Origin of the sequence: Anabaena lutea FACHB-196, assembly GCF_014698305.1 — a bacterium.
Lineage (GTDB): Bacteria > Cyanobacteriota > Cyanobacteriia > Cyanobacteriales > Nostocaceae > Anabaena > Anabaena lutea.
On sequence record NZ_JACJST010000013.1, the window covers coordinates 1 to 115,343 of the forward strand.

113 protein-coding genes, 1 tRNA gene and 2 pseudogenes (1 of these 116 running past the window's edge) are annotated in these 115,343 nt (G+C 40.6%); 47 read left to right on the forward strand and 69 right to left on the reverse strand.

The annotated features are described in order from the left end of the window. Positions 1–500 precede the first annotated feature (500 nt). On the forward strand, positions 501–1,400 hold the full coding sequence (locus tag H6G59_RS14710; RefSeq protein ID WP_190715898.1) for a hypothetical protein: 900 nt from the start codon (positions 501–503) through the stop codon (positions 1,398–1,400). A gap of 131 nt (positions 1,401–1,531) precedes the next feature. Here H6G59_RS14710 and H6G59_RS14715 read toward each other — a convergent pair whose 3' ends face one another. The 4 genes from H6G59_RS14715 to pds form a co-directional block, all read right to left on the reverse strand. Then, complete coding sequence (locus H6G59_RS14715) at positions 1,532–2,854, reverse strand: ABC transporter substrate-binding protein (RefSeq protein ID WP_190715635.1); 1,323 nt, start codon at positions 2,852–2,854, stop codon at positions 1,532–1,534. A 161-nt stretch (positions 2,855–3,015) separates the two neighbouring features. Continuing rightward, positions 3,016–3,107: transfer RNA gene (locus tag H6G59_RS14720), tRNA-Ser, on the reverse strand. Between the two features lie 107 nt (positions 3,108–3,214). Further along, entirely contained in the window at positions 3,215–4,147 is a 933-nt protein-coding gene (gene crtB, locus H6G59_RS14725) for a 15-cis-phytoene synthase CrtB (RefSeq protein ID WP_190715637.1), read from the reverse strand. Next, on the reverse strand, positions 4,131–5,597 hold the full coding sequence (gene pds / locus H6G59_RS14730; RefSeq protein WP_190715640.1) for a 15-cis-phytoene desaturase: 1,467 nt from the start codon (positions 5,595–5,597) through the stop codon (positions 4,131–4,133). The genes crtB and pds overlap by 17 nt, the downstream gene beginning before the upstream one ends. Before the next feature lie 157 nt (positions 5,598–5,754). Between pds and nagZ the strand changes: the two genes are divergently transcribed. After that, positions 5,755–6,852 (forward strand): beta-N-acetylhexosaminidase, encoded by a 1,098-nt coding sequence (gene nagZ, locus H6G59_RS14735; RefSeq protein ID WP_190715900.1) that lies wholly within the window; start codon positions 5,755–5,757, stop codon positions 6,850–6,852. Positions 6,853–7,027: 175 nt separating this feature from the next. Here the strand turns inward: nagZ and H6G59_RS14740 are convergent, their stop codons facing one another. Together H6G59_RS14740 and mutL are read right to left on the reverse strand one after the other, a co-directional pair. Then, positions 7,028–7,279, reverse strand: a complete 252-nt coding sequence (locus H6G59_RS14740) for a hypothetical protein (RefSeq protein ID WP_190715642.1) — start codon at positions 7,277–7,279, stop codon at positions 7,028–7,030. A 656-nt stretch (positions 7,280–7,935) separates the two neighbouring features. Continuing rightward, positions 7,936–9,594 (reverse strand): DNA mismatch repair endonuclease MutL, encoded by a 1,659-nt coding sequence (gene mutL, locus H6G59_RS14745; protein ID WP_190715644.1) that lies wholly within the window; start codon positions 9,592–9,594, stop codon positions 7,936–7,938. A 208-nt stretch (positions 9,595–9,802) separates the two neighbouring features. On the opposite strand from mutL, the gene H6G59_RS14750 reads away from it, so the two are divergent. Next, a complete protein-coding gene (locus H6G59_RS14750) occupies positions 9,803–10,132 on the forward strand; it encodes a rhodanese-like domain-containing protein (protein WP_190715646.1) in 330 nt (109 codons plus the stop codon). A 268-nt stretch (positions 10,133–10,400) separates the two neighbouring features. On the opposite strand, the gene H6G59_RS14755 is transcribed toward H6G59_RS14750, so the two are convergent. The 6 genes from H6G59_RS14755 to H6G59_RS14780 all read right to left on the reverse strand — a co-directional run bounded on the left by H6G59_RS14755 (position 10,401) and on the right by H6G59_RS14780 (position 18,274). Next, positions 10,401–10,823 (reverse strand): response regulator, encoded by a 423-nt coding sequence (locus H6G59_RS14755; RefSeq protein WP_190715647.1) that lies wholly within the window; start codon positions 10,821–10,823, stop codon positions 10,401–10,403. A 132-nt stretch (positions 10,824–10,955) separates the two neighbouring features. After that, the gene (locus H6G59_RS14760) at positions 10,956–11,690 is read right to left on the reverse strand and encodes a Crp/Fnr family transcriptional regulator (RefSeq protein ID WP_190715649.1); all 735 of its coding nucleotides are present in this window, start codon (positions 11,688–11,690) and stop codon (positions 10,956–10,958) included. A 493-nt stretch (positions 11,691–12,183) separates the two neighbouring features. Beyond that, positions 12,184–13,227, reverse strand: coding sequence for an adenosine deaminase (locus H6G59_RS14765; RefSeq protein ID WP_190715652.1), 1,044 nt, complete (start codon positions 13,225–13,227; stop codon positions 12,184–12,186). Between the two features lie 167 nt (positions 13,228–13,394). Further along, positions 13,395–14,798, reverse strand: coding sequence for a diguanylate cyclase domain-containing protein (locus H6G59_RS14770; protein ID WP_190715658.1), 1,404 nt, complete (start codon positions 14,796–14,798; stop codon positions 13,395–13,397). Between the two features lie 329 nt (positions 14,799–15,127). After that, positions 15,128–15,277, reverse strand: a complete 150-nt coding sequence (locus tag H6G59_RS27085; RefSeq protein WP_199332044.1) for a response regulator — start codon at positions 15,275–15,277, stop codon at positions 15,128–15,130. Between the two features lie 582 nt (positions 15,278–15,859). Further along, positions 15,860–18,274: an MASE1 domain-containing protein gene (locus tag H6G59_RS14780; protein WP_190715661.1), complete on the reverse strand. Its 2,415-nt coding sequence runs from the start codon at positions 18,272–18,274 to the stop codon at positions 15,860–15,862. A 108-nt stretch (positions 18,275–18,382) separates the two neighbouring features. Here H6G59_RS14780 and H6G59_RS14785 point away from each other — a divergent pair, with 108 nt between their 5' ends. From H6G59_RS14785 to H6G59_RS14810, 6 genes are all read left to right on the forward strand, one after another. Further along, positions 18,383–19,726 (forward strand): adenylosuccinate synthase, encoded by a 1,344-nt coding sequence (locus tag H6G59_RS14785; protein WP_190715663.1) that lies wholly within the window; start codon positions 18,383–18,385, stop codon positions 19,724–19,726. A gap of 43 nt (positions 19,727–19,769) precedes the next feature. After that, complete coding sequence (rplY, locus tag H6G59_RS14790; RefSeq protein WP_071191432.1) at positions 19,770–20,066, forward strand: 50S ribosomal protein L25; 297 nt, start codon at positions 19,770–19,772, stop codon at positions 20,064–20,066. A gap of 391 nt (positions 20,067–20,457) precedes the next feature. Beyond that, the gene (locus H6G59_RS14795; RefSeq protein ID WP_190715665.1) at positions 20,458–22,002 is read left to right on the forward strand and encodes a bifunctional aminoglycoside phosphotransferase/ATP-binding protein; all 1,545 of its coding nucleotides are present in this window, start codon (positions 20,458–20,460) and stop codon (positions 22,000–22,002) included. A gap of 254 nt (positions 22,003–22,256) precedes the next feature. Beyond that, positions 22,257–22,766, forward strand: a complete 510-nt coding sequence (locus tag H6G59_RS14800) for a hypothetical protein (RefSeq protein WP_190715667.1) — start codon at positions 22,257–22,259, stop codon at positions 22,764–22,766. Positions 22,767–22,815: 49 nt separating this feature from the next. Beyond that, complete coding sequence (locus H6G59_RS14805; protein ID WP_190715669.1) at positions 22,816–23,607, forward strand: YdcF family protein; 792 nt, start codon at positions 22,816–22,818, stop codon at positions 23,605–23,607. Between the two features lie 205 nt (positions 23,608–23,812). After that, positions 23,813–24,034, forward strand: a complete 222-nt coding sequence (locus H6G59_RS14810; protein WP_190715671.1) for a hypothetical protein — start codon at positions 23,813–23,815, stop codon at positions 24,032–24,034. Positions 24,035–24,042: 8 nt separating this feature from the next. On the opposite strand, the gene H6G59_RS14815 is transcribed toward H6G59_RS14810, so the two are convergent. Then, complete coding sequence (locus tag H6G59_RS14815; protein ID WP_127056429.1) at positions 24,043–24,315, reverse strand: ferredoxin-thioredoxin reductase variable chain; 273 nt, start codon at positions 24,313–24,315, stop codon at positions 24,043–24,045. Between the two features lie 154 nt (positions 24,316–24,469). Beyond that, a complete protein-coding gene (locus H6G59_RS14820) occupies positions 24,470–26,419 on the reverse strand; it encodes a PP2C family protein-serine/threonine phosphatase (protein ID WP_190715674.1) in 1,950 nt (649 codons plus the stop codon). A 240-nt stretch (positions 26,420–26,659) separates the two neighbouring features. On the opposite strand from H6G59_RS14820, the gene H6G59_RS14825 reads away from it, so the two are divergent. Together H6G59_RS14825 and H6G59_RS14830 are read left to right on the forward strand one after the other, a co-directional pair. Beyond that, a complete protein-coding gene (locus H6G59_RS14825; protein ID WP_190715676.1) occupies positions 26,660–27,094 on the forward strand; it encodes an NfeD family protein in 435 nt (144 codons plus the stop codon). Positions 27,095–27,156: 62 nt separating this feature from the next. Beyond that, on the forward strand, positions 27,157–28,122 hold the full coding sequence (locus tag H6G59_RS14830) for an SPFH domain-containing protein (RefSeq protein ID WP_190715678.1): 966 nt from the start codon (positions 27,157–27,159) through the stop codon (positions 28,120–28,122). A gap of 207 nt (positions 28,123–28,329) precedes the next feature. Here H6G59_RS14830 and H6G59_RS14835 read toward each other — a convergent pair whose 3' ends face one another. Further along, positions 28,330–28,719 (reverse strand): Fur family transcriptional regulator, encoded by a 390-nt coding sequence (locus tag H6G59_RS14835; RefSeq protein ID WP_190715680.1) that lies wholly within the window; start codon positions 28,717–28,719, stop codon positions 28,330–28,332. Positions 28,720–29,034: 315 nt separating this feature from the next. Here H6G59_RS14835 and purS point away from each other — a divergent pair, with 315 nt between their 5' ends. Together purS and purQ are read left to right on the forward strand one after the other, a co-directional pair. Continuing rightward, a complete protein-coding gene (gene purS, locus H6G59_RS14840) occupies positions 29,035–29,313 on the forward strand; it encodes a phosphoribosylformylglycinamidine synthase subunit PurS (RefSeq protein ID WP_071191442.1) in 279 nt (92 codons plus the stop codon). A 95-nt stretch (positions 29,314–29,408) separates the two neighbouring features. Continuing rightward, entirely contained in the window at positions 29,409–30,083 is a 675-nt protein-coding gene (gene purQ, locus H6G59_RS14845) for a phosphoribosylformylglycinamidine synthase subunit PurQ (RefSeq protein ID WP_190715682.1), read from the forward strand. 93 nt (positions 30,084–30,176) lie between these two features. Here the strand turns inward: purQ and H6G59_RS14850 are convergent, their stop codons facing one another. The 3 genes from H6G59_RS14850 to H6G59_RS14860 are packed head-to-tail and all read right to left on the reverse strand — an operon-like array spanning position 30,177 to position 32,646. Then, positions 30,177–30,764, reverse strand: a complete 588-nt coding sequence (locus H6G59_RS14850) for a Uma2 family endonuclease (protein WP_190715683.1) — start codon at positions 30,762–30,764, stop codon at positions 30,177–30,179. Between the two features lie 25 nt (positions 30,765–30,789). Next, positions 30,790–31,512, reverse strand: a complete 723-nt coding sequence (locus H6G59_RS14855; RefSeq protein ID WP_190715685.1) for an ImmA/IrrE family metallo-endopeptidase — start codon at positions 31,510–31,512, stop codon at positions 30,790–30,792. Positions 31,513–31,557: 45 nt separating this feature from the next. Beyond that, entirely contained in the window at positions 31,558–32,646 is a 1,089-nt protein-coding gene (locus H6G59_RS14860) for an XRE family transcriptional regulator (RefSeq protein WP_242038877.1), read from the reverse strand. Positions 32,647–32,998: 352 nt separating this feature from the next. Here H6G59_RS14860 and H6G59_RS14870 point away from each other — a divergent pair, with 352 nt between their 5' ends. The 4 genes from H6G59_RS14870 to H6G59_RS14885 all read left to right on the forward strand — a co-directional run bounded on the left by H6G59_RS14870 (position 32,999) and on the right by H6G59_RS14885 (position 37,304). After that, complete coding sequence (locus H6G59_RS14870; RefSeq protein WP_190715688.1) at positions 32,999–33,220, forward strand: hypothetical protein; 222 nt, start codon at positions 32,999–33,001, stop codon at positions 33,218–33,220. Between the two features lie 37 nt (positions 33,221–33,257). After that, on the forward strand, positions 33,258–34,079 hold the full coding sequence (locus tag H6G59_RS14875) for a PD-(D/E)XK nuclease family protein (protein WP_190715690.1): 822 nt from the start codon (positions 33,258–33,260) through the stop codon (positions 34,077–34,079). Next, complete coding sequence (locus H6G59_RS14880; protein ID WP_190715692.1) at positions 34,076–36,361, forward strand: Piwi domain-containing protein; 2,286 nt, start codon at positions 34,076–34,078, stop codon at positions 36,359–36,361. The genes H6G59_RS14875 and H6G59_RS14880 overlap by 4 nt, the downstream gene beginning before the upstream one ends. A 574-nt stretch (positions 36,362–36,935) precedes the next feature. Next, positions 36,936–37,304, forward strand: coding sequence for a 2TM domain-containing protein (locus tag H6G59_RS14885; RefSeq protein WP_190715694.1), 369 nt, complete (start codon positions 36,936–36,938; stop codon positions 37,302–37,304). A 134-nt stretch (positions 37,305–37,438) separates the two neighbouring features. On the opposite strand, the gene H6G59_RS14890 is transcribed toward H6G59_RS14885, so the two are convergent. The 5 genes from H6G59_RS14890 to H6G59_RS14910 all read right to left on the reverse strand — a co-directional run bounded on the left by H6G59_RS14890 (position 37,439) and on the right by H6G59_RS14910 (position 41,948). Next, positions 37,439–39,043, reverse strand: a complete 1,605-nt coding sequence (locus H6G59_RS14890) for an NAD(P)H-quinone oxidoreductase subunit 4 (RefSeq protein ID WP_190715696.1) — start codon at positions 39,041–39,043, stop codon at positions 37,439–37,441. Between the two features lie 260 nt (positions 39,044–39,303). Beyond that, entirely contained in the window at positions 39,304–39,837 is a 534-nt protein-coding gene (locus H6G59_RS14895; RefSeq protein ID WP_190715904.1) for a hypothetical protein, read from the reverse strand. Positions 39,838–39,952: 115 nt separating this feature from the next. Continuing rightward, positions 39,953–40,867 carry a homoserine kinase gene (gene thrB / locus H6G59_RS14900; RefSeq protein WP_190715698.1) on the reverse strand — a complete coding sequence of 305 codons (915 nt, stop codon included), beginning with the start codon at positions 40,865–40,867 and terminating at the stop codon, positions 39,953–39,955. 190 nt (positions 40,868–41,057) lie between these two features. Next, the gene (locus H6G59_RS14905; RefSeq protein WP_190715700.1) at positions 41,058–41,276 is read right to left on the reverse strand and encodes a hypothetical protein; all 219 of its coding nucleotides are present in this window, start codon (positions 41,274–41,276) and stop codon (positions 41,058–41,060) included. A gap of 204 nt (positions 41,277–41,480) precedes the next feature. Next, positions 41,481–41,948 carry a DUF29 domain-containing protein gene (locus H6G59_RS14910; protein ID WP_190715701.1) on the reverse strand — a complete coding sequence of 156 codons (468 nt, stop codon included), beginning with the start codon at positions 41,946–41,948 and terminating at the stop codon, positions 41,481–41,483. A gap of 114 nt (positions 41,949–42,062) precedes the next feature. Between H6G59_RS14910 and H6G59_RS14915 the strand changes: the two genes are divergently transcribed. Beyond that, the gene (locus tag H6G59_RS14915; RefSeq protein ID WP_190715703.1) at positions 42,063–42,233 is read left to right on the forward strand and encodes a hypothetical protein; all 171 of its coding nucleotides are present in this window, start codon (positions 42,063–42,065) and stop codon (positions 42,231–42,233) included. A gap of 20 nt (positions 42,234–42,253) precedes the next feature. Here H6G59_RS14915 and H6G59_RS14920 read toward each other — a convergent pair whose 3' ends face one another. From H6G59_RS14920 to thrS, 3 genes are all read right to left on the reverse strand, one after another. Continuing rightward, positions 42,254–43,921 (reverse strand): NAD(P)H-quinone oxidoreductase subunit 4, encoded by a 1,668-nt coding sequence (locus tag H6G59_RS14920; protein WP_190715705.1) that lies wholly within the window; start codon positions 43,919–43,921, stop codon positions 42,254–42,256. A gap of 608 nt (positions 43,922–44,529) precedes the next feature. Continuing rightward, positions 44,530–44,745: a hypothetical protein gene (locus tag H6G59_RS14925; RefSeq protein ID WP_190715707.1), complete on the reverse strand. Its 216-nt coding sequence runs from the start codon at positions 44,743–44,745 to the stop codon at positions 44,530–44,532. Positions 44,746–45,139: 394 nt separating this feature from the next. After that, positions 45,140–47,023 (reverse strand): threonine--tRNA ligase, encoded by a 1,884-nt coding sequence (gene thrS, locus H6G59_RS14930; RefSeq protein WP_242038878.1) that lies wholly within the window; start codon positions 47,021–47,023, stop codon positions 45,140–45,142. A gap of 384 nt (positions 47,024–47,407) precedes the next feature. Between thrS and H6G59_RS14935 the strand changes: the two genes are divergently transcribed. Together H6G59_RS14935 and H6G59_RS14940 are read left to right on the forward strand one after the other, a co-directional pair. Further along, positions 47,408–47,719, forward strand: a complete 312-nt coding sequence (locus H6G59_RS14935) for a DUF2605 domain-containing protein (protein WP_190715709.1) — start codon at positions 47,408–47,410, stop codon at positions 47,717–47,719. A gap of 232 nt (positions 47,720–47,951) precedes the next feature. Beyond that, positions 47,952–48,281 carry a DUF2973 domain-containing protein gene (locus H6G59_RS14940; protein ID WP_190715711.1) on the forward strand — a complete coding sequence of 110 codons (330 nt, stop codon included), beginning with the start codon at positions 47,952–47,954 and terminating at the stop codon, positions 48,279–48,281. Between the two features lie 205 nt (positions 48,282–48,486). On the opposite strand, the gene H6G59_RS14945 is transcribed toward H6G59_RS14940, so the two are convergent. The 8 genes and pseudogenes from H6G59_RS14945 to H6G59_RS27615 all read right to left on the reverse strand — a co-directional run bounded on the left by H6G59_RS14945 (position 48,487) and on the right by H6G59_RS27615 (position 56,123). Then, positions 48,487–48,999 (reverse strand): hypothetical protein, encoded by a 513-nt coding sequence (locus H6G59_RS14945; RefSeq protein WP_190715713.1) that lies wholly within the window; start codon positions 48,997–48,999, stop codon positions 48,487–48,489. A 10-nt stretch (positions 49,000–49,009) separates the two neighbouring features. Then, positions 49,010–49,228, reverse strand: coding sequence for a hypothetical protein (locus H6G59_RS14950; protein WP_190715715.1), 219 nt, complete (start codon positions 49,226–49,228; stop codon positions 49,010–49,012). Between the two features lie 172 nt (positions 49,229–49,400). After that, positions 49,401–49,667 (reverse strand): BrnA antitoxin family protein, encoded by a 267-nt coding sequence (locus tag H6G59_RS14955; protein WP_190715717.1) that lies wholly within the window; start codon positions 49,665–49,667, stop codon positions 49,401–49,403. After that, positions 49,651–49,869 (reverse strand): annotated as a pseudogene (locus H6G59_RS14960) (BrnT family toxin); the annotation flags it as partial. The pseudogene H6G59_RS14960 and the gene H6G59_RS14955, both read right to left, overlap by 17 nt. A gap of 293 nt (positions 49,870–50,162) precedes the next feature. After that, complete coding sequence (locus tag H6G59_RS14965; RefSeq protein ID WP_190715720.1) at positions 50,163–52,457, reverse strand: FG-GAP-like repeat-containing protein; 2,295 nt, start codon at positions 52,455–52,457, stop codon at positions 50,163–50,165. A 653-nt stretch (positions 52,458–53,110) separates the two neighbouring features. Beyond that, the gene (locus tag H6G59_RS14970) at positions 53,111–55,387 is read right to left on the reverse strand and encodes an amylo-alpha-1,6-glucosidase (RefSeq protein ID WP_190715722.1); all 2,277 of its coding nucleotides are present in this window, start codon (positions 55,385–55,387) and stop codon (positions 53,111–53,113) included. A 102-nt stretch (positions 55,388–55,489) separates the two neighbouring features. Beyond that, the gene (locus H6G59_RS14975) at positions 55,490–55,645 is read right to left on the reverse strand and encodes a hypothetical protein (protein WP_190715723.1); all 156 of its coding nucleotides are present in this window, start codon (positions 55,643–55,645) and stop codon (positions 55,490–55,492) included. A 346-nt stretch (positions 55,646–55,991) separates the two neighbouring features. Continuing rightward, positions 55,992–56,123 (reverse strand): hypothetical protein, encoded by a 132-nt coding sequence (locus tag H6G59_RS27615; protein WP_277924637.1) that lies wholly within the window; start codon positions 56,121–56,123, stop codon positions 55,992–55,994. A gap of 70 nt (positions 56,124–56,193) precedes the next feature. On the opposite strand from H6G59_RS27615, the gene H6G59_RS14980 reads away from it, so the two are divergent. The 7 genes from H6G59_RS14980 to H6G59_RS15010 all read left to right on the forward strand — a co-directional run bounded on the left by H6G59_RS14980 (position 56,194) and on the right by H6G59_RS15010 (position 67,607). After that, positions 56,194–58,206, forward strand: coding sequence for a DICT sensory domain-containing protein (locus H6G59_RS14980; protein ID WP_190715725.1), 2,013 nt, complete (start codon positions 56,194–56,196; stop codon positions 58,204–58,206). Positions 58,207–58,566: 360 nt separating this feature from the next. Next, positions 58,567–63,183: a WD40 domain-containing protein gene (locus tag H6G59_RS14985; RefSeq protein ID WP_190715727.1), complete on the forward strand. Its 4,617-nt coding sequence runs from the start codon at positions 58,567–58,569 to the stop codon at positions 63,181–63,183. Positions 63,184–63,526: 343 nt separating this feature from the next. After that, positions 63,527–63,946, forward strand: a complete 420-nt coding sequence (locus H6G59_RS14990) for a photosystem I reaction center subunit II PsaD (protein WP_190715729.1) — start codon at positions 63,527–63,529, stop codon at positions 63,944–63,946. Between the two features lie 303 nt (positions 63,947–64,249). After that, positions 64,250–65,764: an anthranilate synthase component I gene (trpE, locus tag H6G59_RS14995; RefSeq protein WP_190715731.1), complete on the forward strand. Its 1,515-nt coding sequence runs from the start codon at positions 64,250–64,252 to the stop codon at positions 65,762–65,764. Positions 65,765–65,801: 37 nt separating this feature from the next. Then, the gene (locus tag H6G59_RS15000; protein WP_190715733.1) at positions 65,802–66,047 is read left to right on the forward strand and encodes a UPF0175 family protein; all 246 of its coding nucleotides are present in this window, start codon (positions 65,802–65,804) and stop codon (positions 66,045–66,047) included. Continuing rightward, entirely contained in the window at positions 66,044–66,520 is a 477-nt protein-coding gene (locus tag H6G59_RS15005) for a PIN domain-containing protein (RefSeq protein WP_190715734.1), read from the forward strand. The genes H6G59_RS15000 and H6G59_RS15005 overlap by 4 nt, the downstream gene beginning before the upstream one ends. Before the next feature lie 148 nt (positions 66,521–66,668). After that, positions 66,669–67,607: a pentapeptide repeat-containing protein gene (locus tag H6G59_RS15010; protein WP_190715736.1), complete on the forward strand. Its 939-nt coding sequence runs from the start codon at positions 66,669–66,671 to the stop codon at positions 67,605–67,607. A 139-nt stretch (positions 67,608–67,746) separates the two neighbouring features. Here the strand turns inward: H6G59_RS15010 and H6G59_RS15015 are convergent, their stop codons facing one another. The 3 genes from H6G59_RS15015 to H6G59_RS15025 all read right to left on the reverse strand — a co-directional run bounded on the left by H6G59_RS15015 (position 67,747) and on the right by H6G59_RS15025 (position 70,192). Beyond that, positions 67,747–68,097 carry a DUF1257 domain-containing protein gene (locus tag H6G59_RS15015; RefSeq protein ID WP_015215967.1) on the reverse strand — a complete coding sequence of 117 codons (351 nt, stop codon included), beginning with the start codon at positions 68,095–68,097 and terminating at the stop codon, positions 67,747–67,749. A gap of 146 nt (positions 68,098–68,243) precedes the next feature. Next, positions 68,244–69,755: a stress-responsive protein Ycf46 gene (ycf46, locus tag H6G59_RS15020; protein WP_127056414.1), complete on the reverse strand. Its 1,512-nt coding sequence runs from the start codon at positions 69,753–69,755 to the stop codon at positions 68,244–68,246. A gap of 89 nt (positions 69,756–69,844) precedes the next feature. Then, the gene (locus H6G59_RS15025; RefSeq protein ID WP_190715740.1) at positions 69,845–70,192 is read right to left on the reverse strand and encodes a slr0373 family blue light stress response protein; all 348 of its coding nucleotides are present in this window, start codon (positions 70,190–70,192) and stop codon (positions 69,845–69,847) included. A 310-nt stretch (positions 70,193–70,502) separates the two neighbouring features. On the opposite strand from H6G59_RS15025, the gene H6G59_RS15030 reads away from it, so the two are divergent. The 5 genes from H6G59_RS15030 (at position 70,503) to H6G59_RS15050 (ending at position 76,420) form a co-directional block, all read left to right on the forward strand. Beyond that, complete coding sequence (locus tag H6G59_RS15030) at positions 70,503–71,024, forward strand: hypothetical protein (protein WP_190715742.1); 522 nt, start codon at positions 70,503–70,505, stop codon at positions 71,022–71,024. A gap of 141 nt (positions 71,025–71,165) precedes the next feature. After that, complete coding sequence (locus H6G59_RS15035) at positions 71,166–72,320, forward strand: NAD-dependent epimerase/dehydratase family protein (RefSeq protein WP_190715744.1); 1,155 nt, start codon at positions 71,166–71,168, stop codon at positions 72,318–72,320. Positions 72,321–72,461: 141 nt separating this feature from the next. Next, the gene (locus tag H6G59_RS15040) at positions 72,462–73,583 is read left to right on the forward strand and encodes a glycosyltransferase family 4 protein (RefSeq protein WP_190715746.1); all 1,122 of its coding nucleotides are present in this window, start codon (positions 72,462–72,464) and stop codon (positions 73,581–73,583) included. Positions 73,584–73,658: 75 nt separating this feature from the next. Next, a complete protein-coding gene (locus tag H6G59_RS15045; protein ID WP_190715748.1) occupies positions 73,659–76,235 on the forward strand; it encodes a GAF domain-containing protein in 2,577 nt (858 codons plus the stop codon). A gap of 17 nt (positions 76,236–76,252) precedes the next feature. Continuing rightward, the gene (locus H6G59_RS15050) at positions 76,253–76,420 is read left to right on the forward strand and encodes a hypothetical protein (RefSeq protein ID WP_190715750.1); all 168 of its coding nucleotides are present in this window, start codon (positions 76,253–76,255) and stop codon (positions 76,418–76,420) included. A gap of 23 nt (positions 76,421–76,443) precedes the next feature. Here the strand turns inward: H6G59_RS15050 and H6G59_RS15055 are convergent, their stop codons facing one another. Further along, positions 76,444–76,719 carry a DUF7219 family protein gene (locus H6G59_RS15055; RefSeq protein WP_190715752.1) on the reverse strand — a complete coding sequence of 92 codons (276 nt, stop codon included), beginning with the start codon at positions 76,717–76,719 and terminating at the stop codon, positions 76,444–76,446. Between the two features lie 594 nt (positions 76,720–77,313). Here H6G59_RS15055 and purC point away from each other — a divergent pair. The 8 genes from purC (at position 77,314) to H6G59_RS15095 (ending at position 86,570) form a co-directional block, all read left to right on the forward strand. After that, entirely contained in the window at positions 77,314–78,054 is a 741-nt protein-coding gene (purC, locus tag H6G59_RS15060) for a phosphoribosylaminoimidazolesuccinocarboxamide synthase (RefSeq protein ID WP_190715906.1), read from the forward strand. Between the two features lie 77 nt (positions 78,055–78,131). After that, entirely contained in the window at positions 78,132–80,708 is a 2,577-nt protein-coding gene (locus tag H6G59_RS15065) for a BamA/TamA family outer membrane protein (RefSeq protein ID WP_422602496.1), read from the forward strand. 169 nt (positions 80,709–80,877) lie between these two features. After that, positions 80,878–81,726, forward strand: a complete 849-nt coding sequence (lpxC, locus tag H6G59_RS15070; protein ID WP_190715754.1) for a UDP-3-O-acyl-N-acetylglucosamine deacetylase — start codon at positions 80,878–80,880, stop codon at positions 81,724–81,726. Between the two features lie 82 nt (positions 81,727–81,808). Further along, positions 81,809–82,324 carry a 3-hydroxyacyl-ACP dehydratase FabZ gene (gene fabZ, locus H6G59_RS15075; protein WP_190715756.1) on the forward strand — a complete coding sequence of 172 codons (516 nt, stop codon included), beginning with the start codon at positions 81,809–81,811 and terminating at the stop codon, positions 82,322–82,324. Between the two features lie 201 nt (positions 82,325–82,525). Beyond that, a complete protein-coding gene (gene lpxA, locus H6G59_RS15080) occupies positions 82,526–83,344 on the forward strand; it encodes an acyl-ACP--UDP-N-acetylglucosamine O-acyltransferase (protein ID WP_190715758.1) in 819 nt (272 codons plus the stop codon). Between the two features lie 149 nt (positions 83,345–83,493). Then, positions 83,494–84,654 carry a lipid-A-disaccharide synthase gene (gene lpxB, locus H6G59_RS15085; protein WP_190715760.1) on the forward strand — a complete coding sequence of 387 codons (1,161 nt, stop codon included), beginning with the start codon at positions 83,494–83,496 and terminating at the stop codon, positions 84,652–84,654. Continuing rightward, a complete protein-coding gene (locus H6G59_RS15090) occupies positions 84,588–85,979 on the forward strand; it encodes a DNA cytosine methyltransferase (RefSeq protein WP_242038879.1) in 1,392 nt (463 codons plus the stop codon). Before lpxB ends, H6G59_RS15090 begins: the two co-directional genes overlap by 67 nt. Positions 85,980–86,009: 30 nt before the next feature. After that, positions 86,010–86,570 (forward strand): Uma2 family endonuclease, encoded by a 561-nt coding sequence (locus H6G59_RS15095; protein WP_190715762.1) that lies wholly within the window; start codon positions 86,010–86,012, stop codon positions 86,568–86,570. An 18-nt stretch (positions 86,571–86,588) separates the two neighbouring features. Here the strand turns inward: H6G59_RS15095 and H6G59_RS15100 are convergent, their stop codons facing one another. Next, the gene (locus H6G59_RS15100) at positions 86,589–87,731 is read right to left on the reverse strand and encodes a hypothetical protein (RefSeq protein WP_190715764.1); all 1,143 of its coding nucleotides are present in this window, start codon (positions 87,729–87,731) and stop codon (positions 86,589–86,591) included. Positions 87,732–87,926: 195 nt separating this feature from the next. Next, a complete protein-coding gene (locus H6G59_RS15105) occupies positions 87,927–88,769 on the reverse strand; it encodes a prohibitin family protein (RefSeq protein ID WP_190715775.1) in 843 nt (280 codons plus the stop codon). A 245-nt stretch (positions 88,770–89,014) separates the two neighbouring features. Here H6G59_RS15105 and nfi point away from each other — a divergent pair, with 245 nt between their 5' ends. From nfi to H6G59_RS15120, 3 genes are all read left to right on the forward strand, one after another. Next, complete coding sequence (gene nfi / locus H6G59_RS15110) at positions 89,015–89,680, forward strand: deoxyribonuclease V (RefSeq protein ID WP_190715777.1); 666 nt, start codon at positions 89,015–89,017, stop codon at positions 89,678–89,680. 125 nt (positions 89,681–89,805) lie between these two features. Beyond that, positions 89,806–90,360: an FHA domain-containing protein gene (locus H6G59_RS15115; RefSeq protein WP_190715779.1), complete on the forward strand. Its 555-nt coding sequence runs from the start codon at positions 89,806–89,808 to the stop codon at positions 90,358–90,360. 39 nt (positions 90,361–90,399) lie between these two features. Further along, positions 90,400–92,367 (forward strand): FHA domain-containing protein, encoded by a 1,968-nt coding sequence (locus tag H6G59_RS15120; RefSeq protein ID WP_190715781.1) that lies wholly within the window; start codon positions 90,400–90,402, stop codon positions 92,365–92,367. Positions 92,368–92,460: 93 nt separating this feature from the next. On the opposite strand, the gene H6G59_RS15125 is transcribed toward H6G59_RS15120, so the two are convergent. Then, positions 92,461–93,639: a glycoside hydrolase family 10-like protein gene (locus H6G59_RS15125; protein ID WP_190715783.1), complete on the reverse strand. Its 1,179-nt coding sequence runs from the start codon at positions 93,637–93,639 to the stop codon at positions 92,461–92,463. A gap of 645 nt (positions 93,640–94,284) precedes the next feature. On the opposite strand from H6G59_RS15125, the gene H6G59_RS15130 reads away from it, so the two are divergent. Next, positions 94,285–95,013 carry a GDSL-type esterase/lipase family protein gene (locus H6G59_RS15130; protein ID WP_190715912.1) on the forward strand — a complete coding sequence of 243 codons (729 nt, stop codon included), beginning with the start codon at positions 94,285–94,287 and terminating at the stop codon, positions 95,011–95,013. 555 nt (positions 95,014–95,568) lie between these two features. Continuing rightward, positions 95,569–96,003, forward strand: a complete 435-nt coding sequence (locus H6G59_RS15135) for a hypothetical protein (RefSeq protein ID WP_190715784.1) — start codon at positions 95,569–95,571, stop codon at positions 96,001–96,003. A gap of 31 nt (positions 96,004–96,034) precedes the next feature. Here the strand turns inward: H6G59_RS15135 and H6G59_RS27840 are convergent. After that, positions 96,035–96,250 (reverse strand): annotated as a pseudogene (locus H6G59_RS27840) (hypothetical protein); the annotation flags it as partial. 94 nt (positions 96,251–96,344) lie between these two features. On the opposite strand from H6G59_RS27840, the gene H6G59_RS15140 reads away from it, so the two are divergent. Next, on the forward strand, positions 96,345–99,392 hold the full coding sequence (locus tag H6G59_RS15140; protein ID WP_190715786.1) for a CHAT domain-containing tetratricopeptide repeat protein: 3,048 nt from the start codon (positions 96,345–96,347) through the stop codon (positions 99,390–99,392). A 91-nt stretch (positions 99,393–99,483) separates the two neighbouring features. Here H6G59_RS15140 and H6G59_RS15145 read toward each other — a convergent pair whose 3' ends face one another. Then, complete coding sequence (locus H6G59_RS15145) at positions 99,484–99,861, reverse strand: helix-turn-helix domain-containing protein (protein ID WP_127052482.1); 378 nt, start codon at positions 99,859–99,861, stop codon at positions 99,484–99,486. Between the two features lie 214 nt (positions 99,862–100,075). Between H6G59_RS15145 and H6G59_RS15150 the strand changes: the two genes are divergently transcribed. Beyond that, the gene (locus H6G59_RS15150; RefSeq protein WP_190715788.1) at positions 100,076–100,522 is read left to right on the forward strand and encodes a hypothetical protein; all 447 of its coding nucleotides are present in this window, start codon (positions 100,076–100,078) and stop codon (positions 100,520–100,522) included. 9 nt (positions 100,523–100,531) lie between these two features. Here H6G59_RS15150 and prfA read toward each other — a convergent pair whose 3' ends face one another. The 26 genes from prfA to rplV form a co-directional block, all read right to left on the reverse strand. After that, positions 100,532–101,626 (reverse strand): peptide chain release factor 1, encoded by a 1,095-nt coding sequence (gene prfA, locus H6G59_RS15155; protein WP_190715790.1) that lies wholly within the window; start codon positions 101,624–101,626, stop codon positions 100,532–100,534. Between the two features lie 106 nt (positions 101,627–101,732). After that, positions 101,733–101,975, reverse strand: a complete 243-nt coding sequence (rpmE, locus tag H6G59_RS15160) for a 50S ribosomal protein L31 (protein ID WP_190715792.1) — start codon at positions 101,973–101,975, stop codon at positions 101,733–101,735. Positions 101,976–102,146: 171 nt separating this feature from the next. Continuing rightward, positions 102,147–102,563: a 30S ribosomal protein S9 gene (gene rpsI / locus H6G59_RS15165; RefSeq protein WP_071191607.1), complete on the reverse strand. Its 417-nt coding sequence runs from the start codon at positions 102,561–102,563 to the stop codon at positions 102,147–102,149. Further along, complete coding sequence (gene rplM, locus H6G59_RS15170; protein WP_016953015.1) at positions 102,563–103,018, reverse strand: 50S ribosomal protein L13; 456 nt, start codon at positions 103,016–103,018, stop codon at positions 102,563–102,565. Before rplM ends, rpsI begins: the two co-directional genes overlap by 1 nt. 52 nt (positions 103,019–103,070) lie before the next feature. Beyond that, positions 103,071–103,898: a tRNA pseudouridine(38-40) synthase TruA gene (gene truA / locus H6G59_RS15175; protein ID WP_190715794.1), complete on the reverse strand. Its 828-nt coding sequence runs from the start codon at positions 103,896–103,898 to the stop codon at positions 103,071–103,073. 61 nt (positions 103,899–103,959) lie between these two features. Then, positions 103,960–104,310: a 50S ribosomal protein L17 gene (gene rplQ / locus H6G59_RS15180; RefSeq protein WP_071191605.1), complete on the reverse strand. Its 351-nt coding sequence runs from the start codon at positions 104,308–104,310 to the stop codon at positions 103,960–103,962. A 33-nt stretch (positions 104,311–104,343) separates the two neighbouring features. Then, positions 104,344–105,288, reverse strand: coding sequence for a DNA-directed RNA polymerase subunit alpha (locus tag H6G59_RS15185; RefSeq protein WP_127052487.1), 945 nt, complete (start codon positions 105,286–105,288; stop codon positions 104,344–104,346). Between the two features lie 353 nt (positions 105,289–105,641). Next, complete coding sequence (gene rpsK / locus H6G59_RS15190) at positions 105,642–106,037, reverse strand: 30S ribosomal protein S11 (protein WP_016953011.1); 396 nt, start codon at positions 106,035–106,037, stop codon at positions 105,642–105,644. 54 nt (positions 106,038–106,091) lie between these two features. Continuing rightward, positions 106,092–106,472 carry a 30S ribosomal protein S13 gene (gene rpsM, locus H6G59_RS15195; protein WP_071191603.1) on the reverse strand — a complete coding sequence of 127 codons (381 nt, stop codon included), beginning with the start codon at positions 106,470–106,472 and terminating at the stop codon, positions 106,092–106,094. 110 nt (positions 106,473–106,582) lie between these two features. Then, on the reverse strand, positions 106,583–106,696 hold the full coding sequence (gene rpmJ / locus H6G59_RS15200) for a 50S ribosomal protein L36 (protein WP_015129703.1): 114 nt from the start codon (positions 106,694–106,696) through the stop codon (positions 106,583–106,585). Between the two features lie 117 nt (positions 106,697–106,813). Continuing rightward, positions 106,814–107,038, reverse strand: coding sequence for a translation initiation factor IF-1 (gene infA, locus H6G59_RS15205; protein WP_006276978.1), 225 nt, complete (start codon positions 107,036–107,038; stop codon positions 106,814–106,816). A 188-nt stretch (positions 107,039–107,226) separates the two neighbouring features. Further along, positions 107,227–107,781, reverse strand: coding sequence for an adenylate kinase (locus tag H6G59_RS15210; protein WP_190715796.1), 555 nt, complete (start codon positions 107,779–107,781; stop codon positions 107,227–107,229). Between the two features lie 2 nt (positions 107,782–107,783). Beyond that, positions 107,784–109,094, reverse strand: coding sequence for a preprotein translocase subunit SecY (secY, locus tag H6G59_RS15215; protein ID WP_190715797.1), 1,311 nt, complete (start codon positions 109,092–109,094; stop codon positions 107,784–107,786). A 70-nt stretch (positions 109,095–109,164) separates the two neighbouring features. Beyond that, positions 109,165–109,611, reverse strand: coding sequence for a 50S ribosomal protein L15 (gene rplO / locus H6G59_RS15220; protein ID WP_190715798.1), 447 nt, complete (start codon positions 109,609–109,611; stop codon positions 109,165–109,167). A 49-nt stretch (positions 109,612–109,660) separates the two neighbouring features. Beyond that, positions 109,661–110,188, reverse strand: a complete 528-nt coding sequence (gene rpsE / locus H6G59_RS15225; RefSeq protein ID WP_016953007.1) for a 30S ribosomal protein S5 — start codon at positions 110,186–110,188, stop codon at positions 109,661–109,663. A 100-nt stretch (positions 110,189–110,288) separates the two neighbouring features. Continuing rightward, positions 110,289–110,651, reverse strand: a complete 363-nt coding sequence (gene rplR / locus H6G59_RS15230; protein ID WP_127052491.1) for a 50S ribosomal protein L18 — start codon at positions 110,649–110,651, stop codon at positions 110,289–110,291. A 2-nt stretch (positions 110,652–110,653) separates the two neighbouring features. Beyond that, positions 110,654–111,202, reverse strand: coding sequence for a 50S ribosomal protein L6 (rplF, locus tag H6G59_RS15235; RefSeq protein ID WP_190715799.1), 549 nt, complete (start codon positions 111,200–111,202; stop codon positions 110,654–110,656). A 210-nt stretch (positions 111,203–111,412) separates the two neighbouring features. Next, the gene (gene rpsH, locus H6G59_RS15240; protein ID WP_127052492.1) at positions 111,413–111,814 is read right to left on the reverse strand and encodes a 30S ribosomal protein S8; all 402 of its coding nucleotides are present in this window, start codon (positions 111,812–111,814) and stop codon (positions 111,413–111,415) included. Positions 111,815–111,834: 20 nt separating this feature from the next. After that, positions 111,835–112,383, reverse strand: coding sequence for a 50S ribosomal protein L5 (gene rplE, locus H6G59_RS15245; protein ID WP_016953003.1), 549 nt, complete (start codon positions 112,381–112,383; stop codon positions 111,835–111,837). A 110-nt stretch (positions 112,384–112,493) separates the two neighbouring features. Continuing rightward, complete coding sequence (gene rplX, locus H6G59_RS15250) at positions 112,494–112,841, reverse strand: 50S ribosomal protein L24 (RefSeq protein ID WP_071191595.1); 348 nt, start codon at positions 112,839–112,841, stop codon at positions 112,494–112,496. Continuing rightward, entirely contained in the window at positions 112,841–113,209 is a 369-nt protein-coding gene (rplN, locus tag H6G59_RS15255; RefSeq protein WP_016953001.1) for a 50S ribosomal protein L14, read from the reverse strand. The genes rplX and rplN overlap by 1 nt, the downstream gene beginning before the upstream one ends. 41 nt (positions 113,210–113,250) lie before the next feature. Beyond that, positions 113,251–113,502 carry a 30S ribosomal protein S17 gene (rpsQ, locus tag H6G59_RS15260; RefSeq protein ID WP_071191593.1) on the reverse strand — a complete coding sequence of 84 codons (252 nt, stop codon included), beginning with the start codon at positions 113,500–113,502 and terminating at the stop codon, positions 113,251–113,253. A gap of 6 nt (positions 113,503–113,508) precedes the next feature. Beyond that, positions 113,509–113,736 (reverse strand): 50S ribosomal protein L29, encoded by a 228-nt coding sequence (rpmC, locus tag H6G59_RS15265; RefSeq protein WP_016952999.1) that lies wholly within the window; start codon positions 113,734–113,736, stop codon positions 113,509–113,511. A 3-nt stretch (positions 113,737–113,739) separates the two neighbouring features. Then, positions 113,740–114,165 carry a 50S ribosomal protein L16 gene (rplP, locus tag H6G59_RS15270; RefSeq protein WP_127052493.1) on the reverse strand — a complete coding sequence of 142 codons (426 nt, stop codon included), beginning with the start codon at positions 114,163–114,165 and terminating at the stop codon, positions 113,740–113,742. A 97-nt stretch (positions 114,166–114,262) separates the two neighbouring features. Further along, on the reverse strand, positions 114,263–115,030 hold the full coding sequence (rpsC, locus tag H6G59_RS15275) for a 30S ribosomal protein S3 (RefSeq protein WP_190715800.1): 768 nt from the start codon (positions 115,028–115,030) through the stop codon (positions 114,263–114,265). A gap of 51 nt (positions 115,031–115,081) precedes the next feature. Further along, positions 115,082–115,343, reverse strand: partial view of a 50S ribosomal protein L22 gene (gene rplV / locus H6G59_RS15280; protein WP_190715804.1) — the 3' portion only. The gene runs 98 nt beyond the window's last position; 262 of the gene's 360 nt are visible here — the last part of the coding sequence; its start codon lies off the right edge, out of view; its stop codon occupies positions 115,082–115,084.

Below are 115,343 nucleotides of genomic sequence, written 5' to 3' on the forward strand. Positions count from 1 at the left end.
TAATTAAATTACTAAACGAAGGAGGTCTTATTATTAAATGGGAACGCAAAGTCAAAAATAAAGGTAATGCTGTTTATTCGATTTAGCTGCACAACAGCTTACCAGTGTCAAGAAACTAAGTAGTCCGGTGTAAATATTTGTCGTTGGGATCAGGCAGAGGGAAAGAGGGTTTTAGCCTAGTTCCTATTTCTTTACATAGTTTGGTTTTATTGTACTGACCTACTGACTGGATTTATGTTGCGTGCCTTAGCAGGAGGTGTGGCCACAGGTATTAACTCTTAATTATTAACAAGAAAACCATGTGTGTAATTAATTCTATCGGAGTACTTACCATTCAATAGGTAGCTGTAAAATCCCAAGTGCATATGTCAAATTAAAGATGTAAAAATCGATTTTTTGATGTTAAATGTTGAGTATTGCTCAAATTTGTTGAATTAAACCAACAGAATCCCTTTTTGCCATAATTATTGTAGGTTCTTGTAGGAGTGAATGTGAATATGATGTTTTTGCGTAAAAATCTTTTGTGTTTACCAAGTCTAGCCGCCCTTGCAGTTTTAGGTAGCAGCCTATCCGCAAATGCTCAGACACCACAGCCTATTGATCCGGTTATGCCTGACAACCAAGTGAATGCAGAACCCACAGCAGCCACTTTGGCCAAAGTACCAGCGCTCACCAACACCTCTACAGACATAATACCTGTTTTTGAAACAGGAGCAACTGAGCTTGCTGCCAATATCATGCCAGACAGGGAAGTGGAAGCTGAATCCACAGCCACCAACTTTGCCGAAGTACCCCAGTTTCCCAACGCTGCTACAGAAAAAACTCCTAGTCGGACAATCATACCCGTTCCAGGTACAGTCGCCACCTCATCCATGATGCTGACAGATGTAGTTTCAGAGTCTACTTCCCAACCATCTGCTGCTCAAGTAGCACAGCCAAATCAAATAGCACAATCGGATATTGATGTAGGAAGATCAACCCGTGGCGGTAGCAGCTATGTTGGAGTAGGTGCCAATATTGGTTTAAGTGGTGGAAGTACAGCCTTGGGCGATGGTAACTTCGCAGTGATTAGCAAAATAGGTTTCACAAGGTCTTTATCAATAAGACCGTCAGTGATACTAGGAGATAATACCCTATTTCTCATTCCCATCACTTATGATTTCTCCTTTCAGCAAGTAGGAGATCCATTTACAGAACGCCTACCCATCGCACCTTATGTGGGAGTCGGTGCAGCCATTCAAACCGGTGATAACTCAGAAACGGCTGTATTAGTAACTGGTGGTATCGATGTACCTCTAAATAATCGCTTTACTGCCACAGCTTCCGTCAATGCAGGATTTTTTAATCAAACCGATGTCGGTCTCTTGTTAGGAGTCGGTTACAACTTTGGCGGGTTTTAATTAAAAGGGAACGGGGAACAGGGTACAGGGTACAGGGGACAGTAGATAATTTTATTTCTCCCCATCTCCCCATCTCCCCATCTCCCCATCTCCCCATCTCCCCATCTCCCCATCTCCCTGCCCCTCTATCTCTACTTGGGACTAACTTTATCAATCACTTTGATTTTGCCGTCGTCTCCCACAGTCCAAACATCGTAGACACCAAGGACATCGCCATTGGCATCAACATCTACATTACCACTGGCTCCTTGGTAGTTAATCTTTTTACCCTCTTTTAGTAACTTCAGTCCCTCACAGACATCAGTTACTTCTGTGCCAGTCCCACCAGCTACTTCACGGATTTTTCCCGCAATACCAACGCCTGTATTTTCTTTAGCCGCTTGTGCTGCCAATGTTAACAAAGCAGCAGCATCCCAAGCTTGAGGTGCGTATTCTCCTGGGGAACCGCCTTTTTTCTCTTGCCAAAGTGTTTTGAAACTTGCTAATGCTTTACCATCAGAACCTGGGACTGTACCAATAGCGCCCGATAGTAGATATTTTCCGTCAGCACTTTTACCAACTTGCTCAGGAAAACTATCTGACTTTACCCCATCTGTGAGCATAATTTGTACTCCTTTTGCTAAACCTTGCTGATAGGCTGCTTTGAGGAATAAACTGCCTGTTTCAGCATACATCACAGCCAGTACTGCGTCGGGTTTACCAGCAAAGGTAGCACCTGCTTCAGTATCAAAGGTTTGGGCTTTGGGGTCGTAGCGGACAGGTTTATCTTTATTAACTACTGTTCCACCTAATTCTTCAAAGGTTTTTACAAATGCTTTTTCAAAACCTACGCCATAGTCGTTGTTAATTACGACTGTGGAAACTCTTTTAAATCCTTTTTTCTTAGCAAGTTGGGCTAAAGCTAGTGCTTGGTAGGTATCAGGGGGAGCAGTGCGCGCCCAAAAACCTTTAAAGTCACCTTTTTGGGCTTTGTCGGTGAAGACGGGACTGGTGCTACCAGGGGAAACGATCATAACTTTATTAGGAGTGGCAACGGAAACAGCAGCCGTAGAAACGCTACTAGCAAAGGAACCAACTACACCGGCTACTTTATCTACAGTTGCTAATTTGGTCATACCAGCTGCACCGGCTTTGGGGTCGGTTTGGTCGTCTACTTCTACTAAAGTGACTTTTTCTCCGTTGACACCACCGCAAGCGTTGACGGTATCGACAAGTAAGGGAACGGAACCAACCATTTGCTGACCAATAGAGGCTAAGTCACCGGTTGTTGGTAACAAACTACCAATTTTTAACCCCTTAGGATTATCGGTTGTGGTCGTTGAGTTAGCTGCTGGGGTGGCGGTAGTTCCTGTGGGTGTTGAGCTAGTTGTGGTGGTATTCTCACAAGCGGCCATGAATAAGCCGCTGGCTATGGTAAATACAGTTAAAGCTAGGGAAACACTAATTCTGGACATGGATAACTCTCAATCCTGGGATGTTCAGGAGCCTGAAAGTAGGATAAAACTAGATTGAAAATCCAGATCAATTCTATCCAGACTCCAAAGCCTAAATAATAGCATCCATCTCCAGAAGTATAAGTGCCTAGGAAAATATTAATTTTTACTCGGCTAAAAAACGGAGAAGGAGGGATTCGAACCCTCGGATGGACCTTACGATTCCATCAACAGATTAGCAATCTGCCGCTTTCGACCACTCAGCCACCTCTCCCGGTCATAGACAACAATGTTATCAGAGATTTTTGGGCAAGTCAATAGTTATTTTGTCATTTGTTCAGTGGTCAGTTACTAATCACTAGTGACCACTGACAAACGACCTTATAACACTTGCGATCGCATCCAAGCCACTGGCAAAGTGCGAAATTTTTGCCATTGGGGGACGTAAGCACGCTGACTGAACACTTCATAATCATTGCGCTCAATCACATCTAAAATCTGCCCATACAGCATTGATGCAGTCCAAACTGGCCAACGGGCATCGGGTGCTAGGTAGCTAACTCCTTTGTCTGCCTGAATATAGAATTGGCGAGCGCGGTCAATCTCAAACTGCATTAGAGAACGCCAACGGTCATCTACTACACCTTTAAAAAAGTCTTGTTCGGTGTAGTTGAATTTGGCCAAGTCTTCTAGGGGAATGTAGATTCGCCCCCGTTTTGCGTCCTCACCCACATCGCGGAGGATGTTAGTGAGTTGATTGGCAATTCCTAGAGCGATCGCTTCTGCTGTGGGAATATAAGGTTGTTGGTTTCGATGCCAGGAAGCTGTATAGATGCTGGTATCTATACCCATAATTGCCGTTGACATTAAGCCCACAGTACCAGCAACCCGGTAGCAATAGAGGTATAAATCCTCAAATGTTTCATAACGACTGCGATATAAATCCATGCGCTGACCAGCAATCATATCCCGAAAGGGTTGAATGTCTATGGCAAAGCGTTGGAGAGTATCCACTAAAGCTACGTCATAATTGTCCAATGGGCAGCCCGCAAAAATCGAGTCCAGCTGCTTTTCCCATAGGTCTAGGGTTTCTGGCGTGGTTATAGCAGATGCGGGGCCATCTACTAATTCATCTGTTCGGCGACACCAAGCGTATATTGCCCAAACAGATTGACGCTTTGCCGGACTCATCAGCAATGTACCCAGGTAAAAAGTTTTGGCATACTTGGCTGTGAGTTCCTGACAAAGTTTGTAGGAATCGTCTACAGAGACCAGCGTTTTCATGCGCGGGGGGGAATCAGGCAGTTGCAGCATTCGTTGCGGGCGGTCGAGTTAGCGTTTGCAGGTTAGAAGAGTTTGCTACCGATGGCGCTATGGCTTCTTTGTCGCCACACCAGCTATCGGAGATCGCCTGTGCTGTTAGCTTACCAGAAAGTACTGCTCCCTCCATACTGCCTAGATAGCGTTGCATGGTGTAACTCCCGCTCAAAAAGAAGTTGGCTATAGGAGTTGTTTGGGTTGGACGGTACTGTTGACGACCAGGGGTCGCTTTGTAAACTGAACGCGGCGTTTTGACAACGTGAGATTTCAGCAGTTTTGCTCTTTTGTCTCCTTGAAAGTGGTCAGGAAAGAGTTTTTCCAACTCGGCCATAGTAGCCGAGAGAATTTCCTCGTCAGATTTACTAATCCAATCTTTGGCGGGAGCTAGAACTAATTCCAGCATTGAGCGAGAGGAGTTAGCATATTCACGACAGGTGTTGCTCATATCAGCATAAACGCTGAGGAGGGGCGATCGCGAAAAAAGTAGGTGATCAATATTTGTTAACTTCCGATCAAACCATAGATGGAGGTTAATTACTGGTACACCTTCTAAACCTTCCAGCTTTTGGAAAAATGCCATCTGCTTCCAAGGTTCTGGCAACATGACTTTTAATGGGTCAACCGACATGGCTGATACGTAAAAGTCTGCTGTCACTTCTTCATCTGGCTCCCCATTTAACCCGCGCAGCAAGAACCCTTTTACTGTACCATCCGGGTTGAGCAAAATCTCTTTTAGGGGCGCATTTAGTCTGACTTGTCCACCACGTTCGGTGATGTAATCAACGATAGGCTGGCAGAGTCGTTCTGTGGGAGAACCATCCAAAAAGGCGATTTTGGAGCCGTATCGTTCTTGTAAAAAACGATTGAGGGCGGTTAATAAAATTGTGGAGGAAACTTCATCGGGGTTGATAAAGGTTAGCGCCTTGGAAGCAGCGATAAACACGTCACTGGCTACCCGCTCACCAACACCTTGTCTTTTTAACCAATCTGAGAAGTTGTATTTGTCCATCTCCTCAACATACTTTTGACCGCGAACGATGGCTGGAAGCAACCCTATGGCGAAACGAATCTTCTGCTCCCAAGTCAACATATCGTTGTTGCGAAGAATCGAGGCAATGATGTTAAACGGAGAAGGAATATCGGGAACATCAAAACGTGAGAGTGTTCCGGGTTTATCTGGTTGATTAAAAATCAGTGTATGCTCTTTCCATTGAAGTCGGTCTTCAATCCCCAACTCCTTGAGCAGTTGCAGCATATTGGGGTATGCCCCAAAGAAGGCGTGTAACCCGGTTTCGTACCAGTCGCCGTCAGCGTCTTTCCACGCCGCCACAAGACCACCCAATACATCCCGACGTTCTAAGACAATGGGAGTGTGACCTGCATCTATGAGATATTTCGCGCAGGATAGTCCTGCTAAACCAGCACCAGCAATCACTACTCGCATTTAAACCTACTGCTTTTCAATATTTCTTAATTGTTTTCTCGTTCTCATTATATGTTGCAATCCGTTACATTTGGCATCACTTCCTGAAAAGGCAGGGAAGTTGGAGATGTCTAAAGATAAAGTAAAGAGTATTAAATTTTCTTTTGGTAAGCCAATTATGCACACATCTGAGCATCTCCAAAGTTTTGGTAATCACCTGATTCTCGGTATTTCTGGTACAACCCTCAGCGATGATGATAAACGGGCGCTAAACGAGTTCAAACCAGTTGGAGTCATATTTTTCGCCAAAAATTTTCTTGATGGTGTACCTTATCCGGTTTGGTTAGAAAGCTTTAAGCAGCTAATTGACCAAATTCACCAATATGCTGAACGTGACTTCATGTTCACTACATTAGACCATGAAGGTGGTCGTGTTGTTCGGACACCTTTACCCATTACCCGTTTTCCTCATGCTTATTTGCTAAAAGCACAAGCCCGCGAAGTCGCAAAAGCCACAGCATTAGAATTAAAATCTCTCAGTATAAATCTTTCTTGGTCTCCTGTGGCTGATATTTTCTCCAATCCCCAAAACCCGATTATTGGATCTCGCGCTTTTGGGACTACTCCCGAAACTGCTAGTCAAGGTGCGCGTGAATATTTTCAAGGACTAGGGGCAGGAGGAATTCTCGGTTGTGCTAAACATTTTCCCGGACATGGAGACACTAGCACAGATTCTCATGTTGAGTTACCAACATTGAATTTAAGTTTAGAAGATTTGCGAAATCGGGAATTGATACCTTTTCAAACATTGATTAAGGAACAAGTTCCATTAATTATGACAGCGCATATTTTGTTTCCTCAAATCGATCCTGATGTCCCAGCAACTTTATCTAAAATTATTTTAAATGATCTTTTGAGAGAAGAATTAGGTTTTCAAGGTGTGATAGTTTCTGATGATTTAGATATGAAAGCAGTTTCTGAGATGTTTATGCAATCAGGAACGGTGGCGCGGGCTTTTCATGCTGGTTGTGATTTATTTATAGTTTCTCGAAATATCAATTCTTCATCTTTGGAACGGACATATAAAATAGCGGAAGATTTTTCTGCTAGTTTGAATAATGGTAGTTTAGATGCAGCAGTTGTAGAAGTGGCAAGGGATAGAATTGCGAATTTATTGGACGTAACTCCTCAATATCCAGTTTATCAACTTGACAAAGAGACTTTGGTTAAAAATGCGGAATTAGCAATTGCTTGTACTTTTCAAAATCAAAAGTAATTATAACCAGTTGCGCTTTTCCAGGAGAATAAAGCTGATTCCTGCAATCAGAAATCAGCTTTACTATGTTGGTACTTATGTTAACTGAATTAGATGAAAATCTAAATGCATTATTAGAAGTTGAATATTCATGCGAGAAGCCATACTTTCAGATGATTAACTAAATACACTCTGGCTATTTTTTCCAGCCTTGGTATTGAGCGAACAACGCTTCTTTATCGGTTATTTCATTAGTTCCTGGAGGAGCGAGATAAGCAAGACCTAATGCTTGGAGATATTTGGTTTGATTAAACGTAGTTTGACTAGTTTCACCGTTTTCACTGGTTTGGCCATTTTGAGCCTCTTGACCACCTTTAATGTTAGCAGATGCTTCAACACTAAGTTCGGTCAATAATTCTTGATTTTTGATTTTTTCGGAGTATAACATCAATTTTTCTCCTAAATACACCTGGAGCATTACGTTAGTTGAGAACCGATTTATGATTGTTCAACTAATTGCTTGCCTTGTTTGTATAGTAGAGTCATTTTTTTTTGATTACCTCCGAATTATCAAAATTGAATTAGGTAGTAATTAAGAGATGATCAATCTGTTCCGAGTTATTGACAATGAAATCATGATTTCCTGACATATCTAACGCAAATATCTAGTTTTGCTCAAACTCGTGTGAGCAGATTTATCAATAAGCCAGTTCATCACAAATAAGTTAACAAGATCTGATTGAAAACGTTGGAAATATTGTGTAGTAATGCTTTGCACATTTATACTCATTAAAGCTTGTTTTTTTGTCTAGGTAATATTAGTATTGCGAAAGTTATGTTATTAACAACAAACCATAGAAAAGACATATTTTGTAATCTTAATAAGTATTCCTTATTTATTCATTTGAATACTGAAAAAAGCTGTATTAAAAATAGCATTCTCAGCAAACCCCGAAGGATTAGAGTATCTGAGATACTAGCAACTTACGTTAATATAGCAGATTGCAGATCAATGAGGTACAGAATCAAAATTGAAACCTAGACAGCAAGCCAGTTTTACTCCTGAACCGGAGGTCTGCGAAGCGTCTCCTGAATTCTGCTGTATCAAATTCCATGACTTTTGCCAATTACCCAATTACGACGGAAAAACCGAGCTAAAGACGATTCTTCCAAAGATAAATAAATCGGTCTACCATGTGGACAGGTGCGGGGGTTGCGTGTGCGTTGCCAATCATCTAATAGTTTCTGCATTTCTGGTAAATTCATTGGTGTACCATTACGAACTGCACTGCGACAAGCAACAGCAACTTGGGCTGTTTGTAAATCTCCTCCCCAACTCAGTTCTAAAAGTGCTTCGGCACAGTCTTCACGTTGTTGTAACATTGCGGGAATATTGCGAACTGCCCAAAGTTTTTCACCAAATGGTTCAATATCTAAATTGATATTTTGCAGTTGGGAAACTTGCGCTGGTGATAATTGATAAAGAATAATTGGTGTTTCTACAGCTACAAGTTGCCAATTATCACATAGTTGCTCGTACAAAACTCGCTCATGGGCAATGTGCTGTTCTACTAACCACATTCCTCCTGAATGTTCAGCAACAATATAGGTATTACTTACTTGGGCAACAGCTTTTAAATAGTTCTGAGTATGATCTTGATTTCGATTTTGAGGTTGAAAATTATAACCACCTTTTGCTTCTGCAACTTTGAGTAATTTACTGACTCTTGTTGTCTGCACAGATTCTTTAATATTCACTTCGGAAATCCGCAGTGCTTGGTTAATAGCTTGGGTAATTTGTTCTTGCCAAAAAGTTATTTCGTTGAGATAAATTTCAGTTTTGGCAGGGTTGCGATTCCAATTGATTTGGTCAGGAGAAATGGCCAGATGTAAAAAACAAATGGGATAGCGATCGCGCGGTAATGTTTTGTGAAATGCTGATAAAATCGTTTGCTCTAATTCCGGTGATTTAATCATCCTGCCATTAATCGCTACCTTTACCCAATCAGGACGATGACGATGACACCTATCTGGTAAACCTATGACTAAATTTATGACTGATTTTTCCAAGTTTGGTAATTCTAACTGACAAAAATGCAAATCACTTTGTCGCACTTGGGGCAGAATTTGCGGGATTAATTGTTCTACAGTCGCAGCCGGACAGATAGTGAACAATTCTCGGTCATTTTGCCAAACTTGGTAAGTGACTTGAGGATGACAAAGGGCAATTTGTTGAATTATCCCTTGTACTGCCTTCATTTGCTGTGCAGGGGTGGGTAAACCTTGACGACGGGCGGGGCAGTTAGCGAACAAATTAGAGACGGTGACGACTGTTCCAGGGGCTATTGGGGCTATTTCTAGTTTGACTACTTCTCCACTTTCGTTATAAACAACCTGGTATCCTTCATTTCCACCTACGGGACGACTGAAAATTTCTAAATCTGCCAAGGTTGTTAAGCTGTGTAACGCCTCACCACGAAACCCTAAACTGGTAATTTTCCATAAATCCGCACTAGAACGAATTTTACTGGTGCTATGGGCTGCGGCGGCTTGTTGCAAGTCATCAAGATTCATTCCACGACCATTATCCGCTACGCGGACTCGCCAATTTTGTGGCCATAGAGAAACCACAATGCGCGTTGCACCAGCATCTAGGGAATTTTCTACCAATTCCCGCACTACAGCAGATAAAGAGTCAATTACTTCTCCAGCCGTAATTAAATATACAACTTCTGTTGGTAAAGCTTGAATAATAGATGCCATAGCCGGAATTATAAATCAAAAATTAAAAATTGAGCGAACGTGCAGAACATTAGCCTACAATATTCCGACTACTGGCTTCTGACAAATGTGTAGTTTTATTTAATATCTATTTAACATCTCAACAGAATTTTTGATTAATTGTAAAGAAAACCTGATTTTAAGAGGATCTTTGATAAATTGCAGATGAGGTGATAAGCGGAAAAAACTTATGAGTAGTAGTTTAGTCGCTGATGTTGCAGATCTGAAGTCCCTTCTTGAATGGGGTCAACCTGCTTTTACAATTGTTGATGTGCGCGATCGCTACACTTACAATCACGGCCATATCACTGGGGCTATCTCAATTCCCTTAGATGACTTGGAATCCCGTGCTAAATTTGCTCTACACAAAGAACGCCAAATCTACGTTTATGGCGAACATGATGCCCATGCAGCCCATGCAGCCCAAATCTTGCGCGGTGCTGGCTTCACTGATGTTTCTGAAATTCAAGGTGGCCTTACCGCCTGGAAAACAATTGGTGGCGCGACAGAAGGGGTGTAATACCGTTTCACTTGAACATGGATACAAATGGACAGACGCGGTGACGGGGAGATTCATTTGTAGCTTTAATTCAGTGAATTGATATAAGTCGCAACTTAACCTAGAGATATCAATATAATTCGTAATTCGTAATTACAGGTATAAGCCTCTAACTTTCGTTATGGAAAAGCAAAAAGGCTTATTATCTTTATTTTCAGCCCTGAGATTTATCAGTAGGTTAATAATTACGAATTACGAATTATGCTATTGGATTTATATTTTACAAGACTCAGCACTTTGCCATAACATACTGGTTCAAGTTAACCAGACTCGCAACAGCAAAAAGTAACTCATCTAAATTAATAGGCTTGCATAGGTGCTTCTGAAAACCGGCTTTTAATGAATATTCTTGATCTGCCGCTGAAGCCCATCCTGTCATAGCAATAGCCGGAACCCATCTTCCCTTCAATGCCTCTAAATTTTTGACTTTTCGTAGCAACCAATAGCCATCTTCATCCGGTAGAGAGATGTCGCTGATTAAGATGTCAGGTTTAAAATTAGATATTATTTCTATAGCCTCATGTGCAGAACCAGCAGATATAATCTCTGCACCCTCCAATTCAAATAATAAAGTCAGTATTTCTCTGGTATCACTATCATCATCGACAATCAGTAATTTTAAGTTATCAAGATGGATAGATTGGCTATACATGAATCTTACCTGCTTTTATTTTTAACAGTTTGATTTGTAAAAATAAAGGAATCAAAAAGCATATCCTCTTTTATGCTATGCACAATCAATGTTGGCTGTCTGTCCGGTTTCGTACATAGAAGCCCAAAAGATTCAATCGCAATTATGTTGAGGTGAATTGTCTAGTAAGCGTGCATATTGATTTCTGATTACTTGATAACACTCACAGGAACTCTCCTCTAAGGCTTCTCGATTGATAATCTTAATATTACCTCGATGGTAATTAATCATGCCTGCTTTACTGAGGGTATTCGCTGCAACTGTAACACCAGACCGACGTACACCCAACATTTGAGAAATAAATTCTTGAGTTAGAGGAAATTCATTTGAATTTAGACGGTCAGAAACTGTCAATAACCACCGAGAAAGTCGCTCTTCTAATGTATGTAGTCGGTTACAAGCAGCGCATTGTGCAACTTCAATGTAGACAGTTTTTACATAGCGTAATAGCAGGTCTTGAATCGCTCCTCCCCGATCAAATTCGGTTTTAATTATATCTGCATCAATTCGCAACCCATTGCCCGGAACTTGGACAATTATATTTATATTTGTGATGTCATCTCCCAAAATTACGGGTATACCTACCATACCTTCTTGACTCACTAAACCAACTTCTACTGATGAGCCGTTGTCCATTGTGCAGAGTAGGGAAATAACAGCTGTATCAGGAAAATAGATGTATTTGATTGGTTCTTCTGCCTCGTAAATACTTTGCCCGGATGAGAGCGATACAAGTTCTAAATGTGGAGCAAGACGCTCAAAATTAGAAGTAGGCAAAGCTGCAAGCAGTTTATTCTTTGACCTTAGGGAATTATTATCTAATAACATGATAATTCTCTTTATATTTAGCTGTCTTTAGAAAAGGCAACCCCAGGCATAAAGAAAGAAAATTCATATTTAGCCCTAATGTCAAAAGATGTATTTTCTAAAGTTATCTTTTTAACGGAAACCTTTCACACCAATATATTATCTATTTTTATTAGAAATGAGCTAAATAATAAATTTATAATTGCCGAAAATATAGTTATAATTAGACAAAAATATAGCTTTAATGTCCAAAAATTTTATTTTCATTTAGTCGTTATATTGATATATTCGTTTAGCTCATGAATTATGTCTTTCTTAATGTTAACTTCCTGCTTTTGAGGCAAGAAATAGACAATTTTACTTTTACGAATTAATCAGGATTCAGATATATAAATAAGAACATTGACTACAATGTGACTTGTAACGGGTAAAACAGGCAAAAACCGTTAATATGCTCAAATAAAAATCCCCCACGTTCAAGTAAGGGATAATCAACATCTGTAATATTTTTTCTTTAGTCTTGCATTGCCAAAACTTGATCTGGTTCAGGTTTTAACAAATCATTTAATAAAGATGCCGGAGGTTGAGTATAAGGCCAAGCAAACGCATGACGGAAAGCAGCATCTTGACAAGCTTGTAACTGTGCAAAATTGATAATGTCGTAAGTCAAAAGATTTTCATACTCAAACGGTAGTCGCATATTGTGCAAACCAGCGTTATCCGTACATATCGCAATATCAACCCCGACTTCAAAACAACGGTCAAAAACTAATTTGAGTTGACGGATATCCTGTAAGGTTCCTGTTTTCAGGTAAGTTGTGGGACAAACTTCCAAACACTGTCCCCGTTTAGCTACATCTTTTAGTAATTCTGGGTAAAGTAGCGGAATTTGGATACCGTGACCAATTCGCATTAAATAGGGTAAAAGTTCTGGATAGCAACCTGCGGTAGTTTCATAAAGATGTCCTGTAGTTTTTACGCCTAGAGTTTGGGCATAATTATATAAACTAATCCATTCTGCCATGCGTTCAGCATAGTAACTATCGCCCCCCGCTACATCTATCGCACAGACATAATCTTTATTTTGGGCTGCTAAATCAACAATTGCCTTATTTACTTCATAAGGTAATCGTGAGTGCATACAGAGAATTTGGCTAGTAATAATCGGATATTCTGGTATATGGCTGGATTTGCCGACAGTATTCACAATTTCCGTCATTTTGTCAATTCTTTCAGCTTGACTCAGATGTTCAGGAGTCCGCAAATAGGGAGTGTAACGCAATTCCAGATAAGCCAAATTTTCAAATATATAAGCACCGCGAAGTAAGCGGTAGATGAAGTAAGGTAAAGTTTCCAGCGTTTGTACACTTTCAACTAAAGTGTGTAATTCTAGATATTCATCTAGGGTGTTACGGGGACGGGTATAAAAATCTTCAAATTCTGAATATTCAGTAAAGCGAGAAATTAACTCGGTGGAATGACGCTGGAAATATCGCCATAATACACGAGGTACAACTGAACCACCTAGATGCCGATGCAATTCTGCGTATAAAGCCATAGTGGTCTTTTTTTAGAAAAATTTCATTAATCTTAACAAAAACGGTAATAAAAAAAATCTATCTCTGAAGAAGGATTATTAGTATTGGTCATTGGTTAACTAATTCAGGGGGTTTACAAATTACAAATTACAAATTACGAATTATTTCTCTTCTGCCCATCATGCTATTATCGCTGTACAGAGGGGAAGAAGTATGTACAATAGCGATCGCGCCCTCGTTGTTTAGCGTCGTACAAAGCTTGATCTGCATTAGCAATTATTGTATCTGGTTTAACTTCCAAAGTTGGTACAACAGAAGCAATTCCCAGACTGACTGTGACAATATCTTTGATATTAGACCGTTCATGAGGAATCGCTAGATCATGAATTGCTTGTTGAATTCTAGTTGCTACTTTAATCGCTCCTTCTAAATCCGTATTCGGGAGCAGTACAGTGAATTCTTCCCCACCATAACGCGCCACCAGGTCAGTAGGACGATTTATATCTTGACGACGAATAAATTGATACAATGCTTGGGAGATTTTGAATAAACAATCATCCCCAGCTAGATGACCGTAGTAGTCGTTATAAAGTTTAAAGGCATCAAGATCCAGTAAAATTAGGGAAAGTGGTGCTTGTTCTTGTGCTAGTTTATGCCATTCCTCTTTGAGACGATTATTGAAACAGCGACGATTAGCTACCTGAGTTAAAGCATCCAAATTTGCCAGTAATTCAAGTTGGTGATTTGCTTCTTGCAAAGCCAGTTCAGTTTGTTTCCGTGCAGTGATATCACGTATGGTAATAGCAAAACCATCAGCTAACTTTACCGCCACAAAGTGGAACCAATAAGACTGTCCTGATGGGTAGTAAAAATCCTGTTCTAGAGGTTCACCCATCTCGACAACATCAACAAAGCGATCAAAGAGTCCTGGGTCAAGACGGTTCACGAATTTTTTTAGCACCAACTTACCGATCATCTCCTCACGGCTACGGCCAAAGGCTCTAGCGATTACCGGGTTGACAACTAAGCAACGAAAATCCTCAATATCCCCTGTTGCGGGGTCACGGACAGCTTGCATAGCGGCAATACCATCTAGTGAACTATTCAAAACGCTAGATAGGAAAGCTCTGGACTGATAAAGCACCTCTTCTGTTTGCCTACGGTTAGCAACTTCTTGTTCTAAAAGGCGTTGTTGACGTTGAATGGTTAACTGATTTTCCAGACGCGCTACTACTTCTTCGATTTGAAAAGGTTTTGTGATGTAGTCTATACCACCTGACTTAAAGGCGGTTACTTTATCGAAAACATCATCTAAAGCACTAATAAAAATAACGGGAATATTGCGTAAATTCTCATCAGCTTTAAGAGCTTGGCAGACTTGATAGCCATCCATTTCTGGCATTTTGATATCTAACAGGATGACATCTGGTCGCTTCACCTTCACCGTTTTCAGAGCCATTCGCCCACTGGTGACGCTGCGAACAGTGTAGCCGAGTTTAACCAGTAAATCGCTTAGTAATTGTAAATTCTCTGGAATATCATCTACTAGGAGAATGTTACCTTTGTTTTGCGGTTGAGAATCAAGATTCATTAGTTATTAGGGGTTCGGCTAAGTCAACAAGCTGCTCAAATTCAAATTGACGCGCAAGTTTCGCCAAGGCTTATGCTAGGCGATTTTCTGTTTCGGGAATTTCTCCTACTAGTTGCAAGACTAGGTTAGTATTGGCCTCAAGAGCAACTTCGTATAGCTGAGTAATCCATTCTTCAGACATACAGGTCAAATTTTGGGATATAAAAGCGCTTTCTGCTGAATTATCTAATATAAGTGATCTTGTTTGGGTAAAGATATAGCTAACACCCAGATGTTTAGTTAAAGCGTCAAAAATTGTATGTTCTGCAAAGGGTTTACGCGTCAAGTGATCACAACCTGCTCAGAGAACGATGCCTTCGGCGTTCCGTAAGAGCGATCGCTTTCTCTTCTTCCAAAACACTAGCTGTGAGGGCAATTACGACTGTAGCATTGCCTTTAGTTGTGGATTTGATGTACTTAGTGGCTTCGTAATCGTCCATGACAGGCATTCTCATTTCAAATTGTGTAAAGAAAAGTAAGAGAATGAATGAACAAGTCTACGGTTGTATCGAGATCCCCCCTAGCCTTAACAAGGGGGGAACGGTCATCAAAGTCCTCCTTTTTAAGGAGGATTTAGGAGGATCTAATACCAATTTTATGTGAGGCTGCACATAATCCTCAAATCCCTTGATTAATCCATCTTTATCTGTGTTTATCTGCGTCCATCTGCGTACCTTTCTCTTTGAGACGCTGCGCGTTGGCCTTAGCCATAGCCTCGCTTTTGGCGATACGTGAAGCAAGCTACAATTATTCGTGATATTTTATTCTAAGTAGCTTGGCACAATATAACGTTTTTAATACATCAGCACCAATTTTAAAACATCCTCTAAAATCGCCCAAAACTTTTTCATTTTTGCATGAGTGTCTCTTGCCTCTAAGGACAATTTTTAACGCCAACCTAATTACAGCAGATTGCAGATCAATGAGGTACAGAATCAAAATTGAAACCTAGACACATTCGCCAGTTTTACTCCTGAACCGATAGCGCAGCGTCTCCTGACTCCTGCTGTAGTTGATATTTTTCAATCATTGCTTATCAAAGATTCAGCCAAATCAACTAATGTTTCAAATTCAAATTGTCGAGTCAGTTTTGTTAAAGATTGAATTAAAAAAGTTTCTGTTTTCGGAATTTCTTTAACTAATTCCATAACAAGATTTGTATTCGCTTCTAAAGCAGCTTCATATAATTGATTAATCCAAGCTTGATCCATACATCTGAGACTATCAAATGTTAAAGTATTTTCTTCTATCACCTGCAAAGTTTCAGAATTATTGTCAGCAAATATATACTTTACACCCAGATGTTTAGCAAGTGCGTCAAAAATTGTATGTTCTGCAAAAGGTTTACGCAAAAAGTCATCACAACCGGCAGAAAGCACGATCGCTTTCTCTTCTTCCAAAACACTGGCTGTGAGGGCAATTACTGCCGTAGCATTGCCTTTGGTAGTAGATTTGATATGCTTGGTGGCTTCGTAACCATCCATAACAGGCATCCTCATATCCATCCAAATTAGATGGGGTTCCCACTGATCCCAAATTGCGATCGCTTCTTGTCCGTTACTGGCTTCTTTCATCTCAAATCCCAAAGGACTGAGAAGTTTAAATAAAAGCTGTCGATTAATAGGCTTATCATCCACTGTAAGAATTTTGTAAGTAGGCTGGCCAGGAGCAAGTGCCAACACACGCTGCCGCCCTTCTGTACTATTGCTAATTGTTTCTTGACCCAATTTCGCCTGAATATAAAATTGGAAAGTTGTTCCTTTTCCTAATTCACTTTCAACGCTAATATCTCCTCCCATTAACACCACAAATTTCCGACTAATTGCTAAACCTAAACCGGTTCCTTCCTGCATTTCTCTTCCAGCTTGTGCTTGAGTAAAAGCATCAAATAACTTTGGCAGTTCCGCAGGTGCAATACCCACACCAGTATCTCGAAGACGGAAATTGAGGCTAAAAACATCCTCTGTTCCTTCATCCCCTTTTTCTACACTCAGAACAATTGATCCAGTGGGAGTAAATTTGATCGCATTACTCAGTAAATTAATTAAAACTTGCCGGAGTTTTACTTCATCGGTGCAAATATAATTGGGGACATTTTGACTACGCTCGAATATCAATTCTAAGCCGGCATCACTAGCCCGCAAATGCAACATATCTTCTAAATCATCTAGCAAACGATAGAAGTTAAAGTCATGTATATTTAGAGTTGTTTTACCAGCTTCGATTTTCGATAAATCAAGAATATGATTAATGAGAGTGAGTAAGTAGTCACCGCTACGATAAATTATCCCGGCATTTTCATACTGGTCAGGGGGGAGATTATTAGCCCGTAACATCAATTGCGAAAACCCAATAACTGCATTTAGGGGCGATCGCAATTCATGACTCATATTGGCAATAAACGCGCTTTTGGCCTGATTGGCAGCTTCGGCTTTGGTCGCTAGTTCCTGTGCTTTAGCTTCACTTTCTTGTAAATCTCTAGTACGTTCAAAAACTCGTTGTTCTAGCTCGGCATTGGCTGTTTTCAGATTTAACCTATATTGATGGTTTTCTGTGACAATAGCTAACATGACCATAGTAGTCACAGATATGACACCCATAAACAATTGTAATAACAAAATTGAATGATTCTTTAAAGCCGCGTCATAAAACACTCCTAAGCGATAACCAGTGGCAACAGAAGCTAATGTAGAAATAATTACTACTAATATAGTAGTAATTTTGTTACCAAAGCGAAAAGCAGACCACAACAAAGGCGGTAATAGTAAATATTCTAAGGGTTGTGGTTTAATAAAAGTAAAATAGCTAACTATACATAAAGTACTTATTGTTACTAATATTTCCCAGTTTCGCCAAGATTTAACTTCTACATCAGGTATCTTTTTAGCTAAATTTAAGATAAGTGGAGCAAATAATAAAATTCCTATAGAATCACCAACCCACCAACCCAAGGAAATTTCTAAATATTTATGCCAAGGTTCATAACCACCTAAACAAACTGTAATTGCGCCTAGTAAAGCTTGAAAAATAGTGCCAGTAAACAAACTACAAAGAGAGAAAATGACTACATTTATAACTTGATTGAGAGGATAATTAGTTCGAGTTAATCGCAGTATTAGGGTTACAGAAATTAGTGAGCCAATAGTAGTACCAATACCGCCAATACAAGCTAAAATTGTAGTTTTGATGCCAATAGAATTAGCTAACATTGCTCCTAAAAGAACACCGAACCAACGCGATCGCCCCCACAGCAACAAAAAGCCAATAGCAAAACCTGTAGCTGGCCAAACAGGAGTACCAAAAGCAGGAACAGGCATTTTTTTCAATACCAGCCAAGAGACAATATAGTAGCTCAGAGCAATAATTAATACATCAAACCACCAGCGGGGATTTTGGTAGTCAACACCGAGGGGATCAAAAATGCGGATTTTTTTCATAAACAATAGGGAACAGGGAATAGGAAATAGATTTTGCTTTCTTGACAAAAGATCAAGAATCTGTTAATAATTGTAATTTGTGGAAACTTTACCCTTTAATATAATCTCTTGGCTAACGTCATTGTCATAGGTGCCCAGTGGGGCGATGAAGGAAAAGGTAAAATAACTGACTTACTCAGCCGCTCCGCAGATGTGGTGGTACGTTACCAAGGGGGAGTTAACGCTGGACACACAATCGTAGTCCAAGGTCAGACATTTAAGCTGCACTTAATTCCCTCTGGTATTTTGTATCCAGATACTGAGTGTATTATCGGCTGTGGGACAGTCATAGATCCACAGGTTTTGATAAAAGAACTCGAACAACTAGAAAAACTCAATATTTCCACTGCTAATCTGCTCATATCTCAGACGGCTCACGTTACCATGCCTTACCATAGGTTGATTGACCAGGCATCGGAAGAACGACGAGGAACTCATAAAATCGGCACGACTGGTAGAGGGATTGGCCCCACCTACGCTGACAAATCTGAGCGGATAGGTATCAGGGTTTTGGATTTGATGAACCCAGATGAATTACGTGACCAGTTAGAGTGGACGATTAATTATAAAAACGTCATTTTAGAAAAGCTGTATAATCTCCCCCCCCTAGATCCGCAAGCAGTGATTGAGGAATATTTGGGATATGCAGAACGCTTGCGTCCTTTCGTCGTCGATACATCGTTAAAAATCTACGATGCAGTTTTACGACGACGGAATATTTTGTTTGAAGGCGCACAAGGTACATTGCTCGACCTAGATCACGGAACTTATCCCTACGTCACATCCTCAAACCCAGTAGCTGGGGGGGCTTGCGTTGGCAGTGGACTAGGCCCGACAATGATAGATCGGGTGATTGGGGTATCGAAAGCCTACACTACAAGAGTAGGAGAAGGTCCCTTCCCAACGGAACTAGATGGCAAAATTGGGGAATTGTTGTGCGATCGCGGTGCAGAATTTGGCACAACAACAGGGCGTAAACGTCGCTGTGGTTGGTTTGATGCTGTCATTGGTCGCTATGCAGTCCGCATTAACGGTATGGATTGTATAGCAATTACTAAACTTGATGTTCTCGATGAACTAGAGGAAATCAATGTTTGTGTAGCTTATGAGATTGATGGTGAACGTTGCGAACACTTCCCCACTAACGCCCGTCAATTCGCCCGTTGTCGTCCCATCTACAAAACCTTACCAGGATGGCAAGTGTCAACAAGTCACTGTCGTCAGCTGGAAGATTTACCACAGCAAGCACTGGACTATCTGAAATTCTTAGCCGAATTAATGGAAGTCCCGATTGCGATCGTCTCCTTGGGAGCAAGTCGAGATCAAACCATCATTGTAGAAGACCCCATCCACGGACCAAAACGCGGTCTGTTACAACCAGATGGTACACCCGTCTCTCTACTGAGTGCATAGCGCTAGTCATCGGTCAACTCACAACTCACAACTCACAATTACTATGGCCATTACAGTCGAATCTCAAAAGCGCCCAGAAGGCAGCAAGCCCAACGCTTTGCGCCGTTCAGGGTTAATACCTGCAAATTTGTACGGTCACAAAGGTGCTGAATCAATTTCTCTAGTAGTTAATGCTAAAGTCGTTGAACGCCTGCTCAAACAAGCTATTCCTAATAAGACAGAAATTCAACTTGATATTCCTGAACTGGAGTGGAGTGGTAAAACCGTGCTTCGTGAAGTTCAGATTCACCCCGCTAAAGGTACAACCTACCACCTAAGTTTTTTTGCTGCTAAAAACTAAAACAAGTGTAAATTTTTTATTTCCTATCACTTGAAGTTTGTAATAATTACTGATAAAACCAGGGGTTTAATCCTGGTTTTTTTTGTTAAGCGCGTTAATATCTGAGCCAAGTATGGCCACAGCGGATAATATTATGTCCGGTTAAATACTTATCATTTAGACTGACCGAAGAGGACGCGGAGACAGGGAGACGCGGTGACGCGGAGATTTTTTTTGATAAGTGATTAGGCGGACATGATATAACTATGTGCGTTTAGCTGAGTACTCTTCTCTTCTCCTGTCGGAGACGCTGCGCGAACGAGACGGTGCGCGTTAGCCATAGCCGAGCTTTTGGCGATACGAGAAGCCACCCGATGGGTGTCTATATCTGCGGTTAAAAATCCTAAAAACTATGACACAAACAACTCTTCCCGCATTAATTGAGCAAATGTTACAGCCAGGATTTTATCCCCATGCGGTGACAGAACCAATTCAACTAATTCAAACTCATGTTTCTTATGTATTGCTAACGGGCGATTATGTTTATAAACTCAAAAAACCTGTAAATTTTGGTTTTTTAGACTTCTCTACTAGAGAAAAACGCCAGCATTTTTGTCAGGAAGAGTTCCGTTTAAATCAGCGGGGACCAGGTGAATTGTACCTGGAAGTTTTACCCATAACTTTAGCAGGAGAACAATATCATTTAGATGGAACAGGAGAAACTGTAGAATATACAGTAAAAATGCGCCAGTTTCCTCAAGAGTCTCTATTTAGCGAACTTTTTGCCGAGGGTAAGTTAAATGACAGTAACTTAGAAAATTTGGGACGAGTGGTAGCTGAATATCACGCTAAGGCAGAGAGTAATGATTATATTCGCAGCTTTGGAGAAGTGCCAAAAGTGCGGTTAGCGATTGATGAGAATTACGGACAAACTGAAAAGTATATTGGTAGACCTCAGACACAAGAACAGTTTGAGCAAACAAAAAAATATACAGATAACTTTTTTGCTCAATATCCAGAATTATTTACCAGTAGAATTGCCAATAACTACATTCGTGAATGTCACGGAGATTTACACCTCAGAAATATTGCTCTGTGGAATGACAAAATACTGTTGTTCGACTGCATTGAGTTTAATGAGCCGTTCCGCTTTGTTGATGTTATGTATGATGTGGCGTTTACGGTGATGGATATTGAAGCACGAGGCCGTAAAGACTTGGGAAATGCCTTCTTAAATGCTTATGTAGAGCAAACTGGAGATTGGGAAGGTTTGCAGGTGTTACCTTTGTATTTAAGTCGTCAAGCTTATGTCAGGGCTAAGGTGACTTCGTTTTTATTAGATGATCCCAGTGTACCTGCGACTGTGAAGGATGAAGCTGCAAACACAGCATCTGCATATTATCGCCAAGCTTGGGAATATACTAAACCCAAACAAGGACAACTGATTTTGATGTCGGGTTTGTCAGGTTCTGGTAAAAGTACCACAGCTAGATATTTGGCACGGAAATTGGGAGCAGTTCACTTGCGTTCTGATGCGGTGCGGAAACATTTGGCGGGAATTCAGCTGCTAGAACGTGGTGGTGATGAAATCTATACACCTGAGATGACACAGAAGACTTATGAACGGTTGTTGACATTGGGAATTACACTGGCTAATCAAGGCTGGACTGTGATTTTAGATGCCAAGTATGATCGTCAGCATTTACGCCAAGATGCGATAGCTCAAGCACAACAACATCAATTACCTCTACAGATTATCCAATGTAAAGCACCCCTGGAAGTACTCCAAGAGCGTCTTGTTAAGCGTACTGGTGATATTGCTGATGCTACAGCTGATTTGTTGGGTTCTCAACTTAACCAAGCTGAACCTTTTACAGAAAAAGAGCAAGCATATATTAAAATTTTGGATACAACTCAACCACTAGAGGCACAATTACAAACATTAATTTCTGAATAGTTTTTTAAACCAAATTGGGATAAGTTACCTTATTTACAGCAGATTGCAGATCAATGAGGCTTCGCCGTGAGCGTCAGCCGATAGCTTGCGTGGCGTAGCCATACGGTACAGAATCTAAATTGAAACCTAGACACCAAGCCTTTTTTACTCCTGACTCCTGACTCCTGAACCGGAGGTCTGCGAAGCGTCTCCTGAATTCTGCTGTAATAATTTTCCCAATTCAAAATCTAAAACCCAAAATCCACAATTGGTATATGGCTCCCAAAAATAATCTCTTAGGCGATATTTTGTCTTCTTCGCCAAACTTCTTTTCTCAACTAGTCTTTGGGTTCATTTTAACCATTATCGCCAGCTTCACAGGAGCCTCACTCATCCTGAGTCTCTTTGTGGGTATTATGGGTGGTTTTGCTTTAGGGTGGTTCACCATAGTCAATGAAAATAACCCCCCGATCCCAAATGTAGCTTCTAATGATGGCATCGATGCTGCACTGAAATACTGGTTATTTTTCATGTTCTGCTTTGTGTTTTTGGGTTATTCTGCACCGTTAAGTATTTTATTTGGGGGATTTTCTGCTGTCGGTGGAGGCTGGATTATTGCTTGGTGGAGAAGTAAGGAAGACGCTAGAATTGAGCCGACAGATGAATTTTTTGAAGAAGAAATTGAAGAAACCAATGAGAGGAGTACTAAACAGCAAAAGAGAAAACCTATCCGCCGTTATCGTCGCGCTCCTGGAAGTTTCAATTTTCGGTTTTGGCAAAAGTAAAATTGGTGATTAGTTATTGGGTGAAAGAGGCAATTAAGAATTATAAATTATGTTCCTATATCTTTCTAAATTATTGCCTCTGTTTTTTTACCCTTTGGGATTAGCTAGTGTCAGCTTGATAGTGGCTTTGGTAACGTTGTGGAAACGTCCACGAATTGCGGCGATCGCTATTAGTCTATCTTTAATTTTATTACTCGTGTGCAGTAATGGTTGGGTGGCTAAGTCTTTGGTGCGATCGCTAGAATGGCAAAATATCCCTGCGGACCTAATCCCCAACGCAGAAGCTATTGTGGTCTTAGGTGGTGCAACTAAATCAGCAATTTGGCCACGTCCGACTGTGGATTTAAGTGAACCAGGCGATCGCGTTATTTATGCGGCTCAACTCTATCGGCAAAAAAAAGCGCCTATAATCATCTTAAGTGGCGGTCGCATTGATTGGCGTGGTAGTGGTTCCCCAGAGTCAGCAGATATGGCAGCTATCCTCACGTCTATTGGTATCCCAGCCGAAGTAATAATTCAAGAACCATTATCTCTCAATACCTATGAAAATGCTGTCAATGTCCGTAAAATTCTGGAATATAGGGGAATTAAACAGGTATTATTAGTAACTTCTGCCATGCATATGCCGCGATCGCTCAAAATATTTCAACGTCAAGGTATTGATGTCATCCCTGCACCAACCGACTTTTTAGTTAGCCAAGGCGAACTCCAAGAAATCACCAGCACTCCCAAAGCCGCTATACTGAATTTATTACCAGATTCTAATAACTTGAATCAATTTACCAGTGCTTTAAAAGAATATATTGGCAGTTTTATTTATAGCTTACGGGGTTGGATATAAATGCTTGTTTGGGCTTGTTTGGGCTTGTTTGGGCTTGTTTGGCGACAACAATTCAATTCAAAATTACAGCAGATTGCAGATCAATGAGGTACAGAATCAAAATTGAAACCTATACACATTCGCCAGTTTTACTCCTGAATCCTGAATCCTGACTCCTGAATTCTGCTGTAAATAACTTATCCCAATTACCAATTAGCAATTACCGATGAGTAAAGAATTACCATATATTGTCCCATCACCTCAATCGGAAGTTGACGAAACCTTTGCCAGCTACCAAACAACCCACCAATTCTATCATGAAGTTCACACACGTTCTGAATTTGAGCGTCATTGCCAGTGGTATTCCACAACCGCAGCCCAAAATCGCAGAGACTTAGAAAAAATGCGCGGCGAACTGAATATTATGCAGTGGTTTTGTCGCCGCTAATGAATTATTTAAATAACTTCTAATTCATCCTCGCGTAAATGAGCTTTAAATTTTTTACTAAACTGGACTAAGAGTGGAAAGTTAGCGCTCACAGGTCTATCGTTCCATTGAGTAACAATAGCGCTGATTTCGCCTTCTGTACCTTTGATTTCAAAAGCCTGGCCGCGATGCTCAGGATGATGATAAACCACTACCGATTCTTTAACACGAACGCGATCGCCAACTTTCATAACATTACTTACATTTAACTTTTGCTGTTCCACAACCATCTCCACAGCTATCCGTCACTGAAATTGCTTTAATGAACTGTTCCTCAAGATAGGCTGTTGCTGCTATCCAGAGTTAGATGGTCATTTTCAGCATCGAGCGGACTCTATTACTGATTTTTCACGCTTGGACGATTTTACCATAGATGGGCAATGGTCAAATATGACCTTATTTGCGTTCTGGACATAATTGCTGTACTTTTTGCGGAAGTTGCTGACAAGCTTGCCCAAAAGATTGAGGATTTAGTTGCCACCAAGCAAATAAACCCAGACTAGCACTTCCTACCAGCAAAGCGAAGAATCCCACCAGCATGACCACAAGCTTACCCCGATTTGGTTGTTTAACGGGAATTTGGGCAGGTTCCTCTGTCAAATCTAAATCTAGCAAGGTTTGAGAACTGTCTGCTAATGGTTCTACGGCTGGGGCTTCTAGTTCTGAAGATTCCACATCTGGTGCTGTAGGTTCCTCTGGTGCAATAGGTTCTATTACCAAGGGTGCAGGTGTAATCGGCACTAAAAAGGCTTGAGAGATTCGGCAAAGTGTGATCACAACAGATGTATTATCTTGACCATTTTTTTCATTTGCCAGCTTCACCCATTTCTGGGCAGCATCTGCTACTGATAGTTGACCTGTTAATAGTGGAATTGCGTAATCTTGCCAAGATTTTTCCACCCAGTCATGATCACTTAAACCATCTGAACACAGCAACAAAATCCCGTCTTCTTCCAAGATCAAGCGCTTGATGGCAAAGTTGAGAAATTCCGCTTCTCTTGTGCCTAATGCTTGGGTGAGGGCATTGGCATTAGCTGCTTGAATTGCTTGGCGATACAGACTTTGCCCAAAGCATACTTCCCTTGTGGCCATATCATCATCTATTGTCAGTAATTGGCAATAGTTGGGAGTTATCCAGTAAGCACGACTATCACCAACAGTCGCTAAGTAAAGTTCATGGGCATTTTCTGACTCCCAGCCAGCGGTTGTGACTACTTTTTGTGGTAGTTGTATAGCCATAACTAAAGTCGTTGCCATGCGTTCTCTACCTTGGCGGTTTTGTTCGTCATTGCGTGACCAAATCATGTTATTCACTACCCGCAAGCTGGCAGCTAATTGCTGCTGCAACAAGTCTGGGGGGACAAATTCTGTTTGTTCGGTGACATCTTTTAGCAAAGCGCGAATTTGCAACTTCAGGGACTGCACTGCTAATTTACTGGCAACTTCGCCGCCTTCATGTCCACCAATGCCATCACAAACAATTGATAAGTGTGGGTATAAAGAGTCTTTTAAGTCTTCAGAGTTACTGGGGTAACAGGTGTCTTCGTTATGTCTCATGACTACCCCTGAATCTGTCACTCCTGCGACTGTTAGCATTAAGGGCAACTCAGATGCTGATATTAGTAATAATTGATTGAGTTGGCTGGCTATGGCTGTGAATTCTGCCTCTTTTTGGCACATTTGCTGGACTATGCTGCCTAAACTTTGGGCAATTTCTGTTTTTGCCCCTGCTACCCAAGGCTGCCAGGACTGACCCAAATCCTGTAAGCTAATTGTCTCTGTTGTGGGGTGAAGTTCTAACAACTTTACACACCAACCTTGCACAAGTAAGTTATCTGCTATGAGCAAACTTTGGGCTACTCCCAATTCTGATAATGGTGTCCACAGTTGGAGAATTTGCCATAGCCAGTAAACTTGTCTGACTGGTTTTGCTTCTTCCCAAGCTGCGGTAATAGTTGGGTAGAGATTTCCCATTTCATCTATGGGCGCATTTTCTAGCAGTAGGATATCACTAGCATCTAAGGAACTAGTAAATCCGTAGGGTTGGGGAATGTGTAACTGCTGTTGATATAACTTGAGGTAAGGAATAACTGTTTTTGGCAATTCTGACGGTATTTCTGGTGGTAGTCCTGGTTGAGTATCTAGCCAAATCTGCTGTGTAATTACTTCATACCTATCTGCTACCAATGTCCCTGGTAACATTTTCGCTGCTTCTGTGCCAGTCGCCCAAAGATAGCGGTAAATTAGGGGAGTTTGGCAACTGACACAAAACCTATCTCCGACAGAATTAATCGGTTGATTACAGTCTGGATTTGGGCAATGAATGATCTTTTGAGTAGAAATCATAATGTATAAATTATAAAGAATGAATTAACTTGTGAATTTCGATTAAGTTTAGCTGTCAATGACTGGAAGATTATAATAAACTCGGTTTGTGTACCCCAGGCTACACCTTATTAATCAATTTAATCAAAAATTGCCTGTTAAAATTACCAAGTTTTATTTTCCGTAATTCATCAGGGTATGACTGTATATAATCACAGAAATATATTTAGCTGAATGTAATGTAGTGTCTAGGATGGCGCTATGCCAATTTTTACTTTAATTTGGCTGCTGGCAGGATCGGTTCTGTGTTTAATGGAACTGTTTTTACCATCGGCTTTTGTGGCTTTCATGATGGGAATTAGCGCTTTTGCGGTGGCGCTACTGTCTCAACTCGGTTTGGGAAGTGTCTGGCTGCAAGTCGCAGTTTGGCTGTTGCTTTCCACAATGCTGGTTTTCCTTTCTCGGCGATTTTTACAACCACGACGGCGCAAGTCAAAAATTCAGGATGCAGTTATTGCAGAAACTTTAACAGAAATTCCTGTGGGACAAACAGGGCGGGTTTTATACGAGGGTAATTCTTGGCGGGCTAGGTGTGATGATGACAAACTTAGCGTACCACCTCATCAAAGTGTCTATGTGGTGAGAAGGGAAGGTACTACTTTAATTGTGATGCCAGAAAATGTGTTGCATTCTTAGTCTGTGGTGATTGGTTTGTAAAATCTAGACTCAGAAATTAGGAGAATTATTGGAGAATTATTATGGAACAGTTTTTTTTACTTGTCTTTTTGGCGCTTGGTGGTTCTGCTGTTGCCGGCTCTGTGCGTGTTGTCAATCAGGGAAATGAAGCTTTGGTGGAAAGATTAGGTAGTTATAACAAGAAAATGCAACCAGGGCTAAATTTTGTTCTGCCTTTCCTTGATAAAGTTGTCTACCGAGAAACTATCCGCGAAAAAGTCTTAGATATTCCTCCCCAAAAGTGCATTACCCGCGACAATGTGGGGATTGAGGTGGATGCTGTGGTTTACTGGCGGATTGTGGATATGGAAAAAGCCTGGTATAAGGTGGAAAATTTGCAGTCGGCCATGGTTAATTTGGTGTTAACTCAAATTCGCTCGGAAATGGGACAATTGGAGTTAGATCAAACTTTTACTGCCCGTTCTCAAATCAATGAGCTTTTGTTACAGGATTTGGATGTTTCTACTGATCCTTGGGGTGTGAAGGTGACAAGGGTTGAGTTGAGGGATATTATCCCTTCTCAGGCGGTGCGGGAAGCTATGGAATTGCAAATGTCGGCTGAACGACGGAAACGGGCATCAATTCTCACTTCTGAGGGCGATAGAGAATCTGCTGTTAATAGTGCTAGGGGTAAGGCTGATGCTCAACTTCTGGATGCTGAAGCCCGACAAAAATCAGTAATTTTACAAGCTGAAGCTGAACAAAAAGCAATTATTTTAAAGGCGCAAGCTGAACGCCAACAACAGGTTCTCAGGGCGCAGGCTATTGCGGAATCAGCAGAAATTATTTCCCAAAAAATTAAAACTAACCCTGAAGCTAAGAAGGCTGTGGAAGTTCTGTTTGCTTTGGGTTATCTGGATATGGGGACAACTATTGGTAAAAGCGATAGTAGTAAGGTGATTTTTATAGATCCTCGCACTATTCCCGCTGCTTTAGAGGGGATACGTTCTGTGGTGTCTGATGTTTCTACTGGCTCAAACCCTCAGTAATATCGTGTTCGGTTAAAGACTTATGATTAGGGCGGACACGGAGAGGGGGAGACACGGGGACACGGGGACGCTGAGACGCGGGGACACGGGGACGCGGGGACGCGGGGACGCTGAGAAAATTAAGAATAACTTAATCACCAGTGACCAATGACCAATGACCAATGACTAATGACTAATGACTAATCACCAATGACTAATCACCAATGACTAATGACTAATTTCTTGACATTGGTTACACAAGCCGAAAAATTCTAAGGTGTGATAAAAAACTTTGAATTTATGGCTGGCTTTTAATTCTGTTTCTAGTTCATGGACGGGACATTGATGAATGGGTATGGAAAGTCCACATTGTAGGCAAGTTAGGTGATGTTTGTCTTGCTGGGTGAGGCTATAGAGGGCTTCTCCATTAGCCAATGTTCGCACCTGTACCTGTCCTTCTAGTTTGAGGGCTTCCAGTGAGCGATAAACTGTTGCTAAACCCATGCTCTGACTGCGATTACGTAGTTCTACGTAAAGGTCTTGGGCGGAAATGCCTTGTTTAATGTTTTTTAACAGGTTTAAAATTCGCTCTTGACTGCGGGTGCGTATAGCTCTCATAGCAATTTTAGATTTTAGATTTTGAATGGGGAATTATAAAAATTTGGTATCATGGATGACTCTTTTAAATTAGCATCTGTGATGTCAGTTTTTTTAGCGGCTAACTGATAAATTAACTTTAATACCTTTCTGAAGATGAAACTGCATAGAATAGAAGATTAAGAATAATTGACCGCAGATAAACACGGATAAATCAATGGATTTGATGATTCTGTGCAGCTTCACATAAAATTGAACTGGTTTGGGATTATATTTTCACCCAGTTGGAACAGTAAAGTTATAGTATAGCGATCGCAGCATTCAGCAAAAAGACCTGTGCAAAGAAAATATTTAGCTAAAATTTTCGTGACGCTTCGGCCTTCAGTCTTAGATCCTGCTGGTGTGGCTGTACAATCTGGCCTCAAGCAACTGGGATACGATAATGTTGAGCAGGTGCGTATTGGCAAGTATATGGAAGTCACCATCATTTCTCCTGAGGAGACTAAAGCGCGTCATGACCTAAATCAAATGTGTGACCAAATGTTAGCAAATCCGGTGATTGAAAATTACCGCTTTGAGTTGATTGAAGTCGAATCACAAACGGGAGTGTTCTGAAGTAGGTAATGAGAAATTGGTGATTGGTGAATGGGAAATAACCATTACTAATCACCAATGACTAATGACTAATGACCAATGACTTATGACTAATTATGAAATTCGGTGTTTTAGTTTTTCCAGGGTCTAATTGCGATCGCGATGTGGCTTATGTCACTAGAGACTTGCTAGGACAGCCAACGCGCATGGTATGGCATCAAGAGACTGATATTAGTGATATAGATGTGGTGATTGTCCCCGGTGGCTTTAGTTACGGGGATTATTTACGTTGTGGTGCGATCGCTCGTTTTTCTCCTGTGATGCCACAAGTCATTGAACACGCACAAAAGGGTAAGTTTGTCTTGGGTATTTGTAATGGGTTTCAGGTATTAACTGAGGCTGGATTATTACCTGGAGTATTAGCGAGAAATCAAGATTTGCATTTTATCTGCGATCGCACTCCCTTGAAAGTTGAGCGTAATAATTTACCTTGGACTCAAGGTTATGCAGAGGGTGAAATTATCACTTTACCCATTGCTCACGGGGAAGGGCGATTTTATGCTGATAAAAAGACTTTAGCAGAAATTGAAGATAACGGACAAGTTCTATTTCGTTACCAAGGGGAAAATCCCAATGGTTCATTAAACAGCATTGCAGGGATTTGTAATCTTCAAGGTAATGTTTTAGGGATGATGCCACATCCTGAAAGAGCAGCAGATTCTGCGTTAGGTAATAGCGATGGTTTGCGGTTGTTTCAGGGTTTGTTGGGGAAAGTGGCAGCTTTGGTGTAAAGAAAATATGGGCGTGAAAATTTAAAAAGCGCCCTTTCCTAAAAATCTCCCTGTGCTATTTCTGAAGAAGAATTACTCTACTTAAATTTTGATTTATAGGATTTCTGTTAAATCTAATATAAAACCTGGTAAAACATCTTCACCTGATAGACTACTAGGATTATTCAAAATTTCTACATCTTGATTAGGTCGATAAATTTCTACCCGCTTATTTTTCCTATCTATCAACCAACCCAACCTGACACCATTATCAATATATTCTTGCATTCTGTTTTGTAGTGGTTTTAAATTATCACTGGAAGAACGCAACTCAATCACAAAATCAGGTGCAATAGGAGCAAATTTCTTTTGTTGTTCAGTGGTTAAACTATCCCAGCGTTCTTTTTTAATCCAAGCAACATCAGGAGAACATTCTGTCCCATTAGGAAGTTTAAAACCTGTTGAAGAGTCAAAACCTTTACCTAATTTAGTTTGTTTATTCCAAATTCCTACTTCGACAGCGATATCAAAATTACGATTTCCAGTATCGCTGCCAGTTGGTGACATAATTATTAATTCTCCTGTTGCTGTGCGTTCAAATCGCAAGTCGCGGTTATTCTGACAGAGTTCAAAATATTGATCGTCTGTTAAGTTAATGTTTATTGTAAGGGTGGGAGGTAAAGTAGTGGTTGTGGTTTTCATTATGTTTACCTCAAGGTACTAATTTCTAGTTTAGTGTTGTAGAGTAGGTTGCACTTTGCTTATTAAGCAAACTTGTCTGACCATTTGGTACAGCTTTACCAGGATAGATTTGCTTAGAACCTTTGGGAATGTAAATTAAGCCAAGGTCTTGTAGACGATTTGTTAAATTAGAAATTGTGACACCAAGTTCATCTTTCATTGCATAAAGATGTTTCCAATTAGTTAAATCACGTCCTTTTCGTTTAGCCTGTAGGATCTGTCTAGGCATTAATAGACAACTAGCAAAATACTGTGCTTGCCATTCAATTTTATCTAAGTTATTTTGAACGTTGGCGTTATTAATTTTAGTTTCTGAAGTACGACACAAAAAAAGCTTTCTAGCATCTTCTATTCCTAGATTTAATTCTAGCTGTTCTGTTAATCCATCAGCTTCATCTTGATTTATATGCAGCATCCAATGTCCTAGTTCATGAGCAATTGTTGATTCTTCAAATCCTTTGCTGCGGTTGGGAATATTTTCATTAAGCGTAATTTTTCTTTTTAAAGGTTCAATTCTAGCTACTATCAAACCTTGATTATCAGAAGGTATTGTATCCCAAACTACTCTAATTTCTAGTGCATCAGCAGCACAAGTAGCCTCAAAAGGCCATCTTGGAGGAATATTTTCTAGCTCCATGATTTTGAAAACTTCATGAGCTTTTTGCTCAATTTCTTCTTTAGAATAAAATTTGTACTTGAAGATGTTCACTTTTTACTCCTCACCTTCTTGATTCATAAATAGTACATTCTTTTGCTAAAATTCTGATTCCACTTTACCAGGATATATTTGCTTAGAACCTTTAGGGATATAAATCCATCCAAGGTCTTGCAACCGATTGATAAGATTAGAAATCGTGACACCAAGTTCATCTTTGATTACATAAAGATGTTTCCAATTAGTTAAATCACGCCCTTTTCGTATTTCTATCAGTATATGACGAGGCATTAGCAGACAACTAGCAAAATACTGGGCTTGCCATTCTATTTTATCAAGCTGACTACTAGCAGTATAGTTATCAAGTGGCTCACTAGCACTACGACATAAGAATGAATTATTAGCTTCTTTAATACCAATGTTTATCTCCGTCTGTCCTAATAAAATTTCAGTTTCATTTTGTTTAACATGAAGTAACCAATGACCAATTTCGTGAGCAATTGTCGATTCTGCGAAAGCTCCTAGAACTTCTGGAATATCTTCATTTATCAAAATTGTACGTTCTAAAGGTAAAATCATAGCTATAATCAAACCCCGATCATCAGGGGATATTCGTTCATAACAAATATTCAGATTTAGAAAGTCACATACCCTAGTAGTATCCATAGGAAATTTAGGGGTATACTGAGGTAAAAGTTGCATACGTCTTAAAACATCATTAGCTATGCACTCAATTTCATCTTTAGAATAAAAGCGATACGGCTTAACTAAGTTAAGAATTTCCTGAAGTTTTGCCACCTTATTTCTTAGTTCAGCATTTTCTTTTTGTAATCTTACAATTTGCTCATCTCGTGCCTTTACCAATGAATCAATACCCGGACTTTCCCGCATTCGACGAAATAAAGCGGGCATTTCTTTGTAATTAGCTTTAACCAATTCCTCAAAAGCTTCCGAGTCATTTTGAGTCATCCGTCCAGCTAGATAGATCAGCTCCTCTGCATTCAGACTTAAATGTTCTGCCAACGAGCGGATCACCTTCTCGCTGGGTTCAACGTGGTCGTTTTCTAGTTTGGACAAATAGGTATAGTCTACCCCTACCTTTCCAGCTAGTTCGCGTTGACTCAATCCCTTCTTTCTGCGAGCTTGCCAAATACACCTGCCAAAACTCTGACTCTCTTGTTTATCCATAATCACATTCAACTGCTTGACACAATTCCAGAAGCATACATGATAAGCCTTCTCTTGGTTTGAGTCATAAGAGGCTGAAAGCTTTGTAGGAAAAGGATTTTCAAGATTTGTTGGGCAATAAATTACCCAAATTTTTCAGCCTTTGAATAACTCATAGATAAATAGTATCAGTGTTGAATAAATAAATCAACATAAATTTATTATGGGTAGAGTGGTTGACAATTTTTGTACAAGTTGAATAATATAGTTCAACACCGAACAACTAATATCTTGCCTTGTTGAAATTATATAGCAATTCAGGCAGCTATACTGATGTTTGTTGTGTTATATTTCGTTACACAAGAGCAAAACTATGAATGCACAATCGTTGAACCCTGATCAACTAAGCTTTTCCATTGGTAGACCTCTACCAGTTCTACTTGAAGAAATTCAAAAATCAAGCCGCAATCCACAACTCAGGAAGGCTGCGGAACAGATGCTAGAAGGCTTGCGTACACTGGAAATAGCAACCGAGATTGGTGTATCTAAATCTAAGAGAGCTAATACAGCAATCTACGAAATTCTGACCAAGTAAAACTTTTTTCTCTGCTAAATTCTGGGACTTGACATCAATGAGCCAAAATTGGCTACCATTTGCCAGCTACAACCTTTGGTTACAGTTTTCCCCACAGATAGGGAAAGAACATTTACACTGTGACATGAAACGAGGTTTTACAAAAGCGCGATCGCGTGAACCTGCGGTTGCAGCAATCTTGGCAAGTGATAGCACTCCTCAGCAAATTGGATTAGTAGCACAAAAGGGGGTTTACGAATTCCACCAAAACCCCCATCTTTTATACCAAGAAGATGGTGTAGAACAAATAGCAGAGATTCTGGAATTGCAGAAAGAGTCAGATTTAGTTCAGCAGCGAGCAATTCAGATACTGAAAAATTACCAGCAAAATCCAATTCTTGCTGAGAAGAGAATTATTAAACTCAGTCGGGGTGATGAAAGTTATCCAGATCCAATTTTGATTAAGCAGGGTAATCAATCTTGGAAATTTTATGCTGCAATTGACTGTATTTTTGCGGAAGAAGATGATACTTTGCACATTTTAGATTTCAAAACCGGTCACTCTGATTTTGATTTGCGGCAAGCATATATTTACTTACTAGCTGCCAGTTATTTGTATCCAGAACAAAAAGCAGTAGCATCTTTTTATAACTTAGAAAGTAGTAAGTGGTCTAAACCTATCAGCGCAACATCTAACACACTTAAAGCTTTTCAGATAGAGCTTACTTTAATAGCTCAAAGACATCAAGAACATTTGAGACGCTACCGAGAAAATTCTGCTGATTTCAGTCAAATATTTCCCCCAAATCCCGGTGTAAGCTGTCGCTACTGTTTATTTAACTCAATCTGTGATTTTAGCATATTAGAGGTTTCTACATGACTGCTGTTGTAATTCAATCTCCCCAAAAAACTAATGTATCCACAATATTTTTGTCGGAACTATTTTTACTAAATATTCCCCAACCTAACTTAATCTGTTTTCGACTGACTCCCAGAGTAGATACTGAAATAGGAAATAAGTTGAGTTGGCGATTTAGTCAAAAATTTCCTGATATCATAGTCATTTTTGCAGAGGGTAAATTTTGGGTTTTAGCTAAACCTGATCAACAAATGCCAAGTTTAGATGAATTGCGAAAAGCTTTAACAGAAATTCAAGAGGAATTAAAAAAAGATATTGGTGATCGTTATTATTCAATCCAATGGGTAAGCCAACCACAAATATCTGCTGATATTCTTTCACAACTGGCTATAAGAATATTAAAAGTTAGACGGCCTTTTTCATATCAGTCTATTACATTTAACAATAATGTTGAAGTTAGACGTGAAGCAAGATTTTGGTCAGAAACAATTGAAATTCAAAATATTCCACTTCCAGCTATTGCTATAACCGTTCGTAGTCCTTTTGTATTTAAAGGAAATTTGGCTGAATTTTACGAAAATCATCCTTACAGACAAAATCCTAGAGATTTATTAATTGGTTTAAAAGTTCGAGATATTGAAAAGGGTAGTTCAGCTACTATTGTAGATATCGAAGGAACTATTGAAGAGCGTGAAGAAGAATTACTCAAGTATAAGCCTGCGTCAACCAGTGAAACTGCCATTCGTGAAGCACCAAGAGAACAACCTGTTGTAGTTGTGCAGTTTGGTAAAGATAAAAAGCGATATATTTATGCAATGGCTGCTCTTATTCCCTGTATCACAGAAGAGACTACTGAAAGATTTGATATAAATTTTGGCGATTTAAAGAAAGAAACTAAAATTCCTTATCAAGACCGACAAATAATTTTAGCTTCCTACAAACAAGAAGCTGAACCAGCTTTAAAAATTTATGGATTTGAGTTATCTAAAAAATGTCTAAACAGCAGCAAAAGTAGCAATGGCGCTGAATTATTCTTACCACTCAATTTTCAACTTGAAGATACTCAACTTCTATTTGGAAAGGACAAATCTGGACAAAATTTTATTGGTCGAAGAGGCGATATACTTAAGGGACTAATAAGAGGTGGTGTTTACCGTCGTCATCCTCGTTATGAAAATCAATCTATGCCAATTCGTATTACAGTATTAAAAGTAGGCGATTTTCAGGTTAGAGGATCATTTATTGGTGAACTTAGACAGCGTTTGGAAAGATATCATTTTGAAACTCTGAAAATAGAACCAGATCAAATAAAAATTGTTTCTATTAGTGGCTTAAGTAATGCTGAAGTTAGAGTACAAGTAGAAAAAAATATTGATGAATTAGTCATAATTCCTAGTGAAATTGTTTTAGTATTTTTACCACAAACTGATCGGTATGCAGATAATAATGATGATGGCAGCTTGTATTCTTTTATTTATTCAAGACTGCTCCGACGTGGAATTGCTAGTCAAGTAATCTACGAAGACACTTTGAACAATCCAAGTAATTATGGCAATATTCTCAATCAAGTAATTATAGGAATGTTAGCCAAGTTAGGAAATTTACCTTATGTTTTGGCTGAACCTTTAGAGATTGCTGATTATTTCATCGGGTTGGATGTTTCCAGAATTGCTAAGAAAAAAACAAATGGGAGTAGAAATGCTTGTGCAAGTGTGCGCCTTTATGATAAGCGAGGAGAGTTTATTCGATATCGAATAGAAGATGCTTTTACCGAAGGTGAAATAATTGATAAACAAACACTAGAAAAGTTTCTTCCATCTACTGAATTAAGTCAAAAAACTGTATTAATTTACCGTGATGGACATTTTTGTGGTGATGAAATAAAGAATTTAAGAGAAAGAGCAAAAGTTATTGGTTCAAAGTTTATTTTGGTGGAGTGTGTAAAATCTCAGATTCCACGACTATATAACTTTCAGCAGTCAGTAGTGAAAGCACCAAGTAAAGGGTTAGCTCTTCGCTTATCCCCATATGAAGTAATTTTAGTGACTACTGAAGTGAAGTCTGAAAAAATGGGTTTACCTCAACCGCTGCGTTTAAGGGTTATTCCAGATGCTGATCAAGAACAGCAAGTATCAATAGAAAGTTTAATAGAAGCTACACTTAAACTAACATTGCTGCATCACGGTGCATTGAAAGAACCGCGCTTACCTGTTCCCCTTTATGGATCTGACAAAATAGCTTATCGGCGATTACAAGGAATTGCTCCTGGTACAGTGGATGGCGATCGCCAGTTTTGGCTTTAAGATTAACCTAAAATATGATTGTGCTGAGATATCTATTCTCCTTCAACTAAATAAAACTTCCACATACAACTGTTCACGAATTAGGTTCCAAACTTTTTACATCAATACCTCTCTCCGACAACGGGAGATAAGTACCTCGGCAAAATTAATTAGACATTTTTCCAAAAAATAGAAATCCCTGGAATCTTGTTCTGTTGCCTGTTAAGAGTTCCCTATTCCTTTCTCAAAATGTACAATTTATTTTGCACGACTACTTACTTCTAAACCCCACTTCCCTACTAGAGAAGGGGACAGGGGTTTAGATTTCGAGTGATTTGATGTCTAATATAATACTTTTAAAATATCCTTTATAAAAATAAACCCAGCAAATCTATATTTGTGCTGTCAATTACTTCATGAATTATTTTTTCAGATATAAAATATATTTCTAAGCAGTTCGTAACAACAGATAAATATTTTTTAACTAGTTATGTAGCTAAAGCTGCAAAACTAACTTCTTTAAATTCAAGAGACTAATTAAAATTCTTAGCAAGGGACATCTACCTAACTATTTTTTACCCTTCTAGGTATTTATATGACTTACAGTTCAGAAGAAATGCAACAGATTCTCCAAACAGCTTTTGCTCGTAAGCAGGAGGGAGAATTTACACAGGAGCAGATTATCGAGATTGCATTAGAACTAGGAGTTTCGTCCGAATCACTGCAAGCTGCTGAAAAAGAATGGTTAATACAGCAAGTAGAAATGAAAAAACAACAGATATCTAATGCTCAAAAACGTAGAGAATTCAAATCACACCTCATTTCTTTTATTGTGATAAATGGATTTTTAATTTTATTAAATCTGTTCACAAGCCCTTCATATTTCTGGGCAATTTATCCCATATTAGGCTGGGGATTAGGTTTGTTACTTCATGCTATAAAGACTTATATGATCGAGTCTTAATCATAAATAAGATGATCTAACAGTCATCTATCGCTATAATTGCACCTGAAAAAATTAAAGGGGTAGTTCTACAACCACCCCTAATATCCCCTCATATTTAAGATTTACTAGCAGAACCCTTTTGGGCTTTATAATTACTCAGCTATATTAACTACTTCAGAACTAGCTAATGTTGGTGCTGTAAATATCTGTGAGTACAAGCTTGTTGGTTGTTGACGAGCCACAACTGGTAACACTTGACGAGCATGAGCCGCAACTTCTACTGTTTTCACATCATAAGCTTGTGTCACCATCTTGGGATAGAAACCAATACCGATGATAGGAAGCAATAAACAAGCAGTGATGAACAATTCACGAGGTTTAACATCAGATACTACAGCATCTAAATGCAACTCTTGGCTTTGCTCACCGTAGAACACTTGACGCAACATTGAAAGTAGATAAATTGGTGTCAAAATCACGCCAACTGCTGACAAGAAGATGACTACAACTTTGAAATTGGAACTGTAAACATCACTGGTGCCAATACCCAGGAATACCATCAACTCACCGACGAAACCACTCATACCGGGTAAAGCTAGAGAAGCCATTGAACCGATAGTAAACAGCGCAAAGGTTTTGGGCATTACCTTAGCCATGCCACCCATTTTATCCATCATCAAGGTGTGGGTACGTTCGTAAGTCACACCAGACAAGAAGAATAAACTAGCTGCAATTAAACCGTGGGAAACCATCTGTAACACAGCACCGCTGATACCGATTTCTGTGTAAGAAGCAATCCCAATTAACACAAACCCCATGTGGGCAATGGAAGAGTAAGCCAAACGGCGTTTGAGGTTGGTTTGAGCAAAGGCGCAACAAGCACCGTAAACTATGTTAACTACACCTAAGACTGCTAAGACTGGAGCAAAAACAACGTGGGCATCTGCTAACATTTCGACGTTGAAGCGGATAAGTGCATAACCACCCATCTTCAACAACACACCAGCTAAAATCATGGAACCAGGAGCAGATGCTTCACCGTGGGCATCAGGCAACCATGTGTGAAAAGGGAAAATTGGTAGTTTTACACCGTAAGCAATTAAAAAACCTGCATATAGTGCCAGTTCTAAGGCTTGGGGATATTCTTTCATTCCCAATGCTGTCATGTTGAAGGTGACGTTATCACCAGAGAATGCCATTGCAAAACCAGCTACGAGAATAAATATAGATGCTGCTGCGGTATAAATAATGAATTTGGTAGCTGCGTAGCGGCGGTTTTTTCCTCCCCAGATGGAAATTAGTAAGTAAACGGGTACTAACTCGATTTCCCACATTAAGAAGAACATGAGCAAGTCTTGGGCGAGGAATACGCCTAATTGGGCGCTGTACATCACCAACATCAAGGCATAAAATAAACGCGGCTTGTTGTCTACTTTCCAAGCCGCGAATATTGCGAGAGTGTTGATTAAGCCTGTTAAAAGTATCAGGGGCATCGATAAACCATCAACCCCCACAGCCCAGTTAAAACCAATCTGGGGTATCCAAGCATAGCTTTCTGTGAGTTGCAGGGCTGAACTTTGGAAGTCGTAGCTCTGCCAGATGGCAAAAATCATTAATGCAAAGTCTGCAAATGCTACTCCTAACCCGTACCAGCGTAAGGTTTTACCGTCTTTATCGGGAATTAAGGGGATGGCTAGAGTGGCCACTAAAGGGAGAAAAATTATGGCTGACAACCAAGGAAGTTCTATGGCATTCATCACTTCTGACAATATATTTTTGGTTTTGCTTTTGTTTACATTATATTAAGGAATCGTTACTTTTGTAAATGTATTTGCTCCTCATATTTGCTATTTTGGGCATTTTTAGTAATAAATACTTACTTAAATGCCTTCGTGTCTATTCTAAAAGCAAAGTTTTGTAACGTCAACAAAAAAACGGCAACTAATATTGCCGCCTTACGTTATAATTCCAAGTTTTTATATGGAATTTATATTTCTACAAAATTGATATCTAGTCTTTACACAACACGGTTGACAATTGTCCACACTTCTCCATCGGAACGGACGTAAGGAACGGAGATGGTTTTAAATCCCGTAATAAAGGGTTTGTAGTAAACTTGCCAATACATGGGACTAAGTTCATCAGCACAAGCTTTGAGGAGTTTGATTTCTGTGGCTAGTTCCTGTGCGAGTTGATTAACGTTTTGGGCGTGAACTTGAGCAACTTTTTTGGCTTCTTCTAGCTGCTGCTGTTGTTGAGAAATGCGGATGGATAGGGATGAACGCTTTTGTAGATAGCCTTGTTTCTGTTTTTGTTGCCTCTCTAAAAATGCGATACTTTCGGTTAGGGCTGCGATCGCATCATCAATGCCTTTAAGTTCAGCCGATAATTGCACATTTTCTCTAGCTTGGCGACGGTAAGCCTCAACTATTGCCTGAGGTGAATCATTCTCGCCAGACTCTACTTTATTATTAGTCAGTGCATCGCGTTCTTGCTGGAGCGCCTGAATTTGCGAATTAAGTTCTTTTATCTGTACCTGCATTTGCTCCATATGCTCCATATATATATCTTGCTAATTTGGTAATTGGTAATTCTCCCCATCACCCCATCACCCCATCACCCCATCACCCCATCACCCCATCACCCCATCCCCATCCCCCTACCTCCTACAATACAGTCGCCCCTTGAGTATCCAGGGCGAGCGATCGCACAGTAGATTTAATTCCGGCTTGTTTCCAAGCATTTGACATCGCTGTCACTACCCCATATGTATGTGTTGCATCTGTTAAAGCTAAAAGTGTTGGGCCTGCGCCACTAATTACCATGCCATAAGCACCAGCAGCCACAGCAGCAGCAGCTACATCATCGTAACCAGGAATTAAAGCTTGACGATAAGGTTGATGTAACCTATCTTGTAAAGCTGCTTTTAACCATTGTTCCTGATTAGTTGCTAAACCCCGCAACAATAAACCAAAATGGGCTGTATTGAAAATTGCATCTGCACGACTTACCTCTGTTGGTAAAACTCGCCTTGCTTCTGAGGTTGATAACTCAAAATCAGGAATTGCCACTACTGGTACTATATGCCGATGCCAGGTAATATCACAAATTTCCCAACCTGTTTGGCTAGTTGCAGCCAGACGACATCCCCCTAATAAAGCTGGTACTACATTATCAGGATGTCCTTCCATAGCGATCGCTAATTCCATCACCTGCAATTCAGATAAAGGTGAACCTGCTAATTGATTTGCAGCCACCAACCCACCCACAATTGCAGTCGCCGAACTACCTAAACCCCTCGCCAACCGTACACCTAACTTAATTTCAATTTTCACCGGTGGCGGCGTTTGCTCTATATATTGATATAACTTTACAAAAGCCTGATACAGAAGATTACTCTCATCCGTTTGCACCTTTTCGGCTTCTGCACCAGAGACTTGAATAATTAAACCACCGCTATCCAGACAAGTAAACTTAAATTCGTTGTATAGCTTTAAGGCTGCACCGATGCAGTCAAAACCAGGCCCCAAATTTGCCGTTGTCGCAGGGACTTTCACCGTAACAGTAGAAACCAATGACATCTGTCAATACTCACTAATCGATCCACTAGCATCTCATGTTAAGGGTTCAGTTGTTGCTAAAACTGACATTGGCGGAGAATAAAAATTAGCGAACTGACACGTACCCTGAAAAGCGGTAATGAGTACACCAGAGTCTAAGTATGTCTTCCTAAGACTCACAGAATCCACCTCGACGTGCAGCCAGTTCCTGTTAAATTTCGTCCTCGTTCAGCAGTCGTAAACCAGTAGCGATCGCTCGTTGTCGGATTTCCCATAATTTTTGGGCTAAGGGGGTTTGTGGTACAAAATCAGATTCGGGAGGTGTTGTTTCTGACTCAGATTTCAGGAGTTCCACAAATTCTAAGACTTTTTTTTGCTTTTCCGGTGTGAGTTCTCGCCAGTTTTCTAGTAGTTCTTCTTCTTTACCCATAAATACCTCACTATTGAATTATATTTCTATTTTAGTTAGTGCTAGAAACCTTTACTGTTGGGTTTCTTTTCACCAACCCAATCTACAAAATTTTTGTAGAGAATAATATCCAGAAACATTTCAGGTATTTCGATGATAAATAGGACTTACTGAATAAATAATAAAAGCCAGTAGTCTATAGATTAGATAAACAAAGCAAAACACTCAAGTGCAAGCACTGACTTTCTCAATTAGGTAATTAATATCGAGAACTTCCTCCAAAGAATAAGGACATTCTGGGGGAAAATTTACAGTAAAACCTGTTTTTTCTTGAACATAGCCCAAAGCATCCTCATAAATAGTTGTAAGAATAGAATTCAAATAATTATACAAATTAGGCGTTAATCTATCTTTTAATTGTACTCGAAAGCTTCTAATTTCCGAACGCCAATGATTTTTATTTCTGTCATATTCTTGCGTCCAAAACTGCAATAATAAAAGATGTCTAATTACTTGTTCTAGTAAACTTTTAACTTGGTGTTTATCTCTTTTCGCCAATGATTCTAATTCCTCAATTAAATTTTCTAAATCTAACTCATCAAAACGACTTTGTTTTAATAATTGAATAGTTTCTAATAACCATAAATGGTCATCTGTTTCATAGAGTTGCTGTAAATTAGTAATAACTGTCATAACTTCACCTTTTGTTATTTACAAATTACACATACAATCAATATACAATATATATTATAACGTGCATCAGACTCGATAATTTAATGTTAATCAACAAATATTTCTAATTACCCTTTGAACATCCAAGGAGAGCGATCGCACCATAGTATAGATGTAAGTCCCGCCTATTTCCAAGCATTAGCCATCCAGCATCTCATGGAAAGGGTTAATTTAATACTAAAACTCACATTTGAGGGAGCGATCGCTGATCGAAGATATTGCTTGTCTGTTATTAATACCCGATAGCGATCGCCTTAAACCTTTATTTAAATTTCCTCAGTTTCTGGTAATTTCGGCACCGACAATCCAGTAGCATAGATGCGGGGATTGCTTTGGGCAACGATACTATAAGACTGGCGAACATGAGCATTAATGGCTACAGTCTTTGCGTCATACATCTGCATAGCCACCTTGGGATAGAAACCAATCCCAATAATCAGCACCAAAAAACAGGCAGCAATAAACACTTCACGCGGTCTGGCATCAGTATATACAGTTTCCGTAGGTAGGAGACAATCTGTACCAAAACAAGCTGTTCCCTCATCTTCCTGATTCTCAAACCCGGCATTGTTAATATCGCAGATGAGTGCTACACCAGAACCGTAAAATACCTGTCGCAGCATGGAAAGCAGATAGATTGGTGTGAGGATAACTCCCACTGCGGCTAGGAAAACTGTAACGGTACAGAAGGTGGAAGTGTAAACATCGCTAGTTGTCATCCCCACAAAAATCGAAAGTTCACCGACAAAGCCACTCATTCCCGGTAAAGCTAAAGATGCCATTGCACCCATTGTAAACAGGGCAAATACTTTCGGCATGGCTTGACCAATACCACCCATATCTGCCATTACCATTGTCCGAGAGCGATCGTAAGTTACACCCGCCAGGAAGAATAACACTGATGCAATCAAACCATGTGATATCATTTGCAACATTGCGCCGTTGATGCCCAAATCGGTAAAAGACGCAATTCCTAGAAGTACAAAACCCATGTGGGAAATTGACGAATTAGCCAAACGCCGTTTCATATTCGTTTGGGCAAAGGAATTTAATGCACCATAGATAATATTGACAACACCGAGAATGGCTAGAACTGGTGCAAAGTAAATATGTGCATCAGGAAGAAGTTCAAGATTGAGGCGAATTAGTCCGTATCCGCCCATTTTTAATAAAACACCAGCTAGTATCATCGACACGGGAGAAGATGCTTCACCGTGGGCATCCGGTAGCCAAGTATGGAAGGGAAAAATAGCAAGTTTGACACCAAAGGCAATTAACAGCCCAGCATACAGTAGCAGTTGGAGATTCAGGGGATATTCTTTATGTGCAAGTTCTGCAATATCAAAGGTTACATTTCCCCCACCATATAGCCCCATTGCTAAGGCTGCTACTAGTATAAATATAGAAGCTGCTGCGGTATAAAGTAAAAATTTTGTAGCTGCGTAGCGTCGTCGTTGTCCACCCCAAATGCAGACTAGTAAATATACGGGAATCAGTTCGACTTCCCACATGATGAAAAATAACAGCAAGTCTTGGGCGACAAACACCCCAACCTGTGCAGAATACAACACAAGCATGAGAAAATAGAAAAGCTTTGGTCTGCGGTCAACTTGCCAAGCCGAAAAAATCGACAGGGTGGTAACAAATCCAGCTAAAAGTACCAGCGGGACGGAAAGACCATCAACAGAAACTGCCCAGTTTAAACCTAACTGAGGCATCCAGACATAACTTTCTACAAGTTGAAAACTAGCACTACTGGCATCGTAATGCTTCCAAAAGGCGTAACACATTAAAGCAAAGTCTGCGATTCCTACCCCTAGTGCATACCACCGTACAAGTTTGCCGTCTTTATCAGGCAATACAGGGATGAGAAAGGATGCCAAAAGTGGAAATAGGACAATCGCGGTAAGCCAAGGAAATTGATCCGCTATCATGTCAATAGGAAAAAATACTTATCAGTGAATAATGTCATTGTACTAAACTTTTTAACAATTTCTTTATAAGTTTTTATCCCAGGTTAGCATAGAGAGAATATATACCTAAATAAATCTTATGCTTAGGATTGAGTAGATTAAAAAAAGCCTTTATCTGCTTGATGATCTAAAATGGACTATTGGAGGCTTGGAATTTTGCTGGGTAGAAATATGATTTTTTTTGCACGCAGAGGCGCAGAGTCACAGAGAGTTTTAAACAATCGCAAATCCTGGATATTGTTTGATGTTAGGTTCGTAAAATTCTCAAACAATTTTTTCTTTACACTAAGTTTACGGAAAATAACGATAAAATTCCCGGCGATGTAGAACGCGCATTACTTCTATGATATTATCTTCGTTAACTTATATACCAATACGATAATCACTAATACGAATTCGATAGCGACCATTATAACCTCGCATGGCTTTAATATCAGGAATCTCTTCCAAAGAATTGATGTTTTCTAAAGTTGTAAATGCAAGTTCGTAGATGCGTTGCTATGATGCTGAACTTTTCAATTGTTTCAGGTCTTTTAAAAAAGCCTGACGGTATTGAACTTCCAAGATAATTATTCCTCAAGATAAGCTAAGGCTTTGGCTCGATTTAGCAATGGTGTATTCATAGATTCATTCATAGCTTTGTTCATACAATAGTCTTCTACTGCTTCAGCAAGTTCATCCAAGGAAGCATCTTCTGTAGGTAGTAATTGTCTCCAGATGTCGATAGGAATTACTACTGCGATAGTATTTCCTTCTGTGTTGGTCAGATATTCAAGATTTAGCATTTGTTACTCCAATATTCAGAGGTTACAAGGTTGAAATAATTGACGTTGCTGAATTGAAGTATGAAATTGAAAAATCAAAGATTTCAAACTCTTACTCTCTGTCACTCTGCGCCTCTGCGTGAAACAAAATCATACTCTTAATCAGCAACGCCAAAAAATTGGTAGGTTGGGTTTTGTGTAATGTTGGGTTTTACTTTGTTCTACCCAACCTACTAATTATTAATGTTTCAACCCATAATAGATATTAGCTACCATTGTATAGCCATAACCATATTGCCCACGCTGCGACTAAATAAAATACACCGGATGCAATATAAAGCCAGGACTTGAATGAGTAGACAGGTGATGTAACGGGTTGTACTTGTTGAAATTTGGCATCACTAACATTTGGTACTTATTGGAATGCTGCTTCAGTAACATCTGGTACTTGTTGAGACGTTACATCAGCAACATCAATGTGCAGATTCTCAAAGTTAGCGATCGCATACTCTAACTTATCTATCACTGTATTCACAGGAATAGTTCCCAATTCCCCAGACGCACGGGTACGAATACTCAAGCTGTTGGTTTCTACTTCCTTGGCACCAACCACCGCCATTACAGGTATTTTATCCTTTTCGGCGTTGCGAATCAATTTACCCAAGCGATCGCCACTCGTATCCACTTCCGCACGAATTCCCAACGCAACCATCTTCGCTACTACCTCTTTGGTAAAATCTAACTGAAGATCACTTACAGGTAATAACCTGATTTGCACAGGTGCTAACCACAAGGGAAAATCACCCGCGTACTCTTCAATCAAAATCCCAATCAACCGTTCCAAAGAACCAAACGGTGCGCGGTGAATCATTACCGGACGTTTGCGTGAACCATCTTCAGCCACGTATTCTAAATCAAACCGTTCCGGTAAATTATAATCTACCTGCACTGTTCCTAATTGCCATTCCCGTTCCAAAGCATCACTGAAGATAAAATCGAGTTTTGGACCATAGAAAGCCGCTTCCCCAATCCCCTCAAAATAATCCATTCCCAATTGTTCTACAGCGCGACGAATCGCACCTTCGGCTTTATCCCAAGCTTCATCAGAACCGATATACTTATCACTGGCTGGGTCACGAAAACTCAATCTGGCTTTAAAATTCTTCAGTTGCAGACTTCCAAACACCGACAAAATCAAATCTACAACATTCAAGAATTCATTATCTAGCTGTTCGGGAGTCACAAATAAGTGAGAATCATCAACGGTAAAACCGCGCACTCTTGTTAAACCACCCAATTCTCCCGATTGTTCATAACGGTAAACTGTGCCAAATTCCGCCAAACGCATCGGTAATTCCCGATAAGAGCGTAATTCACTCTTGTATATTTGGATATGAAAAGGGCAATTCATTGGCTTAAGGACAAAACCCTGCTCTATCGCTCTTGCTTCCTCATCTTCAGCCATTAAAGGAAACATATCTTCCTTGTATTTCTGCCAGTGTCCCGATGTTTTAAATAAATCAACTCTGGCAATATGAGGAGTAACTACAGGTAAATAACCCCGTTTTAATTGTTCTTTTTTGAGGAAGTCTTCTAAAATCGTCCTTAACAAAGTTCCTTTCGGAGTCCACAAGGGTAAACCAGGCCCGACTAAATCGGAAAAGATAAATAATCCTAGTTCTTTACCTAGTTTACGATGGTCACGGCGCAGAGCCTCTTCTTTACGGCGTTTGTACTCTGCTAGTTGTTCGGGAGTTTCCCAAGCAGTGGCGTAAATGCGCTGTAATTGGGCTTTCTTTTCATCTCCACGCCAATAAGCACCAGCGACGCTTTCTAATTCTATGGCTTTGGGGTTGATTTCACTGGTATTTTCAAGGTGGGGACCAGCGCACAAATCCCACCATTGATCTCCTAAATGGTAAATTGTAATCGGTTCTTGTTTGATATCTGCCAGAATTTCTAGCTTATAAGGTTCTTTAATGGCTTCAATCCGGCGTTGTGCTTCTTCTCGGCTGACTTCTTCCCGAATTAATGGCAATTTGCGATTAATAATCTTCACCATTTCTTTTTGAATGGCTTTTAAATCTTTATCGCTGAAGGGTTCTGGACTATCAAAGTCATAATAAAACCCATTTTCAATCCAGGGTCCAATTGTGACCTGCGCCTTGGGAAACAGCTTTTGTACTGCCATTGCCATGATATGGGAAGCTGTGTGGCGAATCTTTTTTAATGTTTCTGATTCGCTGGTACGGGGTAAATAGATTTTTTCGGCTGGTTGGGTTTCTTGATTTGGCGACATCGGCTGTTAAACTTTTGGCGAAGTGATTAAAAATAAAGTTGACAAAAAATATCTTTACAAGATAATAGTCCACTGGCTATGGTTTCTCCTAATTTAGCCCAACCACCGGCTTCTGGCAAAAGTCTGGCAGGATAATTCTGTCCGCTGATTAACGCAGATAAATTTCAGAGGATTTTTCTATGAGGTTGATTTGTTCCTTTAGACATATCCAGACTTACTCCCAAGGAACCTTACAAGCCTATTGCTAAATTTATACTATTGTGCATGGTATCTCATGTTACAGATTTTTGATTTTCTTTGTAATATGGATAGTTATGAATTAATTGTTAAGATTCGTAAATAACGTTAATATTAAAAAGAAATTAGGAAATATGCTTTTCATATATGGGAGACTCGAATCTACCGAGTACTGAATTGCTCAAATCAGTCTTGGAGCCATTGTTAGAGGATTTTCAATATTGGTTTGGGCGATCGCTTGAACTACTGGAAAATGAGAAAATCCAATTTATGAGTGATGAAGAGCAATTTAACTTGTTACAACGAGTTAAACAAGCGCAAGCAGAACTTAGCACAGCAAAGATGCTGTTTACTGCAACTAATGAACAAGTCGGGATTGATATGGCAACTATAATGCCTTGGCATCAATTGGTAAGCGAATGTTGGAATGTAGGGATGCGCTACCGTCAGTCAAAATAACCGTGACTTACTGTGTGACAAAACTGTATATAAGTCGCAATCATAAGAAAGAAAGCTTAACATTATTTTCATAAAAAAATAATGTAGCCCATGTTACCGTAATCTTAATAGGATTACAAAATATCACATCACAAATAGATAATTTAACATTCCTCATCATAAATCATGGGTGAGCGAAAGTTAATCACTACGATATAAAGCTTTAAAACTTGTTGCCCTGGAGGATAATTCAATGTTACACCTACTTTACATTTTAGCTTTTACTGTCCTTGCATTCATAGCTGTGGGTAATTTAATTCGCAATCTAATCATGTTCAGTTTTGATAGAGAGCGGCCTTATCCAGCAAATTCCTCGTCAATGGGTAATCAAGGTGGCTATGGCTATTATGGGGCTAAAAGAAAGTCCGTACCACATCCAGAATTGTTAGATAGCGCAGGTAATTTAATTAAAGAACCGCTGTTGGTAATGCGTTCAATTAATGTTGAAGATGCGCGGGAACAGTTAGATGCTCTTTATGAATCTTCTCCTGGTCAGAAAATTGATCGTCCAGAAGGAGCGTAATTTGTAATTTTTATAATTCAGGATTTTGTGGGGGTTTAGCAATGTGCTTTACCCCTTATTTTTAGGTTTATATTTTGGGTTTATATAATTAATAAAAAGATGATTGATGATTTATTTTATTTTGTCAGAATCAGGATGTCCAGGATTAAAGGATTTACTGGCTGGAAATTGACATTTTTTTAATTTTAACTAGTTTGAAAAATCACTAATCCCACCAATAAGCAATTACTACACCATCTCGCTGTTCCCAAAATGACTCACCTTCTAAACCACCTTCCAACCTCATCCGCAAATGGCGCTGAAGTCGCAAACCATACTCTTCATTATTACCATCTGTAATATCCACTGAATCTGCACGCCACTTTTTACCCAAATCTAAAAGCTGAGAAACTATAGTATCTTGGTTTTCTGTCAAAATGTAGAGAGTATCCCCAGGATAAGCTACAAAGTGAATCATACTCGATTCTGGCATCGGGCGATAATTTGCCATTGCTAATAAAGTATCCACCAAACCGCCAAAACTTAAACCATTTTCATCTGGTGCAAAAATCGGTTTCGTAAACAGAAAACTCATCCATAGATGAGAATGCTGGGTAAGATCCCTAATGACTTCCTCTCCATTAAACTCATTAAAGCGACGTTGCCACACCAATGCTGCAAAAAGTTCCTGGGGACTGTATTCTTGAGCTAGGGTTTGAATTTTGGCTAGGTTTAACATAGAGAATTAATTATTGTTTACCAGGAGACTCTTGATATTCTGTAATTTTGGCATATAAACTATCAACTGTTTCTTGAGAAAATAGACTTTCTTTAAGTTGTAAATAATCACCTTCTCCTAGTTTACAAGTAGCCCAGAATTTCATTACTTTTGCGGGTTCTAAGTGGGCAAGTAAAACCTGCATCACTTCTTGTAAATTTTGCTGGTCGTTAATAACTTTAATTTTCATCTTCTCTTTCCAAAATCAGAATAATAACCTAATCACCAAAAACGTGATGATTCTTTCTCGTCTATAGCGAAAAGCGATACTTTGGTAAGCTAACGCACTTCATTCTCCATAGCTAAAGAAAAGCGATTTTTCCGTAGAAATTTACTATCGCTTTTGTTTCCAATACAAAAAATTATGAAACAAGTTTTAGTAATGCTTCATTAATAATTGTTTGATATCCAACTCCCTGTTTTTCTGCTTCAGATTTTGCCCAAGCAATCACTTGAGGATGTAACCTAATAGAAACAGATTGATATTTTTCTGTTTCACTTTTTGCAGGTCTTCCACGTCGAGTATAATTGATACCAAATTGTTCTTGAATAGCTTGTTCAGCAGCTATTACTTCTGATGGAGTAATTCTTCTGGCATGATTAAAAGGAAATTCAGCTTTCTTCTTCATATTGTTGACGCTCCCATTTTGTTGCAGGTCTAGCACTGATAATTCTAATTGTCTCGTTTCTCATTGTATAAACAACAACTAATAACCGATTGTTATATTATTCTCCAATAATCCATTCTCTTTCTTCTTCTATGGAATGTTCTGGATCTGGTGCAATTAGGGCTAATGGATCAGTCCAAACAGTTGCAGCTTCTTCAAAAGAAACTTTATGTTTTTACTGATTTCGATGTTGCTTGTTTGCATCCCATTCAAACTTCATATTTTCAGTATATACTAAAAATCTGAAGTTAAAAATTAAGTTTTTTATACAAAAGGCGATACCTACGGTAAGCTAACGCACTTCATTTTCCTAAAGAACAGAAAAGCGATCGCTTTCCCCCATCCTTCAAAAAAATCGCTATCTCTTCATCCACAAACCATACCTAAAACGTAGGGGTTTAGCAATGCTAAACCCTTACAATCATGGACGGTAGATGAGCGATAATGGTTGACCTACTAACCTAAAGTTAGGTAATAAGTATCTCCAAAAATTTCCGCACAATAAGACCAAGACCAGAAATTATCATTACCATTGCCAGATTCATTTTGTCCCTGTTGAGTTATATTTGCAGTTGCACCAGCAGGACGATTTTGGGTATTTTCACGACCAGAGTAGTTGTAGCGTTTGTAATCGTTATAAGAACTATTTTGAGCAGCACCAAAAGGATCATCAATAATTAGTCCACCACGAGTCCAATCAACATCAACCACTTTAATAATGTGTCCTGGTGAAGTGGTATAAACACCTGCCATCACAGTTTTACCCTGATTCAAAGCAGTTTCCCAGTTATCTCTGACAAAGTTTTTAAAGAAATCAAGATTAGTGGAAGCAAAACCTTTAAGATATTGTGTTCCAGAAGAAGCTACCCCAAAACTTTTAGCAAGGTTGGATAAATCATTCCACCAATAACGTCTCTCACCGATGCGACTATCTAAATAGTCTTCAAATTGGCGATTTTGATCGGGATTGCTGACACCAAGATATGTTAAACAACTTGCAAGTGTTGTTACATTACACATCCAATCAGCAGTTACTAATGGAGATTTATTATCTCTTTGATTAAAGTAAGGAGTTAGGTATTGAAGTTTACGATACCATCCTGCACGATCAGAATTAGGTAATTGACCAACGAGATTTCGATATTCTTTAATTTCTGTAATGTTTAAAGTTGATTTACCAGATAGCTCATTGAGTCTTTGGATTCTTCCATTGTTACCTTGAATCTGCCAATCTAAACCAGGAGATTCTAAGTTAATTCCCTGTTGCTTGGTTATACCATTCATTAACCAAGTGTGAACTTGACCACCTTGGTGTCTCCAGAGAATATCTGTTTTTCCGTCTTGATTGAAGTCTCCTGTACCTTGAATCTGCCAATCTAAACCAGGAGATTCTAAATTAACTCGACCAACTACTTGAGTGCCATTCATTAACCAAGTGTGAACTTGACCACCTTGGTGTCTCCAGAGAATATCTGTTTTTCCATCTTGATTGAAGTCTCCTGTGCCTTGAATCTGCCAATCTAAACCAGGAGATTCTAAATTAACTCGACCAACTACTTGAGTGCCATTCATTAACCAAGTGTGAACTTGACCACCTTGGTGTCTCCAGAGAATATCTGTTTTTCCATCTTGATTGAAGTCTCCTGTGCCTTGAATCTGCCAATCTAAACCAGGAGATTCTAAATTAACTCGACCAACTACTTGAGTGCCATTCATTAACCAAGTGTGAACTTGACCACCTTGGTGTCTCCAGAGAATATCTGTTTTTCCATCTTGATTGAAGTCTCCTGTGCCTTGAATCTGCCAATCTAAACCAGGAGATTCTAAGTTAATTCCCTGTTGCTTGGTTATACCATTCATTAACCAAACATGAACTTGACCACCTTGGTGTCTCCAAAGAATATCTGTTTTTCCATCTTGATTGAAGTCAGTTTTTACGGTTGATGTCTGATAAACTTTTACACTACTAATCTTATCATTCCAGGTATTACCTACATAAGATTGTGAACTTGTCCAAACTACTTTTTGTCCGCCAAAATTACTGTGTTCGTATGCTTCTACTACCCATCCTTGGGGAATAGAAATAGATGAAATCTTATCATTCCAATCATTGCCCACATAGGGTTCACATACAGGATAATATGGCCGCTGCGCCCCCCCAAAACCACTATGTTCATACACAGTTACATTTTTCTCAATCCCAACACTCAACCCATCAACAACTATAAAACCATGATCATCCTCAAGTTTAAGTGATAAAAATTCCCCATCACTAATACTCTCACCTCTCACCAACCGCGAGAAAAATTCCCCTTCATCCCCAGCAGCATCTAGCACATTAATTTGACCATCTATATAATGCCCAATCTCCTCTAATAACACTCCTGTAACAGCACCAACATTACCCAAATTACCCGCTACAAATTCCTGAGATAGATAAATAGTATTCTCTTGCTTCGCATACGCTCCATTAAAACTTTGACCAAATACTAATTTTATATCGGGTGTATTAGTAAAATCATTTTGCGATAAATGTTGAAGTATTTGATCAGCCAAGTCCTTTTGATAATCTTGACCAAAAGCAACACTCATGATTCCATCAATTTGAGGATTGCTATTTAGTCCAGTCAGGATATCTCCAGTTGCATTAATTGACTGAATAACTGTATCAATAATCGGTTGTATATCAGGAAGTAATTGGGAAGAGTTAGAGGGATTTATTGCATATAAAGGATCTTGATAATCGCTCAAACCTGGATGGTTGTAGGGGGGGGGTAGAAATTATCCCTGATTGTTGAGAGTCTAAGGATAGCTCAAACATAGATGCTCCTTTATGTAAATATCTGTTTACTTGTTACATATAATTCTATGTGAGCAAGTATAAAAGTATATTTACTTTGTATGAAGAGTTAATGAATTTTATCGGTTTGGTATCTGTATCTTTATCTATAAAAACGTAAAAATTGTCACATTAGTTCTATTTAAACGCTTGTTATGGCAGTGACGCAACATGAATAAAACAAGATTAGCTTTGTTCAATCCCTTGTCATTGTTGCTTTACAGGCAGTTGTAAGTGTAATCGCGGCTTCTCAGTAATTTCCCGGAATTTATATGAATTATTGATAAAGTTATATATATTTTTTATCTTTTTGTCTGAAATGGCTCTAGCTTGCGTGGCGTTAGCCATACGCCTCCTGTCAGGGATACAGGATGTCCAGGATTTAAGGATGAACAGGATTTAGATTGACAATGTTTTTACTCATTCTGTATGTAAATCATTAAGAGAAACAGGATTAATAAGATTCAAGGATTAAGAGGATGAAAAATTAACATAATTATTGATTATGTATTTTCTAACCATCCTGAAAATCCTCAAATCCTGTAAATCCTAATTCAGACACTATTTATGCTTCAATTACCACGCGAAGATTACCGCGTTTATTAGCAACCCGACAAGCAGTAGTGCTACCAGAACGCTCAAATTCTAAATCTAAGATTGTCCCACCAACACGCAAATTGTGAACCGATAAACGATTGATTGATTCTGGCAAAGCCGGGTCAATAATTCGCAAACAATTATTCTGCGCGTCAGGGACTAAATTAACTATCATTTGCAGTAGTTGGAAGATGCTACCCGTAGCCCAAGCTTGGGGAGTACAAGCAACAGGATACTGTACAGGTGCATTATCACCGTTGAGTTCATACCCACAAAACAGTTCTGGTGGGCGTTGATAAGACTGGTAACTGGTCATATTAAATAAACCTTGGAATAATTCCAAAGCTTGATCAATTAAACCGAGCGATCGCAATCCCATCGCAATCATGGCATTATCATGAGGCCACACAGAACCAGTATGATAACCCATTGGATTATAAGCCGGCGACAAACTACTCAAAGTGCGAATACCCCAACCATTAAACATATCAGGCGCTCGCAACCTTTCTGCTACACTGTAGGCTTTTTCTGGTGTAAAAATGCCCAATTGCAGACAATGACCAGGATTAGAAGTAATACTATCTACTTTATTTCCTTCACCATCTAAAGCCAAAGCACAGTAATCTTGGTCTTCACTCCAAAAATCTTGATTAAAACGCACCTTTAGACTTCTGGCTTCTTCTTGCCAACGCTCTGCCAAATCGAGATGCTTTTTCATCTTAGCAATTTCTGCTAGGCTATTTTTCGCTGCATAGACATAAGCTTGCACTTCACACAAAGCAATAGAACCATTAGCCAACTCACCTTTGCGGTTGACAATACAATCACCGGAATCTTTCCAACCTTGGTTAGTTAAACCACGTTTTGATTTACAGTGATAACTGAGGTAGCCTGTTTCTTGGATATTCCGATCAATCCAATCCATTGCCGCTAAAGCATGAGGCCAAAGTTGATCTAGGGTTTCTTGGTCGTGAGTCCAAGCGTAGTATTCAGCATAAAGCATCAACCACAGAGGAGTAGCATCAATTGTCCCGTAATAGGGAGTATGGGGAATTTCTTGACAACGTGCCATTTCCCCTAGGCGAATCTCGTGTAAAATCTTGCCCGGTTCCTCTTCCCGCCACTCATCCTCAATTTTACCCTGGTACGTAGCCAGCAGCATCAAGGTTTCTCTGGCAATTTGCGGATTTAACATCAAGGTTTGGGAAGCGGTAATAATAGAATCCCTACCAAACAGCGTCGAAAACCAAGGCACACCAGCAGAAACAGTTTTGTACTTGCCAAAAGACTGGCGTAATAAATACATATCCTCTTCAGCCCTTTCAACCACTCGATTGAAAAGACTTTTGTCTGAGCTAATACGTGTAATTTGTTGTACCCAATTTTGCTCTTCCATCAACTCAGCCGCTTTTGCCTGTGCCAAGGTGATAGCAGCATTCACCGTAGAACTAGACTGGTTGTTGATGAACATATTTACCCGGTAGCCCAGCTTTTGGGTTTCGTGAGCAGCCATCTCTAGCTGCCAAACTGCTGTGTACCCCTTAAAATGGTCTGGTTGGCGATACTGGAATTGGATGCGAGATTCCATTACCGCACCATCTAAACCTTGATAAGCCAGAGTCAGAACTTCCTCTCGGTGTGGTTGAATAGATGGTGGTGCAATGCCATCACCTATTACTCCTGGCTGAGTCGGTTCTATGAGGCGCAAAAGTTTACCCCGGTTTTCTCGGTTATAGCCCCGGACTTCAAATAAATCCACAAAATCCGCATCAAAACTGAGGCTGAGTTCAAAAGTGATGCTAGTGGTGCTGTAGTTAGCAACTTCTATTTCTTCAAATAGTGCGCCGTTGAGGACAATTTCCCGACGAATGCCTATAGTATCGGCTTTGAGCCGTTCTTCAACCTTGGGATTAGTACACAAAATTGAGAGGGCAAAACCCTTTTCAGCAGTGCTACTCAGTAGAACAGGCGATCGCCCATCAATTTGCAATTCTAGGCGACTCAAAAACCGAGTATCACAGCAAAACATCCCCAAACTGGCATTTCCTTCATTGATGGAACAACCGGAAATGTTGCCCATTGTATCCGTCACCAAGAATAAATCATCATCTTTAACTGTCAGGGTTGGCTGAGGCTTTTCACTGACAACACAAGGCCATTCTGGAATCGGTAGCTGTTCTGCGGGAATAAACGTTTTTCCATCCAAGAAAATTCTTTCTGGGGTAATCAACATATCCGGTGTCATTAAGCAAAGTTCCCATACAGGACTAGATTTGGACTTTGGTCATTGGTCATTGGTCATTGGTCATTGGTCATTGGTCATTGGTCATTAGTCATTAGTCATTGGTCATTGGGAATAGATAATTAAGTTATTCTTCATTTTCTCCGCGTCTCCCCATCTCCCCATCGCCCCATCTCCCCATCGCCCCATCTCCCCATCGCCCCATCTCCCCATCTCCCCATCGCCCCATCTCCCCATCTCCCCATCTCCCCATCTCCCCATCAATTTAACGGTTCTTGTTTGGAAGTCAAGGCTGGAAACTGGAGATTTTTACTTGATTTATTCGTTGTTGAGCATTCAGAGATACTATACCTAGAAAATACTCAACTAGATGTTCAGTTAAATTTTTTTAGTTTGGTTGAGTACCAATAATAGCCAAAATAACCAAGTGTTTTGCGGTTACGGCGCTCGAAAATTGCCAAAGCTGTGGAAATCTACCTTTGAGTAGTAGCCCATGCTGTGGTATTTTGGCTGTGTTTGCTGCAAAAGCTACAAATTGCCTTGGCTGGCGCTACCTGATAAGAAAGCTGTCCGTTGCTATATATTGGGCTTAGGAACATGGATCGATTTAGGGATTGGTAATGGGTATTGGGTAATTAGGTAAGAGTTTTTCCAATGACCAATGACCAATGACCAATGACCAATGACCAATGACCAATGACCAATAACCAATGACCAATGACCAATAACCAATGACCAATGACCTGTTTTAACTTGTACAATGCATCTGTGAAGTGGATCTTGTCTAGATTGGGTGTTTAACGATATTCATGAGCATTTCGACTTCCGTGCTGAGTGATTTGCTACAGTCACTACCTTACCTGCGTCCCCAGTTATATTTCAAGGCTTCACTAACGGCGCTCTCCCATGCAATGGAAGATCAGGTTTTGGCGGCTACCTTAGATCAGCCCCTGATTATTGCTAGTTTCCAAAGAGAGCGATTCTACCGCCAAGAAGCTCATCGCTATCAACGACTGTCTCAAAGAAGTAATCAAATATACGTATTATCGGCACCAGAAACGGAGTTTGCCCATAACTCGGAATACTATGAAAAAGTAGCTTTTGAGCCAGATGACGGTTTAAGTCAAGAGTGGCATTTGGTGGTCATCGCGGAAAACTATGCTACCTGCTTGGTGTGCCGAGAAAGCGTTGGTTCCATTGCCAAAAATCAGCAGTTACCAGAAATTAGCCCTGGTTTAGATATCGACACAGCGAGAAGATTTGAGGGAATTTGGACATCGGAGCGAGGAGTAAGCCTCAAAGCTGCCCAATTTTTATTGGACAGAATTCTGGTTTACAGACCTGATTTGGCAGACAAAATTCAGGAAGCACGACAGAGGTTTGGTATAGGAGAGTCAATCAAGATATCAGGCGCAGCGCCATTGAACGAATATGCTTGTGATATCGATACTGACCCGTTTGTACAGCGCTTGGTGACTTACCTGCAAGCTAGTCAGTACAAACTGCACAAAGCCTACCGTTCCATAGCGGCACAAGCACGGAAAGAACGCTTGATTAACTCGATTAGCACGGCGATTAGGCGATCGCTTGATCCACACTCTGTTCTCGAAGTGGCTGCACAAGAATTGGGTCAACATCTCGAAGCTGGTCGTTGTCTCATTTACCGCGCTCAAACTACTGAAGCCCAAGCCATAATTGAGCATGAGTTTTTAAGTCCTGGTGTGGTTTCGGTGCGAGGACAAGCTTGGGAGTTAGAGAGCAATCCTCTGTTTCAAGAACTGGCACAACAGGGTGAGGGCGTATGTGTTTCTGATACGCTGATTGACTATCGTGTGACCAATTCTTCCAGACTTTCCTTGATTGTGAAAAAGTTGGCTATTCGTTCTTGGTTGATGGAACCTGTGTTCTCTCAAGGGCGACTGTTGGGAATTGTCGAGTTACATTATTGCGATTTACCGCCCCATGAGTGGCAACCAGGAGAATTGGATTTGGTGAAAGCGATCGCAACTCAAGTCGGAGCAGCATTAATTCAAGCTGAAGCTTTCGCTAATTTAGAAGAACTGAATAAGCAGCTAGAAGCCCTTGACCGCACCCGCAGCAACTTGATAGCCATCACCGGGCATGAACTGCGTACCCCCCTATCTACTATTCAAGTTTGCCTGGAAAGCCTCGCTAGTGAGCCGGATATGCCTTTAGAGTTGCAGCAGGTGATGCTCAGTACAGCCCTTTCTGACTCCGAACGGATGCGGAAACTGGTACAAGATTTCTTGACTCTTTCTAATTTAGAAAGTGGTCGGGTGCAATGGCATCCCGAATCCCTGACTTTACAAGAATGTATAGATTTAGCCCTCAGTCGGTTGCGTACCAGGTCATCAACAGAAAAGATACCCCAAATTAAAACGCAAATTCCGAAAACTTTACCTTTGATTAGAGCCGACGGTGATTGGCTAGTGGAGGTAATCGCCAAACTCATAGACAATGCTTGTAAATTTACGCCATCCCAAGGAGAGATTAACATTAAGGCGACTACTAGCAAACGCAATCAAATGGTTGAGGTGACTGTATCCGACACAGGACGGGGCATAGAACCTAATCGTCTTGAAGTAGTCTTTGACCGCTTTTATCAAGAAGAGGGAGCATTACGACGAACTGCGGGTGGCACAGGTCTAGGTCTGGCAATTTCCCGGCAAATAGTTAATGGCTGGGGCGGTAAAATTTGGGCAGAGTCTATTGGTAAAGATCAAGGTAGTCAGTTCCACTTCACTATTCCCATTGTTCAGGGTAGTGCAGAGGAACAGCAGTCGTTTGTTAAAAGTAAATAGGTCAGGACTTACACATTGTACTGAAGATCAAATCGGCGGTTAGAAACCGCGTCTACACAGACTAAACCCACCTGCGTGGGTTTTAAACCCTTAATTTTTCATTAGTCCGCGTAGGCGGACTTTGTTTGTATAGCCGCGACTTTCAGTCGCCAGGACTACCAACATCCTGTAAATCCTAAAATCCTGATATGGCTACACCACGCTACGCTATCAGACAATTTTTAGAGTTTTATTCCGGGGTTTTCAGCCTATTTGCTGATAATTGCTTGTAAACAAACGTATAAAAGTATTTACAACCAAATAGCATACATAGTAAAACCAGTAACACCCACACACAACTAAACTGGTAACACTACTGGCATGGAAGCACCCCAAGGTCAACAAGAAATAAGCGGCCAACAATTTATCATCCCAGAAATCGAAATTGGCATAGAAGCAGGAACCCCAGAACCTGAAAAACCTTTTGCCGAGTTTGAGAGTGAAGTATATGCAGTAGCCATATCACCCCAGGGACGACAACGCATAGCTGTGGGTTTAGCAGATGGCACAGTTGAAATTTGGGATGTGCTAACTGGGACAAAGTGGGTAACTTGCCAGGGTGGTCATGATTATTATGTCTTCAGCGTCAGTTTTAGCCCCGACGGACAGACTTTGGCTTCTGGTGGTCGTGACAACAAGATCAAACTCTGGGAAGTAGAGACAGGAAAAGAAATCCGCACCCTCACAGGGCATGATGGTTCTGTCTTTAGCGTCAGTTTTAGCCCCGACGGACAGACATTGGCTTCTGGCAGTGATGACGGGAAGATCAAACTCTGGAAATTAGAGACAGGAGAGGAAATCCCCATCCTAACAGGGCATGATGGTTCTGTCAGAAGCATCAGTTTTAGCCCCAACGGACAGACATTGGCTTCTGGCAGTGATGACGGGAAGATCAAACTCTGGAAATTAGAGACAGGAGAGAAAATCCACATCCTAACAGGGCATGATGGTTCTGTCAGAAGCATCAGTTTTAGCCCCGACGGGCAGACTTTGGCTTCTGGTAGCGCTGACAAGAAGATCAAACTGTCGGAAGTAGAGACAGGAAAGCAAATCCGCACCCTCACAGGGCATGATGGTTCTGTCGTCAGTATCAGTTTTAGCCCCGATGGACAGACATTGGTTTCTGCTGGTGGTGGTGGTGACATCAAACTGTGGAAAGTAGAGACAGGAAAAGAAATCCGCACCCTCACAGGGCATGATGGTTCTGTCGTCAGTATCAGTTTTAGCCCCGATGGACAGACATTGGCTTCTGGTGGTGGTGACATCAAACTGTGGAAAGTAGAGACAGGAAAAGAAATCCGCACCCTGTCAGAGCATGATGATTTTGTCTTTAGCGTCAGTTTTAGCCCCGACGGACAGACATTGGCTTCTGGTGGTGGTGACGGGAAAATCAAACTCTGGAAATTAGAGACAGGAGAGGAAATCCCCATCCTAACAGGGCATGATGGTTCTGTCAGAAGCGTCAGTTTTAGCCCCGATGGGCAGACTTTGGCTTCTGGTAGCGCTGACAAGAAGATCAAACTGTGGGAAGTAGAGACAGGAAAAGAAATCCGCACCCTTCCTTCGGAACGCTACCCTAACACAGGGCATGATGATTTTGTCATTAGTATCAGTTTTAGCCCCGACGGACAGACATTGGCTTCTGGTAGCGCTGACAAGAAGATCAAACTATGGGAAGTAGAGACAGGAAAAGAAATCCGCACCCTCACAGGGCATGATGATTTTGTCCATAGCGTCAGTTTTAGCCCCGACGGACAGACTTTGGCTTCTGGTGGTCGTGACAACAAGATCAAACTCTGGGAAGTAGAGACAGGAAAAGAAATCCGCACCCTCACAGGGCATGATGGTTCTGTCGTCAGTATCAGTTTTAGCCCCAACGGACAGACTTTGGCTTCTGGTGGTGCTGACAGCACAGTACGATTATGGGATCTTTCTGACCCCCAAGGTAAACGACATCTCATCATTGGCAAACATGAAGGGATCGTTTCTTCCGTTGTTTTTGATACCCTCAAAGACAAAGAAGGAAAATACCAAAAAGACTACATCATCAGTGCTGGTGATGATGGTATCAAAGCTTGGCGTTGGCCAGAGTTTAATATTCGTCGCGTTCCCCAACCTTTCCGCAATGACCAACCGACCGGTGAAGACTCTCTAGATGTGGCAAAGGAACTTCAATCTTTAGCTGATGTATTAATGTTGCGGAGTCTTGAACCTCCTTTAGCTGTGGCGATTTTAGGTAGTTGGGGTAGTGGTAAATCTTTTGGAATGCACTTAATAGAAAAACAAGTTACCAAAATTCGCTGTCAAAAACTTACAGAAAAACAGACATGGGGTGATGTGGGAGATGAACCTTATCTTTCTCCTTATGTTGGTCATGTTTACCAAATCAAATTTAATGCCTGGAGTTATGCAAAGTCTGACCTCTGGGCAAGTTTAATGCAGACTATTTTTGATCAACTTGACCGTCAATTAACTTTAGAAAAGCAGTTAAGAGAAGTTGGAAAAGTTTCTGATTTAGCAGGAGGTGAGATTTGGAGTGTTCTCAATCAAATGAGTGACAGTGAGAGAAAGACAATATTAGAAGACAAATTGAGTGAAGAAGTATTTGCTGAGTTAAAAGAAAAAAATGCTGATGGTAATGCCCTTTGGGATATTCTCAGTGAAGTGAGACAAGATGAACAGGAGAAGTTAAAACGCACGGAAGAGGAATTACAACGATTAAAAGCAGAACTAAAAAGTAAAAATCAAGAAATTGAGCGCGAATTTGCACAAAAAATTGCCGAGGTTGAGAGGGAAGTTGACAAAGACAAAGAAAGTATAGAAAGGAAAGTAAATCAAGAATTTGAAAATACATCTATAGTCATTGTCTTTTTAACTCAACTCAAAGAACTGAGTAAAGATGACTTTGGTGATTTTATTTTCAAAGATTTTCTCAATTCCTATGGATTTGAAAATCGGGAAGATTTGGAAACACAAATCCCGATTGTTAAATATTTAGATCAATTAGAGAAATCTAATCTAATTGATCAAGTTGAAAATTTAATTAAAAATAAAGATAGCACAATAGAGGATATTATTAAAAAGTCCGGGAGGATCAAGAATTATGTAGAAGAACAACCTAGTAAAATAGTTGGTTTTATCGAATTTATTAAAAAAGATAAAAAAATAGTATTCATATTTATAGCCGCAACGTCTTTACCATTTATATTTTATTCAATTATAGTTTATATTTTACCTACTGTCTTACCATTTATTAAACAAATAAGTTCAGCTTTAAAATTTTGGTTAACGACAATTTCCACAATTCCTGCTATAGGGATGGGAGTTGAAATATATAAAAAGTTACGAGTTTTTCAAGCTAAAACTAGCAGATTATTCCAAGTAGCAAAAGAAAGCGTAAAACAGGAGAAACAGAAACTAGCTGCTGAGAAAAATAAGAAAATTCAAGCTGAAATTGAAGAGAAAGATTTTCAACAACAGAAAAATCAAGTTTATCAAGAAAAGGAAGCAGCTAAACAAGAATTAACTACAGAACAGCAGGAAATTGAAAAACTCCAAGCACAGGTAGAACGGCAAAAACAACTTGTTGGTTTAACTGCTCAATATACATCTTTAGTAGATTTTGTCAATAACCGTTTAGAAGAAGATTCTTATCAAAAAATGCTCGGTTTAATGCACCAAATTCAAGATGATTTGGCAGATTTATCCGAACATTTAACCTATCAGCCCGGAAAAACCCATCCTGAAAAACTCAAAGTTCTTAAAGAATATTTCCCCAGGGGTCCTGCGAGAATAGTTTTATATATAGATGATTTAGATCGTTGTCCTCCTCAAAAAGTTGTAGAAGTTTTAGAAGCTGTGCAATTATTGTTAAATACTAATATTTTTATCATTGTCTTAGCAATAGACGACCGTTATATTGGTCGTGCTTTAGAACACAATTATAGAGGAGTTTTAAAACGTGGTGGTACTCCTTCTGGTGTTGACTATTTGGAGAAAATTATCCAAATTCCCTACAGAATGCGGCCTATTAGTAGAAATGTGACAGCAAGTTATTTAAAATCTTTGGTAGATATTGAAGAAGAGTCTAAACAAGAGAATCAAAATATATCTAATTCACAACCAGTAATCCAAAAAAGTATAGTTTTAGAACAAAGAATAGAACAAGATGAAAATAAATTTTTACTAGAAGATGGAAGTAAAATTTTACTAGAAGATGAACAGGTTTCAGACATATCATATCAAGATAGTATTGAAGAACATCCTGTCGAAACTGAGGAAAAAATACCGAAAGATGATATTTCTGAATCCACCAATAAAAAATCTAATTCAGAACCCAACAATAAAAAAAATCAACATTATTCAAATACTGACCCATTAGTTAGTTTTGAAAGATTTACTGCTGAAGAGTTCGCATGGATATCAGAATCTTGTCAGCACGTTGATTTAACTCCCAGAACTGCAAAGCGACTAATTAATATTTGCAAAATCATTAAAATTATCTGGACTCCAGTATCTCATGATACAACATGGAAACAAGAACCAAAACCCGAATACAAGCAAACATTAATTGCATTTTTAGCTTTAGCTGGTAGATATCTCCAGGAAATAAGAAAAATATTGGAAGAGATTTATTTGGAATTTGAAGAAACAGATGAAGATACGGTAATAATTGAAAAAGATGATTTGCTGAATCGCTTACAAAAACAAGATGGATATATGGATAGCCATAATCAAAGGGAGTGGAAGAAGTTTAAAAATGATTTCCAAAAAATGTCACCCCAGGACAAGTTCTATTTTGAAACTAGAACCTTAAATTTAGCAATTTCCTTCTGTTTTGTGGGAGATATTGGTTATGATCCCGATGATCATTATAATCGTGAACATAGGTTTGATAATAGGCAAAAAGATTATGATTTTTATAGAGATAATGTTTAATTCGTAATTCGTAATTCGTAATTAAGACGGTACAAGCCCTCGCTAAATTTTCAACTTAACGGTCTACAATTACAGAATGTTTTAAAAGCTGATTTGATTTTTGTTGGTATGGCTGGCGCTGGGAATTAACAAAATGTAGCTTTTGTAAAGATTTTTAAAGTTATGTAATGTAATGTAAATTCTAGATTGATTCTCAAAAATTGTTCAATTGTGCGTTTACCTCAGATTCTGAAGCCTTTGGCCAGACTCAATCACTAAAAACTGTTACAGTCTATGACGCGATCGCAATATTAGCTCAATTCCGATGTTAGTATGCCCTAAAAACGTTGAGAGACAACCTCTTATGGCAGACACTCTTACTGGTAAAACTCCACTTTTCGGTGGCAGCACTGGCGGATTGCTGAGAAAAGCACAGGAAGAAGAAAAGTACGCTATCACCTGGACTAGCCCCAAGGCACAAGTTTTTGAACTGCCTACAGGTGGCGCTGCGACAATGAACCAAGGCGAAAACCTGCTTTATATCGCTCGGAAAGAGTATGGTATCGCTTTGGGCGGCCAACTCCGGAAATTCAAAATCACAGACTACAAAATTTACCGGATTCTTCCCAGCGGTGAAACCACTTTCATTCACCCAGCAGATGGTGTGTTCCCAGAAAAAGTGAATGCTGGTCGTGATAAAGTGCGCTTTGTACCCCGCAGAATTGGTCAAAACCCCAGTCCTGCACAACTGAAGTTCAGTGGTAAAGCTACTTACGATGCATAATCAGTAATGAGTGCTGAGTACTGAGTACTGAGTCAAAATCAGGAATCAGTACTCAGCGCTTAATCAGCAGCTATACTAAAAACGGCTAATATCTCGACTTTATAGGATAACAAAATTGAAAGGGAAAACTTCAATAAAAACTCTGCGCCACTCTGTCTTGAAAAGTTTCCTACGCCGGGAAACCCGGCTTTCCTGCGGAACGCTGACGCGAACGAGGAACTTTTCGCTGCGTTTACCTCAGCGAACCTCTGCGTTTAAAAGTAAAGTTCCCCACCGTTTTTAGTAGAAATATAAATAATAATTATGATTTTTCCCGATTTCACCCAGTTTAAGAAGCTCGCTAAACAAGGTAACTTTGTCCCGGTTTACCAGGAATGGGTAGCTGATTTAGATACTCCCGTTTCTGCTTGGTATAAAGTATGTGCGGATCAACCTTATAGCTTTTTACTGGAATCGGTGGAAGGTGGAGAAAAAATAGGACGTTATAGTTTGCTAGGTTGTGATCCTCTATGGATTTTGGAAGCTAGAGGTGATCAAACTACCCAAACACATCGAGATGGTTCTCAGCAAGTTTTTACCGGTGATCCTTTTACAGTTTTAGCTGAATGTTTAGCACCCTATCACCCAGTAAAATTACCAGAATTACCTTCAGGAATTGGCGGTTTATTTGGGTTTTGGGGTTATGAATTAATTAATTGGATTGAGCCGCGTGTACCAATTCATCCCCAAGATAGCCGTAATATACCTGATGGATTGTGGATGCAGGTAGACCACCTGTTGGTTTTTGACCAGGTAAAACGGAAAATTTGGGCGATCGCATATGCTGATTTACGTGACCCAAATGTTAATTTAGAGGTAGCCTATCAACAGGCAGGCGATCGCATTCAGGAAATGGTCAGCAAGCTATCTTTACCTCTATCGCCACAAAATACCAAATTAGCTTGGACAGCCCCCGGAAACAAGCCGAAAGCGGGAATAGAGGAATACACCAGCAACTTCACCCGTCCAGAATTTTGCGCCAGTGTCGAAAAAGCTAAAGAATATATCAAAGCTGGTGATATCTTCCAAGTCGTCATTTCTCAACGCTTATCCACAGAATACACTGGCGACCCCTTCGCCCTTTATCGTTCTTTACGCCAAATCAATCCTTCACCTTACATGGCGTATTTTAACTTTAAGGATTGGCAAATTATCGGTTCTAGTCCTGAAGTCATGGTCAAAGCAGAATGCGACCCTGATGGGGGTATAATCGCCACAGTCCGCCCCATTGCAGGCACAAGACCGAGAGGTAAGACAACCCAAGAAGATGCGGCTTTTGCAGAAGATTTACTTCAAGACCCCAAAGAAATCGCCGAACACGTCATGTTAGTTGATTTAGGACGCAATGATTTAGGGCGTGTGTGCGAAAGCGGTAGCGTGAAAGTTGATGAATTAATGCTCATTGAACGCTATTCCCATGTTATGCACATTGTCAGTAATGTGGTGGGTAAATTGGCAAATGACAAAACAGCCTGGGATTTACTTAAAGCCAGCTTCCCAGCCGGTACAGTGAGCGGTGCGCCGAAAATCAGGGCGATGGAAATCATCAACGAATTAGAACCAAATCGCCGGGGTGTGTATTCGGGTGTGTATGGCTATTATGATTTTGAAGGACAATTAAATAGTGCGATCGCGATTCGGACAATGGTATTGCATAATCATACCGTCACAGTCCAAGCCGGTGCGGGTTTAGTCGCAGATTCAGAACCAGAAAAGGAATACGAGGAAACGCTGAATAAAGCCAGAGGATTGTTAGAAGCAATTCGTTGTTTGCGTTAAACTTTAACCCATTGAATCCCCGCAGGAGAATAGATATATGAGTATTGTCATCACAGATGAAGTCTTGCAGACAATCCAAATGTCTGACAAAGAATTAATTCAAGAAATAGCAATTTTGCTCTTTGAACAAGAACGTTTTACTTTAGGACAAGCAAGCCATTTTGTAGGAATGAATCAACTCGAGTTTCAGCGATTACTTGCTAGTCGAAAAATTCCCATTCACTATGATATTGCTGAATTCACGGAGGATATAAAGAGTTTGGAAGCTAATAATTGGCGATGATTATTATTAGCAATACATCACCTATCAGTAACCTCGCTGCGATTGGACAGTTAACTTTGTTGCAGCAACTCTATGGGAATATAATTATTCCACCGACAGTCTATCAGGAAATTCTTGCTTCTGGTAGTACAGATCCAGGTACACTAGCACTTCAAACTCTCGATTGGATTCAAGTTATACCAGTTACAAATATTGTCCTAGTTCAGACTCTACAAACAATTTTAGATCCAGGTAAAGCGGAAGCGATAGCTCTTGGTCTGGAGTTAAATGCTGATAGACTGATTATTGATGAACGAAAAGGTAGAAATGAAGCAATAAAGTCTGGTTTACAGGTTACTGGACTTTTAGGTGTTGTACTAGCTGCTAGACAACAAGGGTTTATTCCACTAGTACAACCGATATTAGATGATTTGATTGCTAATGGCTTCTGGATTAGTGAACCGTTGTTTGCGGTGAATTTCATAAAAAAGTAGAGACAAAAAATTTTTCTGTCTCCACACCACAAGCAGGGTAAGAGCATCTCAATTAGGCTTGACATAAGGACTGATAAGTCAGGTTTGGTAAAAAATGAATTCAAAATCTTAAAGTTGATCTTAATAAACAGGTTTAGAGCTTAGAGTTATGGACGCAGGAGAATTACTCAGACGCTACGCTATAGGTGAAAGAAATTTTTCTGGTGTCAATTTTAGTCGTCTACACTTGGAAGAAGTTGATCTGTGTGGGGTAAACTTGAATGGTGCTGAGTTGACTGGTACTCATCTTAATGATGTGAATCTGAGTTACGCAAATTTGAGTAATGCCAGTCTACAAGGGGTTACGCTGCTTGGAGCAAATTTTGAAGGTGCTAATTTAAGTAATGCTCGTCTTGACGGATCTGAAGCAGAGTACGCTAACTTCAAAGCAGCTAATCTGAGTCACGCCAACTTGTCTGGCAGTTTTCAAGGAGTGGACTTTAGCTATGCAGATTTGAGTAACATTTATATGGATCATGGCTGGATAGAAGAAGCTAATATTAGTTATGCCAACTTAAGCAATATCACGACATACCAAAGTACGTTAGATAAAGTTAACCTGCGAGGCGCAAATCTAAGCAATGCTTTCTTTAGTGATGGAACAAGACTACGGAAAGCAAATTTGATTGGTGCTAACCTTACAGGTATGGGTATAGGTCAACTTCTTACAGACTGTATCTATGATACTGAGACAATAATTGACGAAAAAACAAGATATCTTTCTATACCTGGAATAGGTCTTTTCGATATTTTTGAACGAGCTATTTTGATTGGTTCTGGAGAAAATTTAAATTCTGCTAACTTAGAAAATACCGACCTTAGTGATTTGGATTTAAGCGAGGCTGATTTAAGCTATGCAAATTTGAAAGGTACGAATCTAAGCAATAGCTCTCTTTTTCAAGCAAATTTAGAAGGTGCAGATTTAGAAGGAGCAAATTTGACAGGTGCTGACTTGGAAGGTGCAAATTTAAACAATGCTTATCTTTATAACACTATATTTGACAGTACCGTTATGCCAGATGGAAACATAAGGGATGATGATTGTTAACAAAGTTGCTCAAGAATCTCTCCCTAACCTTCACTAACAAAATCGGGACTGAGAAATACATCTCAGTGCCGATAAAAAAGCGGGCTAACCGCTATTACATGGTTAACCCGTTCAGCTTTGGGAACGCGCAGAGAAAATATTATTGCAATACCAACTTGACATTGGCGTTTTGCAGACCGCGCTGTTTTACTTCAGTCAAAGTCTTGTTAACGGCGTATTTTTGGTTAATAGAGTTGATCAACTCGGTTTGGTTGTGCTTCTTAGCAACGCCCCACAAGTCAGCGATAAGGTCAAAAGAACCATCACTGTTGCGAGACCAACCTAAATCGTACTCGCCTTCCAATACAGCAACGATGTCCGAACGTACACGCTGACCGTTATAACCACGAACATCAGCTTCAGTCTTTACGCTGATACCTAAGTCGCGCAAAGAAGACTTCAGAATTTCGGCATCGGTGATTTTGGTACGCAGAGTGCTAAAGTGAGACATTTGGGTTTCCTCCAATGAGAAGATTGATGAGAAAAACGACAACGGTTTCTTTTCAGCCAAGCCGCATTGATTGGGAGCGGCTTTTTTCTTCTAAACTGTTAGCTTTGTAGCTAACCTTTCCCCCCTGACATTGCAGGAGAAAGCTTTTAAAACTCCATGCGCTGATATTCAGCGACGGAGGATGCTGCGGGTCTTGCACGCTGTCTGGCCCAGTCTCTTAAAGCTGTGACCTGTTCTTGCATCGTTCGTGACAGTGGCAAAGTAGACTTCAATGCAGCAATAATATCTAATTGGGTGAACTCCCGATCTTGGGCGAAGGCTTCATACATCGCCGCCACGATCGCTTGTTCAATTTCTGCACCAGAGAAGCCGTCAGACATTTTGGCTAGTTGTTCCAGATCAAATCTAGCAATATCTTCCCGTCTTTTAGTCAAGTGAATGTTGAAGATATCCTGACGTTCTTCAGATGTGGGCAGATCCACAAAGAATATTTCATCAAAGCGACCTTTCCTCAAAAACTCCCCAGGTAGGCGTTCCACGCGGTTAGCAGTCGCCATTACAAAGACTGGAGATTTCTTTTCTTGCATCCAGGTGAGGAAAGAACCGAAAATTCTACTCGATGTCCCCCCATCAGAATCACCAGAACCGGCACTACCCGCGAAAGATTTATCCAACTCGTCGATAAACAGAATCGTGGGGGAAATTGATTCTGCTGTCTTTAGGGCGTTCCGCAGATTTGCTTCACTTCGACCCACCATTGAGCCGTCGTATACACGCCCCATATCTAACCGCAAGATTGGTAAACCCCATAAACGGGAGGTAGTTTTGGCAATTAGTGACTTACCACAACCGGGAACACCGAGAATCAACATTCCCTTGGGTTGAGGCAAACCATACTCTCTCGCTCTTTCTGTGAAGGCGTTAGAGCGTTGTTTGAGCCACTTTTTCAATTCTTCCAAGCCACCAATAGCATCAATGGTTTCATCTTCTTCGATGTATTCTAGGATGCCATTGCGCCGAATCAGTTGTTTCTTCTCAGATAGAACTATATCTACTTCATCTTCCGTTAGTCTTCCGGTAGTTACCTGAGCCTTACGGTATACTTTTTCAGATTCGTCTTTAGTTAGACCTAAAGCTGCTCTGAGAAGTTTTTCTCGTGCTTCGGTTGTTAGCCGTCGGCCACGATGCTGTTCTTGGTGGTTGGTTAAAACTTTGTTCAACTCAACCATATCTGGTAGTTGGAAGTCTAGGACAACAACCTCTTTTTCTAGTTCGATGGGAACTTGTTGCATGGGAGACATCAAGATGATGTTCTTTTGCATTCCCTTGAAACTAGCGATCGCATCCCGTAGCGATCTCGTTGTTGCTGGCGCATCAATAAATGGATGTAAATCTTTAAGAATAAATATACCGGGTTCTTTTTGGCGAATAATCCACTCAATCGCCGCTTCTGGAGAAACTGTATTATGTTGAGTTGTATTCCGGGGTTGACCATACTCAATGATACCGTGAGTTACAGTCCAAACATATACCCGGCGTTGGGGCTTCAATAACTGTGCGATCGTGGAAATTGCTTGCTCTGCCCGCTCTTCCTCGGAGGTCACAAGGTAGATTAAAGGGTATTGAGCTTGAATTAAAATATTGAGCTCTTCTTTCATACAATCGACCTACTTGAGACCTTCTAAAGACAGTACAGTCATCGCTTTTGATCAAGACAACCGAAAAACTTCTTCTTCATAATTCCTACCTAGCAAGGAACCAATTCTTCCTCACCCTTCGGATGGGTTTCATCTTGTTCCATTTCATCCAGGGACAGATGTTCTTGACCAATTATTCCCGGTTGATTGCCTAAAGCTACTAATTCCCCATCACGTATGATTAGTGAACTTTCACAGGTAGGACAAGAATAAACCCTATGTGTTCGTCCATAGGAAGACGCTTCTACTTCTTCGACTAATTCTGAATTTGTCAGGTAGAAATTGAGGGCGCGTTCTGCAAGTTCTGACATCGGCTCCGAATCAACTGCTGATCGAATTTTCAATCTTCTGTGCAGTTCAGGCGATAGATACAAAGTAACCTTTTGCTTAGTTTGCATATAACTCATTAACGGTCTTACCCGGGTATGTAACTAACGTTATCGGCTTCTTGATTCCTTGTCAAGATAAAAAAACGTTTTAATGGCTATTTTGTTACATCTCTTAATAATATTAGTTAGCAATTAGCCACCACATCATTAAACTAAGTGATTTATGTCACAATAAATCTAGTAGAGAAAACGGAGCAAAACGGAGCTAGGGTACAGGGTACAGAGGAATTTTCCCCTCTACCTCTTGGTGTTATTCAGCCCCTGCCCTCTTTCCTCTTCTTTGACTCCACTGACAGGAAATTGGGTGAAGGGTGTATTTATGTCTACTGTTGCGGTCAAAACCTGTAATTTGAGGCGAGTAATTGTGGCGCTAATCTCTGGTGTTGGCACAGCAATGATTTTCTCAAGTTGTAGTGCTACTAGCTTCCCAACCTCCAAACTGGCATGGGAGACTTACTACAATTCCCGTTATGGTTTTGAGTTTCCCTATCCCAGCAATTGGACTTCTGTCGCACCTCCAGACAATAATGATGGAGTTATCTTCGTGTCACCACAAAACCAAGATGCCCAAATTCGCGCTTGGGCAGGAAATCAATTACCAGAGTCAATTACCCAAGATCCAAAGACCATAAAAACGATAGATGAGAATTTTCAAACTGCTCAAGGAGTCTCTGGAGTGCTGGTTGTAGAAGTGGGAGAAGAGGTAAGTTTCATGCAATTGACCATAACTCAAGGTCAAGTGAAATATTATTGGCAAGGGAAAAGCAACAGCAAAGAATTTCGATATCACTATCAGTTGTTTTACTACATTGCCCAGCAATATAAAATTCGTAATTCGTAATAATGCCGACCGCAGGCTACGCCAAGGTAATTCGTAATTCGTAATTGAGAAAACTTTTCCCCTTCCAATCCCCAGAATTAATGAGCGAGAGGGGACACAAACCTGATAGATTTAGCTATCAGCGAGTAAAAACTGGTAAAAATGAAAGTCCTGGTTATTGGTGGCGATGGGTATTGCGGTTGGGCAACAGCACTCTACCTTTCTAATCAAGGTTATGAAGTTGGAATTTTAGACAGTTTGGTGAGGCGGCATTGGGATAACGAACTGGGTGTTAACACACTTACCCCAATCGCACCCATTCAGCAACGCCTCCAGCGCTGGCAAGATTTAACTAGTAAATCTATCGACCTGTTCATCGGTGATATTACTAACTACGAATTTCTGCACAAATCCTTACACCAATTTCAGCCAAATGCCATAGTGCATTTTGGTGAACAACGTTCAGCACCATTTTCCATGATTGACCGCGATCATGCAGTTCTGACTCAAGTAAATAATGTAGTCGGTACATTGAACTTGCTGTATGCCATGCGGGAAGATTTCCCAGATTGTCATTTGGTGAAGTTGGGGACAATGGGTGAATATGGGACACCCAATATCGACATTGAAGAAGGTTACATCACGATTGAACACAACGGACGCAAAGATACTCTGCCCTATCCTAAGCAGCCCGGTTCCATGTATCACTTAAGCAAAGTCCATGATAGCCATAATATTCACTTTGCTTGTCGGATTTGGGGATTGCGGGCAACAGACTTAAATCAAGGTATAGTTTACGGCGTTCTCACCGAAGAAACGGGGCTGGACGAACTGTTAATTAACCGCCTTGATTACGATGGTGTATTTGGGACTGCACTTAACCGTTTCTGTATCCAAGCAGCAATTGGACATCCTCTGACTGTCTACGGGAAAGGTGGACAAACTCGCGGCTTTTTGGATATTCGGGATACAGTGCGATGTATTGAATTAGCGATCGCTAACCCAGCACAACCTGGAGAATTCCGCGTATTTAACCAATTTACTGAATTATTCAGCGTTGGTGACTTGGCAATGATGGTGAAAAAAGCTGGCAATGCTCTGGGGCTAAGTGTAGACATCAATAATATTGACAACCCCAGAATCGAAAAAGAAGAACATTACTTCAATGCCAAAAACACCAAACTGCTAGATTTAGGCTTAGAACCTCACTATCTCTCAGATTCCCTACTTGATTCTCTATTAAACTTTGCTGTCAAGTATCAGGAACGAGTTGATAATCAGCAAATTTTGCCTAAAGTCTCTTGGCATAGAAAGTAGGTGAGAGTTCTGAGTACCGAGTACCGAGTACCGAGTGGTTGAGGATTATTCCTACTCATTACTTGTTACTCATCGCTCGGTACTGACTTGCTCCTCCTGACTCCTGACTCCTGACTCCTGACTCCTGATTTCCAGTTATTTATGAGAATTGCCCTATTTACCGAAACTTTCTTACCCAAAGTTGATGGAATTGTGACGCGTCTGCGTCACACCGTTGACTATTTACAACGTCATGGAAATCAAGTGTTAGTGATTGCCCCAGAAGGTGGGATCACTGAACATAAAGGAGCGAAAGTTTACGGCGTGACAGGCTTTCCTCTGCCTCTGTATCCAGAGCTAAAAGTAGCACTACCTCGTCCAGCTATTGGTTATGCGTTGGAACAGTTTCGTCCCGATATTATTCATGTTGTCAATCCCGCAGTTTTAGGATTATCGGGAATTTTTTACAGTAAAGTCTTGAAAATTCCTTTGGTGGCTTCTTACCATACCCACTTGCCGCAATATCTGCAACATTACGGTTTAGGAATGTTAGAAGGCTTACTATGGGAATTATTGAAAGGCGCTCATAATCAAGCGGAGTTAAATTTGTGTACATCCACAGCGATGGTGGAGGAATTATCAGGACATGGAATTGAACGGGTAGATTTATGGCAGAGAGGGGTTGATACAGAATTATTTCATCCTGATTTAGCTAGTGTCGAAATGCGATCGCGTCTATCCCAAAATCATCCAGAAAGCCCCTTACTTTTGTATGTAGGTCGTCTTTCCGCTGAAAAAGAAATTGAGCGGATTAAACCGATTTTACAAGCCATTCCTGGTGCGCGGTTGGCCTTGGTAGGAGATGGACCACATCGCCAAAATTTAGAAAAACATTTTGCAGGCACAAATACTTATTTTGTTGGTTATCTGATGGGAAAAGAGTTAGGTTCTGCCTTTGCTAGTGCTGATGCCTTTATTTTTCCTTCTCGGACAGAAACACTGGGATTAGTGCTACTAGAAGCAATGGCAGCTGGGTGTCCAGTCATAGCAGCCCGTTCTGGTGGAATTCCTGATATTGTTACAGATGGGGTAAATGGGTATCTTTTTGAACCGACAGCAGATATTCAAGAGGCTATTAATGCTACAGTGCGTTTATTACAAGAGCAACAAGAAGTCACCCAAATCCGTAAAAATGCCCGCCAAGAAGCGGAAAATTGGGGATGGGCAGCTGCTACCCGTCAATTACAAGATTATTATCAAAAGGTGATAGGGAATAGGGAATAGGGAAGCCAGAGGAAAATTAATCGACTAATGACTAATGACTAATGACCAATGACTAATGACTATTTTTAATTATTTATGACACTCCCTAACGCCGGTAGCGTCTTGGCAACATTAACTGAACTTACTCAAGTTAATCGCACCCACACCCTACTCAGTCGCGTCAAAGACCTCTCTGTTAACGAATTTGTTTGCTTACTTGATTTCATTACAGCTGAGTTTCAGCAATTTCTCAGAGCTATTGATCTAATCAATAATGAAGCTCTAGAAAGTATGTTGGAAAAAGTTCTAGAAGCCATTACACTCAAAATTGGTCAAATTCTCCAAGCCGAACATACAGCCATTTTTTTAGTTGACTATGATAAGGCTCAACTATGGTCAAAAGTTCCCCAGGATAATAGCCAAAAATTCCTAGAAATACGCACTCCCTTAAATGTGGGTATTCCTGGTCATGTTGCGACTACAGGTCAATATCTCAACATATCTGAAACCTCTACTCACCCTCTTTTTAGCCCAGAATTAGAAAGACAAATGGGCTATAAAATCCGCAATCTTTTATGTATGCCAGTTGTGAGTAGTAAAAAGCAAACTGTAGCTGTAGTACAACTAGCAAATAAAGCTGGGAATGTTCCTTTTGATCAGGATGATGAAGAGTCATTTCGAGACTTTGCCTCTTCTATTGGCATTATCTTAGAAAGTTGTCAGTCTTTTTATGTAGCGGCTCGCAATCAGCGCGGTGCAACAGCTTTATTGCGTGCGACTCAGACATTAGGGCAAAGTTTGGATTTAGAGGTGACTTTGCAAATAGTCATGGAACAAGCCCGGATTTTAATGCAAGCAGACCGCAGTGCGCTGTTTTTGTATCGCAAGGAAATGGGGGAACTATGGACGAAGGTGGCTGCTGCTGATGGTAAAAACTTGATTGAAGTCCGTATACCTTCTAATCGCGGTATTGCTGGCTATGTGGCTTCTACTGGTCAAGCACTGAATATCCCCGAAGCTTACCAAGATCATCGCTTTGACCCAACTACAGATCAAAAGACTGGGTATGTAACTCGTAATATCTTGTGTTTACCAGTTTTTAATTCTGCTAATGAATTGATTGGGGTGACACAGTTAATTAATAAGCAACAAGGTAGTTTTTCTACTTCTGATGAAGAATTCATGCGGGCTTTTAATATTCAGGCGGGAATTGCTTTGGAAAATGCCCGTCTATTTGAAAACGTATTGTTAGAAAGACAATATCAAAAAGATATTCTCCAGAGTTTGTCAGATGCTGTAATTTCTACAGATATGCAAGGTCAAATTGTCACTATTAATGATGCAGCGCTGGAGTTAATTGGTTGTCCTTTGAAGGAAGCTAACAGAATTACTAATAAACTGCTGTGGAAGGAAAATTTGCTTGGTCGTAAAGTTTGGGAGGTGATGCCAATTGAAAATCTGCAAATGCGGCTGGAAGATAGTTTACAACATGGGTCTAGACATTATGTCCCAGAGCAAAGTTTGCTAGTGGGATTGTATCAATTAGAAAATGGTGAACCTCAAAAGTCAAAACAGAAAACTCAGAAGATAATTTTGGCGGTGCGCGATCGCCATAACCCAGATATTTTTATTCCTTGGAATCAACTCCTGACTCCCCAGTCTGAGTTACTCAGTTCTAGTGTGGTGAAAGAATTAGAACGCAGCATCAATCTCACCGTCAATCCCTTGACTAATCCCGAAGGTGGAGTCAGAGGTGGTTTAGTGGTATTGGAAGACATCAGTCGGGAAAAACGCATGAAAAGCACCATGTACCGCTATCTGACACCCCGCGTAGCCGAGCAAATTATGGCGCTGGGAGAGGATACCTTAATGGTAGGTGAGCGCAAAGAAGTCACCATTTTGTTCTCTGATATCCGAGGTTATACAACACTAACGGAAAACTTGGGCGCAGCTGAGGTGGTATCCTTGCTCAATCAATATTTTGAAACAATGGTGGAGTCAGTTTTTCAATATGAAGGAACTTTAGATAAGTTTATTGGTGATGCTTTAATGGCGGTATTTGGAGCGCCCCTACCACTGACTGAAAATCATGCCTGGCGAGCAATACAGTCAGCATTGGATATGCGCCACCGATTGGAGGAATTTAACCACAGACGGATTATGCAGGCACAGCCTCAAATCCATATTGGGATTGGGATTAGTTCTGGGGAAGTAGTTTCCGGGAACATCGGTTCTCGCAAACGGATGGACTATACGGTGATTGGCGATGGGGTAAATTTGAGTTCCCGCTTGGAAGGTGTAACGAAAGAATATGGTTGTGACATTATTTTGAGCGAATTTACTTATAATTTGTGCCGCGATCGCATTTGGGTGCGCCAGCTAGATAAAATTCGCGTCAAAGGTAAACATCAGGCGGTATATATTTACGAATTAATTGGCGATCGCTCTATTCCCCTTGATGCTAACACCGAAGAGTTTTTGTTTCATTATCATGCTGGACGCACTGCTTATTCCTCGCGAGACTTTTCTCAAGCGATCGCCAGTTTTGAAGCCGCTAAACGCATCCGACCCCTAGACCAAGCCCTGAATACCCACCTAGAACGATCCTATAATTATCAGCAAATACAACCTCCAGATTCTTGGGATGGTGTCTGGACGATGATAACTAAATAGTTATTGGTGATTGGTGATTGGTGATTGGTGATTGGTCATTGGTCATTGGTCATTGGTCATTGGTCATTGGTCATTGGTCATTGGTCATTGGTCATTGGTCATTGGTCATTGGTCATTGGTCATTGGTCATTGGAGAAAAACCAATACCCAATAAACACTCAATCCCCGCGTCCCCGCGTCCCTGAGTCCCCAGTTAAGAGTCCCTACTTTATTGTTCCGCCTCAGAGCCGTTATTTTGTTCGGGTTGTTCACCTATTTTGAGTTGTTTTTTCGAGCGTTTTAATTCCTTCCACATAGCCTTGATTTGCTCATAAGCTTCATCTGGGGGCAATTTTCCACCTGTTTCTAAGTTGCAGATGTAGCTAACTCGCTGGGCAAACTCCTGTAGATTCGCATTAAAAACCAAGTTTTCTGGTTTTACATGACCATAGTAGCGACCACGAGGATAGAGAAAATCATCTTTATTCACCATTTTTTTCTCCATGTATTCAACTCTGCGCCTGATTTTCAAAGTTTGCAGCAGAATCACTAGCAATTATTATCTCTATTTTGTTAGATCCAGAGAAAGCAAATCCTTAGACGGTGCTGATCGGGAAGTTATAGAGCAATTGGTTAATTCCAGCGTTGACAACATCATAAAGTTATAAGTTACTAAGCAGCAAGCTGTAAAAAGTTTATGCCCAACTATCCAAAGCTATGAACTAGGGAGCGCCCAATATACATCTTTCCTTATAAAAAATTGCTATTTCTCAGAGGAGGTTAGTCTACTACAGCTTCAATTTGCTTAAAGGTTTCATATTACATCCGAAACACTAGCTAATCAAGCCATAATATATACTTTTTTTACATGATTGCCAAATTTTTTTCCTAAAAATTCCCAAAAATCAACTTAAAAAACCGTAATTTCCAGACAAAATCACATTTGCTGTCCAAAAAGGTTTTATTTTAGATGATTGAGGCAATTTTTGTCCATTTGCTAGTAATCATTAACAGACAAATTATCACTCATGGCCAATCGCTAATAACTAAAGATAAAATGGTGAAGCTTGAAACCATGCCTAGAAATGTATCTACCACAATGTCTATTAATTCCAAGCTATACGAAGGCAAAGCGAAAATCATCTACAGCACAGACGAACCTGAAGTTTTATTGGCAGATTTTAAAGATGATGCTACTGCGTTTAATGCCCAAAAGCGTGGCAGTATTCAGGGTAAAGGCAGTATAAATTGCACTATTTCCAGTAAATTGTTTCAACAATTAGAAGTGCATGGAATCAAGACTCACTACATTGACAGTCCGGCTCCAAATCAAATGCGGGTACGCTCCGTAAAAATTGTACCATTGGAAGTAGTTGTTAGAAATATTGCTGCTGGTAGTCTGTGCCAGCAAACAGGATTGCAACTAGGTACAGTTCTGCCACAGCCTTTGGTAGAGTTTTATTATAAAGACGATAAATTGGGAGATCCCCTGTTAACACGCGATCGCATATTCCTGTTGGCATTAGCCACTGCGGAACAAGTTGATCACATTACCCATCTTGCATTGCAAATCAACGAGTTTCTTCAGGGTTTTTGGCAAAGCTGCGGTATCACCTTAGTAGACTTTAAACTTGAATTTGGTTTGGACTCACAACAGCAAATACTCTTGGCAGATGAAATTAGCCCCGACACTTGCCGTTTGTGGGACATCACAGAAGACGATCCTAACCGCAGGGTAATGGACAAAGACCGCTTTCGCAGAGACATGGGGAATGTAGAGAATGCGTACCAGGAGGTTTTACAAAGGGTTTTAACAGTCGTAGACAGCAAAAATCTTTGAATTTTGAATTTTGAATTCCGCATTTGCGGAACGCCTTAGAGAAAAGAGAAGCGGTATGTGTGGTAGTGAAGAGGAATATGAGTAAAATGCGTTTATCTCCTGTATTGCTGGCAGCGATGCCCTTGGCGAGCCTAGCTATTGCCATTGCTGCTCCTTTGGATAGTTCCCTAAAAGCAAACGCACAAACTGCGAATGATGTCAATCAGACAACAGAAGTTTCTACCCTAGAAACAACCCAGCAGCTAGAACAGGAATCTGCTCAGAGTGATGAAAACCAAGTATCTCAACCTCAATCAACAGCAGTAGTTATAGAGACGAAATCGCCTCAGTCTCCTACCACTGTTACAGGCTTAACAGCTAACTCGGCACCGATAGAGAAACCAGAAGTAGTTATCCCCAATCCGACAGAGCCAAAAACCGCTCAAGTCCCCCAATCAGCCTTAAATCGCAACTTAGCACCAATAGGGAAACAAGAAGTAGTTATCCCCAATCCGACAGAGCCAAAAACCGCTCAAGTTCTGCAATCAGCCTTAAATCGGAACTTAGCACCGATAGAGAAACCAGAAGTAGTTATCCCCAATCCGACAGAGCCAAAAACGGCTCAAGTTCCCCAATTAGCTTTAAATCGCAACTTAGCACCAATAGACAAACCAGAATTAACTATATCTACCACGACAGCGCCAAAAACGGCTCAAGTCCCCCAACCTGCGCCAAATCCCAGCACTACTCCCAGTCAGGAAAATGTCAATCCACCCACAGCAGAACCTGTTTTTCCTGCTACTCCAGAAACCTCAGAAACAGCAGAACCTCGTGTGCTGGTGTCAGAAGTAGCGATTACATCTCAAACAGGAACAATCTCACCAGAACTGGAAAACGAAGTTTACAAAGTCATTCGTACCCAACCAGGACAAACAACTACTCGCTCCCAACTACAAGAAGATATTAATGCAATCTTTGGTACAGGCTTTTTCTCTAATGTGCAAGCTGTTCCCGAAGATACGCCTTTGGGGGTGCGGGTGAGTTTTATTGTTGCTCCTAACCCAGTCGTGACGAAGGTACAAGTCGAAGCTAATCCGGGTACTGGTGTTGCTTCTGTAATTCCTGCTAACACTGTAGATGAAATCTTCCGCGATCAGTATGGCAAAATCTTGAATTTACGGGACTTACAAGAAGGTGTCAAAAAGTTAACCAAGCAGTATCAAGATAAAGGTTTTGTACTGGCTAACGTGATTGGTGCGCCTAAAGTCTCAGAAGATGGAGTTGTTACCCTACAAGTAGCAGAAGGGGTAGTGGAGAATATCAAAGTCCGGTTCCGCAGTAAAGACGGTCAGGAAACAGACGATAAAGGACAACCAATTCGGGGACGGACTAAGGAATATATCATTACAAGAGAATTGGAATTAAAGCCAGGACAAATATTCAACCGCAACATTGTTCAAAAAGACATACAACGAGTATTTGGACTAGGACTGTTTGAGGATGTGAATGTCTCCCTAGACCCTGGGACTGACCCTAGTAAGGTGGATGTAGTATTAAATGTGGCTGAACGCAGTAGCGGCTCAATTGCGGCTGGTGCGGGGATTAGTTCCGCGAGTGGGTTATTTGGGACGATTAGCTATCAGCAGCAAAATTTAGGCGGTAGAAACCAAAAATTAGGCACTGAGATCCAGCTAGGAGAGAGAGAACTGCTGTTTGACCTCCGCTTTACAGACCCTTGGATTGCGGGTGATCCTTACCGGACTTCTTATACAGCCAATATTTTCCGCCGTCGCTCAATTTCGTTGATTTTTGATGGCAAAGATGAAAATATTGAAACCTTTGACCCAAATAATATCACTAATCAGGATAAGCAAGATCGCCCCCGGATTACCCGTTTCGGTGGTGGTATCTCCTTTACCCGCCCTCTTACTCCCAATCCCTACGAAAAGTCAGAGTGGGTTGCTTCAGCTGGCTTGCAATATCAACGGGTTTCTGGCCGTGATGCTGATGGCAATCTCAGAAAACAAGGGGCAATATTTGATGATAATGGTAATATCATCAGCCCGCTAGTTCCGTTGACCCAATCGGCATCAGGCGAAGACGATTTGCTATTGTTGCAACTGGGCGCACAACGCGATCGCCGTAATAATCCTTTACAACCGAGCAGCGGTTCTTACCTCCGCTTCGGAGTTGACCAATCTGTACCTATAGGACAAGGCAACATTTTTCTCACTAGAGTCAGGGGTAATTACAGTCAATATTTACCCGTGAAATTCCTCAGCTTTGGGAAAGGTACACAAACTCTGGCATTTAACATCCAGGGAGGCACAGTCCTGGGTGACTTACCTCCCTACGAAGCCTTTACTCTTGGTGGTAGCAATTCTGTCCGGGGTTACGATGAGGGTAGATTAGCTTCTGGACGCAGTTATGTGCAAGCATCTGTTGAGTATCGCTTCCCCGTTTTCTCTGTAGTTAGTGGCGCTCTATTTTTAGATTATGGTAGTGACCTGGGAACTAGTACCAGAGCAGCTGAAGTGTTAAATAAAAATGGTAGTGGCTACGGTTATGGTCTAGGTGTGCGTGTACAGTCACCATTGGGGCCAATTCGCATAGACTATGGTATGAGCGATGATGGCGATAGCCGCATCAATTTTGGGATTGGGGAAAGGTTTTAAATTAGTACCGAGTACCGAGTACCGAGTATTGAGTACCGAGTATTGAGTATTAAGTACTTGCTAATTTTCACCTTTGCCTTAATACTATTCCCCATACAGGCTTAAATCAGGGTTTCTACTAAAGATAAAAAATGAGCAGTACAAACCGAAATATATCGGCTTTTCGCCTATGCACCAGCACACTTTAGCGGCAGAAATTACCCAAAGGGGTGTGGGGCTGCATAGTGGGGTGAGTACCCATGTAAGGATATTACCAGCTGAGGTGGGAAGCGATCGCTATTTTGTCCGGGTGGATTTGCCAAATTCGCCGATTATTCCCGCCCAAGTTGTAGCAGTTAGTCAGACCCAGCTTTCAACTCAGTTGGGTGAAGGCGAGGTCAGTGTCCGCACTGTAGAGCATTTATTGGCAGCTTTGGCGGCTATGGGTGTGGATAATGCCCGAATTGAAATTGATGGGCCAGAAGTACCGCTTTTAGATGGTTCGGCTCAGGTATGGACTCAAAGCATTGCTGCTGTGGGTTTGGTATTACAGCCCGTTAGTGACACGCAAACACCGATAACTATTAAAGAACCAATTTGGGTTTATCAAGGTGATGCTTTTACCTGCGCCCTCCCAGCACCAGAAACTCGGTTTAGCTATGGTATTGATTTTGAGTTACCTGCTATTGGTAATCAATGGCACAGTTGGTCACTAATTACCAATTCAGAAAATACTGAAAACACTTTTGTTACAGAAATTGCTCCTGCCCGTACATTTGGGTTATTGCATCAAATTGAATATCTCCAAAAATCAGGATTAATCAAAGGTGGTAGCTTGGATAATGCTCTAGTTTGTGGGGCTGAAGGTTGGCTAAATCCACCCTTGAGATTTGCTAATGAGCCAGTACGTCATAAAATCTTAGATTTAGTGGGAGATATGAGCTTGCTGGGGAAATTTCCTATTGCTCACTTCTTGGCTTACAAAGCCAGTCATAATTTACACGTGCAACTGGCACAAAAAATTTTAGAATTAATCTAGAATTCAAACCTACTCAAGATCATTCTCAGTTACTAATTTCACTACGAATTAGTAATTAAAAATTACGAATTAGAAATTACCCATGTCAACTCTTACCCAAGCTAACTCTACTGACGTGACTACAACCCAAGGAGATAATCAAAATAGCCACACATCTGAGATTAAAACAACGTTCACAATTGAAGAGATTCAGCAACTATTACCTCACCGTTATCCGTTTTTACTGGTAGATAAAATTATTGACTATGTTCCAGGTAAATTGGCAGTGGGTGTAAAAAATGTTACTTTTAATGAACCCCAATTTCAAGGTCATTTTCCCGGACGTTCACTGATGCCTGGTGTACTAATTGTGGAAGCAATGGCACAAGTAGGCGGAATTGTCATGACGCAAATGTCCGATTCACCTGGTGGTCTGTTCGTGTTTGCTGGGATTGATAAAGTCCGTTTCCGTCGTCAAGTAGTACCAGGAGATCAGCTAGTGATGACGGTGGAACTGTTGTGGGTAAAACAACGTCGTTTCGGTAAAATGCAAGGTCGAGCCGAGGTTGACGGACAACTAGCTGCTGAAGGGGAATTAATGTTTTCTTTAGTTAGCTAAATTAGGTACTAAAATTTTATTTTACTGGTCTGGGCATAACCGTGAACTGCCCTCAGTCAATCCTAAAAGAGCGTAACAGTAAAAACAAAAAACCACAATAGTATTTACTGATTTCTGGATTTTCGCCCCTCACACGTTGTTTGCCCGACACTTTTTTCACTGAACATTTAATACACAGCACTCAGTTCTGGAGAGTCTCCTTTGAAAACGCTTATTCATCCAACTGCTGTAATACATCCTAATTCTGAACTCCACTCAACAGTGCAAGTCGGCGCTTATGCTGTGATTGGAGCAAATGTCAAAGTCGGCGCGGAAACTGTGATTGGCGCTCATGCAGTGCTAGAGGGTCCATGTGAAATTGGGGCGCGAAATCATATTTTTCCTGGTGCAGCTATCGGTATGGAACCCCAGGATCTCAAGTATGTGGGAGAACCAACTTGGGTAAAAATTGGGGATAATAATTCCATTCGTGAGTATGTTACTATTAACCGCGCTACCGGTCGTGGTGAAGCGACGGTAATTGGTAATGGTAATCTACTCATGGCTTATGTTCATGTGGGTCATAATTGCTTGATTGAGGATTCGGTGGTAATTGCTAATTCTGTGGCGTTAGCGGGTCATGTTCACATTGAGTCAAGAGCTAGATTAAGTGGTGTTTTGGGTGTCCATCAATTTGTACATATTGGTGGTATGTCGATGGTGGGCGGTATGGCACGCATTGACAGAGATGTCCCTCCTTATATGTTGGTAGAGGGTAATCCTTCAAGGGTGCGATCGCTCAATCTGGTGGGTCTAAAACGCTCAGGAATGCCTGTTCAAGATTTCCAAGTCCTCAAAAAGGCTTTCCGTATTCTCTACCGTTCTAATTTACTTTTTAAGGATGCTTTGGCTGAGTTGGATCTGTTAGGAGATACGGAACAATTAGAACATTTACGCCGTTTTTTGCTTCTTGCTAAAATGCCAGGAAGACGCGGTTTGATTCCCGGAAAAGGCAGAAAAAGCTCTAGTGATGAGTCGTGATTTAGTGCATTCATGGTTTGATTAGGGAATATGGCGAATACTCCCTAATCACTGGAAAAATATGGATTAATTGAACCGCAAAGACGCGAAGGAAGAAATAAAGAAGTAGGAAGAAGGAAGAAAGTAAAAATACAACATCTAAAATTGAAATGCGGTTATTTATCAGCACGGGTGAAGTTTCGGGTGATTTGCAGGGGTCGCTTTTAATTGCAGCACTTCAACGTCAAGTTGCAGCTACGGGTTTGAAGTTGGAAATTGTGGCTTTGGGTGGGGAGAAGATGGCTGCCGCTGGAGCGACTATTTTGGGCGATACTAGCGGTATTGGTTCGATGGGTATTATTGAGGCTCTACCTTACTTTATACCTACTGTTCAGGTACAACGCCAAGCGATCGCTTATCTCAAGCAAAATCCACCTGATTTGGTGGTGCTGATTGACTACATGACCCCCAATATCGGGATTGGTAGTTATATGGAGCAGCATTTTCCCGATGTGCCTGTGGTGTATTATATTGCGCCGCAAGAGTGGGTGTGGTCAACGAGTTTTGAAAGAACGAAACGAATTGTCAGCTTTACAGATAAGCTATTGGCGATTTTTCCCGAAGAAGCCCGTTATTATCAGCAGAAAGGGGCTAATGTTAATTGGGTAGGTCATCCTTTGATTGATAGGCTGGAAAATACTCCTAGTCGGGAAGCAGCACGGACAATTTTGGGGATTAAACCAGAAGAGATTGTTGTTGCGCTTTTGCCAGCTTCTCGTCAACAAGAATTAAAATATCTGTTACCAGCAATTTTCCAAGCTGCTCAAAATATCCAATCTAAATTACCAGAAACCCATTTTTGGATTCCTCTATCTTTGGAAGCATTTAGACAGCCTATTGAAAAAGCTATTCAAGATTACGGGTTACGAGCTACAGTTGTATCAGGTCAACAACAGGAAGTTTTTGCAGCAGCTGATTTTGCTATTACTAAATCTGGAACTGTCAATTTAGAATTAGCTTTGTTAAATGTACCGCAAGTAGTTGTTTATCGTCTGAATACCATTACTGCTTGGATTGCGCGTAATGTTCTTAAAGGTTCTATTCCTTTTGCTTCCCCAGTAAATTTAGTTGTGATGCGGGAAATCGTGCCAGAATTGTTACAAGAGCAAGCTACATCTGAGAATATTACTCAAGCAGCGATGGAATTATTATTAAATCCTGAGCGCAGACAGCAAACTTTGGCAGATTATCAGGAAATGCGGCGATGTTTGGGAGAAGTGGGAGTATGCGATCGCGCTGCAAAGGAAATTCTACAAATGCTACCCAATTAGAACTTTTTGATGGGGAATTAGTCAAAAAAAATAAATATAAAAGACCGATAGCTGTTGAATTGTTTGCAGGTGCTGGGGGAATGACTCTTGGTTTTGAACAAGCAGGTTTTGATGTTCTCGCAGCAGTAGAAATTGACCCTGTTCATTGTGCAACCCACGAATTTAATTTCCCTTTTTGGCAGATTTTTTGTAAAAGTGTTGTTGAAATTACAGGAGAAGAAATTAGAAAATCATCTAAAATAAAAAATCAAGAAATTGATGTTTTATTTGGTGGGCCACCCTGTCAAGGATTTTCTTTAATAGGTAAACGGCTACTAGATGACCCTCGCAATTCTTTAGTTTTTCACTATATTCGTTTAGTTCTAGAATTACAGCCTAAATTTGTAGTTCTAGAAAATGTCAAAGGAATGACTATAGGTAAACACCGTGAGTTTATTTTAGAAGTTATTTCGGCTTTTGAAGCAATTAATTATAAAGTTTATCAAGATTATCAAGTTTTAAATGCAGCTAATTATGGAGTTCCACAAAACCGAGAAAGATTATTTTTGTTAGCTTGTCGTCAAGATTTAGATTTACCAAATTATCCCCAACCAATCACAACACCGTTAAAAAAAAAGAAAGTTATTAATAATCAGCTTTTATTAACTCCAACTGTAAAAAAAGCACTACAAGATTTACCAATAATTGAAAATTACCAAGAACTCTATGAACAAGATTGGGTATTCGCTGATTTTGGTAAAAGCAGCAGGTATGTTAAACGGCTAAATGGGTTTAAGTCTAAATTTGATAACTACAGTTATAAACGTATTTATGATCCAAAAATGCTCACTTCTAGTTTAAGAACCAAACATACAGAAGTATCAATTCAAAGATTTGCAGATACTTTACCAGGCAAAATTGAACCAATTAGCCGCTTTTATAAACTTGACTATAAAGGTATTTGTAACACACTCAGAGCCGGAACTGCTAGTAATAAAGGTGCATTTACTTCTCCCCGTCCAATTCATCCATTTATTCCTAGATGTATTACTGTAAGGGAAGCAGCACGTTTACATTCTTATCCTGACTGGTTTAGATTTCATGTGACAAAATGGCATGGTTTTAGACAAATTGGTAATTCCGTTCCCCCTTTATTAGCGAAAGCTATAGCATCAGAAATTATCCATGCTTTAAATGTATTACCATATAGACCTAGAAGTATTAAAAATCTTGGTAATGAGAATTTATTACATTTTAATATGTCGGAAGCAGCGAAATATTATGATGTGAATGCAGATATTATTGAACCTAGAACCCAAAAAGCAATTAACAAACTTTTGATATAATGAATTTAGCAGTTAATAGGAACAAACATCATGACTGTTACCAAACCTGCATCATTAACACTAGAAGAATTTCTTAAATTACCAGAAACTAAACCACCTAGTGAATATATCAACGGTGAAATTATTCAGAAACCAATGCCAAAAACTCGTCATTCTAGACTTCATGGTAAATTAATTAATGGCATTAATCAAGTCACAGAGACGAGTAAAATTGCTTATGCTTTTCCAGAGTTACGTTGTACATTTGCCGGTAGATCAATTATTCCAGATATAGCAGTTATTCGCTGGGAAAATATCGCATTTGATCATCATGGTGAACCTATAGATGATGTGTTAACTCCTCCTGATTGGACAATAGAAATTCTTTCTCCAGATCAAAGTTCAAATAGAGTGACAGGAAACATCTTACACTGTATTAAGCATGGTTGTAAACTGGGATGGTTAATTGACCCAGATGATCGTTCTATTTTGATTTTTCAGCCTCAAAAAGAACCAGAATTAAAATATGGGAAAGATAATTTAATTGTATTAGCTGGAATTGAATTAGATTTGACAGTTGAAGAAGTATTTGGTTGGTTAAAAATGAGTTAGATTGTAATTTAATTCTATTCATTTACTACTATTAGTATTTTTCTGAGCATAGTTAATATTCTGCTGATACTCTAGAATCTTTTTTTGCGCTACTGCATAATTAGGACTAGAAACTGGGACACTTTTCATCATATCTATAGATTTCTGCCACTCATTTGCAACTGTCTTCCAGTCATTCTGCGATTTTGCTAATTGGGTAAGGTTAGCTGCATTAATTGCTTGATTTACAGCTTCTCGAAAATTATCAGATTGCGGGGAGATATCAGGTGTTAATGTTTCTGTGTTAGATGGTAATTGTGGTTGAGAAGCCATAGGAATAAATTGGTTATTTTGTTGAACATTTAGTAGGTTGGAAAATAACAATATTCCTATAGCAACTAAGGGAATTAAGCTGAAGATAGCTATTCTTTTCTTTGAGAAAAAACTATATTTTTGCTTGTTAGTAGAAACAACTTCTTTTTCATACGGTTGAACGTTTCCTTGCATATTGTGCATACCCATTTCACCTTTTAACAGATTCATTTCTCTATCTATACCGTTATTAATATTTTCCTGACTTTTCTGTTCTGTTATATTCACAGAATAAACAGCTATTAAACGACGTTTAAATAAAAATTCAATCTGATAAATTACCGCTCCCATACTAATCCAAGTACATCCAAAAATTAATATAACATTTTGTTCAAATTCGTTATAAGATTCAACTGGATTTTCATAGCTAAGATTAAATAAAGGTAGTGAAATTGTAGTAACCATAATAGCTATCAGGCTTGAAATTACAGTTACCAACCAACCATACAAGCCTTCCCAATAACTAATTATTCTTGGCAAAATTCCTTGAATTTTATTCATTTCTGGTGCTTGTAATCTTGGAAAAAATCGACCGATAAACAAATGTACAAGATGATGTGTAAATGTGATTACCAAAATTGGAGATAGGGTTGCGATTACAAAAAATATTACAAGTAATTCTGGGCTGTTTGCAAAATTAGCAATTTGAAAGCCTATTTTTCCAGTATTTTGAACTACAAATGTAATCACTCTGAAGAATAAAGCTAAAATAAAGGATTTTAACCACGAACTAGGATATGGAAACCATACAGGCCAATATGATTTTCGTACATTGTTTTTAGTCTCTTCTGGAGAATTAGGTTTTGTCATAACCAATAACTAATAAACCTGATATTTACAGTATTTCTACATATAACATTAAAGGATCATTTTTCGTACAAAAAATCTATAAAATACCAAAAAACCCCCAATTGAACGGAGGTTTTAATTAAGAATATTCTATTTGGTAGAGAATATTCTCATCTAGTAATCTAAATTAATTCTACCTCTCCCACTTTACAAAAACTAATTTTTCTTTTGTTCACTTGCTAAATCATTAGGATTAATATTAATCAAAGGAACCGCACCATTACCACCCATAACCATTGGGAAACGTCCATCCCATTTTTCTATCGCTTGCTTTTGCAATAACTCCGGTGTTAAAGTTAGCCGTTGTAATCTTTGTGCTTCAGCTTGACCTTTCGCACGGTTAACTTCCGCTTGAGCTTCTTGAGTCGCTTTTTGAGCAATAAAACTTGCTTGTTTTGCTTCTTGTTCAGCTATTTGTTTAGATTCAATCGCTCTACTAAACTCTGGAGAAAAGGAAAAGTTTACTAGAGAAACATCATCTATGAGTATACCATATTGCTCTATCCTTTTTTTGAGATTACTATCAATTTCTTCTTTAAGTTCCGTTCTTTTAGTAATGATTTCTTCCGCTGTTTTTTTAGCTGTAGCTGCTTTCAAAACCTCTGATACTGCGGGTGTCATAATGCCATCAATAATTAAAGTTTCATCTCCAACTTGTTGAAAAACCTTGTTTACCTTGAGTGGATCAATATGCCAATTGACTGCAAGTTCAGTTGTGATTGTTTGCAAATCTTTAGAAGCAGCACCAGCTTTAAAGCTATTTTGTTGAACGCGGACATTAAGCCTTTTAACTGATGTCACAACTGGCATAATCGGATGAATTCCTTCATCTAAAATTATATCTTGAACTTTGCCAAATTTCATGACTACACCACGTTCACCAGCATTAACAATGGCAAAAGGACGAATCATCATAGCTAAAATTAAAAGCAAAAAACCTCCACATAAATAAAAAAATAGGCGATAATTATTCCCAAGCTCTCTATTAATATTTCTCATGACTGTATTTATGTAATATGGGACATTAGTTCATCAGGTCTAATCAATATTGATATCTTAAATTTAACAAAAGTTTACATTCTCTTTAAAATTCAGGATATATACTAAACACGGTTAAAATATGGACTTTTGAAGGATTATTAAACCCCTACCGATAGAATCAAATAATTAAACAGTTTTCAGTATAGATACAACATGGATAGTGAAGATTTCGGAATATAAACATTTTCATTCCCAATTTAAATATGAAAATTCAACAAATTCATTCTTGGCCTGCCACTGTTGAAGAAGCTATAACTATTCAAGAAACCTTGCAAAATCAAGTAATTACTACAGACGTACTCAAAGAACCTATCAAGTACGTCGCAGGTGCGGATTTGGGTTTTCTTGAAGATGGTACAATTAGCCGTGCAGCAGTTGCAGTACTGAGTTTTCCTGATTTGCAGGTAGTGGAAACGAGTTTAGCATACCGACCCACAAGCTTTCCTTACATACCTGGTTTCCTATCTTTCCGAGAAATACCCGCCCTTTTGGATGCTTTAGAAAAGATTCAAACTATACCTGATATAATATTGTGTGATGGTCAAGGAATTGCTCACCCTCGAAGATTAGGCATAGCTTGCCATTTAGGGGTAATCGTGGATATACCGACCATTGGTGTAGCTAAATCTCTGCTGATTGGTAAACATGAAGAATTACCAGAAGCTAAAGGTAGTTGGCAACCATTAATACATAAGAAAGAAACTATTGGCGCAGTTTTACGCACACGCACCGGAGTAAAACCTCTCTATATATCTAGTGGACATCGCATCAGTTTACCGACAGCAATTGACTATGTATTACGCTGCACGCCAAAATATCGGTTGCCAGAAACTACCCGCATTGCTGATAAATTAGCATCTGATAGATAAAGTGTAGATTTTACAGTTCATTATTTAATAAAGTTGATTTTCAAGACTTGCTTACTAACACCCAATCATGTTAGGAATCGCACTGTAAGGAGTTGAAGTAGCTAAATAAAAGTTATCTAAAAATAATGAACTCACTAACTTTACAGTGGCAAGATGCAGGACAGAGTAAAACTCAACAAGTTTATGATCAACAGTCCAGCAAAAATCCTGGTACTATCCGCATTGGTCGTGACCCTTTACGGTGCGATATTATTTTAACTCACCCGACTGTCTCTGGTTTACACGTTGAAATATTTTTTCATTCTCAACAACAACGTTTTTATATTAGAAATTTGCGGGAAACAAATCCTCCTCAAATAGATGGTAAGTCACTCATTCAAGGTGAAATGATGTTAAGTAAAGGGAGCCTAATTTATTTAGGACAACAACAACTTCAAGTTACTGATATTTCAATTAACAGTATTCCTGCAACAATTTTAGTTCCACCCCAACAACCACCGGTGCAATCGGGATATAATCACCCTAAAAAATCACTTCCAACACAACCAAAACCTGTTTATGGTTTGCAATGTTCCAGATGTTATAAAGTTTCTCCACCAGAAAATCTACAAGTAGGTTGTTCTTGGTGTGGTACATCTTTAGCTGCGGCTGTTAGTGTACTAGTAGCACCAAGTAATTGAGTGCTGAGTCAATTTTTTTAATGACTAATGAAATGACCAATGACTAATTTACAAATTCAATTAAGTTGGGAAGATCCAGCGACGGGAGAACGACGAGAACCTAAGTTAAGTTTACCTATCGCTTTTGGTAGAGAATTTGCTCGTTTACCAACAGAAATTAGGGGTCAACGTGTCTCGCGGATGCTGTTAAATAGCAATGAAGTTTCTCGCTATCATGCCCTCATTGATTGGGAACAAGATTGGGAACAAAATCATTTTTTAGTAATTGATCAAAACAGCGTTAATGGTGTGTTGGTAAATGGTCAACGCCAAACACGCTGTCAGTTAGCTAATGGGGATACTTTGCAAATTGGTCCCTATATAATGACTGTGCAGTTTGGGATTAATACTGTTATTCCCACTCCTAATAATCCTTCCACAATTCTATTTAATCATAATACTAATCTTCCTGACCCTAGTTTATCACCAGTCCGTCCTGTCACTCCTTTAGGAAGTAATTTTCCACCGCCAGCTTTTCAAGATGCAAAAGTTGATTTACAGGCGCTTCATGCTACGGGTTTACCAGTTGATGAATGTGATTATTTAGCAATTGGTGCAGGTTTAGGTAGTTTTGTTTGGGTGGATTTATTAAGAATTAGTGGTATTAAAGCTGAAAAAATTATTGCTGTGGGACTAGAAGCGGAACCTTATGCTCGTTATAAACGGCTATGTTTGAATTCGCAAATTCCTCTACATGAAAGGTTACGTTCTAATTCTGATTCTTGTCCTGATAATATTTGGGGTTGGCCTAGTTATGCTGTGAGGGAATTTTGGCATGATTTAACTAAAGGTCAGTTAAAATCGGCGTTTAAATATTTATGGCAGGTTTTTGGCGAACCAACTTTTGCGGAAACTTATACTCCCCGTTCTGGTAATGTTTTTGATTCTATAGATAGGGAAGCAAAGCGTATTGGTTGGAATCAAATTTATCGTTATGGACGAGTTAGGTCAATTCGCAAAACTGAAGATGGTAGATATTGTGTTGCTTATTCTCGCAGTCCTGGAAATTATGCTTTTTTAGTTTGTCGTTATTTACATTTAGCTACGGGATATCCTGCGATTCAGTTTCTCCCAGATTTGCAAGCTTATAGAGAAAAATATCAAGATTTTAAATCGGTTGTAAATGCTTATGAAGCACACGATCATGTATATGAACAGTTAGAACGCCAAGGTGGGACTGTTTTGATTAGGGGACGGGGTATTGTGGCTTCGCGGATTTTGCAGCGGATTTATGAAGCGAGAAAGCAAAATCGCAATATTACAGTTTTGCATTTAATGCGATCGCCTAAACCCCAAGGCAACAAATTTCAAAAGTCCCAGCGTACCGTCAAAAACCACTATGAATTTCAACCCTTTAACTGGCCAAAAGCCTGTTGGGGTGGTGAACTTCGGGTCATGTTAGAAAAAGCCATTCCAGAAGAACGTCAGCGTCTATTAGCAGACTGGGGTGGAACTACTACCGCAGACCGTCAAGATTGGCAAAATATCACTGAACAAGGGATTAAAGAAGGTTGGTATCAAATTACTTTTGGTCAGGTGATAGGTGTAGAACGAGATAACCAAAATCATACTATTACCCATATCCAAGAAAAAGGTTTTGGGGAAATGAAATTAGTCGCTGACTTTATTATTGATGCTACTGGATTAGATGCCAAAGTTGATGCTAATCCGTTGTTAGAAGATTTGGTTAAGCATTACAATTTACCCCTAAATCATCTGGGGCGCTTGGTAGTAGCAAATAATTTTGAATTGGTAGAAATGCGGAACACCAAAGGTCAAATGTATGCAGCAGGGGCAATAACTTTAGGTGGCCCCTATGCAGCAGTTGATAGTTTCCTGGGTTTACAGTACGCGGCTTTAGTTGCTGTTGATGGATTATACACAGCCCGTGCGCCAGGAGTGAAAAGATTAAATGGTATTAGTTCATTTGGACAGTGGGTAAAATGGATTTCAAATCAATCACCGTAATTCGTAATTCGTAATTCGTAATAGTGCCTACGGCAGTAATTCGTAATTTTACTCCAATGACTAATGACTAATGACTAATGACTAATGACCAATTTAATCTGCTGCTAATCGCAATGCAGGATAGGGAAAAAGACTTTGAAATCCTTTTAAACGCTCACTTAATAACTCTGAAGAGTTATTCCACAGACTTTCATAATAGAAGAATACTACACCTAGTCCACGCTGTTGGGCGGCTCGTACTTGAGATTTAATTTGTTGCATTGATACGGGTTTTGTTCTTAACCCTGCCATGATTCCAACTCCAGTAGGAATGATTTGCTGTACTTCTTGCATTTCTGGTCGGGAAATCTTGGCGTTAAACTGATTCAGATTCTCTCGATAAACTTGCACAATTAGCTCATCTACTATGTTTAATCGCACCCAGTTGAGCCAGTCTTGCAGTTGAAATTTGTAAGCAAAATCGTAGTAATTAGGTGAAACTGAAAAAATTGCTTTTGGTTTTATTTGCTTGACTCTTTCATTAAGTCTGACCATAAAATCTGTGATTTTATTTGCCCGCCAGCTTACCCATTCTGGATCTTGAGCATCTACTGGAGGATTCTTTTTTGTTTCTTGGCGGTACAAGGCAACTGTGTATTTATCATAGCCAAATTCATGAGGTAAACTCATGTGATCATCAAATTGGATGCCATCAATGTCATAGTTATTAGCCAGTTCTAAAAGCAGATTAGTAATAAACTGCTGTACTTCTGGATGAAAGGGATTTAACCACATAACTTCACCAGCCGCACTAATGGAAGTTTGGCTACCGTTCCGTTTTTGTGTGAACCATTCTGGTTTATTTAATGCTAGTTCTGAGGTTGGGGGAGCCATAAAACCAAACTCAAACCAAGGAACAACGAGTAAATTTTGGCGATGGGCTTTATCAATTACATCTGCAAGAATATCATGTCCATCTGAACCGCGAAAAACAAATGGTTGAATATCTAAACGTTTGGCTACGACGCTAGGATACATGACATAGCCAGAGTTCCAAACCACGGGATAAAGAGTATTAAAGTTAAGCTGACGCAGTTTTTTGACAGCATCCTGGACTTTTTGACGATCTTTGAAAATGTTAAGATCGTTGTTGGTTATCCACACGCCGCGAATTTCTTGACGGGGTGTTTGGGCGGTAACGGGGGTGAAGCTATTTCCCCATAAAACTGCGACAAAGGAAATTAAAAATAACAGCGGAAACAGACTTTTAAGTAGTTGATGATGCCAATTCATTCTTTTTCCACGCTGCCAACTTAAAGAGAAAATATTAAATTTCGTCCTTTTGAAGGATGTATTAAGTAAAGATTTATGCATCTGCATAAGATGGTGACGGAATTTATGAGTCATGTTGTCTACGATCATGATAAATTTTGCTTGTGCATTGTATTTGGCTGGGATTCACATCCCGGCTGCGGCTGATTGAGTAAATTCACAATTGTTGACGTAGCTATTTAAAATTAGTGCCTGGTTTGACTATTTTCTCTAGCTGAAACTATGTCAAATTAATTTTTGTTTTTTATGTTCAGCATTGATATATTGCAATGCTGTAAAACTCAAACTCATTTTCATAAATTTGCCAAATTCACAGTTAAATTCTTGAAATTTTGGATATATTTCGATTTGTTAACCAAGTTTAATAATATCTTTATTTTTTACTTTAAACAAGTAATATAATCGGCATTTGCCCCTAAATATATTAATAAACATACAAGTAAGGATAGGTAATAGATAATTAATAGTTATAAGTGGTTCCCTGTAGGGATATGCGATCGCTCTCAGAAAGCCAAGGCTTTTAGCCGAAAAGATAAAAAAGATACCATAGAATAGTGTAAAAATGTATAGAATCTTGTAAAAATATAAATGACACTGCTGTTTAAGATGCAAACCTTGAAGCCTTCCTCCTCAATGCTGTCTGTAGCACCAAAAGTATGCCAGCCTTTAAAGATTGTCGCCTTGGGAGATAGCTTAGTATATGGATACGGCGACCCTGAAAAAGGCGGTTGGGTAGAACAACTGCGACGGTGGTGGATGTTGCCAGATAGTGTCGGTCATGTGCTATATAATTTGGGGGTTAGGGGCGATCGCACTCAGCAAGTTTCCCAAAGGCTAGAAGTAGAATTTCGCAATCGTGGAGAAATCCGTAACCGTGTTCCTGACTTGATTATTTTATCTGTCGGAGTTAACGACACACCCCGCTTAGGTCGTCCCAACGGCAAAAATTACACAGATTTTACCCAATTTGAAACCGAAATCGCTGCATTATTAGACCAAGCACAACAACTGTGTCCTGTTCTTTTTGTGGGTATGGTTCCCGTAGATGAAACCAAAATGCCTTTTCTCGATTGTTTATACTACAATCACGCCGACCAATATCGCTACAAAGAAGCCACTCGCACGGCTTGTCAGCAACGGCAAATACCCTATTTAGATATTTTTGACCAATGGATGGAACGCAGTGCAGATTGGAGAGAAAAACGCATTACGCCAGATGGACTCCACCCCAACACTCTCGGTTATCAAGACCTATTAGAAGCCGTTTTAAACTGGTCAGAATTAACAAAATATCATTGCCAAGTAGATTATCAACTGCAATTAGAAAATTCATAAATTTTAATTTGTAATTAAGTATTTCCGAAAATTTCTTGTGGTGCGGGCAAGATGCCCGCTATGAACTAATCCAGGACATATAATAGGACTTACGCATGAGTCACGGAATAACGTATCCCTTACGGGAGCCGTAAGGCATACCGCAGAGGACGCAGAGGACACGGAGGAATAAGAGTTTGGGAGAGTTTTTGCGTAAGTCCTAACATAATTTCCTAATATCATAGCCCCCTCCACGAAAGAGCGGGGAGGGGGTTGCTCACAAGGGTAGGTATTTTACATTGTCGTGAGGGCTAGACTTGGTGGACAAGGAAGGACAGTGGACAAGGGAGGAAAACCGTACAAAATCATATTCTCTTGGTAACAAGAACAGTCCGTCAAAAGACCATTGTGCGTATAAAATCTTCCTTGTCTACCTTCCCTCCTTGTCTTCCAAGTCCTGCCTTCACAGATAATATTAAAAACCTACCCTTGTGAGATGGGGGGACGCGGGGGAGGGGTTCTTCGATAAACCCTATAAATATTGCTTTTAATTCCTTAACTACACAGTATTTATTTATGACTCCAACTTTATTTGGTCGTTGGCAAACTCGATTATTATTATTACTAACTGTCGGAATATTAGTATCTATACCTTTTGCAATTGGTTTAATTGGCAACCGTCCTCACACAGTTTATTTTTGGATTCTTGCCTATGTCGCCATTTTTGGTTTAGGTTGGGATGTGCTTTATAGCTATCTCCAAAAATCACGTTGGGATAGAGATTGGCCAGCAGCTTATCAACTTTTTGCAGGTATTTGGGAAATGGTATTTGTCTTTTGTGGAATTAAGATTTTTGGCTTTTTACCCATACCTATGCCTAAAGAAGAACTACCAATAGGGGTGTTTTTTCTACATTATAGTTTTGTTTGGTTAGCTGTTTTCATTATTTCACAAAGTTTAATGCGGATTATTTTTCCCCGCTGGCGTTTTCGGGGTGGAGAGTGGTTTTAAAACGCAGAGGTACGCTGAGGTTTTTTTTGTTTTAATTTTGTGAAAAGGTTCCAATAATTTTTAGAGGATGTTTTTCTTTTTCTGCAAGTTCTATGTTTAAATTGAGGAGTTTTTCTAGAAAATCATCGTTAAGATGAAAATCATAGGCTTGCATAACTAGTTTATCTAGTTGTTGATGTAGTTTATAAAGTAGGCTGTTAGGTTCGTGAAAGAATTTATTATAAACAGTGGTAATCCCCCATTGTTTTCACTCCATTTTTTCTGTGCAATTAAGTACCTGCAATAATTCCCATGTTATCTTTACAGTGTGATTTACATAAAATAAAACTACTGTAATTACAATGCTAAAACGTATAAATTATCCGCCATTTATCCTCCTAGGCATATTCCTATTTTCCCCCTTAAATACAGCCAGTGCAGAATATAAACCTGTAAAAATAGCCCAACAACCACAGACAAAACGTACCGCTGCGGAACAAGCATTTCAAGAAGGGATAAAACTTTATGAACAAGGAACAGCGCCATCTTTAAAACAGGCAATTGCTAAATTAGAAACAGCACTGACACTATTTCGAGAAGCTGGTGAACAACCCTCAGAAGCAGTAGTCCTCCTTCGGATAGGCTATATTTACTCATCCTTGGGAGAGAAAAAACAAGCACTGGAATACTACAAACAGGCTTTGCCCATATATAAAACTGTGGGTAATAAAGGTGGAGAAGCCGCGACTCTCCATAATATTGGCAGTATTTACGACTCATGGGGAAAAAGACAAGAATCACTACAATATTACAACCAGGCTGTATCTCTGTTACGGGCAGTAGGAGACAAAGCTGGAGAAGCCATTACCCTTAATAACATTGGTTTAGTCCATGACTCATTGGGAGAAAAACAACAAGCATTAGACTACTATAATCAGGCTTTATCCATATATCAGGTTGTGAGTGACAAAGGTGGAGAAGCCACTACTCTCCATAATCTAGGCTTAGTCTATTCCTCGTTGGGAAAAAAGCAACAAGCATTAGACTACTATAATCAGTCTTTGCAACTGTTACGGGGAGTAGGTAATAAACGTGGGGAAGCCTATAGCCTTAGTAATATTGGCAGTGTTTACGATTCCTTAGGAGAGAAGCAACAAGCACTTGATTACTATCACCAAGCACTCACCCTGAGACGTGCAGTGGGTGATAAAGGTGGGGAAGCCTATACTCTCAATAATCTTGGCAGCGTCTACTCTTCTTTGGGAGAGAAACAGCAAGCATTAGATTACTATAACCAAGCTCTAACGCTGTTACGAGCAGTGGGGGATAGAAGTAAAGAAGCTACTACTCTCAATAATATTGGCACTGTCTACGACTCACAGGCAGAAAAAGAGAAGGCACTAGATTACTATAACCAAGCTTTACGCCTGTTACGAGCCGTGGGAGATAGATATGGGGAAGCCTCCACTCTGCATAATATGGGCGCTGTCTATTACTCATTGAATAATAATCAGCAAGCACTAAATTACTATAATCAGTCTCTACCCTTAGCACGAGCAGTAGGTGATAAAGATGGTGAAGCCTATACTTTAACTAATCTTGGCAGTGTCTACGATTCATTAGGAGAAAAGCAAAAAGCACTCGAATACTATCATCAGGCTTTACCCTTGAGAAGGATGATAGGAGATAGACGTGGGGAGGCTTTTACTCTTTATAATCTCGCTTACCTACAACGCCAACAGGGCAATCTTAATGAAGCCTTGATTCAAATGCAGACTGCTATCAATATTATTGAAAATTTACGCACCAAAATTACTAATCAAGATTTACGGGCTGCTTACTTTGCCACTTTTCAAAAGTATTACAAGTTCTACATTGACTTATTAATGAAGTTGCACAAACAGCAACCATCAAAAGGTTATGATGCCCAAGCGCTACAAGCTGGGGAAAGCGCCCGCGCCCGTGTCCTTTTGGAATTGCTAACAGAAGCTAATGCGGATATTAGAACTGGTGTTGATGCCAAGTTATTAGCAGCAGAACGTCAATTACAAGAACAACTGGATAGTAGTGAAAAACGCCGTATTCAATTACTAAGTGCTGAACCCACTCGTCAACAAATTCAAGCTTTAGAAACCGAAAGAACTGCACTTTTAGAACAGTACACAGAAATACAAACACAAATTCGTGCTACCAGTCCCCGCTATGCTGCCCTTACTCAACCCCAACCGTTGTCACTTAAACAAATTCAGCAGCAAGTATTAGATGAGGATACTCTACTTTTAGAATATTCTCTAGGTGAAGAAGGTAGTTATCTGTGGGCAGTTAGCAAAACAGATATGACTAGTTATGAATTACCGAAAACTGCCGAAATAGAAGCCGCAGTTAAGAATTTCCGTCGTATTCTCACATCATCAACTTCCAGTCCTCAAAAAGTCAAGACAGCTGGCGCACCTGTGACGCAAATGCTGTTAGCACCAGTGGCGCAAAAATTGGGCAATAAACGCTTAGTTATTGTTGGTGATGGTGCTTTGTTATATATCCCTTTTGCTGCCTTAACAGTACCAAATTCCCAGGGAAAGGAGTATCAGCCATTATTACTCAATCACGAAATTATCACTTTACCATCAGCTTCTACAGTCGCTATTCTGAGAAATGAACAAAAAATCAGGAAAACAGCTTCTAAGACGTTAGCAGTCATCGCAGATCCAGTTTTTACTAGCAATGATCAACGGATTACTAATAAATTACCAATATACGCAAAGTCAGAAACCCAAAACTTAAGTAACAATACTTTAAGTAGAGCCGCTAGAGACGCTGGTATTGATTTTGATCGTCTGCCTTTTACCCGCACTGAAGCTAAGATGATTCTGGCGTTAGTTCCTGAAAATCAGCGGTTACAAGCATTTGATTTTGCCGCTACTCGTGATTTTGCCACAAATTTGCAACTTAGTGAATATCGAATTTTACATTTTGCCACTCATGGTATCCTCAATAGTCAACAACCAGAGTTATCTGGTGTGGTGCTGTCGCTGTTTAATAATCAAGGTCAACCCCAAAATGGCTTTTTGCGTTTACATGATATTTTTAACCTCAACCTGTCAGCAGAGTTAGTAGTTCTCAGTGCCTGTAAAACTGGTTTGGGTAAGGAAATCAAGGGAGAAGGATTAATCGGCTTGACAAATGGGTTTATGTATGCTGGTAGTCCTAGGGTAGTGGTGAGTTTGTGGAATGTAGATGATCAAGGTACATCTGTACTCATGCAGAAATTCTACCAAAAGATGCTGCAACAGGGTTTAAAGCCCATAGCAGCGTTACGAGCCGCACAGTTGCAGATGTTGACAGAGAAAAATAAAAATTTATGGAAACCGTACTATTGGGCGGCGTTTACCTTGCAAGGTGAGTGGCGTTGACACTCTCCGGGACAAAGACGAGGAGATTGTTGGTTTAGCGAGTCCACTGATTAAAATAGGCGAAAAGCCGATGAAACAATTTTTTTAATTTTTAATTTGACTCTGCGGTACTAGCTTTCGCTTCATCCCCAGAAGCCTCAGCTACAGCAGCTAATCTATCCGCCGCCGCTTGCACAATTTGTGCTACTTGACTCAGAGGCATATGCTGAATTTGCCTCAAAATCAAAATTAAATCTGAAGTTTCTTGTATTGGCTTACCATCTAAACAACTGAGTAACTCTTCCAGTGTGTAACCCGCTCTCGCTGCGATTTTCGCCAAATTCTCAGTATCTGGCACTTTTACGCCTTTTTCCCACATCTGAACAGAGGTAGCAGAAACACCCAAAAGCTTGCCAAATGCTCGCTTACTCATCTCACCACGAGCTAGTTGGATAATCTCAATTAGTTTTTCCCTGCTTTCAATATTCACTGCTTCTGTAGGTAACTAGTCTGTTTTATTGACAACTTTATTTTTAATACTACAACGTTACTTTTATCTTGACATCTGCATTTTTTGGAATTAAACTATAACTTTAGTAATTATATATTAACATTAGGAATAATAAGGGTGGTAAAATAGCTGGACTAGTATAAGAATTTAGCTACCAACTCTGAATTTCTGCCAATCCCATTCCAGGTGCATCATGTCTCGCCCGTCACGTTCAACTACCAAATATCGCCGCAAAGGTAAAAACCTAATTAGCTCTAATCAGATTAAACCAGAAAATTGGCACATTTCTGAGTCCGAGGCGAAAGAAGCTCTACAAGCCAAAGGCTACAATGTCAAGCAAATCAAAAAAATCCACGGACTTAAGCATCAGGTGTCTATTTCCTACTGGGATAATCAAGGCAACATTTGCAGCAGTTTTTTCAGCTATCGAATTTTTGCCCGTTGGCACAAAGAAGTAGAAAAGTTAATTGACAACTGCCAAAACCTCAAGTTATGGGCAAGATTAAACCACATCATGGGCTATGAATTTGCCTATTACCATTACCTGAGTGAGATAGAAGATACTCTACAGCAGGCATTAGGAAACCGCCTGGATGTATTACAAGAAACATCTACACAAGCGGTTTTTCAGGTTGTTTAACAGGGAAGATTAGCTGCCAGAGGTAGCTAATTCTGCTAAACGCTCTTGCTGGTCTTGAGATATACAAGATTGGATCACCGTTTCTAAATCACCTTCCAGAACGGGGTTGAGTGTGTAATTTTGACCTAAGCGATGATCAGTAACACGGCTGTCTTTATAGTTATAGGTGCGAATTTTTTCAGAACGGGAACCTGTACCAACTTGCGATCGCCTCATAGAAGTGACAGCCTCTTGTTGTTCCCGTAACTTCATTTCATACAATTTCGCCCGCAAAATTTGCATCGCCCGTTCTTTGTTTTGCAACTGGCTGCGTTCTTCTGTACAAAAAATTCTGATTCCCGTGGGTTTGTGGAACAAGTCAGCGGCTGTTTCCACCTTGTTGACGTTTTGTCCACCAGCACCACCAGAACGGGCGGTACTCATTTCAATATCTTTCGGGTCAATATGAATTTCCACATCATCCACTTCTGGCATAATAGCGATGGTGGCTGTAGAAGTGTGAACCCTTCCTCCAGCTTCCGTGGCTGGTACGCGCTGCACTCGATGCACTCCAGCTTCAAACTTCAGCTTGCTGTAAACGCTGTCGCCTTGAATTTCCAGAATCACCTCTTTGAAGCCACCCATTTCACCCAGAGATTCACTGACTAGCTTCACTTTCCAACCCTGAGTATCAGCATAGCGGGAATACATTCGCAGCAAATCACCAGCCCAAATACTCGCTTCATCGCCACCAGTCCCAGCGCGAATTTCCAACATGATGTTTTTATCATCATTGGGGTCACGGGGTAGCAGCAATACCTTCAAGCGACTTTCCAGGTGTTCTATCTTTTCTACTAATTCATTCACCTCCAAAGCTGCAATTTCTTGCAACTCTAGATCACTATTTGCTTCTTTGAGTACCTGACGCGCCCCTATTAATTCATCCTGGGCGGTTTTCCAAATTTCATAGGTATTGACTACCTCTTCCAAAGAAGAACGAGACTTGGCTATTTTTTGATACTCATCAGGGTTTTTAGTCGTATCAGGGTCGCCCAGGCGACGTGTTAATTCATGAAAGGTTTGTTCAACAGATTTCAGTTTCTCCAGCAGGTATGATTCAGCCATGATCAGGGCAACGCTCCTTAAAAAATAACTAGTGTGGCTTTCTGCATTAAATGACAATCGACCCTGCATCTATGTAGGGTCGTCGTTAACAGCTACAGCCAACCAGCTACTTTTTATCTTGGTCGTCGCCAGAGGTTTGGGTATTGCTCATACCGTATTTGCGGAGGAAGCGCTCAACTCGACCCTCAGCATCAATCATCTTCTGAGTACCAGTGTAAAAGGGGTGGTTTCCAGACCAAACGTCTACGTGTAGTTCAGGCTTGGTAGAACCGACGGTCATCACAACTTGACCGTTACAGTAGACCTTAGCCTCTGGATACCACTGGGGATGAATATCAGATTTAGCCATTGTTCCTTGTGTGGTGAATCTATATAAATTATAACTTTCAGTCTTTAGGCATTGATAGAATTTCAGATTTTAGATTAACCGTAAATCCGGAAATTACAACCGCTGATATAGTAGAAAATTTCTGCGTTTATCTGCGTCCATCTGCGGTTAAAATCCAAAATCCAAAATTGATTACCGCTTGGAATACTGAGGAGCTTTCCGAGCTTTGTGTAAACCGTATTTCTTCCGTTCTTTAGCTCGTGGGTCACGAGTTAAGTAGCCTTCGGTTTTCAAAGGTGGACGGTTATCGGGGTCTAGTTGGCACAAAGCACGAGCAACACCCAAGCGAATAGAATCTGCTTGTCCTGTCAAACCGCCGCCGACAGCCTTGACCAAAATGTCATATTCGTTTTCTAGTCCCAAAGTTTCCAAGGGCGCTTTGATGACTCCCAGGTAATTGGCGTTGAATTGGAAGTACAACACTCCATCTTTGCCATTCACAATCAACTTGCCTTCACCTGGAACTAGGCGTACACTGGCGACTGCGGACTTACGACGGCCAGTACCCCAGTACACGGCGCGACCGCTATTGGTTTCTACTGCGACCATTAATTTTCTCCAGGAATTGTACTAATGTTTAATTCTTTGGGTTGTTGAGCCTCATGGGGATGAGTAGGCCCAGCGTATACTTTCAGTTTGGTAAACAACTGCTTACCCAAGCTATTTTTAGGCAGCATACCTTTAACAGCGTGTTCTAAAATCCGTTCTGGTAGGCGCTGTTGCAGCTTGGCGAAGGTTTCTGTCTTCATCCCGCCGGGACGACCAGAATGGCGACGGTAGAGTTTTTGGGTACGTTTTTTGCCTGTAACTGCTACTTTTTCGGCGTTGATGACAACTACGAAATCACCTGTGTCCATATGGGGGGTATATTCCGCTTTTCTTTTCCCTCTCAAGACCATAGCGATTTCGCTGGCCAGGCGACCAAGGCGTTTATCGGTGGCATCTACTACGTACCACTCACGCTCAAGGGATGCTTGAGGAGGAAGGTATGTTTTACTACTCATTGTTATTTGTCCTTTGTTTTTGTTCTTGGTCAGTTGTGCTAATGACCAATGACTAATAACCAAACACTAAATATGGTTGGGTGTCGTACCAAATTTCCGGAGGAAAGGGAAAATCAGGATAGCCTACTCGTAACAAGCATAAGCCTTGGGGAGGCGCGGCGTATTTTACTTCTTCCCGGCGTTCTTCTTTCCAGATTTCGGTAAAGTTAGCCAGCGTCCTTTGTCCAGAACCCACTTGTACGAGCATTCCTAACAACAGGCGTACCATGCCATATAAAAATCCATTAGCTTGAATTTCAATATGGATAAACGACCCATTGCGACGACACTCTGCTGCTTGTACTTCTACCCAGGAATGCGATCGCGCTGAACCGGCTCGATGAAAGGCAGCTAAATGATGTTTTCCCAGCAGTGGTTCGAGGGCAGCTTGGATTAAGGATTCATCCAGGGGTGCATAATAATAATGCCAACTGAAGCGGTTCACGAACAAGTTCGGTAGAGCCTCAGTATAGATTGTGTAGCGATACCGTCGAGAGTCTGCACTAAAGCGAGCGTGCCAACGATCACTTACACCCGCTGAAGCCCTAATTAATATATCTGGAGGCAGATAGCTGTTCAGAACTGTTGCCCATTTGTGAGCCGGGATGAAACCTGTAGCGTCAAAATGGGCTACTTGAGCAGCGGCGTGAACTCCGGCATCGGTTCTCCCTGCGCCATGCAGTGTCACATGATACCCCAGAATAGTAGCTATAGCTGTTTCTATTTCTTCCTGGACGGTTCGCTGGCGTGATTGCCGTTGCCAGCCATGAAAATGAGTACCTAAGTACTGAATGACCAAGGCTACTCGATGAGTTGCTGTAGGCTCGCGGCTGTCTAACATATCAATCAATTTTAGATTTGTGATTTTAGATTTAATCCCAAATCCAAAATCCAAAATATGGTTACACCAGTTCAATGATTGCCATTTCCGCATTGTCACCGCGACGGGGTACGGTATGCAGGATACGAGTATAACCCCCTTGACGGTTGCCATAGCGAGTAGGAGCTTGCTCAAATAGAGCATGAACCAGTGTTTTGTCGTAGATATAGCCCAGGGCTTCCCGACGTGCTGCTAAGGAGCCATTTTTGGCGAGGGTAATCATTTTATCCACTTCACTTCGCAGGACTTTAGCGCGGATTAAAGTGGTAGTGATTCGACCATGACGAATGACTTCGGTGGTTAGCGCTCGCAACAGGGCGCGGCGCTGGTCTGCTGGTTTACTGAGTTTTTTGACTCGACAACGGTGACGCATAATAATGCACTGTGAATTATTAAAGGTGAAAATTTAAGCGTGCTTAGAGCCTCTTTCTTGGGGTAAAGTTATTCCTAAACGTCGCTGTAAAGCTTCTACTACTTCTTCTGCGGACTTCTGACCGAAGTTTTTAATTTCTAGTAGGTCTTCTTGGGTGTAATCCAACAAGTCTGCCACAGAGTTAACTTGCGCTCGTTTGAGACAGTTATATGCCCGTACAGAAAGTTGCAACTCTTCAATCGGAATCTGAGCAGTTGGGTCATCTGGGATATCTGAACCTGTATCAGTTGGTTCCAGGGAGATATCTTTCAATGGGTTGAATAAATCTACCAAAATTCCAGCTGCCGAAGATAGTGCTTCTTGAGGAGAAAGACTGCCATTTGTCCAAACTTCTAATAGCAGTCGGTCTTTAAGCGATCCATCTCCACGAGCTTCTTCAACGCTATAGTTGACTTTTCGCACTGGCATAAATACCGAGTCGATTTGCAGAAAGTCCAAAGATGTTGCTTCTTCCCTTCCTCGCTCGACAGTGCGATATCCTTTGCCTCGTTCAATCCGAAATTCCATTTCCAGTTTGCCGCCATCCGCTAAGGTAGCTACATACTGGGTGGGATCAATGACTTCTACTTCACTGGGTAAATCAAAATGTGCCGCAGTGACTGTTACTGGTCCGTTAACGAGTAACCGACCAATCTGAGGTTGAGAGGAATAACTTTTGAGAATGACTTCCTTCATTCGCATGAGGATTTCCAGCACGTCTTCCCGCACGCCTGGAACTGTGGCAAACTCGTGGCTAACCCCAGCAATCCGCACTGCTGTAACCGCTGTACCCTCTAGATTGGACAGTAAAACCCGCCGCAGCGCGTTGCCAACTGTTGTTCCTTGACCGCGCTCTAGAGGTTCCAGAACAAATTTACTGTAATGGCTTCGACTTTCCTCAGTATTAGACTCTACACATTCAATTTGAAACTGCGCCACGGAGTAGCCTCCCTTTTTAAGGTGCTGCTAGCAGGCAAATTAATTGCCTCTCGAATTTACTTTCTGACCTGAGATTTTGTTGAGGCTGATCAAACTACGAACATTAAGAAAAGTTGTAAAGTTTGATGCCCTAATTTGACCCACAGGCGCTGATAATTTGTGGATGAACCAAAATTTGATCAGTCCTGCCTGTGAGAATACCTGACTTGTTGCTCCTTTCACCCAATGGCTCTGAAGTTGACAAGTATTTGCTCTGCCAAAGCAGTTTATACTTTGTACGCTCCAGATGATAGATATTGCAGGTGATTTTCCTTAGCTTTGGCTTCCGTCTGAGCGTGATTAACAAGTTTTGTTTAAACTCGACGACGCTTGGGCGGACGGCAACCATTGTGAGGAATCGGGGTAATATCCCGAATCAGGGTAATTTCTAATCCTGCTCCTTGAAGTGCGCGGATAGCAGTTTCTCTACCTGCTCCAGGTCCGCTGACCATTACCTCAATTTGGCGCATTCCTTGATCGATGGCTCTACGGGCTGCACTTTCGGCTGCTGTTTGTGCTGCAAAGGGTGTTCCCTTTTTTGCCCCCTTAAATCCACTAGAACCAGCACTTGCCCAGGAGATGACATCTCCATTTTGATCTGTAATAGAGACAATGCTATTGTTAAAAGTAGACTGGATGTAGGCAATACCGTTGGGTACGTTCCGTTTCTGCTTCTTGCTCCCGGATTTTTTAGTTGGTTGTCTGGCCATATTTGTTTAGTGAATTTAAGGTAAAACTTGCTTCCATGAGCAAGTGCTGAAAAATTATTTGCCAGGAGCTTTTTTCTTCCCGGCTACTGTCTGCCTTCTACCACGTCTAGTTCTAGCATTGGTGCGAGTTCTTTGCCCTCTGACGGGTAATCCCATGCGATGGCGACGACCTCTGTAAGTGCCTATGTCAACTAGACGCTTGATATTCATCGCTTCTAAGCGCCGCAAGTCACCTTCGACTTGATAGTTGCTTTCTATTTCTCCACGCAGGGCGGCAACATCGGCATCACTTAAGTCTTTAACGCGGGTGTCTGGGTTCACACCGGTCGCTGCTAAGATTTCTTGCGACCTTGATAACCCAATTCCGTAAATGTAAGTCAGACCAATTTCTACACGCTTGTCGCGTGGAAGGTCTACTCCGGAGATCCGTGCCACAATTAATCTCTCCCTATGTTTCTGGTAATCGAGTTGGCAAAACGTGATTAATCGCGTCTTTTCGTTTGAATGGTGATCTGGTATAGTACCAAGCTCTTTTAGTCAGAGCGCTATCCTTGACGTTGTTTGTGCTTGGGGTTAACACAAATCACCATGACGCGACCACGGCGTTTGATCACGTTACATTTTTCACAAATTTTCTTGACTGAGGCTCTGACTTTCATGCCTTTTCTAATTGACTCCAAATAGTAAATTATAGCATTTCTAGAGAAAATAATTCAGTTAAGTAACTGGGAAAACCCCAAAAAAAGCTGCTTTATGGTAATATTTTCTGCATAGATTTACTTTTTCCGCAGTCTATAGGTAATTCTGCCTTTGGTTAAGTCATAGGGCGTTAACTCCACTTTGACGCGATCGCCGGGTAAAATTTTGATGTAATTACGGCGAATCTTGCCAGAAATATGTGCTAGTACGTTAAAGCCATTGTCTAGGTCAACTCGAAACATTGCATTAGGCAATGACTCGGTGACCGTACCTTCCATTTCAATCAAATCTTGCTTAGACAATTTGTTTTTTCCTCAACTCAACAATCTCCTGTGACCAAGCAGTATTTTCATCTGCACAAGAACACAATTTGAGAAATATATCAACAGTTTATTAATATATCTTAGCTAAAAGGGAACTGAGACTGGGATCTGGGGACTGGGAAAATTGCTCCCCCTGCTTCCCCTACCTCCCCGTCATTCTTAAATTCTTAAGCAGCTATGAGATTTTTCAATGAGTCAGTGACTTCAGCTTGGGACTGATTGCCGTTAACCGTCAGGAGTTTTTGGCGATCGCGGTAATAATCGATCAGGGGGGCAGTTTCCTCGCGGTAAACCTCTAAACGACGACGAATAACTTCTTCGTTATCGTCTTTTCTTCCTCGTCCCAGCAAGCGGGTAATAACAACGTCGTCTGGTGCATCCAAGTTGACTACCCTTTCACCACCCTGGCCTATCTTTTGCAGTAATTCTGCCAAAAAAGCTGCTTGGGTTACTTTACGAGGAAAGCCGTCAAGAATCCAACCTGTTTTTGTATCTGGTTGATTAAGACGCTCTTCTACTAGATCCTGAACTAGTTGATCTGGAACTAACTCACCAGCATCCATGTAGCTTTGTGCTTTTATGCCCAAAGGTGTTTGGTCTTTAATGGCTTGCCGTAATATATCACCAGTAGAAATATGGGGAATCCTCAAGAATTCAGCCAAAGTTATTGCCTGAGTTCCTTTACCAGCACCTGGTGGTCCCAAGAAGATTAAGCGAGTCACTATTATTTCACCATTCCTTCATAGCGCTGAGAAATTACATAAGTTTGGACTTGTTTTGCCGTCTCAATTGCCACACCAACCAGAATTAACAAAGATGTAGCACCCAGCCCCTTAAAAGTCGGCACTTTCAAAGCACTTTCTACAGCTGTGGGAATAATCGCCACCAAGCCTAAAAAGATCGCACCCAAAAAAGTGAGTCTATTAGTTACACGCTCAATATACTCGCTTGTAGCTTTGCCTGGACGAATGCCAGGAATACTAGAACCCATTTTTTTCAAGTTCTGAGCTACATCTACGGGGTTGAGAATCAACGACGAATAGAAGTAACTAAAGAAAACAATGGAAGTTAAATAAACTAGAGCGTATACCCAAGGTGCGGAGCCACCAGGACTGAGATAGGTGTTAACAATGGTTGCTAATTCTGGGTTTTTGGTGAAATTTGCGATTAAAAGTGGCAAACTCAAGATTGCAGCCGCAAAAATAATCGGCATGACACCGCCAGAATTGAGGCGTAGGGGTAGATAACTACGCTGCTCTGCCAAAACTCGTCTACCCACTTGGCGACGAGCAGAAATAATCGGGATGCGGCGCATTCCTTCCTGCACAAAGACAATCCCCACAATTGTTAGCAGGAATACTAAGACTAGAACGATGACGCGACCGACGATTTCCCGTCCCCCAACTTGTACTAAGTCGATGGTGTCGCCTAAAGATTTGGGTAGAGAAGCAACAATGTTGACAAAAATCAACAATGATGCACCATTACCTATGCCGCGTTCTGTAATTAGTTCTGATGCCCACATAACAAACATAGAACCAGCGGTTAGAGCGATCGCTGTTTCAGCCACAAATAGTGGGCCGGGGTTTAAGGCAAACTGTTGCAGAAATAATGCCGAAAAAGCCACGCTTTGTATAATTGCCCAACAGACCGTTACATAGCGGGTTATTTGGGATATTTTCCGCCGACCTGCCTCACCTTCATTTTTCTGTAAATTTTCTAAAGAAGGAATTGCTGCGGTGAGCAATTGGATGATAATGGACGCATTAATAAAAGGTAAAATCCCTAAGGCAAAGACACCTAAAGTAGACAAACCCCGTCCAGAAAATATATCCAATAAACCAAATACGGAATTATTGCCCGAAATGGCCTCAGCAAACCTAACTCTATTAATTCCTGGTATGGGCAAAAAGATTCCCAGGCGAACCAAAATTAAAATACCGACGGTAACAAGCAGCCTACCTCTGAGTCCGGCTGCTTGAGCCATCTGCATAAAAGTTTCTTGAGCCGTTGGGGCTTTATCTCGACTGATCATAGAGTGCTACCTTTATAGTGAACCAGGCGCTGGAAGCGAGTTGGCTAGCTTTAAATTGCGCTTTCTTGGCTCAGGTTAAGACTTCACAACTCCCACCAGCTGCCTCAATTTTGCTCCGGGCTTGTCCTGTGAAAGCTGCTGCTTGCACCTTGAGCGGAATGCTCAATTCCCCATTACCCAGAATTTTCAATGGACCTTTAGCAGCGGTAAGGATACCTGCTTCTCTTAAAGAGGCTAAAGTTACTTCAGTGTGGGCAGGTAAGGAGGCTAACTTCTCTACATTAATCGTAGTGTAAATTTTACGATTAATAACTGGAAAGCCCTTCAGCTTGGGTAAGCGGCGGTACAATGGCTGTTGACCACCTTCAAACCCTGGTCGAGTACCACTACCAGAGCGGGATTTTTGACCCCGCATCCCTAAACCTGCACTAGCGCCTTGTCCGGCAGAAATACCTCTACCTACACGCTTACGGCGTTTTTTTGAGCCTTTTTGAGGCTTAACATCGTTGAGTCTCATGATGTAATTAGTAGTTTTTTAGACTAATACTTAGTAAGAATGTCATCTACTAGATGTAGAGATTCTCAATAGCAATACCCCGATCTTCAGCAACTTCAGCAAAGGTACGCAGAGTAGATAGGGCATTAACTGCGGCTCTAGCATTGTTGAGAGGATTGTTGGAACCGAGTTGTTTGGCGAGAACGTTACGAACTCCTGCCAACTCTAATACAGTCCGTACTGCTCCACCAGCAATTACCCCTGTACCAGGTGCTGCGGGTCGCATCATCACCTTAGCACCGCCACCAACGCCATCAATGGGGTGGGGGATAGAATTGGATTTGGTAATAGGAATATCAATCAGATGTTTTTTCCCGTCGGCGACGCCTTTTTTCACGGCACCAATTACATCTGAGGCTTTACCTACTCCCACGCCAACTTGACCGCGTTCGTTACCAACGACCACAATCGCCCGGAAGCTGAGTTTTTTACCACCTTTGACGACTTTACTCACTCGTCGGATCTGAATAACTCGTTCTTGCCAAGTGGTTTCTTCTTTTTTGGCACGTTTTGTTCTACTTTTACGCTCTGTTGCCATAATTAATGCTCTCTCATTAGTCATTAGTCATTAGTCATTGGTCATTAGTCATTAGTCATTTGCTTTTTTACCAAGGACAAATGACACAGGACAAATGACTTTAGAAATCTAACCCAGCTTCGCGTGCTGCATCAGCTAGAGCTTTGATCCGACCGTGATACAGGTTTCCACCGCGATCAAAGACCACTTGAGTAATACCTTTTTCTAGCGATCGCACTGCTATCAACTTACCAACTTGTGCTGATGCATCGCAATTTGAGCCAGAAGCTAAACTAGATTTTAACTCTGGTTCTACAGTTGATGCTGCCACCAGGGTTTGATGCTGTGTATCATCAATTACTTGAACATAAATATGTTCATTAGAACGGAATACAGCCAGCCTTGGACGTTCTGGTGAACCGCTAACTTTGCCACGAACGCGCCGATGGCGACGCTGTTTTGATTCTCTACGAGTAAGTTTCATGTTTACTTCTTACCACCCTTACCAGTCTTACCAGCTTTGCGTCTGACCACTTCACCGGCATAACGAATGCCTTTACCTTTGTAAGGTTCGGGTGGACGAACGGCACGGACTTTAGCTGCTGTGTTGCCTACAATTTCTTTGTCATAGCCACTGACTATGACATTGGTAGTACCTTCGACTGCAAATTGAATTCCATCTGGTGGCTCTATTTGCACTTGATGGCTGTAACCCATATTTAAAACTAGGTTACGGCCTTGTACTTGGGCGCGGTAACCTACCCCTTGAATTTCCAACCGACGTTGAAAACCAAGGGATACTCCCTCAACCATGTTGGCAACTAAAGTCCGGCTCAAACCGTGTAGTTGCCTAGATGTGCGGGTTTCATCCCGACGTGTTACTAGTAATGTTTCCCCTTCTTGGGAGACTGTAACATTAGCAGGTAGAATCCGTGAAAGTTCTCCTTTTGGACCTTTCACGACTACACTAGTGCCATCAATCGCCACTTGTACTTTGGCGGGAACAGTAATTGGACGTTTACCAATTCGAGACATGATTTTTTGTCAGTTGTTCAGTTGTCAGTTCTGAGTCAGCGCGCAGAACAGGGGGTTTCCCCCATGTAGGTAGGTGAAAGTCATTTCGTTTTGGATGCCACTGATGTTCATCTAAGCTACGCCGGAGCTATCACCCGTGAGGGTCAGTTGTCAGTTTTAGGTTGAACTAACTATTGACGTTCGCGAATGGGTGCCGGAAGCACTTGACGACTACCAAACGTAGCAAAGCACTTCACCACCTAAATTCTGACGGCGTGCTTCACGGTCAGTCATAATACCACTGGATGTGGAAATAATGGCGATACCGATACCGCCTAGTACTCTGGGTAATTCTTTTCGATTGGAGTAAACTCGCAAACCGGGCTTACTCACTCGCTTCAAGGCAGTGATTAGGGGTTGGCGATTTTTGCCCTTGTATTTCAGGGAAATCACCAGATTGCGCGTTACCCCTTCTCCTGATTCTTCAAATTCAGCAATAAAGCCTTCGTTCTGTAGAACTTTAGCAATATTACGAGTCATTTTTGTTGCTGGCACTTGTGTAGTTTGATGCCTTGCCAGATTAGCATTGCGGATGCGCGTCAGCATATCTGCAATTGTGTCGTTAGCCGCCATCGTTCCCTCTTTAGATGAACTTATTGATCGCGAAAGGGCATTCCCATTTCTTTAAGTAAGGCGCGACCCTCTTCGTCATTTTTTGCTGTGGTGATGATAGAAATATCGAGACCACGGATTTGATCGATGCTGTCGTACTCGACTTCTGGAAAAATTAGCTGTTCTCTTACACCCAGAGTGTAGTTGCCCCGTCCGTCAAAGCTTTTGGGACTAACGCCGCGAAAGTCGCGGATTCTGGGCAATGAAAGGCTAACAAGTCGGTCAAGAAAGGCATACATCCGTTCGCCTCTCAGAGTCACCATGATACCAACAGGCATACCTTGACGAATTTTAAAGCCTGCGATCGCCTTTTTTGCCCTTGTCACTACTGGTTTTTGACCAGTTATCAGTGCAATTTCGTTTAAAGACGCTTCTAATGCTTTAGCATTTTGAGCAGCTTCTCCCAAACCCCGGTTAATAGTTATTTTTACTACCTTCGGTACTTGATGTACGTTGGTGTATTGAAACTGATTAATCAGTTTGGGGACAATTGTCTCTTGGTATAAGTTTTTGAGTCTGGTTGTCGCCATAGTTGTTTGTCCTTATTATCCCTGGGCTTGGTCAGGGTCGCTGCGCTCCAATTAAAAATTAAAAATTCCAAATTTAAAAATTGAAACTATTCATTTTTAATTGTTAATTTTTAATTGTTGAGTATCTCGCCTGTTTTTTTGAGCATCCTGACTTTCTTACCCTCGGCGGTGAAAGTGTAGCAGACGCGACTGGCGACGTTTTGCTTGGTGGAATAGAGCATCACGTTAGAGCTATGAATTGGGAATTCCTGGGTGATGATCTGCCCCGATTCCCCTTCTTGCTGAGGTTTAACGTGTTTGGTTTTAATATTCACACCTTTGATAAGGACTTTGCTGAGTTGGGGTAGTGCTTTGATCACTTCACCAACTTTACCCTTATCTTTACCAGCGATCACTTGTACAGTGTCACCTGTTTTAACGTGCATTTTGTGGAAAACTTTTGGTTGTGGCTTTGCCATTACAGCACCTCTGGAGCCAGAGAAACAATTTTGGTGAAATTTTTATCGCGTAATTCCCGTGCTACTGGGCCAAAGACCCGTGTACCTCTGGGATTACCATCTTTGTTGATGATCACGGCGGCGTTGTCATCAAAACGAATGCTCATACCGCTGTCTCTATTAATACTTTTTCTGGTACGCACAATGACAGCTTCTACAACATCAGACTTTTTTACAGCCATGTTGGGTGTGGACTCTTTGACAACGGCGATAATTTTATCGCCCACGCCACCGTAACGGCGGTTACCTGCACCTAATACGCGGATGCACATTAGCTTTTTGGCACCGCTATTATCTGCAACATTCAGGTAGGTTTGGGGTTGAATCACAATCGGTCTCCCTTAGGAAGTTTGTGGCTTTGGAACAACTATTAAGTTGTAGATTTAGTGTTAAGGATTTCTGTGATTTGCCAGCGTTTGGTTTTGCTCAGAGGTCTAGTTTCCCGAATGCGGACGCGATCGCCCACTTTGCAGTTATTTTCCTCATCGTGGACTTTATATCTCTGAGTTTTAACTACAATCTTGCCGTACTTGGGATGAGGAGCGCGGTTTTCTACAGCCACTACCACCGTTTTTTGCATTTTGTCGCTCACTACCAAGCCAACTCGTTCTTTGACTGCCATAATCTCCTACTTTTCTTCTTTAGTCGGCTGACTTGCTGCCCGTTGGCGTTCTCCCTCTACTGTGAGTAATTGGGACAAGCGATGGCGAGCGTGTCTGAACTGGTGAGGTTTCTCTAGTTGTCTAGTGGCTTTCTGCAAGCGCAACTGAAACAGTTGTCTTTTAACAGCGATAATTTCCTCAGCCAGCTTTTCGTCACTCAATTCTCTAGCTTCTGATACTTTGGGAAGAGGCATAACCTACTCCTGCTCCTGTGGTTGAGAGCGTGCAATAAACTTAGTTTTAATCGGTAGTTTGTAGTCAGCCAAGCGCATAGCTTCACGGGCAATTTCTTCGGAAACACCGGCGATTTCAAAAAGAATCCGCCCTGGCTTAACTACAGCTACCCAAAATTCAGGGTTACCTTTACCTGAACCCATCCGGGTTTCAGCGGGACGCATGGTTACAGGTTTATCTGGGAAAATCCGAATCCATATCTTTCCACCCCGACGGATATAACGGGTCATGGCTCGACGAGAAGCTTCGATTTGCCGGGAGGTAATCCAAGCTGGTTCTTGCGCTTGGAGGGCGAAATCACCAAAGTTGAGGGTGCTACCACGGCTGGCTAGACCCTCCATCCTTCCGCGTTGTTGTTTGCGGAATTTAGTTCTTCTAGGGCTTAACATGATTTGTCAGTTGTCGGTTGTCGGTTGTCGGTTGTCAGCTTGTCAGTTGTCAGTTGTCAGCTTGTTTTACCACTGACTATTGACTACTGACCATTGACTATCCTTCATTTGAGCGGTCTTCAAATTGCTGGCGACGACGTTGTTGTTGACGGCGACGAGGATCTCGGTCGCGGTCTCGGTCGCGTGTTGCTGGTGGCGGTGGAATTTCTTCCTGTCCAGGAATAATTTCTCCCTTAAACACCCAAACTTTGATGCCCAAAATGCCGTAAACCGTTTGCGCTGTGCAGTAAGAGTAGTCAATATCAGCCCGTAAGGTATGTAAAGGTACTCTACCTTCCCGTGTCCACTCTGTCCGGGCAATTTCCGCACCGTTAAGCCGACCACTGACTTGAACTTTAATCCCCAGTACACCAGCCCTTTGAGCGCGCTGAATAGCTTGACGTACTACCCGACGGAAGGAAACGCGGCGTTCCAATTGTTGAGCAATGTATTCAGCAATCAAGTAGGCATCAGCATCAACTCGTTGAACTTCAACTACGTTAATGCGAATTTGGCGGTTGCTACCCAACAGTTCTTGGAGTCCGGTACGCAATGATTCTATACCTTGTCCACCACGACCTACAACTACACCGGGTCTAGCTGTACGCACTTCTAGGTCGATTTGGTCAGCTTTACGCTCAATCCGTACTTCAGATATGCCGGCGTTGTTTTGAGCGTATCTACCCAGTTTTTGTTCTATGTAATTACGGAGTTTGTGGTCTTCTTGTAATAGTTCTGGATAACGGTCAGGAACGGCAAACCAACGGGATTGATGTTCTTGAGTAATACCCAGACGAAAACCGACTGGATGAATTTTCTGTCCCACAAATGCTTCCTCTAAAATTTCTTACTGTACGCAATTGGTTGTGTCTATTGCTTATTTAGCAGCGGTGCCAGCGCCCACAGCTACAGTAATATGACAGGTTGGTTTGCGAATTTGGTAAGCTCGACCCTGCGCTCTGGGTTGAAACCGTTTCAGCACTGGGCCTTGGTCGGCATATGCCTGAGTAATCACTAGTTCGGCTCTATCTAGCCCTTCATTATGTTCAGCATTAGCGGCAGCACTTCTGAGTACCTTCAATACTGGCTCACAAGCTCGATAGGGCATGAATTCTAGGATAATTAGGGCTTCTCGATAT

Bases quoted from the DNA above. Each gene is read 5' to 3' on its own strand.
- H6G59_RS14710 (WP_190715898.1), top strand. From the start codon at position 501: ATGTTTTTGCGTAAAAATCTTTTGTGTTTACCAAGTCTAGCCGCCCTT.
- H6G59_RS14715 (WP_190715635.1), bottom strand. From the start codon at position 2,854: ATGTCCAGAATTAGTGTTTCCCTAGCTTTAACTGTATTTACCATAGCC.
- crtB (WP_190715637.1), bottom strand. From the start codon at position 4,147: ATGCTGCAACTGCCTGATTCCCCCCCGCGCATGAAAACGCTGGTCTCT.
- pds (WP_190715640.1), bottom strand. From the start codon at position 5,597: ATGCGAGTAGTGATTGCTGGTGCTGGTTTAGCAGGACTATCCTGCGCG.
- nagZ (WP_190715900.1), top strand. From the start codon at position 5,755: ATGCACACATCTGAGCATCTCCAAAGTTTTGGTAATCACCTGATTCTC.
- H6G59_RS14740 (WP_190715642.1), bottom strand. From the start codon at position 7,279: ATGTTATACTCCGAAAAAATCAAAAATCAAGAATTATTGACCGAACTT.
- mutL (WP_190715644.1), bottom strand. From the start codon at position 9,594: ATGGCATCTATTATTCAAGCTTTACCAACAGAAGTTGTATATTTAATT.
- H6G59_RS14750 (WP_190715646.1), top strand. From the start codon at position 9,803: ATGAGTAGTAGTTTAGTCGCTGATGTTGCAGATCTGAAGTCCCTTCTT.
- H6G59_RS14755 (WP_190715647.1), bottom strand. From the start codon at position 10,823: ATGTATAGCCAATCTATCCATCTTGATAACTTAAAATTACTGATTGTC.
- H6G59_RS14760 (WP_190715649.1), bottom strand. From the start codon at position 11,690: ATGTTATTAGATAATAATTCCCTAAGGTCAAAGAATAAACTGCTTGCA.
- H6G59_RS14765 (WP_190715652.1), bottom strand. From the start codon at position 13,227: ATGGCTTTATACGCAGAATTGCATCGGCATCTAGGTGGTTCAGTTGTA.
- H6G59_RS14770 (WP_190715658.1), bottom strand. From the start codon at position 14,798: ATGAATCTTGATTCTCAACCGCAAAACAAAGGTAACATTCTCCTAGTA.
- H6G59_RS27085 (WP_199332044.1), bottom strand. From the start codon at position 15,277: ATGGACGATTACGAAGCCACTAAGTACATCAAATCCACAACTAAAGGC.
- H6G59_RS14780 (WP_190715661.1), bottom strand. From the start codon at position 18,274: ATGAAAAAAATCCGCATTTTTGATCCCCTCGGTGTTGACTACCAAAAT.
- rplY (WP_071191432.1), top strand. From the start codon at position 19,770: ATGGCCATTACAGTCGAATCTCAAAAGCGCCCAGAAGGCAGCAAGCCC.
- H6G59_RS14795 (WP_190715665.1), top strand. From the start codon at position 20,458: ATGACACAAACAACTCTTCCCGCATTAATTGAGCAAATGTTACAGCCA.
- H6G59_RS14800 (WP_190715667.1), top strand. From the start codon at position 22,257: ATGGCTCCCAAAAATAATCTCTTAGGCGATATTTTGTCTTCTTCGCCA.
- H6G59_RS14805 (WP_190715669.1), top strand. From the start codon at position 22,816: ATGTTCCTATATCTTTCTAAATTATTGCCTCTGTTTTTTTACCCTTTG.
- H6G59_RS14810 (WP_190715671.1), top strand. From the start codon at position 23,813: ATGAGTAAAGAATTACCATATATTGTCCCATCACCTCAATCGGAAGTT.
- H6G59_RS14820 (WP_190715674.1), bottom strand. From the start codon at position 26,419: ATGATTTCTACTCAAAAGATCATTCATTGCCCAAATCCAGACTGTAAT.
- H6G59_RS14825 (WP_190715676.1), top strand. From the start codon at position 26,660: ATGCCAATTTTTACTTTAATTTGGCTGCTGGCAGGATCGGTTCTGTGT.
- H6G59_RS14830 (WP_190715678.1), top strand. From the start codon at position 27,157: ATGGAACAGTTTTTTTTACTTGTCTTTTTGGCGCTTGGTGGTTCTGCT.
- H6G59_RS14835 (WP_190715680.1), bottom strand. From the start codon at position 28,719: ATGAGAGCTATACGCACCCGCAGTCAAGAGCGAATTTTAAACCTGTTA.
- purQ (WP_190715682.1), top strand. From the start codon at position 29,409: ATGAAATTCGGTGTTTTAGTTTTTCCAGGGTCTAATTGCGATCGCGAT.
- H6G59_RS14850 (WP_190715683.1), bottom strand. From the start codon at position 30,764: ATGAAAACCACAACCACTACTTTACCTCCCACCCTTACAATAAACATT.
- H6G59_RS14860 (WP_242038877.1), bottom strand. From the start codon at position 32,646: ATGGATAAACAAGAGAGTCAGAGTTTTGGCAGGTGTATTTGGCAAGCT.
- H6G59_RS14870 (WP_190715688.1), top strand. From the start codon at position 32,999: ATGAATGCACAATCGTTGAACCCTGATCAACTAAGCTTTTCCATTGGT.
- H6G59_RS14875 (WP_190715690.1), top strand. From the start codon at position 33,258: ATGAGCCAAAATTGGCTACCATTTGCCAGCTACAACCTTTGGTTACAG.
- H6G59_RS14880 (WP_190715692.1), top strand. From the start codon at position 34,076: ATGACTGCTGTTGTAATTCAATCTCCCCAAAAAACTAATGTATCCACA.
- H6G59_RS14885 (WP_190715694.1), top strand. From the start codon at position 36,936: ATGACTTACAGTTCAGAAGAAATGCAACAGATTCTCCAAACAGCTTTT.
- H6G59_RS14890 (WP_190715696.1), bottom strand. From the start codon at position 39,043: ATGAATGCCATAGAACTTCCTTGGTTGTCAGCCATAATTTTTCTCCCT.
- H6G59_RS14895 (WP_190715904.1), bottom strand. From the start codon at position 39,837: ATGGAGCAAATGCAGGTACAGATAAAAGAACTTAATTCGCAAATTCAG.
- thrB (WP_190715698.1), bottom strand. From the start codon at position 40,867: ATGTCATTGGTTTCTACTGTTACGGTGAAAGTCCCTGCGACAACGGCA.
- H6G59_RS14905 (WP_190715700.1), bottom strand. From the start codon at position 41,276: ATGGGTAAAGAAGAAGAACTACTAGAAAACTGGCGAGAACTCACACCG.
- H6G59_RS14910 (WP_190715701.1), bottom strand. From the start codon at position 41,948: ATGACAGTTATTACTAATTTACAGCAACTCTATGAAACAGATGACCAT.
- H6G59_RS14920 (WP_190715705.1), bottom strand. From the start codon at position 43,921: ATGATAGCGGATCAATTTCCTTGGCTTACCGCGATTGTCCTATTTCCA.
- H6G59_RS14925 (WP_190715707.1), bottom strand. From the start codon at position 44,745: ATGCTAAATCTTGAATATCTGACCAACACAGAAGGAAATACTATCGCA.
- thrS (WP_242038878.1), bottom strand. From the start codon at position 47,023: ATGTCGCCAAATCAAGAAACCCAACCAGCCGAAAAAATCTATTTACCC.
- H6G59_RS14935 (WP_190715709.1), top strand. From the start codon at position 47,408: ATGGGAGACTCGAATCTACCGAGTACTGAATTGCTCAAATCAGTCTTG.
- H6G59_RS14940 (WP_190715711.1), top strand. From the start codon at position 47,952: ATGTTACACCTACTTTACATTTTAGCTTTTACTGTCCTTGCATTCATA.
- H6G59_RS14945 (WP_190715713.1), bottom strand. From the start codon at position 48,999: ATGTTAAACCTAGCCAAAATTCAAACCCTAGCTCAAGAATACAGTCCC.
- H6G59_RS14950 (WP_190715715.1), bottom strand. From the start codon at position 49,228: ATGAAAATTAAAGTTATTAACGACCAGCAAAATTTACAAGAAGTGATG.
- H6G59_RS14955 (WP_190715717.1), bottom strand. From the start codon at position 49,667: ATGAAGAAGAAAGCTGAATTTCCTTTTAATCATGCCAGAAGAATTACT.
- H6G59_RS14970 (WP_190715722.1), bottom strand. From the start codon at position 55,387: ATGACACCGGATATGTTGATTACCCCAGAAAGAATTTTCTTGGATGGA.
- H6G59_RS14975 (WP_190715723.1), bottom strand. From the start codon at position 55,645: ATGGGGAGATGGGGAGATGGGGAGATGGGGAGATGGGGCGATGGGGAG.
- H6G59_RS14980 (WP_190715725.1), top strand. From the start codon at position 56,194: ATGAGCATTTCGACTTCCGTGCTGAGTGATTTGCTACAGTCACTACCT.
- H6G59_RS14985 (WP_190715727.1), top strand. From the start codon at position 58,567: ATGGAAGCACCCCAAGGTCAACAAGAAATAAGCGGCCAACAATTTATC.
- H6G59_RS14990 (WP_190715729.1), top strand. From the start codon at position 63,527: ATGGCAGACACTCTTACTGGTAAAACTCCACTTTTCGGTGGCAGCACT.
- trpE (WP_190715731.1), top strand. From the start codon at position 64,250: ATGATTTTTCCCGATTTCACCCAGTTTAAGAAGCTCGCTAAACAAGGT.
- H6G59_RS15000 (WP_190715733.1), top strand. From the start codon at position 65,802: ATGAGTATTGTCATCACAGATGAAGTCTTGCAGACAATCCAAATGTCT.
- H6G59_RS15005 (WP_190715734.1), top strand. From the start codon at position 66,044: ATGATTATTATTAGCAATACATCACCTATCAGTAACCTCGCTGCGATT.
- H6G59_RS15010 (WP_190715736.1), top strand. From the start codon at position 66,669: ATGGACGCAGGAGAATTACTCAGACGCTACGCTATAGGTGAAAGAAAT.
- H6G59_RS15015 (WP_015215967.1), bottom strand. From the start codon at position 68,097: ATGTCTCACTTTAGCACTCTGCGTACCAAAATCACCGATGCCGAAATT.
- ycf46 (WP_127056414.1), bottom strand. From the start codon at position 69,755: ATGAAAGAAGAGCTCAATATTTTAATTCAAGCTCAATACCCTTTAATC.
- H6G59_RS15025 (WP_190715740.1), bottom strand. From the start codon at position 70,192: ATGCAAACTAAGCAAAAGGTTACTTTGTATCTATCGCCTGAACTGCAC.
- H6G59_RS15030 (WP_190715742.1), top strand. From the start codon at position 70,503: ATGTCTACTGTTGCGGTCAAAACCTGTAATTTGAGGCGAGTAATTGTG.
- H6G59_RS15035 (WP_190715744.1), top strand. From the start codon at position 71,166: ATGAAAGTCCTGGTTATTGGTGGCGATGGGTATTGCGGTTGGGCAACA.
- H6G59_RS15040 (WP_190715746.1), top strand. From the start codon at position 72,462: ATGAGAATTGCCCTATTTACCGAAACTTTCTTACCCAAAGTTGATGGA.
- H6G59_RS15045 (WP_190715748.1), top strand. From the start codon at position 73,659: ATGACACTCCCTAACGCCGGTAGCGTCTTGGCAACATTAACTGAACTT.
- H6G59_RS15055 (WP_190715752.1), bottom strand. From the start codon at position 76,719: ATGGAGAAAAAAATGGTGAATAAAGATGATTTTCTCTATCCTCGTGGT.
- purC (WP_190715906.1), top strand. From the start codon at position 77,314: ATGTCTATTAATTCCAAGCTATACGAAGGCAAAGCGAAAATCATCTAC.
- H6G59_RS15065 (WP_422602496.1), top strand. From the start codon at position 78,132: ATGAGTAAAATGCGTTTATCTCCTGTATTGCTGGCAGCGATGCCCTTG.
- lpxC (WP_190715754.1), top strand. From the start codon at position 80,878: ATGCACCAGCACACTTTAGCGGCAGAAATTACCCAAAGGGGTGTGGGG.
- fabZ (WP_190715756.1), top strand. From the start codon at position 81,809: ATGTCAACTCTTACCCAAGCTAACTCTACTGACGTGACTACAACCCAA.
- lpxB (WP_190715760.1), top strand. From the start codon at position 83,494: ATGCGGTTATTTATCAGCACGGGTGAAGTTTCGGGTGATTTGCAGGGG.
- H6G59_RS15090 (WP_242038879.1), top strand. From the start codon at position 84,588: ATGTTTGGGAGAAGTGGGAGTATGCGATCGCGCTGCAAAGGAAATTCT.
- H6G59_RS15095 (WP_190715762.1), top strand. From the start codon at position 86,010: ATGACTGTTACCAAACCTGCATCATTAACACTAGAAGAATTTCTTAAA.
- H6G59_RS15100 (WP_190715764.1), bottom strand. From the start codon at position 87,731: ATGACAAAACCTAATTCTCCAGAAGAGACTAAAAACAATGTACGAAAA.
- H6G59_RS15105 (WP_190715775.1), bottom strand. From the start codon at position 88,769: ATGAGAAATATTAATAGAGAGCTTGGGAATAATTATCGCCTATTTTTT.
- nfi (WP_190715777.1), top strand. From the start codon at position 89,015: ATGAAAATTCAACAAATTCATTCTTGGCCTGCCACTGTTGAAGAAGCT.
- H6G59_RS15115 (WP_190715779.1), top strand. From the start codon at position 89,806: ATGAACTCACTAACTTTACAGTGGCAAGATGCAGGACAGAGTAAAACT.
- H6G59_RS15120 (WP_190715781.1), top strand. From the start codon at position 90,400: ATGACTAATTTACAAATTCAATTAAGTTGGGAAGATCCAGCGACGGGA.
- H6G59_RS15125 (WP_190715783.1), bottom strand. From the start codon at position 93,639: ATGAATTGGCATCATCAACTACTTAAAAGTCTGTTTCCGCTGTTATTT.
- H6G59_RS15130 (WP_190715912.1), top strand. From the start codon at position 94,285: ATGCAAACCTTGAAGCCTTCCTCCTCAATGCTGTCTGTAGCACCAAAA.
- H6G59_RS15135 (WP_190715784.1), top strand. From the start codon at position 95,569: ATGACTCCAACTTTATTTGGTCGTTGGCAAACTCGATTATTATTATTA.
- H6G59_RS15140 (WP_190715786.1), top strand. From the start codon at position 96,345: ATGCTAAAACGTATAAATTATCCGCCATTTATCCTCCTAGGCATATTC.
- H6G59_RS15150 (WP_190715788.1), top strand. From the start codon at position 100,076: ATGTCTCGCCCGTCACGTTCAACTACCAAATATCGCCGCAAAGGTAAA.
- prfA (WP_190715790.1), bottom strand. From the start codon at position 101,626: ATGGCTGAATCATACCTGCTGGAGAAACTGAAATCTGTTGAACAAACC.
- rpmE (WP_190715792.1), bottom strand. From the start codon at position 101,975: ATGGCTAAATCTGATATTCATCCCCAGTGGTATCCAGAGGCTAAGGTC.
- rpsI (WP_071191607.1), bottom strand. From the start codon at position 102,563: ATGGTCGCAGTAGAAACCAATAGCGGTCGCGCCGTGTACTGGGGTACT.
- rplM (WP_016953015.1), bottom strand. From the start codon at position 103,018: ATGAGTAGTAAAACATACCTTCCTCCTCAAGCATCCCTTGAGCGTGAG.
- truA (WP_190715794.1), bottom strand. From the start codon at position 103,898: ATGTTAGACAGCCGCGAGCCTACAGCAACTCATCGAGTAGCCTTGGTC.
- rplQ (WP_071191605.1), bottom strand. From the start codon at position 104,310: ATGCGTCACCGTTGTCGAGTCAAAAAACTCAGTAAACCAGCAGACCAG.
- rpsK (WP_016953011.1), bottom strand. From the start codon at position 106,037: ATGGCCAGACAACCAACTAAAAAATCCGGGAGCAAGAAGCAGAAACGG.
- rpmJ (WP_015129703.1), bottom strand. From the start codon at position 106,696: ATGAAAGTCAGAGCCTCAGTCAAGAAAATTTGTGAAAAATGTAACGTG.
- secY (WP_190715797.1), bottom strand. From the start codon at position 109,094: ATGATCAGTCGAGATAAAGCCCCAACGGCTCAAGAAACTTTTATGCAG.
- rplO (WP_190715798.1), bottom strand. From the start codon at position 109,611: ATGAGACTCAACGATGTTAAGCCTCAAAAAGGCTCAAAAAAACGCCGT.
- rpsE (WP_016953007.1), bottom strand. From the start codon at position 110,188: ATGGCAACAGAGCGTAAAAGTAGAACAAAACGTGCCAAAAAAGAAGAA.
- rplR (WP_127052491.1), bottom strand. From the start codon at position 110,651: ATGAAACTTACTCGTAGAGAATCAAAACAGCGTCGCCATCGGCGCGTT.
- rplF (WP_190715799.1), bottom strand. From the start codon at position 111,202: ATGTCTCGAATTGGTAAACGTCCAATTACTGTTCCCGCCAAAGTACAA.
- rpsH (WP_127052492.1), bottom strand. From the start codon at position 111,814: ATGGCGGCTAACGACACAATTGCAGATATGCTGACGCGCATCCGCAAT.
- rplE (WP_016953003.1), bottom strand. From the start codon at position 112,383: ATGGCGACAACCAGACTCAAAAACTTATACCAAGAGACAATTGTCCCC.
- rplX (WP_071191595.1), bottom strand. From the start codon at position 112,841: ATGGCAAAGCCACAACCAAAAGTTTTCCACAAAATGCACGTTAAAACA.
- rpsQ (WP_071191593.1), bottom strand. From the start codon at position 113,502: ATGGCAGTCAAAGAACGAGTTGGCTTGGTAGTGAGCGACAAAATGCAA.
- rpmC (WP_016952999.1), bottom strand. From the start codon at position 113,736: ATGCCTCTTCCCAAAGTATCAGAAGCTAGAGAATTGAGTGACGAAAAG.
- rplP (WP_127052493.1), bottom strand. From the start codon at position 114,165: ATGTTAAGCCCTAGAAGAACTAAATTCCGCAAACAACAACGCGGAAGG.